Below are 81,503 nucleotides of genomic sequence, written 5' to 3' on the forward strand. Positions count from 1 at the left end.
CCCCCCCCCCCCCCCCCCGCGCGCCGCCCCCACCCCCCCCCCCCCCCCCCCCCGGCGCGCCCCCCCCCCCACCCCCCCCCCCCCCCCCCCCCCCCCCCCCCCCCCCCCCGCGGCAGCACGGCGTTGACCGGGTCGCTGTCCGGCGTGACCGGGTCGGCGGGGCCCGCCGGGGCCACCTCGAGCCGGGTGGCCAGCAGCGCGTCGACGGCGGCCACCCCCGCGCCGACGTAGGTGCTGGTGAGCGCGGGGTCGGTGACGACGCACCAGGCGCGGTCGGCCGGCCACCACAGCGCGGCGCTCTGCTCGTGCGGCTCGGGGGCGAAGTTGCCGGCGGCCCGCTCCACCGGCCCGCGGGTCAGCAGCAGGTCGGCGCGGGGCAGGCGCAGCCGGGGCAGGTCGGCGGCGCCGCCGTCGTCCCAGCCGAACCAGCACTCGCCCGGCGTCGTGGTCTGGTCCCCGAGGACCGCGGCCAGTTCCCGCGCGACGTGCGCGACCAGGTGGCCCTCGGCGGGGGCGTCGTTCCACAGCCCGGGCTGGTCGGCCTCGCCGAGGTAGTCCCAGGAGCCGGTGACGCCGGGCCACTGCATGAGGCGGTGCGCGCGGGTGCCGTTGGCCGCGGCCACCTCGTCCCACCGGACGTGCACGTCGACGTCGCCGTCGTAGCGGACGGCGGGGTGGAACACGCGGGCGTAGGCGGGGAAGCGGGCCGGGAGGAGCGCGGCGACGGTGTCAGGGGGAGCGGCGCGGACGGCCTCGGCGACCCAGCGGCCGGCCTGCGCGGAACGCCCAGCGGTCTGCACGGCCGCCGTTCCTCCCCCTCAGCGCGCTGGGCCGGTCCGTGCCCAGGGACGGACAACCCCCGGGCCGCTCCGCGGCGCCACCTCGGGAGGCGGCAGCGCACGGGCCGACTGGACAAGTGTCGGCAGCCCGGGGGTCGGGTGACTGTCCGGTTCTCGCTCGCCGCCGTACGACGGACGGGCGATCATGCCATCGTTCGGATTCCACTCCGAACGGGCGGCCCATCTGGACGGCGGCTAGCGGACAGCCACCTCACGAGTCCGATAAGAAATCAATTGTTCGGACCACCTCCCCTCTCGTGTACCTCGACGGTACGTCGCAGTTCCGGGGTCGGCAACGACGTTGTTCAGCCGTCGGCGGAACCCCTGCGCAGCCCCGGAGCGCCGGGCGTGTCGGGGTCGCGCTGGTACACGTCGGGGATGTCGTCCTCGTCGGCATCGATCTGCTCCAGCTCGTAGATCCGCCGGTACCGCCGGTTGCGCAGCCGGAGGACGACGGTGGCCAGCAGTGCCGACAGCAGGGTCCCGACCAGCACGCCGACCTTGACGTGGTCGTCGCGCTCGCTGCCGGTGCCGAAGGCGAGCTCGCCGATGAGCAGGGAGACGGTGAAGCCGATGCCGCCGAGCAGCGCCATGCCGACGAGGTCCGGCCAGCCGAGGTCGTCGGCGAACTCCGCGCGGGTGAACCGGGTGACCAGCCAGCTGGCCCCGACGATGCCGACCACCTTGCCGACGACGAGCCCGACGACGATGCCCAGCGTCACCCGGTCGCCGACCGACTCGACCAGGCCGGACAGCCCGCCGACGGTGACCCCGGCGGCGAAGAAGGCGAAGACGGGGACGGCGAAGCCGGCCGAGATCGGGCGGAACCGGTGCTCGAGGTGCTCGGCCAGGCCGGGGCCGGCGCCGGGTCCACCGGCCGCCTCGCTGCGGACGACCGGCACGGTGAAGGCGAGCAGCACACCGGCGACGGTGGCGTGCACGCCGGACTCGTGCACGAGGACCCAGGTGAGCACGGCCAGCGGCAGGAGCAGCCACCAGGAGCGGATCCGCTTCTGCACCAGGAACCCGAAGACCGCGAGCGGCACGAGGGCCAGCGCCAGCCAGCCGGCCGCCAGCGACGTCGTGTAGAAGACCGCGATGATCGTGATCGCCAGCAGGTCGTCGACCACGGCGAGGGTGAGCAGGAACGTCCGCAGCGCGCTGGGCAGGTGGGTGCTGATCACGGCCAGGACGGCGAGGGCGAAGGCGATGTCGGTGGCCACCGGGATCGCCCAGCCGCGCAGGGCGTCACCGCCGCCCAGGTTGACCAGCACGTAGAGCACCGCCGGCACGACCATCCCGCCGACGGCGGCGGCCACCGGCAGGGCCGCCCGCCGCGGGTCGCGCAGGTCGCCGGCCACGAACTCGCGCTTGAGCTCGAGCCCGGCGACGAAGAAGAAGATCGCCAGCAGGCCGTCGGCGGCCCAGGTGCCCAGGGTCAGGTCCAGGTGCAGGGAGGCCGGCCCCACGCGGGTGTCGCGCAGGGTCGCGTAGGACTCCGCCCACGGCGAGTTCGCCCACACCAGGGCGATGACGGTGCCGATCAGCAGCAGGACGCCGCCGACGGTCTCCTTGCGCAGGACGTCGGCGATGCGCCTGGTCTCGGTCCACGAGCCGCGGCCGAAGACGGGGGTGGATCCGTGCGGGGTGCTCATCGGGCGGCTCCTGGGAGAGGGGTCGGGTACGACGCCGCCGACCAGACTTCCCGGCACACCTGGCGGCCACCCTACCGGCGGCCCCGTCGTCGCCGTCCGTGCACGGGGCCGGTCCGTAGAGTGGGCGCCGTGGACCCCCGCCCGGCACCGCCCCCGCGGGAGCGGTCCCTCCGGCTCGCGGAGCTGGCCGGCCGGCGCGTCGGGGTCTGGGGGCACGGCCGCGAGGGGCGGGCCGCGGTCGCCGCGGCCCGCGCCGCGGGTGCCGCGTCGGTCCTGGTCGCGGACAGCCGCCCCGTCGACCCGGCGTCGCTGCCCGACGGCGTGACCGCCACCGCCGACGTCGCCGACCTCGCCGGCTGCGACGTCGTCGTCCGCTCGCCGGGCATCAGCCCCTACCGCGAGGACGCCCGGGCGCTGGCCGACCGCACGCTCGTGACCACCGGCACCGGCGTCGCGCTCGCCGAGGCCGCCGCGCGCGGGATCCCGGTCCTCTGCGTCACCGGCACCAAGGGCAAGAGCACGACCAGCGCGCTGGCCGCCGCGGTCCTCACCGCCGCCGGCCGCCCGGCCGTGCACGCCGGCAACATCGGCACCCCGCTGCTCGACGTCCTGGACGGGGTCGGCGACCGCACGCTCGTCGTCGAGGTCTCCAGCTACCAGGCCGCCGCCGTCCCGGACTTCGCCGGCCGCGGCGCGCTCACCTCGCTCGCCCCCGAGCACCTGGACTGGCACGGGTCGGTCGAGACGTACTACCGCGACAAGCTGCGCGTCTTCTCCTCCTGCCCGGAGCGCTCGGTCGTCGTCAGCGCCCAGGCGCGGCCGCTGGCCGCCGGGTACCTCGGCGCCGCCCAGCTGATCGACCCCGCCGACGTGCTGCCCCCGGGCCTGGCCGAGGCCGTGCAGCCGGTGCACCTGCCCGGCGCGCACAACCGCAGCAACGTCGAGGTCGCGCTGGCCGCCTGCGCCCTGCTCGGCCTGGACCTCGCCGCCACCGCCGACGCCGTGACCGGCGCCGTCGCCGCCTTCCGCGCGCTGCCGCACCGGCTCGCGCCGGTGGCCACGCTCGGCGGCGTCACCTTCGTCGACGACACGCTGAGCACCACCCCCGTCTCGGTGCTGGCCGCGCTCGACGCGCTGGCCGGCCGGCCGGTCACGCTCATCGCCGGCGGCCAGGACCGGGGCCTGGACTACACGGGCCTGGCCGCGACGTTGGTGGCCCGTCGGGAGGAGGTCGCCCTGGTGACCGTCCCCGACACCGGGGCCCGGCTGGCCGACGACGTCCGCCGGGCGGCCGCCGGCGCCGCCGTGCGGCTGACCGAGACGGCGTCGCTGGCCGAGGCGGTCGCGGCGGCGATCGCCGGCACCGCCCCGGGCGGCGTCGTGCTGCTCTCGCCCGGCGCCCCCAGCTACAACCGCTTCCGCGACTTCGAGGAGTTGGCAGCCACCTATGAGCAGATCCTCGTCGACGCCGGCGCCGACCGGGTCCACGGTGTTTGAGGACGGCGTCGCCGAGGTCGGCACCTTCGTCGTCGCCGGCCGGTCCCTGGACCGCGCGACCGGCGAGGCGGCCTTCACCTACCGGCTCGGCGACGACGAGTTCACCGAGCGGCTCGCCCTCGACCCGGCGCTGCTGACCGGCCCGGCGTCCCCGCAGCTCGACGCCGCCGTGGAGGCCGCGCTGGACCTGGTGCACCTGGTCATGGGCACCAGCTACTACAAGCTCGCCGCGCCCGGCCGGGTCACGGTCGAGCGGCCGGTCACCGCCGCGCAGCTCGCCGTCGCGCAGGCCGCCTACACCCACGGGCTCGGCGAGTTCGCCGCGGTCAACCACCTGCCGGTGCCGCACCGGGTCGAGTTCGACGCCGAGGTCCGCGAGCCCGGCCCGGTCCCGGCCGGCGGCGGGCGCGGCGCGCTGCTCCCGGTGGGCGGCGGCAAGGACTCCGCGCTCGCGCTCGTCGTGATCCCCGACGGGACGGCGCTGGCGATCAACCCCACCGGCGCGCAGCGCGACGTCGCCCGCGCGGCCGGCGTCCCGCTGGTCGAGGTCCGCCGCAGGCTGGACCCGCTGCTGGCCGAGCGGACGGCACAGGGCGGCCTCAACGGGCACGTGCCGGTGACGGCGATCAACTCCTCGATCGCCACGCTGGTCGCCGTCCTCGGCGGCCACGACCCCGTGGTGTTCGCCAACGAGCGCTCCGCCGACGAGGAGACGCTCACCATCGACGGCGCCAGCGTCAACCACCAGTACTCGAAGTCCTACGAGTTCGAGCGCCTGTTCGCCGCGGCCGCCGCCGAGGTCGGCGCCGGCTACTTCAGCCTCACCCGGCAGCTGTCGGAGCTGGCCACCGTGGCCGCCGTCGCCGCACTGCCGCTGAGGGCCAACATCCTCAGCTGCAACCGCTCCTACACGCAGCGGCACCTGGGCGGGCAGGCCGTGCAGCGCTGGTGCCTGCACTGCGACAAGTGCCTGTTCACCTTCCTCTGCTTCGCCGTCTTCCTGACCCCCGACGAGGCGCGGGAGGTGTTCGGCGGCAACCCGCTGGCCGACGTCGCCCTCGCCGACGGGTTCCGCAGGCTCTGGGCCACGGAGAAGCCGTTCGACTGCGTGGGCGAGCGGGCCGAGAGCGCGGCGGCCATGGCGCACCTGGCGGCCAGCCGGTCGTGGGGCGACCAGCCGGTGGTGCGGGCGCTGGGCGCCGAGGCCGCGGCCGCCGCGGAGGTGACCGGCGCGACCGTCGCGCGGTTCCTCCCGCCGCGCGGCGGGCACGCCATCCCCGAGCGGTACCTCGAGTCCCTGCGGCGGGTGCTGGCGGACGCCCGCAGCGCCGTCGCGTAGCCCGCCCGGAACTACGCTCCTCACCGTGACGACCGAGCACGGTCCCGCGCCGCTGGCCGAGCGGCTGCGGGCGCAGGGGCTGCGGCTGACCCCGCAGCGCCAGCAGGTGCTGGCCGCCGTCGCCGCGCTCGACCACGCCACCCCCGAGGCGATCGGCGCCCGGCTGCGCGAGGAGGCCGGGCCCGGCGGCGCGGCGCCGGACACCTCGACCGTCTACCGCACGCTGGAGCTGCTCGAGCGGCTCGGGCTGGTGTGGCACACCCACGTCGCCAAGGGCGCGCCGGTCTACCACGCCTCCGAGCACCCCCACCTGCACGTGGTCTGTGCCAGCTGCGGGGAGATCTCCTCGGCCGACCCGGCGCTGCTGGAGCCGGCCGCGGAACGTCTGGCCGCCGACCTGGGTTTCACCCTGGACGTGGGGCACGTGGCGCTGTCGGGCACGTGCCGCCGATGCAGGCAAGCCGGGACGGAGAACGCATGACCACCACCTCACCGCTCGCCGCGCGGGCGGGCGCCGTCGTCGCCGAGGGCGCGACCGTGGCCACCCATTACGGCGACCCGCTGCGCGAGCAGCGGCTGCTCGCCGAGGGCGCCGGGCTCGTCGACCGCAGCGACCGCGACGTGCTCACCGTCCCCGGCGCCGACCGGCTCACCTGGCTGCACAGCCTCACCAGCCAGCACCTCGAGCGGCTGGCCGACGGCGCCGGCACCGAGGCGCTGGTCCTCTCGCCGCACGGCCACGTGGAGCACCACCTGGTCCTCGCCGAGCTCGCCGGCACCACCTGGGCCGACGTCGAGCCGGGCACGGGCGCGGCGCTGCACACCTTCCTCGACCGGATGCGGTTCATGCTGCGCGTCGAGCCCGCGCTGGTGACCGCCGACTGGGCGCTGCTGTCGCTGGTGGGCCCCCGCGCGCCGGAGGTGCTCGCCGCCGCCGGGCTGCCCGCACCCGATGCCGCCCACGCCGTCGCCGCGCTGCCCGACCGCGGCTGGGTGCGCCGGATGCCGCCCCTGGGCGACGGCGGCGCGACGGCGTTCGACCTGCTCGTCCCGCGCGCCGAGCTCGCCGCCCGCGCCGACGCGCTGACCGCGGCCGGTGCCGGGCTCGCCGGCCTGGACGCGTACGAGGCGCTGCGGGTGGAGGCCCGCCGGCCGCGGCTGGGCGTCGACTCCGACCACCGCACCATCCCCAACGAGCTGGAGTGGCTGACCACCGCGGTCCACCTGGAGAAGGGCTGCTACCGCGGGCAGGAGACGGTCGCGCGGGTGCACAACCTCGGCCGCCCGCCGCGGCGGCTGGTCCTGCTGCACCTCGACGGCGTCAGCGAGGACCTGCCCGTCCCGGGGACGCCGGTGACCTCCGGTGCCCGCGAGGTGGGCCGCACCGGCACGGTCGTGCGCCACCACGAGCTCGGCGTCGTCGCGCTGGCCCTGGTCAAGCAGTCGGTGGCGCCCGGGGCCGAGCTCGCCGTCGGCGGGTCGCGCGCGGCCGTGGACCCCGACGACGCCCCGGCCGGGCTCGACGACACCCGGGCCGCGGCCCGCGACCGGGTCCGCGCGGTGCGGTCTGCCACCATCGGGCGGTGACCTCCGCAAGCTCTGGCCCGACCCCCGCCGGCGGCGCGGCCGTCGACGTGCTGCTCGACCCCGGTTTCCTCGGGGGCGTGGAGTCCCGCCCCATGGGCGAGGTGCGCGGGCTGCGCCGCCGCGCCGAGCAGGAGGAGGTCAACCTCTCCTACACGCGGCGGCTGCTGCAGGGCCGGCTCGACATCGTCCGCCGGGAGCTGCAGCGCCGCGCCGAGCACGACGGGCGCTCGCTGGTCGACCTGCTGCCCGAGATCCTCGCCGAGAAGGGCCGCGGGCCCGCGCACGGTCTCGGCCGGCACCAGACGGTGCAGCCGGCCGCGCCCGAGGAGTACGAGTCCTGGGTCAACGCGCTCACCCCCGACGTCGACCTCTCCGCCGTCCCCGACCTCGACGACGCCGACCTCGAGCGGGCCGCCCGCGCGCTGGCCGCCGCCGAGGGCTCGCTGTCCGAGCGGCGCCGCGGCGTGCAGCAGGTGATGGACGCCCTCGCCGGCGAGCTGGCCCGCCGGTACCGCAACGGCGAGGCCGACGTCGCCGCCCTGCTCGCGGACGAGGGACGCCACTGATGGGCGACGTGTCGACCCCCGCCTGGCCGGACGCGCCGGTCCTGGTCGAGGTCTGGCGCTCGGGCTTCCTCGAGTCGGTCCACCGCGGCGCGGTCGTCGTCGTCGGTCCCGACGGGCAGGTGCGCTGGTCGGCCGGGGACGTGGCCCGCCCGGTGCTGCCGCGCTCGTCGAACAAGCCGGTGCAGGCCACGGCCTACCTCGCGGCCGGCTGGCAGCCGCGCTCGGGCGAGGAGCTCGCCATCTCGGCCGGCTCGCACGCCGGCGAGGACGGCCACCGCGACCTCGCCGCCTCCGTGCTCGCCGCCGCCGGCCTCGGCCCGGACGCGCTCGGCTGCCCGGCGGCCCTGCCCGGGCACGAGCCGACCCGCGCCGCCTGGACGGTCGCCGGCCGCGAGCCGGAGCGGCTGGCGTTCAACTGCTCGGGCAAGCACGCCGCGATGCTCGCCTCCTGCGTCGCCGCCGGCTGGCCGACGGAGGGCTACCTCGACCCGGGCCACCCGCTGCAGCAGGCCATCGAGGCCCGCCTGTCCGACGCGGCCGGCGAGCAGGTGGCCGCCGTCGTCGTCGACGGGTGCGGCGCGCCGCAGCACGGGCTGTCCCTGACCGGGCTGGCGCGCGGCGTCGGCTCGCTGGTCGAGGCGCCGGCGGGCAGCCCGGAGCGGGCGGTGGCCGACGCCGTGCGGGCGCACCCCTGGTACGTCGCCGGCACCGGCCGGGACGACACCGAGCTCATGACCGCCGTCCCCGGGCTGCTGGTCAAGGGCGGGGCCGACGGCGTGCACGTCGCCGCGCTGCCCGGCCGCGGTGCGGTCGCGTTCAAGCTCGACGACGGCGGCGACCGCGGCCGCGCGCCCGTCCTCGCCGCCGCGCTGCGCCGGCTCGGGGTGGACGCCGAGGCGCTCGCCCGGTGGTCGGTCACGCCCGTGACCGGCGGCGACGGCGTCGTCGGCGAGATCCGGTCCTCGGCGGTGCTGGCCGGCTGACGGCGACACGCCGGGTGTGAGCGGACTCACGCCCGGGTGCTTGCTCCTGCGCTTGCAGTTGCTAGCACCCGTGGTTAGCGTCATGCACGTGCAGACCCCCGGCGAGTTCGTGAGCGGTCAGGTGAGGTCGGTCCGCGAGAAGGTGGACCAGCTCGCCGGCAGCGTCGCGGAGACCGTCGCGGCCGAGGCCCAGCAGGTCTCGGCGGTGCGCTCGCAGGTCGGGGAGTACATCCGGGAGCAGCGCAGTGCCGCCCGGGTGTCCCTGCGCGAGCTCGCCCGCACCGCGGGGGTGAGCAACCCCTACCTGTCGCAGGTGGAACGGGGGCTGCGCAAGCCGTCGGCGGAGATCCTCGCCGCCATCGCCCGGGGTCTGAAGATCTCCGCCGAGTCGCTCTACGAGCAGGCGGGCATCCTCGACCGGCGGGCCGGCAACCCCGACACGGTCGCGGCCATCCGGTCCGACGACCAGCTCTCCGAGCGGCACAAGGCCGTGCTCGTCGAGCTGTACGAGACCTACGTCCGCGAGTACGCGGCGACCCGCACCACCGCCCCGAGCACCGTCCCGGGCGCCACGCCCGGATCCGACCCGACCACCTCCAAGGAGTCCGCATGAGCACCGCCACCACCCTGCTGGAGCAGGTCGCCGAGCGCGGCCGCCGTCAGTTCCTCGTCGCCGTCGGCGCCGGTGACCTCGCCGTCGAGCAGGCCCGCACCGTCCTCGCCTCCCTGCGCACCCTCCCCGGTGAGGCCCAGGTCCAGGTCGACCTGGCCACCAAGGAGGCCCGCACCCGCGCCGAGCAGGCCGCCGACCGCGCCCGCGAGGCCGTCACCCAGGCCCGCGCCAACGGCCGTCAGCTGGCCGGCGCCGTCCGTCCGGACGCGGTCGTGAGCACCGTCTCGACCCTGGTCGAGCAGGCCCGCACCCAGGCCACCACGACCATCGAGCAGCTGGCCGAGCGCGGCGCCGACGTGCTGCAGGAGCTGCGCCGCCAGCCCGGCTTCCGCCGCTTCGTCGTCCGCGCCGAGCAGGCCGTCGACACCGTCGAGGGCGCCGTCGAGGAGGTCATCGAGGAGGCCGCCGAGGCCGTGAACGAGGCCTCCGACGAGGTCACCTCGCTGGTCCAGAAGGCCGCCTCGAAGACCACCAAGGCCGCCGCCAAGGCCGAGGAGGCCGTCGACCAGGCCGCCGACCAGGCCAAGGCCGCCATCGAGGAGGGCGCCGAGGCCGCCGACGAGGCGACCGCCGAGGCCGCCCGCAAGCCGGCCAAGCGCACCACCGCCGCCCGCGGCAAGGCCACCGGCACCTCGACCCGCGTGACCCGCACCCGCACCGTCAAGACCACCGACTGACCTCGGTGCCCGGCCAGGGCCCCGGAGCTGCCACCGCGCTCCGGGGCCCTGTCGCGTCTCCGGGGGTGAGACGTCCCCCGCGGAGGAGGCCGCGACCGCGTCCCGGCGGGTACCCTCCGGGCATGGGGTTCGACTGGGCCGTTCTCGAGGGCCTGCGGCTGGTCCTGCTGGCCGTCGCGGCCTGGGCGTTCGTCGACGCCGTCATCCGCCCGGCCGCCGGCTACGTCGCCGCCGGCAAGCTGAGCAAGCCGGCCTGGGCGGCGATCACCGCGCTCGCCGCGGTGGTGATCTACCTGCAGGGGCCGATGACCTTCCTCGGCCTGCCCGCGGTGATCGCCACCGTCGTCTACCTGGTCGACGTGCGGCCCGCGGTCCGCGGCGTGCAGCGCGGCAACAGCAGCTGGTGAGCCGGCCCGCCGGGACGGCGGGTCACCAGCGGTCGTCCGCGGGCATCAGCACCCACAGGACGAGGTATGCGATGAACTGCGGCCCCGGCAGGATGCACGAGACCACGAACGCCAGCCGCAGGGCGCCGACGGAGATGCCGTAGCGGCGGGCGATCCCGGCGCACACGCCGGCGATCATCTTGTTCTGGGTGTCGCGGGCGAGACGGCGCGGAGCCGGTGCGGGGTACGTCATGCCCCGACAGTAGGCGCGGGCGGCCGTCCCGGGCATCGGGGAAGACCCTGGTCAGCGCCCGAAGACCCCTGGGGGAGGCTCCGGTGAGGGCACGGCGCCGTCGTCGTGCACCGGCTGCGCCCTCCCGGTGAACCGGGCGAGGTCCGGGCCGGCCACCACCCGCGCCGGCATCGGGTCGCCCGCGCAGCGCCGGGTCAGCCCGGCCACCGGCGGCTCGGCGTCGGAGGCCACCGCCACCAGGTTGCCGAACCGCCGTCCGCGCAGCGTGCCCGGCTCGGCCAGGAGGGCGACGTGCCGGAAGACGGCGCACAGCGTGGCCACCTGGCCGCGGGCGAAGCGCAGCGGCGGGCCGTCGGCGACGTTGGCCGCCAGCACCCCGCCGGGCCGCAGCACCCGGTGCGCCTCGGCGGCGTACTCGACCGTCGTCAGGTGGGCGGGGGTGCGGGCGCCGGCGAAGACGTCGCTGACGACGACGTCGGCGCTCGCCGTCGGCAGCGCGGCCAGGCCGGCGCGGGCGTCGGCGGCCCGCACCCGCACGCGGGCGCCGCGGGGCAGCGGCAGGTGGGCGCGGACCAGGTCGGTGAGCCGCTGGTCGAGCTCCACCACCCGCTGCCGCGAGCCGGGGCGGGTCACCGCGACGTAGCGGGCCAGCGTCAGCGCGCCGCCGCCGAGGTGGACGACGTCGAGCGGCTCGCCCTCCGGCGCGGCGAGGTCGAGCACGTGACCCATCCGGCGCACGTACTCGAACTCCAGGTGCGCGGGGTCGTCGAGGTCGACGTGCGACTGCGGCGTGCCGTCGACCATCAGCACCCAGGAGCCGTCGCGGTCGGCGTCGCCGAGCAGCTCCGCGGTGCCGCCGTCGACCTCGGTGGGGCCGGGCGGGAGCACCTCGGGCCGGGGACGCCTCACGTCGGCGCGACCGCGGACCAGCGGACGGTGAGCTCGCCGTGCCGCCAGCGGCGGCTGCTCCCGACCAGGGGCCAGCCCTCGTCGGCCAGCGCCTGCACCGCGGCGGCCCAGCGCTGCCGCGGCCCGAACGTCGCCAGCCCCGCCGCCGCGGCCCACGCGGCGTCCAGGGCGCGCAGCAGGTCGTGCACCGGCCGGCCGGGGACGTTGTGGTGGATGAGCGCCTTGGGCAGCCGCTCGGCGAGGTCGGAGGGGCGCTCGAGGTCCGCGACCCGCGCGGCCAGCGTGAGCGTCAGCGGGCCGTCGGCGTCCAGGGCCACCCAGGTCGCCCGCCGTCCCCACTCGTCGCAGGTGCCCTCGACCAGCAGCCCGCCGGGGCCCAGGGCGGCGCACATCGTCTCCCACGCCCGCGCGGCCGACGCCTCGTCGTACTGGCGCAGCACGTTGAACGCCCGCACCAGGACCGGCTGCAGCCCGGCCAGCTCGAACCCGCCGACCCGGAAGTCGACCCGGGGCGGGTCGCGGTCCTCGGCGACGGCGGCCACGCGCGCCGGGTCGATCTCCAGGCCGACCACCTCGAGCCCCCGGACCTCCGGGCCCAGCCGGTCGGCCAGCTCCAGCGTGGTGACCGCCGAGGAGCCGTAGCCCAGGTCGACCACCAGCGGGCGGGCCGCGTCGCGCAGCCGCGGCACCTGGGTGGCGACCAGCCAGCGGTCGACCCGGCGCAGCCGGTTGGCGTTGGTGGTGCCCCGCGTGGGCAGGCCCAGCGCCCGCGCGCGGCCGGCGGCCAGCCGGGGGTGGGCCTTCCGCGGCGCCAGGTTCGCCCGGCGCTTGTGCCCGCTGCCCCCGTCGCTCACCGGCCCCGAGGGTAGTCGCCCTGCCCGGCGGGCTCGCGCGCCGCGGCTACCGTGGGCTGGTGCTCCTCCGCTCCGACGCCCGTCTCGCCGACCTGACCACCCTCGGCATCGGCGGGCCCGTCGAGCGGCTGGTCGAGGTCACCGACGCCGCCGAGCTGGTCGCCGCCGTGCGAGAGGCCGACGAGGCCGGGCGACCGCTGCTGGTCCTCGGCGGGGGCTCGAACCTAGTCGCGCCCGACGAGGGCTGGGCCGGCGACGTCGTCGCGGTGCGCAGCCGCGGGGTCGAGCGCCGCGGCGAGGTCCTCGAGGTGCAGGCGGGCGAGGACTGGGACGACCTGGTCGCGCTCACCGTGGCGCAGGAGCTGGCCGGGATGGAGGCGCTGTCGGGCATCCCGGGCTCGACCGGCGCCACCCCGGTGCAGAACGTCGGCGCCTACGGCCAGGAGGTCGCCCAGACGATCACCGCGGTGCGGGTCTACGACCGCGCCGAGAAGCGCGAGCGCACGCTGGCCAACGCCGAGTGCGGCTTCGGCTACCGCGACAGCCGGCTCAAGCGCGAGCCCGGCCGGTTCGTCGTCCTCACCGTGACCTTCGCGCTGGACGCCGGGCCGCTGTCCCGGCCGGTGGGCTACGCCGAGCTGGCCAAGCGGCTGGGCGTGGACCTCGGCGGGCGGGCGCCGCTGGCCGACGTCCGCGCCGCGGTGCTGGAGCTGCGCCGCGGCAAGGGGATGGTCGTGGACCCGGCCGACCCCGACACCCGCAGCGCCGGGTCGTTCTTCACCAACCCGGTCGTCCCGGCGGAGCGGGCGGTGCCCGGCTGCCCGAGCTGGCCGGCCGGCGACGGGCTGGTCAAGCTCAGCGCCGCGTGGCTGGTGCAGTCGGCCGGCTTCGGCCGCGGCACCCGCGAGGGCCGGGTCGGGACGTCGTCGCGTCACAGCCTCGCGCTGACCACCGAGCCCGGCGCCACGGCGGCCGAGCTGATGGCCTTCGCCGACCGCGTCGTCGCGGCGGTCCGCGAGCGCTTCGGCGTCACCCTGGTCCCGGAGCCCACCCGCCTGTGAGCCAGGGCCCGGTCTGGCCGGTGGTCCTGCTCGACGACCGGGGCCGGGTGCAGACGCTCCGGGGACCAGGGGATCTCCGTCTCGGACCGGGCTACGACGACGAGGTGGCAGCGGTCTACGACCGGCGCGCCCACCGGTTCGCCGTGAAGGCCGTCGGGGACGACGTCGTCCTGGTCCCCCTGCTGGACCGGCCCGACCTGCCGGGGCAGCGCGCGGCGGTCGACGCGGCGTCCGCTCGGTGGGCGCCGCACCTCGGGCCACTGGTGAGTCGCTCACCGCTCGCGACCTTCGACCGGGCCGAGGTGTTCGACCTGGTCCGCCGGCACCGCCTGCGCCGCGCCTCGACGGCCGTCCGTGGGTGGTGGGCCGACCGGCGCCTCGACGGTCCGGTCGACGCGTACACGCAGTCCGACGTCCGCGACGTGCTGGACGAGGCCCAGCGGCTCGTCGACGACCTCCTCGAGCGCCGGGCCGGGACGCCGACGCGGGCCGGGCTCGACGTCGCCGTCTCGTCGGGCGTCGTGCACCCGGCGGTGGAGACGTGGGGCGTCCACGCCTTCCTGTGGGACGGCCGCCGGACCCACGAGCACTGGGAGCTCCTGGCGCTGCGCCGTCCCGGCGAAGGCCGATGGACCGTCCTCGAGAACGGGGCGGAGACCGTCGCCCTCACCGAGGACGCCGTCCGCGGCTGGGCCGGACGCGCGACTGCGGGGTGGTCGTCGTCCGGACGGCGACTTCCGGGCAGGTGCGGCCGGACGGTGCCGCGGTGCGTCCGTCCGGCTCAGGGCTCCTCGCGGTGCACCTTGTGCTGGGCGGCCTGGGCGCGCGGGCGGACGACGAGCAGGTCGACGTTGACGTGGTGCGGGCGGGTGAGCGCCCAGGCGACGCAGTCGGCGACGTCCTCGGCCACCAGCGGCCGGCGCACACCGCGGTAGACCGACTCGGCCCGCTCCCGGTCGCCGACCCGGTTGAGGGTGAACTCCTCGGTCTTGACCATCCCCGGCGCGATCTCCACGACCCGGACCGGCTGGTCGTACAGCTCCAGCCGCAGCGTCTCGGCCAGGGTGTGCACCGCGTGCTTGGCCGCCGTGTAGGACGCCCCGCCCTCGTAGGAGACCAGCCCCGCCGTGGAGCCCATGAACAGCAGGTCGCCGGCGCCGGACGCGACCAGCTTCGGCAGCAGCGCCTTGGTCAGCCGGACGGTGCCGAGCACGTTGACCTCGTAGGTCCGCGCCCACGAGTCGAGGTCGGCCTCGGCCACCGGCGCGGCGTCGAAGGCCCCGCCGGCGTTGTTGACCAGCACGTCCACCCGGTCCAGCGCGGCGGCGAACGCCTCGACCGACGCCGGGTCGGTGAGGTCCAGCGGCAGCGCTCGGGCGCCGATCCGCTCGGCGAGCCCGGTCAGCCGGTCCAGCCGCCGGGCCCCGACGACGACGTCGAAGCCCTCCGCCGCCAGCCGGGCCGCGGTGGCCGCGCCGATGCCGCTCGAGGCGCCCGTGACGACGGCGGTGCGGCCGGTCCCCGGCAGCGGACGCGGGCCGGCGGAGGAGATCTCGGCAACACCGGTCATGTGGTCATCCTGACCCTGTTGCAGGATGGAGAGCCGACAGGGGTGCCGCACCGGCACCCGGGGCGGCGAGGCGGGAGGTCGTGGGTGCCTGCTCGCCGCCTCCTCCCTCCGCGCGCGCCGCGGCGGGTGGCGACCATCTCGGTGCACACCAGCCCGCTCGACCAGCCCGGCGCCGGCGACGCCGGGGGCATGAACGTCTACATCGTCGAGGTCTCCCGCCGGCTGGCCGCCCGCGGCATCGCCGTCGACGTCTTCACCCGCGCCACCTCCAGCGACCTGCCGCCGGTTGTCGAGATGAGCCCGGGCGTGACCGTGCGGCACGTCAGCGCCGGCCCGTTCGAGGGCCTGGGCAAGGAGGAGCTGCCCGGCCAGCTGTGCGCCTTCACCGCCGGCGTGCTGCGCGAGGAGGCCCAGCACGAGCCGGGCCACTACGACGTCGTCCACTCGCACTACTGGCTCTCGGGCCAGGTCGGCTGGCTGGCGCGGGACCGGTGGAGCGTGCCGCTGATCCACACCGCGCACACCCTCGCCAAGGTGAAGAACGCCGCGCTGGCCGACGGCGACCGGCCCGAGCCGCGCGCCCGCGTCATCGGCGAGGAGCAGGTGGTCGCCGAGGCCGACCGGCTGGTGGCCAACACCGACGAGGAGGCCGACCAGCTCGTCGAGCACTACGGGGCCGACCCGCGCCGCACCCTCGTCGTCCCCCCGGGCGTGGACCTCGACCGGTTCACCCCCGGCGACCGCGCCGCCGCCCGCCGAGCGCTGGGCGTGCCCGCCGACGCCGTCGTGCTGACCTTCGTCGGCCGCATCCAGCCGCTCAAGGCGCCCGACCTGCTGCTGGCCACCGCCGCCCGGATGCTCGAGGACGACCCCGCACTGCGCTCCCGGCTGCAGGTGCACGTCGTCGGGGCGCCGAGCGGGTCGGGCCTGGAGGCGCCGCGGCAGCTCGAGGAGCTCGCCGCCCACCTCGGCGTCGCCGACCTGGTGCGCTTCCTCCCGCCGCAGCCGCCGGACCGGCTGGCCCTGCACTACCGCGCCGCCGACGTCGCCGTCGTCCCCAGCCACAACGAGTCCTTCGGCCTGGTCGCGCTCGAGGCCCAGGCCTGCGGCACCCCGGTGGTCGCCGCCTCGGTCGGCGGCCTGCGGACGGCGGTCCGCGACGGGGTGTCCGGCGTCCTGGTCGACGGACGGGACCCGGGCGCCTACGCGGCGGCGGTCCGCGCGGTCCTCGCGCGCCGGCAGCTGATGGGCGCCGGCGCGCGCCGGCACGCCGCGGCGTTCTCCTGGGACCGCACCGCCGACGCGCTGGTGGCCGCCTACTCCTCGGCCGCCGCGGAGATGGCCGCCGCCGCCCGGCGCAGCCGCGCGCTCGGCTCGCTGCGGCCGGTGGCCGGGACGCAGGTGGCCTGGTGAACGAGGTGGCCTGGTGAACGAGGTGGCCCGGTGAACGAGGTGGCGCGGTGAGCGAGGTGGCCCGGTGAGCGAGGGGATCGGGGAGGCGCCCACCACCCGCGCCGACGTCGTCGCCGCCCTGGACGCGGTCATCGACCGCACCCTGCGCGAGGCCGACCTGGTGCACGAGCACCCGGCGCCGGGCCGCTGGCTGGTCGACCTCCCGGGCACCAAGAAGCTCAAGACGGTCTGCGGGCTCATCGTGGGCGAGCACGCGCTGCGGATCGAGGCGTTCGTCTGCCGCCAGCCCGACGAGAACCGCGAGCAGCTGTGGACCTACCTGCTGCAGCACAACGCGCGCATGTACGGCGTCGCCTACTCGATCGACCGGGTCGGCGACGTCTACCTCACCGGCCGCGTCCCGCACGCCGCCGTGACCCCGGAGGAGCTCGACCGGCTGCTCGGCGCGGTCCTCAGCTACGCCGACGACCACTTCAACACCATGCTCGAGATCGGCTTCGGCACCTCGATCCGCCGGGAGTGGGAGTGGCGGGTCAAGCGCGGCGAGTCGCTGCGCAACCTGGAGGCCTTCGCCGCCTTCGCCCAGCAGGGCCGGACCGGGCGCCCGGCCGACGGCGGGGGAGCGTCCACCGCGGACGGCGGGGGATGACCACCACCGGGCGGCCCGCGGCGGCGCCGGCCGTCGAGGAGCGCCCCGGCTACGCCCGGCGGTGGTGGGTGCTGGCCACGATGACCGTCTGCCTGCTCGTGGTGATCACCGGCAACACCACGCTCAACGTCGCCATCCCGACGCTGCAGCGGGAGCTCGGCGCCACCCAGGGCGAGCTGCAGTGGGCCGTCGACGCCTACATCGTGGTCTTCGCCGGGCTGCTGTTCTCCTGGGGCGTCATCGGCGACCGGATCGGCCGCCGCCGGGTGCTGCTGATCGGGCTGGCCGTCTTCGCCGGCGGCTCGGTGCTGGCCGCCTTCTCCGACAGCCCGCTGGAGCTCATCGCCTGGCGGGCGGTCATGGGCGTCGGCGGGGCCGCGGTGCAGCCGACGACGCTCGCCGTCATCACCAACGTCTTCCCGCCGGGCGAGCGCGGCCGCGCCATCGGCATCTGGGCGGCCACCGCCGGGCTCGCCGTCGCCGGCGGCCCGCTGGCCAGCGGTCTGGTGCTGACGCACTTCTGGTGGGGCGCGATCTTCCTCATCGGCGTGCCGGTCGCCCTGGTCGGCGTCCTCGGCACGCTCGCGTTCGTGCCCGAGTCGCGGGACCCCGACCCCGGCCGGCTCGACGTCCCGGGCGTGCTGCTGTCGATCGCCGCGCTGGCCGGGCTGGTCTACGGGATCATCCACGGCGGCTCGGGCGTGGGCTGGGGGACGCCGGGGGTGCTCGTCCCGCTGGTCGGCGGCGCGCTGCTCATGGTGCTGTTCGTCTGGCTGCAGCGGCGCTCCGCGCACCCGGCCCTCGACGTCTCGCTGTTCCGCAACCCGGCGTTCTCCGCGGCCGCCGCCGCGCTCGGCCTGAACTTCTTCGCCCTGATGGGCGCCACGTTCTACCTCGTCTACTACCTGCAGGGCGCCCGCGGCTACGACCCGCTGCAGTCCGGCGCGGCGCTCATCCCGGTGGCGCTGGGCATGGCGGTGATGGCCCCGCGCAGCTCCCGGCTGGCCGAGCGGTTCGGCGCCAAGGCCGTCTGCGCGGCCGGCTTCGGGCTCATCACGCTGTCGTTCCTGGGCTTCCAGCTGCTCGACCAGGCCGCGCCGCTGTGGCTGCTGCTCACCACGCTGACCGTGCAGGGGCTGGGCATGGGCGCGGTGATGGCCCCGGCCACCGAGTCGATCATGTCGGTGGTGCCGCGGGAGAAGGCCGGCGCGGGCGCGGCGGTGAACAACACCGTCCGCCAGGTGGGCGGGGCGCTCGGCGTCGCGATCCTCGGCTCGGTGCTCGCGACCGCGTACGCGGCCAACGTCCGCGGCGCCGTCGACGTGCTGCCGGCCGGGCTGCGCGACGAGGCGAGCACCTCGATCGCGGCGACCCTCGAGGCGGCCGGGGCGACGGCGGACGAGGCGCGGGCCGCCGGGGACACCGAGCTCGCCGCGGCCGCCGACGCGCTCGCCGACACCGCCCGTGACGCCTTCGTCGCGGCGATGCACCTGACCGCCGTCGGGACCGCGGCGGCCGCGGCGGTCGCCGCCGTCGTCGTCCTGGTGTGGCTGCCCGGGCGGCGCGAGACGGGCACACGGGCCACCTGACGGGCCTAGCGTGGGTGCGTGCAGGAGCCGCCCGCCGCGCAGGAACGGCTGGGCCGCGCGCTGATCGGGGTGGTCGCCGCGTCCGGCCTGGTCTACCCGCTGCTGCTGTGCGCGGTGCAGCTGGTGCTGGCGCAGCTGTTCGTCGTCGACGTCGCCGCCACCGCGCTGTGGCTGGCGGTCGCGCTGACCTGCAGCGTGGCGCTGGTCGCCGCCGTGCGCTGGGGGGCCGCCCGCCGGGTGCGGAGCCCCTGGCTGCTGCTCGGGCTGGTCCCGCCGGTGCTGTACGAGGCGTGGGTGCTCTGGCCGCTGCTGGCAGGATGACCGGTGTGACGACGTCTGCGGAGAACGCACCCGGCACCCTGGTCCTGCTCCGCCACGGCGAGAGCGAGTGGAACAAGGCCAACCTGTTCACCGGCTGGGTGGACGTCGAGCTGTCGGAGAAGGGCCGGGCCGAGGCCACCCGCGGCGGGCAGCTGCTGGCCGAGCACGGCCTGCTGCCCGACGTGCTGCACACCTCGCTGCTGCGGCGGGCGATCACCACCGCGGAGCTGGCGCTGGCCGCCGCCGACCGGCAGTGGATCCCGGTGTGCCGCTCGTGGCGCCTCAACGAGCGGCACTACGGCGCGCTGCAGGGCAAGGACAAGGCGGCCACCCTCGCCGAGTACGGCGAGGAGCAGTTCATGACCTGGCGGCGCTCCTACAGCACCCCGCCGCCGCCGATCGAGGCCGGCAGCGAGTTCTCGCAGGACGCCGACCCGCGCTACGCCTTCCTGCCGCCGGAGGTGCGCCCGGCCACCGAGTGCCTGGCCGACGTCGTGGTCCGGATGCTCCCGTACTGGTACGACGCGATCGTGCCGGACCTGCGCAGCGGCGCCACCGTGCTGGTGGCCGCGCACGGCAACAGCCTGCGGGCGCTGGTCAAGCACCTCGACGGCATGGGCGAGGACGAGGTGGTGGGGCTGAACATCCCCACCGGCGTCCCGCTGCGCTACGACCTCGACGCCGACCTGCGGCCGGTCAAGCCGGGCGGGGAGTACCTCGACCCCGAGGCCGCCGCGGCCGCGATCGAGGCGGTCAAGAACCAGGGCAAGAAGTAGCCCCGACGCACGAGGGCCCCCACCGCAGGCTGCGGTGGGGGCCCTCGTGCGTCGGGCGGTCAGACCGCCTGCATGTCCCGCTCGCCGGTGACGAGGAAGACCACGCGGCGGGCGACGCTCACGGCGTGGTCGGCGAACCGCTCGTAGTAGCGGCCGAGCAGGGTGATGTCGATGGCCGACTCCATGCCGTGCGTCCAGCCGGGGCTGAGCAGCTCGGTGAACAGCTGGCGGTGCAGCTGGTCCATGAGGTCGTCGTCCTTCTCCAGCCGCGCGGCGCCCTCGACGTCGAGCTTGGCGATGACGGCGCCGACCTGGGTGACCAGGCTCTGCGCGACGTGGCCGGCCTCGAGGAAGATCGGCCGCACCTCGGCGGGGACGGCGGACTCCGGGAAGCGCATCCGGGCGAGCTTGGCCACGTGGACGGCGAGGTCGCCCATGCGCTCGAGGTCCCCGACGATGCGCATCGCGGTGGTGACCGTGCGCAGGTCGGTGGCGACCGGCTGCTGGCGGGCCAGCAGGGTGAAGCAGCGCTCCTCGATGCTCTCGCGCATCGCGTCGATGTGCTCGTCGCCGGCGATGACCAGGTCGGCGAGGGCGACGTCGGCGTCGAGCAGCGCAGTCGTGGCCTTGTTCATCGCCGAACCGACCGAGTTGGCCATCTCCACCAGGCAGTGGTTGATGTCCTCGAGCTCTTCGCGGTAGTGCTCGCGCACGGGTCCTCCTCGTCGGCCGGCCGTCCACCGGGTGCCGCCGTCCGGACACCATCTGCTCGGTGCGCCGTCCTGACGGTTCGAGGGTAGGCGGTGAGGAGACGCCGGACGGGCCCGATCGGTGAACGAGGGGGCACTCCAGCGTGAACAGTCGCCCTACCCGGTTGCGCCACCACTCACACGGGGGATGACCGGGTCCGGCTGCGGCCTAGCATCGGCCCCGTGAGCACGCTGGTCGCCCTCGTGGCCGGCTTCGCCGTCGGCGCCGTCGTGGCGGCCGTCGTCGTGCTGCTCGTCCGCCGGACCGCCGACGGGCCTGAGCGCCCCGGCGACGACGACGCGCGGAACGCGCCCTCCGAGGCGCTGCTCGCCCGCCGGCTGCTCGACCTGATGGACCCCGCGGTCCTCCTGCTCGACAAGGACGACGCCGTCGTCGTGGCCAACCCGACCGCGCGCGGGCTCGGCATCGTCCGCGAGCGCCGGCTCGTCGTCCCCGCGCTGCAGGACCTCGTGAGGCAGGTCCGCCGCCGCGGGCACCGGCGCTCGGACGTCACCCTCCCCGGCGAGGTCGTCGGCGGCGGCACGCGGCTGGTCGGGGCGCACGGCGTCCGGTTGGACACCCCGCCCGGCGAGGTCGCCCCCTCGGCCGTCCCCGGCCCCGTGGCGCTGGTCCTCCAGGACGTGACCGAGGCCCGCCGGGTCGAGGCGGTCCGGCGCGACTTCGTCGCCAACGTCGGGCACGAGCTCAAGACGCCGGTCGGTGCGCTGGGCCTGCTCGCCGAGGCCGTGCAGGGCGCCGCCGACGACCCGGAGACCGTCCAGCGCTTCGCCGCGCGGATGGCGCACGAGGCCGACCGGCTGGCCCGGCTCGTGCGGGAGCTCATCGACCTGTCCCGCCTACAGGGCGCCGAGCCGCTGCCCGAGCTCGTGCCCGTCGACGTCGACAGGGTGCTGGCCGAGGCCGTCGACCGCACCGGCCTGGCCGCGGCGGCCAAGGGCATCACGATCGCCGTCGGCGGGGCCCACGGCCTGGTCGTGCGGGGTGTGGAGGCCCAGCTGACGACGGCGGTCACCAACCTGCTGGCCAACGCGGTGGCCTACAGCCCCGAGAACACGAAGACCGCCGTCGGGGCGCGGGCGCGCGGCGGGTTCGCCGAGATCGCCGTCACCGACAGCGGCATCGGCATCCCGCGGGCGGACCGGGAGCGGGTCTTCGAGCGCTTCTACCGCGTCGACCAGTCGCGGGCCAGCAGCACCGGCGGCACCGGCCTGGGCCTGGCGATCGTCAAGCACGTGGCCAGCAACCACGGCGGCTCGGTCAGCGTGTGGAGCGAGGAGGGCCTCGGCTCCACCTTCACGCTGCGCATCCCCCTGGCGGTCGAGGACCGCCGCGAAGCTCCCGGTACGGCCGCCGGTGCCGCGCCGGTCCTCCAGGAAGGACGGTCATGACCCGAGTGCTCGTGGTGGAGGACGAGGAGTCCTTCTCCGACGCGCTGTCGTACATGCTCGGGCGGGAGGGGTTCGAGGCGGTCGTCGCCGCCACCGGCCCCGACGCCCTGGCCGAGTTCGACCGCGCGGGCGCCGACGTCGTCCTGCTCGACCTCATGCTCCCCGGCCTGCCGGGCACCGAGGTGTGCCGGGCACTGCGTTCCCGCAGCAACGTCCCGATCATCATGCTCACGGCCAAGGACTCCGAGGTCGACAAGGTCGTGGGCCTGGAGCTCGGCGCCGACGACTACGTCACCAAGCCGTACTCGGCGCGCGAGCTGGTCGCCCGGATCCGGGCGGTGCTGCGCCGCCGCGGCGACGTCGAGGCCCCTGCCGACGGCGCGCTGGAGGCCGGCCCGGTGCGGATGGACGTCGAGCGGCACGTCGTCGCCGTCGACGGCGAGCCGGTGGCCCTGCCGCTCAAGGAGTTCGACCTGCTCGAGCTGCTGCTGCGCAACGCCGGCCGGGTGCTGACCCGCGGCCAGCTCATCGACCGCGTCTGGGGCTCGGACTACGTGGGCGACACCAAGACCCTCGACGTCCACGTCAAGCGGCTGCGCGCCAAGATCGAGCCCGATCCCGCCAACCCCAAGCACCTGGTGACGGTGCGGGGCCTGGGCTACAAGTTCGAGCAGTAGCCGGAGGGCCGGCACCTCACCGGGCCGGGACCAGCCGGGGTCACTGACCCCGGCCGGTCTCCTCCTGGAGCTCGTCGATCTTCCGGGACGCGTCGGCCTTGGTGATGTCCTCCGGCACGTCCTCGCCGGCCTGGCGGGCCAGCGTGTGCAGGTAGCTCTTCTGCGCCCCGGTGGCGGGCTCGTCGCCGGTCACCCAGTCCGACGGGTCCTTCTCGGCGGTCGGGTCCCCGGCCTGGCCGGTGTTCGCGTTCGATTCGCTCATGTGTTCGATGCTAGGCGTGGGTGAGCTCCGCCGCAGGCCGAGCGGCCTCTCCGGCCCCGGAGGCCCGCGCGGCCTCCCAGCGCCGGCCGGTGCGGTAGACGTGCACGCTCCCGCAGGCGGGGCACTCGACCGCCATCGCGATGTGGGTCGGGTGGTTGGCGACCGACCGGATGCGCCGTTCGGCGACCAGCTCGTCGGTCCGGGTCACGGGGCAGGTGATCAGCAACATGGGACGAGCGTGCTCCGCAGCCGCACCCGGGACGAGTGGCAGGGGTGACATGGATCGCGTCTTTCCTGCCATGATGTCGGTGTGACCGGATCCGACCGCCCGCTCGTCGTCAGCCTGCTCGCCGGCGACGGCGTCCTGGGCGCCTTCGGCCTCGGCGTCGCCGCCGAGGTCTTCGGCTACGACTACCGCCGCTTCGGCATGCCCCGCTTCGACTTCGCGATCGTCACCGACCGGCCGGGGATGGTGCGGACCGACACCGGGCTGACCCTCTACGTCGAGCACGGCCTCGAGCGGCTGGCCGTCTCCGACGTCGTCCTGGTCACCGCCTGGGAGAAGCTCTCCGCGCCCGTGCCGCCGGAGGTCATCGACGCGCTGCGCGCCGTGCACGCCCGCGGCGGCCAGATCATCAGCCACTGCACGGGCGCGTTCGTCGTCGCGGCGGCCGGGCTGCTCGACGGCAAGCGGGCCACCACCCACTGGCGCTACGCCGGGGAGTTGGCCGCCCGCTACCCGCAGGTCGACGTCGACCCGCGGGTCCTCTACGTCGACGAGGGCACCCTCATCACCGGCGCCGGCACCGCCAGCGGCGTCGACGCGTTGCTGCACTTCATCCGCCGCGAGTGGGGTGCCGCGGCGGCCAACGCCCTGGCCCGCGAGATGGTCGTGCCGCCGCACCGCGACGGCGGCCAGGCCCAGTACATCGACGAGCCGGTCGCCCGCTGCGAGGACGACCTGCTCGGCCTCGTCCTGGACTGGGCCCGCGCGCACCTGGCCGAGGACATCAGCGTCGAGGTGCTCGCCCGCCGCGCGCTGATGAGCCCGCGCAGCTTCGCCCGCCGCTTCAAGGCCACCACCGGGACGACGCCGCACGCGTGGCTGCTCGGTCAGCGGCTCGCCGCCGCGGAGACGCTGCTCGAGGAGAGCGACGCGCCGGTGGAGGAGATCGCCCGGCTGGTCGGCTTCGGCACCGCCGCCGGGTTCCGCGAGCAGTTCAGCCGCCGCCGCGGCGTCTCGCCGCGCGCGTACCGGCAGACCTTCCGCACCGGCGGCGCCCGGGTCGAGCTCGTCCCGGCGGGCGAGGACCCCGCCGCCTAGGGGACCCCGCCGCCCAGGAGACCCCGCCGCCCAGGAGACCCGGCTGCGTCAGCCCAGGGGGACGGGGCGCGCGACGCCGACCAGGGAGTCCAGCCGGCCGGCGTTGCTCGGGGCGAGCGGGCTGCGGACCACCTGCGTCAGCGCGAACCCGGCCCGCGCCAGCAGCATCGCGTGCGTGCGCGGGGTGAAGTGCCAGATGTGCTCGGCCGGCTTCAGCGTCCACCAGCGGGTGCCGAGCAGCCGCGCCGGCAGCGACGAGACGTACGGCGTGGAGAACAGCACGACGCCGTCGTCGGCCACCAGGGAGCGGGCGGTGCGCCAGAAGTCGAGCGGGTCGGGCACGTGCTCGACGGTGTCCCACGCGCAGACGACGTCGAAGCCCGGCTCCAGCGGCGCCTCGGCGAGCTGGCCGCAGAACACGTCGAGCCCCAGCACCTCGGTGGCGTGCTTCGCGCCGGTGCGGGACAGCTCCACCCCGCTGGTCTGCCAGCCGGCCCGGCGCGCCGCGTCGAGGAACAGGCCGTAGCCGGCGCCGACCTCGAGCAGCCGGCCGCCGGCGGCGCGGCCCCGGACCCGGTCGAGCAGCGCGAGCCGCCCGGCGGTCCAGGTGCGCTGCAGCAGCATCGCGGGGTCGAACCGGCGGGGCTCCTGCGCCGCCCCGTCGACGGCGCTGCCGTACACGCCGCCCTCGAAGTAGCCGACGTCGTCGTAGAGCCGCTGCAGCGCCTCCGGCCGCAGCCGGGGGCTGATGAACACCAGGCCGCAGGACGGGCAGCGGACGACGCCGAACGGGGAGAGGTCGTGCACGAGCCGGCCGGGCACGCCGCACAGGCAGCACCCGACCGCCTCGGTGTCCTCGGGGGTCCAGGTCACCGGGCCGGGGCTCACCGGGGGGCTCACGCCGGTCAGCCTACGGAGCCTCCGGCGATCCCCCCGGTACCGGTCCGCGCCGCGCCGACCGGCGGGTCGGTCGCCCCGGAGGCGCCGTCGGCGCGCTCGCCGAGCTCGGGGTAGCGCTGGGTGACCAGCGCGGTGATCCTCCGCCGCACCGCCGTCGAGACCAGACCGTCACCGTCCGGGCCGCCGTCGGTGCCCAGCAGCTCGCCGGGCACGACGACGTAGCGGTCGGGCGCGGCGTCGGCCTGGGCGAGGAACGCCGCGCGCACCGCGTCGGCGTCGGCGTCCGCGGGACCGGCGGTGACGGGGGAGTCGACGACCACGGTGAGGTCGGGCAGCAGGCCGCGGGTGGCCCACAGCGAGGTGCGGAAGATGCGGTCGGCGTCCAGGCCCTGCCCGGCGCCGTGGAAGGCGATCGAGGTGTCCACGTAGTGGTTGCACACGACGACCTCGCGCCGCTGCAGCGCCGGCCGGATGACGGTGGCCACGTGCTCGGCGCGGTCGGCGGCGGCCAGCAGCGCCGCGGTGTAGGCGGCCACCGGGTGGCCCTCGCCGTCGGTCGCGCCGGCCTTCTCGGGCGCCGGCGGGTAGAGCAGCGTGCGGACCTGCCGGCCCAGCGCCGTGTCGCTCGGCTCGTGCGTGGCCACCACCGGGCGGCCGCAGTCGCGCAGCACCTGGGCGAGCTCGGCGGTGTAGCGGCGGGTGAGGTCGCGGTCGGCGCCCTCGACGACGACGAACAGGCCGGTGCCGCTGGCCGAGGCCGACAGGATGTCCGAGCTGCCCCACAGCAGCCGGAACACGTCGCGCGGGCGGGTGCCCGGCCGGCCGCGGGGGACGACCTGGCGGACGGCGTAGGCGCTGACCAGCAGCGCGAGGACGCCGCCGATTAGCAGCGTGAGACCGGGCCCGGTGAGGCTGAGCATCAGCTCGCCGACGCGCAGGTCGTGGTTGCCGAGCAGGCCGGCCAGGCCCGGGCCGACGGCGACCGACAGCAGCAGGACGATGCGCACCGAGGACACGACGAAGGCGAACACCCGGCCGCGCAGCCGGTCCTCGACCTCGAAGCCGATGAGCGTGTAGCCGATGATCCAGGAGATCCCCGCGAACAGGCCGACGAGGAACGCCGCCATGGTGGCGAGGACGAAGTCCTGCAGCAGGGACATCGCCAGCAGCGCGATGCCGGCCAGGCCGATGGAGCGGGCGAACAGGCTGCGCCGCGGGATCGTGGGCAGGATCCGCGGCCCGACCAGCATGCCGAGGGCCAGGCCGGTGAAGACGATGCCGAACACCACGCCGTACCCGGCGGCACCGGCGTCGAGGGTGGCGATGTAGAGCTGCGCCACGCCGATGATCAGCCCGCCCGCCCCGAACGCGCCGATGACGCCGACGTACAGCGCGCGCATCAGCGGCTGCCCGCGCAGGAAGGAGACGCCCTCGACGACGAGGGAGAACACGTTCGACGACGACTGCCGGTCGACGGGCGTCCGCGGGATGAGCCGCCGGGACAGGAACACCGTGGTGGCCGAGAGCGCGAAGCTCGCCGAGTTGAACACCAGGGCGACGACGATCGCCGTCCGCGCGTCCGCGGCCCCGCCGCTGCCGGGGAACACCCGCGCGGCCGTGGACAGCAGGGCGAACAGCAGCGACGCGACCGGCACCGCGCCGTAGACGCTGAACAGCGACACCTGGTTGGCCACGGCCAGCCGCTCGCGCGGCACGATCGCCACCCAGATCGCCTGCTTGGCCGGGTTGGTGAACAGCCCGACCGCCTCGACGAGGAACTGCGCGACGTAGAGCCAGGTCAGCTCGTAGCTGAAGGCGATCGACAGGTACAGCGAGCAGGCCAGCAGGTCCCCGACGACGACGGTGGTGCGCCGGTCGAGCCGGTCGGCCAGCGCGCCGGCGATCGGGCCGAGGAGCAGGTCGGGCAGCAGCCGGGTGAGGATGACGCCGGAGATCGCCGCGCCCTGGACGCCGAGCGACTGGTCGCGGGTGAGCTGCTGGGCCATCGCCGTGGTGGCCAGCAGGCCCAGCCAGTCGCCGAGGCTGGAGACGGTGATCGCCGCCCACATGCGGCGGAACACCGGGATGCGCAGGAGGACGAGCAGCGCGTTCTCCTGCGCCCGCCCACTGGCCGACGACCCCGCCGGGCGCGCGCGGGGGCCCGCCGCCTGTCCGTCGCTCACAGTCCTCGCCGTCCGGTCGTCGCGGGTCGTCCCCAGCAGGGTAGTGGCGGGCGGTGCCGATCCGGCCTCCGCCGCACCTCGGACGGGGGAGTGACGCTCAGCCGCCGGGCCGCAGCCGCGGCAGCGGGAGGGGCACCGGCGCCGGGCTGGCCGGGTGCGGGGCGATGAGACCGAGGTCCAGCCGGGCCTCGGTGAGCCGGCGCAGCTCGGTGTAGGCCGCCGGGCCGAGCAGGGCGGTGAGCTCGGCGGCGTAGGTGACCACCAGCGGCTCGGGGGAGACGTGCGCGGCCGGCGAGCCGGTGCACCACCAGTGCAGGTCGGCGCCGCCCGGGCCCCAGCCGCGGCGGTCGAACTCGCCGATCGTGCTCACCAGCACCGTCGTCCCGTCGGGCCGCTCGACCTCCTCCTGCTCGCGGCGCACCGGCAGCTGCCAGCACACGTCGGGCTTGGTGAGCAGCGGGTGCAGCTCCTCGCGCAGCGCCATCCGGTGCAGCGCGCAGCCGGTGCCGCCCGGGAAGCCGGGGCGGTTGAGGAAGACGCAGGCGCCGTCGACCAGCCGGGTGCGCAGCGAGCGGACGCCGCCCTCCTCGGGGGCCACGTCGTCCGCGCTGTCCTCCTCGGTCCAGGCGCCGCGGCCGAGCGGCGCGAGCTGCCAGTCCTCGTCGGTGAGGTCGGCGACGGCGGCGGTCACCCGGGCGAGGTCGTCCTCGTCGCTGAAGAACGCGCCGTGGCTGCAGCAGCCGTCGTCGGCCCGGCCCTCGACGACGCCGGCGCAGCCGCGGCCGAACACGCAGGTCCAGGCGGAGGACAGCCAGGTCAGGTCGGCGCGGACGACGTGCCGCGGGTCGGCCGGGTCCGGGAACTCGATCCACTCGCGGGCGAAGTCCGGGTCGACCTCCGGCGGTACGTCCTGCACCGGTCCAGCCTAGGGACGGCCCGCCCGGCAGACTGACCGCATGCGGCTCGGGGTGCTGGACGTCGGCTCGAACACCGTCCACCTGCTCGTGGTGGACGCCCACCGCGGCGGCCACCCCACCCCGACGTACGACGACCGCGCGGTCCTGCGCCTGGCCGAGCACGTCGGCAAGGACGACGTCCTCTCCAAGACCGGGGAGAAGGCGCTGGTCGCCGCCGTGCGCAAGGCCTGCCGGCGGGCCGAGGAGCAGGGCTGCGACGAGGTCCTCGCGCTGGTCACCTCGGCCATCCGCGAGGCGGTCAACGGCATGGAGGTGCTGGACCGCGTCCGCGCGCAGACCGGCGTCGAGCTGCAGGTGACCAGCGGCGAGGAGGAGGCCCGGCTCACCTTCCTCGCCGTCCGCCGCTGGTACGGCTGGAGCGCGGGCCGGCTGCTGGTCCTCGACATCGGCGGCGGCTCGCTCGAGCTGGCCAGCGGCGTCGACGAGGACCCCGACGTCGCGCTGTCGGTGCCGCTGGGCGCCGGCCGGATGACCCGCCGCTTCCTGCAGGACGCCGCCGAGGGCGGCCGGCCCGACCTCGCGGCCCTGGAGGCGCTCGGCGAGCACGCGGCCGACGTGCTCAAGCCGGCGGCGAAGAAGCTGCGCGGCGCCGGCGCGCCGGACCTGGTGGCGGCGACGAGCAAGACCTTCCGCACGCTGGCACGGCTGACCGGCGCGGCGCCCTACTCGGCCGGCCTGCGGGTGCCCCGCGAGCTCACCCTCGACGGCCTCGGCCAGCTGATCGGCTTCGTGTCCCGCATCGAGGCGCGCAGCCTGGCCGAGCTGCGCGGCGTGTCACCCGACCGCGCCCACCAGGTGCCGGCCGGTGCCGTGGTGGCGCAGGCGGCCATGCAGGCGCTGGAACTACCCTCCGTCAAGATCTGTCCGTGGGCGCTGCGCGAGGGCGTCATCCTGCGGCGACTGGACTCCTTGGGAGGCGCGTGATGGCACAGCCCCGCAGGGACCCCGACCCCGGGCGCGGTCCGGAGACCGGCGGCCGGCCGCTGGCCGACATCCTGCGCGAGGCGGGCATCGAGGCCCCGCGCAGCGTGCGCCGGCGCCGCGGCGACACCGGCGACATCCCGATCAAGCAGCGCCGCCGCGACCCCGACACCGAGGACGCGCCCAACCCCGGCCGCCGCGCCGGCGACACCGGCCGGGTCTCCGAGACCGGCCGGCTGTCCCGCGACACGGGTCCGGTCGCCGACACCGGCCGCCAGGCCCGGGACCGGGCCGTGGAGAAGACGGCCGCCAGGGTCGAGAAGGTGGGCCGGGCCGAGAAGGCCGCGGCGAAGGCCGCCGAGAAGGCCGCCGAGAAGGCCAGGCGGACCCGGGACACCGGTCGCGTCGCGGGGGCGCCGGCCGAGGGCGGGCGCGGTCCGGCCGAGCCGTCGACCGCGGCCATCCCGGGCATCCGGCCCTCCCGCAAGCCGGGTGTCCCCGGCGCCGCGGCGGCGGAGCCCGCCCCGGCCACCGGGCCGATCCCGCTCACCCGCGCCGGGGAGACCGAGGTCCTCGACGAGCCGCTGGGCGCCAAGGAGGGCGCGCTGGCCTGGCTGCGCTTCGCCGGCGAGCTGGTCCTGGCGCTGGCCGCCGGCGTCGGCATCTACTTCCTGGCCACCGTCGTCTGGGAGCAGGTGCCGCAGGTCGCGGTGGTCCTCGCCCCGCTCGCGGTGACCGGCCTGGTCGCCGGTGTGGGCGCCTGGCGGCAGCGCACCGGCCGCGAGCCCACGGGGCTGCGGCTGGTCGCCGTCCTCGTGTTCGCCGGGACGCTGCTCACCATCGCCCCGGCCGCCGGGCTGCTCGCCGGCACCTGAGGTGCCGCCGGGCAGCCCGGCCGCACCTCACTCGTCCTCGTCGTCCTCCTCGGCGCCGGCCTGGCCGAACTGCTCGACGATCGCTGCGGCGAACGCGTCGAGGTCGTCGGGCTTGCGGCTGGTGACCAGGTTGCCGTCGACGACGACCTCCTCGTCGACCCACTTCGCGCCCGCGTTGCGCAGGTCGGTCTGCAGCGACGGCCACGACGTCATCCGCCGGCCCCGGACGACGTCGGCCTCCGCCAGCACCCACGGCGCGTGGCAGATGGCCGCGACCGGCTTGTCCGCGTCGAAGAACGCCTTCACGAACGCGACGGCGTCGGCGTCGGCCCGGACGAAGTCGCCGTTGATGACGCCGCCGGGCAGGACCAGCGCGGCGTAGTCCTCGGGGTCGGCCGAGGCGACGGTCGTGTCCACCTTCTTGGTGTCGCCCTTGTCGATGTGCTGGTACATCGTGATGCTGCCGCCGTCCAGCGACACCAGCTCCGGCTCGGCCCCGGCGTCCTCCAGCGCCTGCCACGGCCGTTCGAGCTCGACCTGCTCGACGCCGTCGGTCGCGAGCACGGCCACCTTCATCCCGTCCAGTTCTCCTGCCATGCGGGCGCGGCTACCCGGCACCGGGAGACGGCACACCCGCGCGCACTACCGTCCGACGCGGGGTCGATGCGGCGTCCGGCGCACACCGAGAGCTGGGAGAACGGGATGGCACAGCGGCAGGGCCTGGCGGTCTACGGCGGCGGGAAGATGGGCGAGGCGCTGCTGGCCGGGCTGGTGAAGAGGCAGGGCCCGGACGGCGTCGTCGTCTGCGAGCGGCACCCGGAGCGGGGCCGGGAGCTCGCCACCCACTACGGGATCGACGTCGTCGGGATCGAGGAGGCGGCCGCCCGCGCGCGGGTGCTGCTCCTGGCGGTCAAGCCGCAGGACCTGCCGGCGCTGCTGGAGCGGCTGGCGCCGTCGGTGGACGCCGGGCACCTGGTGGTCAGCATCGCCGCCGGGATCTCCACCGCCACGATCGAGGCGGCGCTGCCGGCCGGCGTGCCGGTGGTGCGGGTCATGCCGAACACCCCGGCGCTGGTCGACGAGGGCATGAGCGTGCTGTCGGCCGGGGCCTCGGCGGGCGAGGCCGAGCTGGACGAGGCCGAGGCGCTGCTGTCCACCGTCGGCCGGGTGGCGCGGGTGCCCGAGTACCAGCAGGACGCGGTGACGGCGCTGTCCGGCAGCGGGCCCGCCTACTTCTTCTACCTCGTCGAGGCGATGGTCGACGCCGGGGTGCTGCTCGGCCTGCCGCGGGCGCTGACCACCGAGCTGGTGGTGCAGACGGCGCTGGGGTCAGCGGTGATGCTGCGCGAGTCGGGGGAGCACCCGGCGCAGCTGCGGGACGCGGTGAGCAGCCCCGGCGGCACGACCATCGCCGGCATCCGGGAGCTGGAGCGGCACTCGGTGCGCTCGGCGCTCATCGCGGCCATCGAGGCGGCCGCCCGGCGCTCGGTGGAGCTCGGCCGGACCGACGGGAGCCGGTGACGGTAACCCGGTCGTGACCGGTGTGGGGGGACGCTACGTGATCGTGTCGACACGTCCACGTGGAGACGCGCCGACACGGCTGTGAAGCGAGTTGCATAGGTGTAGTTCTGACAGGGACGGACCGTTCCCCGTGTTCGTTTCTTCCATCGCTTCTGTCACGCGGGTCCCCCTACTCTCTGTGTCAGCACGTGCGTGTCCCGTAGTCGGTGGGGAAGCCGACGCCCGACGCGTGCTAGGTCCGGAGAGCTGATCATGACCATGCCCCAGCGCACCAACGCCGCCTACGTCCGCCCGGCCGTCCCCGGCCCGCGGCCCATGGCCCGCCCGATGCCGGCCGCCGCTGCCGTCGCGCGCCCCGTCGGCCCGGCCCACCCCGCCGCCATGCCCGTCGGCCGCCCGTCCGTCCCGCAGCCGCGCGCCGCGGTCACCTTCCTGACCGTCGCCGAGGTCGCCAGCATGATGCGCGTCTCCAAGATGACCGTGTACCGCCTCGTGCACGCCGGCGAGCTGTCCGCCGTCCGCGTCGGCCGCTCCTTCCGCGTCCCCGAGCGCGCCGTCCAGGACTACCTGCGCGACGCCTACACCGACATCGCCTGAGCGAGGACCTCCCTGCCCCCGCAGGGAGTCAGCGACAGGCGTCCCCACCCGCCATCTCGGGTGAGTTCTGTCCGGCCCGGTTCCCGCGGCAGCGTCGCCGCGGGGGCGCCGGGTAGGCTCGGGCGCCGAGCGACACCCCGGCCCCCGGCCGGAGCCGTCGCACACGAGCTGATCCACACTCGCGTGGCGTCCGGTTCCGAACCAGCGGTCCCCGGCGCGACACGCGGCAACGACGTCGGGAGCAGGACATGGGTTCGGTCATCAAGAAGCGCCGCAAGCGGATGGCGAAGAAGAAGCACCGCAAGCTGCTCAAGAAGACCCGCGTGCAGCGTCGCAACAAGAAGTGAGCTGACGCTCGTGCCGCCTGCCGTCGTCCTCGTCACCGGTGTCAGCCGGTGGCTGGGTGGTGCGCTGGCGGCCGAGCTCGCTCGCGACCCGTCCATCGACCGGGTCATCGGGGTCGACACCGTCCCCCCGTCGGCGGAGCTGCTCCGCCGCCTCGGCCGCACCGAGTTCGTGCGCGCCGACATCCGCAACCCGCTGATCGGCAAGGTCATCGGCACCGCGGCGGTCGACACCGTCGTCCACATGAACATCAGCTCCACGCCCGCCGGTGCCGGCGGGCGGGGGCCGATGAAGGAGCTCAACGTCATCGGGACGATGCAGCTCCTCGCCGCCTGCCAGCGCGCGCCCTCGGTCCGCCGGCTGGTGCTCAAGTCGACCAGTGCCGTCTACGGCGCCTCCCCGCGCGACCCCGCCGTCTTCACCGAGGCGATGCAGGCGCGCCGGGTGCCCTCGGGCGGGTTCGCCAAGGACAGCCTCGACATCGAGGGCTACGTGCGGTCCTTCGCGCGCCGCCGTCCCGACGTCGGGGTCGCCGTCCTGCGGTTCACCAACTTCATCGGCCCGCGCATCGACTCGGTGCTCACCGGGTTCCTGCGCATGCCCGTCGTCCCCACCGCCCTCGGCTACGACGCCCGCGTGCAGCTGCTGCACGAGGACGACGCCCTCGGCGTCCTCACCCGCGCCACGACCGGGGACTTCGCGGGGACGGTGAACGTCGGGGGGGAGGGCACGCTGCTGCTGTCCCAGGCCATCCGCCGGCTGGGCCGGCTGCAGCTGCCGGTGCCCTCGCCGGCGCTGGGCTCCCTCGGCCGGCTCACCCGCCGCTTCGGCTACGTCGACTACTCCCCGGAGCAGATGCGCTTCCTCAACTTCGGCCGGGTCGTGGACACGACCGTGCTGCGCACCGAGTTCGGCTACACCCCCCGCTACACCACCGCCGAGGCGCTGGCCGACTACGCCCGCACCGTGTCGCCGGTGGTCCCGCCCACCCTGGTCGGCGAGGTGACCGACCAGGCCCGCGGGCTGGTCGCGCGGGCCGGGTCGGTCGCCTCCTCCGTGGGGACGACGGTGCAGGGCCGGCTGCGGCCCGCGCCGGCCCCGCCGGGACTGCGGGCGGTGCGCGATGCCTGAGGCCCGCGTCATCCGGCTGCGCCCCGACGACGACGGCCGGCCGCACGTCCCGCCGCCGGCGGACCCGAGCTGGGACGAGCAGGTCGCCGGCGGCCTGGAGTTCCTCCGCCGCCGCCTGACCGGCGAGTACGAGACGGACGAGTTCGGCCTCGACACCGACCTCACCGACCACGTGCTCCTGCCGGTCCTGCGGCCGCTGTTCAACCGGTGGTTCCGCGTCGAGACCCACGGCATCGAGAACGTGCCCACCGACGGCGGGGCGCTGGTGGTGGCGAACCACTCCGGCACGGTGCCGGTCGACGCGCTGATGGCCACCGTCGCGCTGCACGACGACCACCCGGCGCAGCGGCGGTTCCGGCTGCTCGGCGCCGACCTGGTCTTCGACCTGCCCTTCGTCGGGTCCCTGGCCCGCAAGTTCGGCGCCACGCTGGCCTGCAGCGAGGACGCCGAGCGGCTGCTGTGCGCCGACGAGCTGGTCGGCGTCTTCCCCGAGGGGTTCAAGGGGATCGGCAAGCCGTTCCGCGACCGGTACACGCTGCAGCGGTTCGGTCGGGGCGGTTTCGTCACGGCGGCTCTGCGCACCGGCAAGCCGATCGTCCCCTGCGCCATCGTGGGCGCCGAGGAGATCTACCCGATGGTCGGCAACGCGAAGACCCTCGCCCGGCTGCTGGGGCTGCCGTACTTCCCGGTGACGCCGACCTTCCCCGCGCTCGGCCCGCTCGGGCTGGTGCCGCTGCCGTCGAAGTGGCTGATCGCCTTCGGCGAGCCGATCGAGACCGCGCACTACGGCCCGGCCGCCGCCGAGGACCCCATGCTGGTGTTCAACCTGACCGACCAGGTCCGGGAGACCGTCCAGCACTCGATCTACCAGCTGCTCCTGCAGCGCAGGTCCGTCTTCTCCTGACCCGCGACGAGTGCGGGCCCGGAAGGTCCGCCGAGGAGCGGGTCGGAGTCGCGCTGCGGGGTCGGGGACGGCACGTGCCGGCGGGTGCCGACGTGACGCGTCCTGCGAGGTGCCGCGAGGAGTGGGGGCCGGAGGCGCCCGCGACCGAGCGGCAGGAAGGGCTCCACGCGTCGATCGGCGTCGGTGCAGGGGCCCGCGCCGAGCGTGCGAGGGGCCGGGGGCAGCGAGGTCCTCCCGGGCACGCGGCCGCGGTGTCGGCCGGAGGCCGACGGATCAGAAGGGCCAGGCGTTGCGGCGGCGGAGGGCGACCGCGCCACCGACGACGCCGCCGGTGACCGCCGCGGCCGCCACGGTGGGGACGCCGATCCGGGCGGCCTTCCGGCCGGTGCGGAAGTCGCGAACGGTCCAGTCGCGGGAGCGGGCGACCGCGCGCAGCTCGGTGTCGGGGTTCACCGCCACCGCCGTGCCGGTCAGGGTGAGCATCGGCAGGTCGTTGGCCGAGTCGCTGTACGCGGTGCAGCGGCTGAGGTCCAGGCCCTCCCGCTCGGCCAGCGCCCGCACCGCCTCCGCCTTGGCCTCGCCGTGCATGAGCTCGCCGACCAGCCGGCCGGTGTAGCGGCCGTCGACCACCTCGGCGACCGTGCCCAGGGCACCGGTGAGCCCCAGCCGGTGGGCGATGATCCGCGCCAGCTCCACCGGCGTCGCGGTGACCAGCCACACCCGCTGGCCGGCGTCGAGGTGCTGCTGGGCGAGGTTGCGGGTGCCCGACCAGATCCGGTCGGCCATCAGCTCGTCGTAGATCTCCTCGCCGGCGTCGACGATCTCGGCGACCGTGCGGCCGGCGACGAAGGCCAGCGCGGTCTCGCGGATGGTGTGCATGTCGCCGGCGCTCTCGTTGCCCGCGACGCGGAACTTGGCCTGCTGCCACGCGAAGCGCGCGATGTCGCGGGAGGTCAGGTACTTCCGCGAGGCCAGGCCGCGGGCGAACCAGAACAGCGAGGCGCCCATCATCATCGTGTTGTCGACGTCGAAGAACGCGGCGGCGGTGCGGTCGGCCACCACGGCGGGGACCGGCTCGACCTCCGCGGCGGCCGCGGACGCCGCGCCTGCGACGTGCGCGCGGATCTCCTCCTCGGACGGCGCTCCGCCGTCCTGCCTGCGGCGGCCGCGGAACGGCAGACCCGGCACGGGCTCCCTCCCCTGGGGTGATCCCTCCGCCCTGGGGCGGTACCCGACCGACCTTATCGGCCGCCCGCCGGGGCCCCGGACCCGGACCGGGACCTCAGCAGATGATCGGCCAGAGGCAGACCGGCAGCGGGGTGTCCAGGATCGGGGGCGGCGTGGTGGTCGACGGCGCGGACGGCTGACCGCCGCCCCCGGGCAGCGGGAGCGGTGGCAGGGGCAGGCCGCCACCGGGCGAGGGCGGGGCCGTCGTCGGCGCCGTGCCGGTCGGGGTGCTCCCGCCTCCGGAGCCGGTCGGCGCCGCCGGGCCGCTGCCGGGGGACGGCGCGGGAGGCGCGCTCGAGGGCGTCGGGGCCGACGAGGGGGCCGGCGGCGTCGACGGCCCGGTCGGCCGGCCGGGGGCCGGGGTGCCGGGGTCGGCCGGTGCGGGGGCCGTGGTCCCGGAGCCGGCCGGCGGGGACGCCGGGGTGGTGTCACAGGCGGCGGGCAGCGGGCCGAACCGGTCCGCGCCGGAGAGGGCGGGGCCGGTCGGGCAGGCGAGCGCGGTGCGCAGCTCCGCGGCGCGGGTGCCGACCTCGGAGACCACCCCGAGCGAGCGGGTGGCGGCGGTGCCGGCGTCCGCGGGCAGCGCGCCCTGCAGGCCGGCGAGGCCGGAGCCCTGGTCCTCGGCCCAGCCGGTGAGCACCGCCAGGGGAGCGGTGTCGCGGCCGGCGACGGCCTGGGTGAGCACCAGGGCGGCGCCCTCGGTGGTCTGGGCGTCCATGGTGGCGAGGGTGTCGACGACCAGGTCGGCCGGCGGCGTACCCCCGCCGTCCTCGACGAGGTCGCCGAGCTCCTGCAGCCGGGTGGTGGCGAACTCCAGCAGCGTCAGGCCGCGCTCGTCGCCGGCCAGCGCGAGCTGGGTCTGCTCGGTGCCCCGCTTGAGGGCGTAGAGCGGGTCGCCGGGCTCGGCGTCGGTGGACAGCGCGACCAGGGACCCGAGCGTGGTGACCGCCAGCGCCGCGCCGGCGATCCCGGCGGTCAGCCGGGACCGCCACGCCGGGCGGCCGGGTGCCGGCCGGGTGGCGCGCAGCCGGGCCGGGCCGCGGCGCGGTTCCGGCTCCGGCGAGCGGACGGCGGCCATCGCGACCAGCCGGGCGCGGGTGGCCGCGCGGAAGTCGGGAGCGGGCTGGTCGTCGAGGTCCAGGGCGAGCGCGCGGAGCCGGTCCTCGAGGGCCGCCTCCCGCTGCTGCACGGACGCACGGCGGGTCGCTCCCGCGGCGTCGTGCTCGGCGTTCACCTGGGGCCTCCGGTCGGTCGGTCGGTGCTCGGTCGACCGGGGCAACGACGCAGCTCGCGGCCCGTTACGGCGTACCGGCGGGTAACAACGGCGGGTCCCCCGCCCGGGGTCCCGCGCGTCACCGCAGCCCCTCCGGCAGCAGGCCGGCCAGGCGCCGCACCGCCCGGTGCTGCAGCGCCTTGACCGCGCCGTCCTTCTTGCCCATGACCGCGGCGGTCTCCGACACCGACAGCCCCTGGAGGAACCGCAGCGAGATGCACTCCTGCTGCTCGCTGCCCAGCTGGCGGATGCAGGCCAGGAGCTGCTCGTTGGTCAGCCGGGACACGACGGCGTCCTCGGGGCCGTCGGTGGCCTGGTCGGCGTCGCGCATGTCCGCGGTGGTGACCTCCAGCCGGAACCGGCTGCTCTTCACGTGGTCGCGGATGATGTTGCGGGCGATCGTCACGAGCCACGCGCCGACGTCGCGGCCCTGGAACGACAGCGAGTCGATGCGCCGCAGCGCGCGGACGAAGGTCTCGCTGGTGAAGTCCTCGGCCTGGGCGCGGTCGCCCACCCGGTGCAGCACGTACCGGTAGACCAGCGTCACGTAGTGGTCGTAGAGCCGGCCGAACGCCTCGGCGTCGCCGGCCTGCGCCTGCCGGACCAGGTCCCAGACGTCGACCCGGTCGTCGGGCAGGTCCTCCTCGAGCGCGGCGAGCTCCTCGGCGAGCGCGCCCTCGTCCTCCTCGGGCGGCTCCGCGACGGCGTCGGGAGAGCCGGCGTCGGGAGAGGCGGCCTCGGGGTCGCCGACGACGTTCGGCTCCGCCGGTGCGCCGTCAACGCTGGCGCGCGGGTACGGCGTCGGGCGGGGGCGCGGACTGGGCCGCCGCCCCGCCGGGACGGCGGACGACCGCTCGTCCACCGGGCGCGACTGCGGCATGCGGGACGTCGACCTCCTCGTCGGCCCGCCGAGCCGCGACGGCTCGCCCGACGGGGGTCCTCCCGGCTCGGCGGTGTCCCGCTGTCCTGCGGGTCCTCTCACATGGTGACAACATCACTGCGAACCGTCCACGTCGGCCGGCCGTGCGGTACGTCTCGGTACCTCGCCGGGGGGACCGCCGCCGCCCCGCAGGAGGTGCCCCGTGACCGAGACCCCCGTGCGGCTGGAGCTGCTCACCCGGGCCGGCTGCCACCTGTGCGTCACCGCGGCCGAGACGCTCGCGCGGATCGCCGGGGAGGCCGGCGTCGCCACCCGCGAGGTCGACGTCGACGCCGACCCGGAGCTGCAGGCCGAGTACGGCGACCGGGTGCCGGTGGTGCTGCTCGACGGCCGGGAGCACTCCTACTTCACCGTCGACGTCCCCCGGTTGCGCCGGGACCTCGGGATCGGCTGAGCGGGCCACTCGGACGGGTCGGGGAACCCCCGGGCGGGTATGGTGTCGGACACAGCCGCGGGCATCCGCGCTGGCCCGGGGCCCGTGGCCGTCCCCGGGACTTTGTTCCTGCGTTCACAAGCGGTTACCGTGGCTGTCGCCGGGTGGGTGTACCGCCCGGATCCCCGATGTCGTCCGCCCCCGCAGGCTCCCGCCGGCGCCCGGGCGCGACCGCTGTGGAGTAGGCCCGTGATGCAGTCGCGGCCCCGGATCCCGGAGGCCACCGTCGCCCGGCTGGCCGTGTACCTGCGGGTGCTCACCGGACTCGCCGACAGCGGCCGCGGCACCGTCTCCTCCGGCGAGCTGGCCTCGGCGGCCGGCGTCAACCCCGCCGGGCTGCGCAAGGACCTCTCCCACCTCGGCCCGTGCGGCGTGCGCGGGGTCGGTTACGACGTGGCGACCCTGCGCGACCGCATCGCGGCCGTGCTCGGGATGGAGACCGCGCACGCGTGCGTCCTCGTCGGGATCGGGAACCTGGGGTCGGCGCTGGCCGGCTACGGGGGCTTCGGCAACCGGGGCTTCGAGTTCGTCGGCCTGTTCGACGCCTCGCCGGCCCGGGTGGGCCAGCGGATCGGCGACCTGCCGGTCCGGCCGATGGAGGAGCTCGACGAGGTCGTCGCCGCCACGCGGGCGACGATCGGGGTCATCGCGACACCGGCCGAGGTGGCGCAGCGGGTCTGCGACCGGCTGACCAGGGCCGGGGTGAGGAGCATCTTGAACTTCGCGCCGGTGGCGCTCACCGCGCCCGCAGGGGTCGGCGTCCGCCAGGTCGACCTCTCCGTCGAGCTGCAGGTCCTCGCGTTCCTCGACAAGCAGCGGGGCTCCGCCCCGGTCACGGCGCTCGGCACCGGGCTCGCCCCCGCCGGGGGGATGGCATGAGCCTGCTCGCCGTCGGCATCAGCCACCAGACCGCGCCGGTCGCGCTGCTCGAGCAGGTCGCGATGAGCGCGGACGACAAGGTCAAGGCGCTGCACGAGCTGGTCGAGAGCGACCACGTCAGCGAGGCGCTGGTGCTGGCCACCTGCAACCGGGTCGAGGTCTTCGCCGAGGTCGACCGCTTCCACGGCGGCGTCGCCGAGGTCAGCCGGGTGCTGGCCCGCCAGGCCGGCGCCTCCGTCGAGGAGCTCTCGCCCTACGTCACCGTCCACTACGAGGACCAGGCCGTCGCCCACCTGTTCACCGTGGCCGCGGGCCTGGACTCCATGGTGGTCGGCGAGACCCAGGTCCTCGGCCAGCTGCGCGCCGCCTACGCCCTCGCCCAGGACGAGGGCACGGTCGGCCGCTCGCTGCACCCGGTCGCCCAGCACGCGCTGCGCGTGGGCAAGCGGGTGCACTCCGAGACCGGCATCGACCGCGCCGGCGCCAACCTGGTCACCGTCTCCCTCGACCACGCCGAGCAGCGGGTCGGCCCGCTGGCCGGCCGCCCGACGCTGGTCGTCGGTGCCGGGTCGATGGGCGCGCTGGCCGCCACCACGCTGTCCCGCCGCGGCGCGCTGGTCACCGTCGCCAGCCGCTCGCCGGAGTCGGCCGCCCGCCTGGCCGCCGCGGTCGACGGCGGCACCGCCGAGCTCGCCGACCTGCGCGCGGCGGTCGCCGACGCCGACGTCGTGGTCACCTGCACCGGCGCCACCGGCCTGGTGGTCGGCACCGACGTCGTCGCCGGCGCCATGGCCGACCGGGACGGCCGCCCGCTGGCCGTCGTCGACCTGGCCCTGCCGCGCGACGTCGACCCGGGCGTGGCCGCGCTGCCCGGCGTGCACCTGGTCGACCTGGCGCTGCTGCAGGGCGAGCGCTCGGCCGCCGGGGGCGCCGGCCCGGTCGCCGCCGACGACGTCTCCGCCGCGCACGCGCTCATCGAGGCCGAGACCGCGCTGCTGCGCGCGGAGCGGCAGGCCGCCGCCGTCGCCCCGACCGTGTCCGCGCTGCGCAGCCAGGCCGCCGAGGTCGTCGACGCCGAGCTGCTGCGGCTGTCCACCCGGCTGCCCGACCTCGACGCCCGCGCCCGCGGCGAGATCGCCCGCACCGTGCGGCGGGTCGTGGACAAGCTGCTGCACGAGCCGACCGTGCGGGTCAAGGAGCTGGCCGCCATCCCCGGCGGCGTCGACTACGCCGACGCGCTGCGGGCGCTGTTCGGCCTCGGCATCGACACCGAGGTGCCCGAGGACGGCACCCGGCTGGCCGAGGCGGTCACCGTCGACCCCGACGACCTGCGCCCCGGCGGTGTGGCATGACCGCGCCGTCGGCGAGCACCGCCACCCGCACGCTGCGTCTGGGCACCCGCGCCAGCCAGCTCGCCCGCACCCAGTCGCAGACCGTCGCCGACGCGATCACCGCGGCCAGCGGCGTGCCGGTCGAGCTGGTGCACATCAGCACCGAGGGGGACCGGTCGGCCGCGGCCATCGCCCAGCTCGGCGGCACCGGCGTCTTCGTCACCGCGATCCGGCAGGCGCTGCTCGAGGGCACCGTCGACGTCGCGGTGCACAGCTACAAGGACCTGCCCACCGCACCCGAGCCCGGGCTGGTGCTCGCCGCCGTCCCGCCGCGGGAGGACCCCCGCGACGCGCTGGTCGCCCGCGACGGCCTGACCCTCGGCGAGCTGCCGGCCGGCGCCCGCGTCGGCACCGGCGCCCCGCGGCGGGTCGCCCAGCTGCGCGCGCTCGGCCTGGGCCTGGAGGTCGTGCCGATCCGCGGCAACGTCGACACCCGGATGGCGCGCGTCGTGCCGGGCGACCTCGACGCCGTGGTCCTCGCCCGCGCCGGGCTCGCCCGGCTGGGCCGGCTGGCCGCGGTCACCGAGACCCTCGACCCGCTGCAGGTGCTGCCCGCCCCCGCGCAGGGCGCCCTCGCGGTCGAGTGCCGGGCCGACGACGAGCGGACGCTGGAGCTGCTCGCGGCCCTCGACGACCCCGGCACCCGCGCCTGCGTGCTCGCCGAGCGCACCACGCTGGCCGCGCTCGAGGCCGGCTGCAGCGCCCCGGTGGCCGCCTACGCCGAGCTGGCCGAGGGCGAGGACGGCGCCGAGCTGTACCTGCGTGCCTCGGTCACCGCGATCGACGGCAGCGACGGCGTCCGCGGCTCGGTCACCGGGCCGGTCGGCGAGGCCGAGCGGCTGGGCCGCGACCTCGCCGCCGACCTGCTCGACCGCGGCGCCGCGGAGCTCGTGGCGGCCGCCCGGTGACCCCCGTGCGCCGTCCCCCCGCCGGGCAGACCGCCCCGGCACCCCAGACCCCCACCCACGCCCTCCCCAGGGCCCTGACACCAACAAGGACCAGGAGCTCGTGATGACGCGCTTCCGCAAGACCCCCGGCCGCGTCGTCTTCGTCGGCGCCGGCCCCGGTGACCCCGGCATGCTCACCGCCCGGGCCACGGCCGCGATCGCCGAGGCCGCGGTGCTGCACGTCGACCCCGACGTGCCGGCCGCCCTCCTCGACGCCGTGCGCGCGAGCCGCCCCGGCGTCGAGCCGACCGTCGTCAGCGGCGAGCCGGCCGACGTCGCCAAGGGCGCCGTCGCGGCGGCGAAGACCGGCGACGTCGTCGTCCGGCTGGTCGCCGGCGACCCGTTCACCTCCGACGCCGTGGTCAAGGAGGTGCTCGCCGTCGGCCGCACCTCCGTGCCCTTCGACGTCGTCCCCGGCGTCGCCCCCGCCACCGCCGTCCCGGCCTTCGCCGGCGTCGCGCTCGGCGGCACCTCGCTGACCGCCGACCTGCGCGACGGCGCCGTCGACCTGCCCGCGCTGGCCGGCGCCGCGCACGCCCTCGGCGCCCCGGTGGTGCTGCAGGGCGGCGCCGAGCAGCTGCCCGACGCCGCCGCGCGGCTGGTCGAGGGCGGCCTGTCCGGCAGCACGCCGGTCGTCGTCACCGCCGGCGGCTCGGGCACCGGCCAGAAGAGCGTGACCGCGAAGCTGTCGGCCGTCGCCGAGAAGACCGCCGACCTCGGCGCGGTCAGCGGGCCGGTCGTGGCCACGGTCGGCGCGGCCGTCGACAAGCGCGGCAAGCTCTCCTGGTGGGAGAGCCGGCCGCTGTTCGGCTGGCGGGTGCTGGTGCCGCGCACCAAGGACCAGGCCGGCGAGATGAGCGACCGGCTGCGGGCCTACGGCGCGGTGCCGGTCGAGGTGCCGACCATCGCCGTCGAGCCCCCGCGCAGCCCCGCGCAGATGGACCGCGCCATCAAGGGCCTGGTCACCGGCCGCTACGGCTGGATCGTGTTCACCTCGGCCAACGCGGTGCGTGCGGTCCGGGAGAAGTTCACCGAGCTGGGCCTCGACGCCCGCGCCTTCGCCGGCGTGAAGGTCGCCTGCGTCGGCGAGCAGACCGCCGAGGCGGTCCGCGCGTTCGGCATCGTGCCGGAGCTGGTGCCCTCGGGCGCCCAGTCCAGCGAGGGCCTGCTGGCCGACTTCCCCGAGTACGACGACGTCCTGGACCCGATCAACCGGGTGCTGCTGCCCCGCGCCGACATCGCCACCGAGACCCTCGCCGCGGGCCTGCAGGAGCGCGGCTGGGAGATCGACGACGTGACCGCCTACCGCACCGTGCGCGCCGCCCCGCCGGCCGCCGCGGTCCGCGAGGCGATCAAGGGCGGCGGCTTCGACGCGGTGTGCTTCACCTCGTCGAGCACCGTGCGCAACCTGGTCGGCATCGCCGGCAAGCCGCACGCGAAGACCGTCGTCGCCGTCATCGGCCCCGCGACCGCGGCCACCGCGCAGGAGTTCGGCCTGCGGGTCGACGTCCAGCCCGAGACCGCCGCGGTGCTGCCGCTGGTCGACGCGCTGGCCGAGTACGCCGAGGCGCAGCGGGAGGGTGAGGGCGAGTGACCTCCCCGCAGGGTGGGTCGAACCCGGGCTTCGCGCGCGGGCGCCGGCTGCGGTCGACGCCCGCGCTGCGGCGGCTCACCGCGCAGACCCGGGTGGCCCCGGCCGACCTGGTGCTGCCGGTCTTCGTCAAGGAGGGCCTCGACCGGCCGCAACCGATCGGCGCGATGCCCGGCGTCGTGCAGCACACGCTGGACTCGCTGCGGAAGGCCGCGCACGAGGCGGCCGACGCCGGCATCGGCGGGCTGATCCTGTTCGGCATCCCCGCCGAGAAGGACGAGGTCGGCTCGCAGGCCGACGCCGCCGACGGGATCGTCAACGTCGCGCTGCGCCAGCTGCGGGCCGACCTCGGCGACGAGCTGGTGCTCATGGCCGACCTGTGCCTGTGCGAGTACACCTCGCACGGGCACTGCGGCCTGGTCACCCCGGCCGGCGTCGTCGACAACGACCCGACGCTGGACCGGTACGCCGCCGTGGCGATCGCGCAGGCGCAGGCCGGCGCCCACGTCATCGCCCCCAGCGGGATGATGGACGGGCAGGTCGCGGCGATCCGCCGGGCGCTGGACTCCAGCGCCCACACCGAGACGCCGATCCTCGCCTACGCCGCCAAGTACGCCTCGGGCTTCTACGGCCCGTTCCGCGAGGCGGCCGAGGGCGCGCCGCAGTTCGGCGACCGCTCGACCTACCAGATGGACCCGCCCAACGCCGACGAGGCGCTGCGCGAGGTGGCGCAGGACCTCGCCGAGGGCGCCGACGCCGTCATGGTCAAGCCGGCGCTGCCCTACCTGGACATCGTCGCCCGGGTCGCCGACGCCGTCGACGTCCCGGTCAGCGCCTACCAGGTGTCCGGCGAGTACGCGATGGTCGAGGCAGCCGCGGCCAACGGCTGGATCGACCGGGAGCGCGCCATCCTGGAGACGATCACCGCCATCCGGCGGGCGGGCGCCGGCCAGGTGCTCACCTACTGGGCGGTCGAGGCCGCGCGCCTGCTCCGCTGAGGTCCACCCGCCGATGAGCTACGTCGAGCCCGGGGGCTCCTGGCGGCCGTTCTGGCTGGTCGCCGGGGTCCTCGGGCTCCTCGCCGTCCTGGACCTGGTGCTGCCCGGCCCGGACGTGCCGCCGCTGCTGTGGGGGCTCGCCGTGGTCGCGGTGCTCGGCGTCGTGGCCTTCGGCTGCGCGGCGGCCCGGCGGGTGTGGACCGTGCGGGTCGCCGGCGGGGGTCCCGACGGCGCGCTGTCGGTGGGCCGCGAGCGGGTGCCCCTGGCCGACGTCGACGCCGCCCACCTGCGGGCGGTGCGCGAGGGGACGGCGGGCGTGGACGCCGGCGCCCCCGTCCTGGGCGGCGGCTGGTCGGTGCCCCGCGGGCGCACCGGGCTGCCGCTGCGGCTCACCGACGGGCGGACCGTGCTCGTGCCCACCCGCGACCCCGCCGCGCTCGCCGGCGCGCTGCTGGCCGCGGTCCCGGGGAGCACCCTGCCGAGGAGCCGGACGTCACAGGACGCGGGCACCGACACCCCCGACGGGCGTCCGGGCGGCGGGGGGACACTGGGGCCGTGACCTCGCTGGACACGACCCGGTACGACTACGGCGCACCGGTCTCCGCCGACCTGTTCGCCCGCGGGCAGCGCGTGACCCCGGGCGGGGTGAACTCGCCGGTGCGAGCCTTCCGCGCCGTCGGCGGCACCCCGCGGTTCATCGCGCAGGCCCAGGGCCCCTGGCTCACCGACGCCGACGGCCGCCGCTACGTCGACCTCGTCGCGTCGTGGGGGCCGATGATCCTCGGCCACGCACACCCGGCCGTCGTCGAGGCGGTGACCGCCGCCGCCCGCCGCGGGCTGTCCTTCGGCGCGCCGACCGAGGGCGAGCTCGAGCTCGCCGAGGAGATCATCGCCCGGGTGCGCCCGGTCGAGCGGGTGCGGCTGGTCAACTCCGGCACGGAGGCGGTGCTGTCCGCGCTGCGCCTGGCCCGCGGCGCCACCGGCCGCCCGCTGGTGGTCAAGTTCGCCGGCAACTACCACGGCCACGTCGACGCGCTGCTGGCCTCGGCCGGGTCCGGCGTCGCCACCCTCGGCCTGCCCGACACCCCCGGCGTCACCACCGGCGCGGCCGCCGACACGATCGTGCTGCCCTACAACGACGTCGCCGCCGTCGAGGCCGTGTTCGCCGAGCGCGGGTCCGACATCGCCGTCGTGGTCTCCGAGGCGGCGCCGGGCAACATGGGCGTCGTCCCGCCGCTGGACGGCTTCAACGCGCACCTGCGCCGGATCACCGCGGAGCACGGCGCGCTGCTGCTGCTCGACGAGGTGATGACCGGCTTCCGGGTGTCCCGCTCGGGCTGGTACGGCCTCGACCCCGTCGACGCCGACCTGTTCACCTTCGGCAAGGTCATGGGCGGCGGGCTGCCGGCCGCGGCCTTCGGCGGGCGCGCCGACCTCATGGAGCAGCTGGCCCCGACCGGGCCGGTGTACCAGGCGGGCACGCTGTCGGGGAACCCGGTCGCCGTCGCCGCCGGGCTCACCACGCTGCGGCACTGCACCGACGACGTCTACGCCCGCTGCGACCGGGTCGCGGTCACCCTGCGCGGCGCGGCCAGCGCGGCCCTGTTCGCCGCCGGCGTCCCGCACCGGGTGCAGCAGGCCGGGTCGATGTTCTCGGTCTTCTTCGTGCCCGACGAGCGCCAGGTGCGCGACTACGACGACGCCCGCACCCAGGACACCGCCGCCCACCGCGCCTTCTTCCACGAGATGCTCGCCCGCGGCGTGTACCTGCCGCCGTCGGCGTTCGAGGCCTGGTTCGTGAGCGCCGCGCTCGACGACGGGGCCGTGGAGCGGGTGCTGGACGCGCTGCCCGCCGCCGCCCGCGCCGCCGCGGCCGCCGACCCCGCCGACGCCCCGTCCGACGCCCCGTCCGACGCGGACGCCAAGGACGCCCAGGAGCTGCAGCCCTGATGGAGACGACCGTCGTCCACCTGCTCCGGCACGGGGAGGTCCACAACCCCGGGAAGGTGCTCTACGGCCGGCTGCCCGGCTACCGGCTGTCGGAGGCCGGCGAGGCGATGGCCCGCCGCGCCGCCGAGTGGCTCGTCGGGCGCGGCGTCACGCACCTGGTGTCCAGCCCGCTGGAGCGGGCGCGTCAGACCGCCGAGCCGGTCGCCGAGGCGCTGGACCTGGCGGTCGCCGTCGACGAGCGGCTGATCGAGGCCGGCAACGCCTTCGAGGGGATGCCGGTCGCCGGCGGCCAGGGGCTGGTCCGCCGGCCGCGGGACTGGTGGAAGCTGCGCAACCCGGTGCGGCCCTCGTGGGGCGAGCCCTACGTGGAGATCGCCGCGCGGATGCTGCTCGCCGTCGAGGCCGCCCGCGACGCCGCCCGCGGCGGTGCCGCCGTCTGCGTCAGCCACCAGCTGCCCATCTGGACGCTGCGGCTGCACCTCGAGGGGAAGCGGTACGTGCACGACCCGCGCCGGCGGCAGTGCGGGCTGGCCAGCGTGACGTCGGTGACCTACGAGGGCGACCGGGTCGCCGGCATCACCTACGCCGAGCCGGCCGGGGCCACCGATCCCGACGCGGTGCCCGGCGCATGAGGCGCGCCCTGACCGCCCTGCTGGCGGCGGTCGCCCTGCTGGCCGGCTGCTCCACGGGCGCCGACGCCGTCGACGTCAGCAACGGCGGCGAGTTCCGCTTCGTCGCGGCCACCCCGGCCGGCGAGGTGATCCCCGAGGGCGAGCGGGACTCCGCGCCCGCGTTCGGCGGCACCCTGGTCGGCGGCGGCGACTGGACCTCCGACGAGCTGGCCGGGCAGGTCGCCGTCCTCAACTTCTGGGGCTCCTGGTGCGCGCCCTGCCGGGTGGAGACGCCGGCGTTCCAGGAGGTCTACGCCGACGTCCGCGACCGGGGCGTGGCCTTCCTGGGCCTCAACGTCAAGGAGACCGACGAGCAGTTCGCGCAGGCGTTCGTCGACAGCCAGGGCATCGAGTTCCCCTCGCTGTACGACCCCGCCGGCGAGGTCGCGCTGGCCTTCCGGGACTACCCGGCGAACGCGATCCCGTCCACGATCGTGCTGGACCGGGACGGCCGGGTCGCCGCCGTGTACACGGGCGAGGTGGCGCAGGAGGACCTGCGCGCCGTCCTCGACCGGCTGCTCGGGGAGGAGAGCTGAGTGGACGGCGTGCGTGAGCTCGTGACCGACGGCCCGCTGCTGGTGGCCGCCGTCGTCGCCGCGCTGGCCGGGCTGGTCAGCTTCGCCTCCCCCTGCGTGCTGCCGCTGGTGCCGGGCTACCTGTCCTACGTCACCGGGCTGGTCGGCACCGGCGCCCGCCCCGCGCCAGCGCCGGCCCTCACCGGGCAGGGCGCCACCGCCACCGGGCAGGGCGCCACCGCCACCGCCGTCCGCACCGACGAGCGCACGCCGCGCGGGCGGATGGTGCTCGGCGCGCTGCTGTTCGTCCTCGGCTTCACCGTCGTGTTCGTCGCCGCCGGCGCCGCGTTCGGCGGGCTGGGCCGGTTGCTGGTCCAGTACGACGACGTCATCACCCGGGTGATGGGCGCGGTCGTCGTCGTGGTCGGCCTGGGCTTCCTCGGCTGGCTGCCGTTCCTGCAGCGCACCGCCCGGCTGTCGGTGCGGCCCGCGGCCGGGCTGGCCGGCGCCCCGCTGCTCGGCGTCGTCTTCGGGCTGGGCTGGACGCCGTGCCTGGGCCCGACGCTGTCGGCGGTCTACTCGCTGGCCTACACCGAGGCCACCGCCGGCCGCGGCGCCCTGCTGTCGGTCGCCTACTGCCTGGGCCTGGGCGTGCCGTTCGTGCTGGTCGCGCTGGGTGCGCGCTGGGCGGTCGGGGCGACGACGTTCCTGCGCCGGCACGCCCGCGGGGTCACCCGCTTCGGCGGCGCGGTGCTGGTGCTGGTCGGACTGCTCCTGGTCACCGGCGCGTGGACCGAGATGATGGGCTGGCTGCGGTCCTGGCTGGCCGTCACCGGGCTGGGGGAGTCGGCGCCGCTGTGACGACGACCGCCCCGCCCCGCCCGGCCGCCGCGCCCCCGCCACCGGCCCCGCCCTCCGGCCTCCGCCGCGCCGGCGGGTTCGTGCTGCGCCAGTGGCGCCGGCTCACCGCCATGCGCACGGCGATCGTGCTGCTGTTCCTGCTGGCGCTGGCCGCCATCCCCGGCTCGCTGCTGCCGCAGCGCTCGCTGTCGCAGAGCAACGTCGCGCAGTACTTCGCCGACCACCCGACGCTCGCGCCGCTGCTCGACCGGCTCTACCTGTTCGACGTCTTCAGCTCGCCGTGGTTCGCCGCGGTCTACCTGCTGCTGTTCGTCTCGCTCATCGGCTGCGTGCTGCCCCGCGCGCTCGAGCACGCCCGCGCGCTGCGCACCCCGCCGCCGCCCGCGCCCCGCCGGCTGTCCCGGCTCCCCGACGCCGCGGCGCTGCCCACCGCGCTGCCGGCCGCCGGCGCCCTCGACGTCGTCGAGGAGGAGCTGCGGGTCCGCCGCTACCGCGTGGTGCGCCGCGAGCGGGACGGGGTCGAGGAGCTGTCGGCCGAGAAGGGCCTGCTCAAGGAGACCGGCAACCTGGTCTTCCACCTGGCCCTGGTCGGCCTGCTGCTGGCGCTGGCCGGCGGCAAGCTGTGGGGCTACGAGGGCAGCATCCTGGTCACCGAGGGCCAGCGGTTCTGCAACTCGTTCCAGCAGTACGACACCCACTCCTCCGGCGCGCTGGTCGAGGGCAGCGACCTGACGCCGATCTGCGTCGGGCTCGACGACTTCCGCGCCACCTACGAGCAGGACCTCACCGCCTCCTCGTTCACCGCCGACATCACCTACGGCGCCCCCGGCGAGGAGGGCCGGCCGACGACGATCGGCGTCAACGACCCCCTGCGGGTCGACGGCGACCGGGTCTACGTCACCGGCCACGGGTTCAGCCCGACGTTCACCGTGACCCGGCCCGGCGGGTTCAGCATCGACGACGTCTCGGCGCCGTTCCTCCCCAGCGACCAGCGGATGATGGGCAGCCAGGGCGCGCTCAAGCTGCCCGACCTGGGCGCCGGCACCGAGGACCAGTTCGCGCTGGAGGGCTTCTTCGCGCCGACCGGCCTGACGCAGGGCGGGATCCTCACCTCGATCGACCCGCGCCCGCTGGCGCCGCAGGTGGCGGTGGTGGCCTACGAGGGCTACCTCGGCCTGGACTCCGGCCTGCCGCAGTCGGTCTACTCGCTCGACGCCTCGCAGATCGAGCGCGGCCGGCTCACCGAGGTGGGCCGCGGCAACCTGTCGGTCGGGGAGTCGCTGACGCTGCCCGACGGGACGACGGTGACCTTCACCGGCTACAAGGAGTTCGCCGCCCTGCAGTTCTCGCACGATCCGGGGCAGGTGTGGGTGCTCGCCGCGGCGATCGCGGTGCTCGCCGGCCTGCTCGGGATGCTGCTGCTGCGCCGGGAGCGGGTCTTCGCCCGCGCCACCGGGCTCTCCGCGGACGGCGGTACCGTGCTCGAGGTCGGTGGACTGACTCGAGGCAGCGGCGACGGCGCACCGCGCTTCACGGCGTTGACCGACGACCTGCGGGCGGCCCTCGCCGCCCGCGCCCCGACCCGCGCCCCGTCCGGGGGCGCACCCGAGACCGGAGGCACACCCGCGTGACCGCCGACCAGCTGTCCGGCCTGTCGGACACCCTGTTCTCCGTCAGCGTCGGCCTGTACTCGCTCGCCGTCGTCGCCTTCGCCGCCCAGCTGGCCTTCGGCCGCCGGCCCGCCCGCGCCCGGGCGCTGGTCGGCGCCGGCGCCCCGGTCGACGAGCCGGTGGCCGCCGAGGCGGCCCCGGCCGGCACGGACGACCCGCCGGCGGTGCGCCGCTGGGGCCTGGTGGCGATGCTGCTCACCGCCCTCGGGGCGCTCACCCACGCCGGGGTGCTCGTCGCCCGCGGCCTGGCCGTCGAGCGGCTGCCCTGGGGCAACATGTACGAGTTCGCCGTCGCGGTCGTGCTGGTCGCGGTCGTGGCCTTCCTCGTCCTCGCCGTCCGCTCGCCGGGCCTGCGGCACCTGGGGCTGTTCGTCCTCGCCCCCGTCGTGGTCAGCCTGGTCGCGATCGGGCTGTTCCTCTACGTGGAGAGCGCCCCGCTGGTGGCGGCGCTGCGGTCGAGCTGGCTGGCCGTGCACGTGTCGACCGCGATCCTCGGTTTCGGCGTGTTCTTCGTCAGCGGCATCGCGAGCGTGCTGTACCTGGTCCGCGGCCGGTTCGAGGCCCGCGGCGGCGACCCGTCGTCGTCGCGGCTGGTGGCGCGCATGCCCTCGGCCGCCACGCTGGACCGGGTCGCGCACCGCACGGCCATCTTCGGCTTCCCGATCTGGACCTTCGCGGTGATCGCCGGCGCCATCTGGGCCGAGAGCGCCTGGGGCCGGTTCTGGGGCTGGGACCCCAAGGAGACCTGGGCCTTCATCGCCTGGGTCGTCTACGCCGCCTACCTGCACGCCCGGACGACGGCGGGCTGGCGCGGCCGGCCCGCGGCGTGGGTCAACGTGGTCGGCCTGGGGGTCATGGTCTTCAACCTGCTGTACGTGAACATGGTGTCGTCCGGGTTGCACAGCTACGGCGGTGTCAACTGACCTGTGCCCCGTCCACCCCACCCGTCCCACCCCTCACTCGCGTGAGGGGGTGCGGGCGCGCGTTCCCGCCCCGGCGTGTTGCGATGGGCGCATGACTGCACGCGCGGGGGGACGCCGTGGGTAGGCACACTGCCGCCGACGGCGTCGGCACCGACCCGATCGTGGCGGCCGCGCTGGCCGCCGGCACCCCGGTGACCCGGCACGCGCCCGGCGTCACCGCGCAGGGGACCGAGGGCGACCTGGGCTGGCCGGGGGACACCACGACCGGCGGCGGGCTCGGCTGGCCGGGCTCGCTGGACCGGGCGGACGACGCCGGCGGGGCGACCGGGACCGAGCCGGCCGGGACCGACGCGACCGAGGGCCCCGAGGCGACCGCGCGCATCGACGTCGTGCCCGCCGTGCCGGGGACCGGGCCGGACGGCGACCCGGAGCCGCCGGGCCCGCGCGGCTGGCGCCGTCTCTTCGGCGGCCGCGCGGCGTGACGCCACCCGGGCCGTGCGCCTCCGCGGACGTGCGCGGGGAGCGGGTCCGCTAGGCGGGGGAGCCGTCGTCGCGGCGGACGCGGCGGCCGAGCTCGCGGAGGAACTCCGGGTCGTCGTCGGGGGCGACCGGGCGGACCGCGCGCGGGGGCCGCGGACGTCGGGCCGGCCGCTCGCGGCGCAACTCGCTCCCGGCGACCGCCGTCGCCCGGACCACGAGCACCACCACGAGCACCGCGACCAGCAGCAGCACGACCGGCACCCGGCCTCCCCTCTCCAGGAACGTCCCTGCCGCCCAATGTACGAGCGCGGGGATACTCGGGGGAGCGGGCCGCGACCGCGTCCCCACACGACCCGGACGGAGCCCCCCATCGACGCCGTCGACCGGCAGCTGATCGACCTGCTGCGCGCCAACGGCCGTGCCAGCATCGCCGAGCTGGCCCGGCAGGTCGGGCTCTCCGCGCCGGCCGTGCACGAGCGCGTGGGCAAGCTGGAGGCCTCCGGGGTCGTCCTCGGCTACCGCGCCGTCGTCGACCCCGCCGCCCTGGGGCTGGACGTCACCGCGCTCATCGGCGTGATCGAGAGCGACGCCGTCGACGACACCGGCGTGGAGGCGGCGCTGCGGGCGATGCCCGAGGTCGAGGACTGCTGGCGGGTGGCCGGCAGCGAGGGCTACGTGCTCAAGGTCCGGGTGACCGACATCCCGGCACTCGAGGCGGCCATCAACGCGTTGAACAGGATCGAGGGCGTCGCCCGCACCCGCACGACCGTCGTGCTCTCCACCAAGTGGGAGGGCCGGACGGGATGACGCCCGACCGCACGCAGGAGGACAGCAGCATGGCCGAGAGCACCACCCCGGGCGCGCCCACCGGCGGTCCCGCGACCCCGCCGCGGATCGCGCCGTGGCTGCTGCTCTACACGCTCGGCCGGCTGGTCATCGCCGTCGCCCTCGTCGCGCTGATCTGGCTGGTCGGCCTGCCCGGCTTCCCCGCGCTGCTGTTCGGCCTGCTGCTGTCGATGCCGGTGGCGCTGGTGCTGCTGCGCCCGGTCCGCGACAAGCTCACCGAGGGCCTGGCCGCCCGCAGCGTCGCCCGCCGCGCCCGCAAGGAGGAGCTGCGCGCCCGGCTGTCGGGCGACGCCGCCGCCTGAGTCCGTCCCCTCGGGGTGAGCACGTCCGCCGCGGGACGACGTCGGACGTGCGCGGACCCGTTGGTCCGGGCGCATGCTCGTCGCATGGACGCAGTGCGTTCGCTCGTCGGGGTCGTCGGCGTCGTCCTCGCCGCGGTCCTCCTCCTGCTGGGGCTGGTGCTGTCCCCGGTGCTGCTCCTGCTCGCGCCGCTGGTGCTGCTGGTCGTCGGTGCGTGGCGGTTCTGGCGGCTCAAGCACGAGGCGGAGCGCACGGTGCAGCGCGGCCGCCGGCGCGTGCGCAAGGCGGGCAAGAAGGCGACCAAGAAGGTCCGGAAGGAGGCCGGACGGGCTCTCGGCCCGTCGTAGGCCGGCCCGGTGCGGCGCCCCGCTCAGCCCGACAGGGCGAGCCCGGCGCCGAGCAGCACGCCGGTGGCGAGGGTGAGCAGCCCGGTGGCCTGCAGCGCGGCGATCAGCGCCGGCCCGCGCCCGCCGGAGAGCACCACCCGCGACGGCGGGACGGCCAGCGGGGCGGCGGCCAGCGCGAGCAGCGCCCACGGCCGCCCCACCCCGATCGCGACGACGACGGCGAACGCCACCGCGAGCAGGCCGACGTAGGACCGCCGGGTCGCGCGGTCGCCGAGCAGCACCGCGAGCGTGCGCTTGCCCACCCGGGCGTCGCCCTCGACGTCGCGCAGGTTGTTGACCACCAGCAGCGCCACCGACAGCAGCCCGATCGGCACCGCGGCGGCCAGCGCCAGCCCCTCGACCCGCCCGGTCTGCACGAACGTCGTCCCGGCGACGGCGACCAGGCCGAAGAAGACGAAGACGAACACCTCGCCGAGCGCCCGGTAGCCGTAGGGCAGCGGGCCGCCGGTGTAGGTCCAGGCCGCGGCGATGCACACCGCGCCGACGGCGACCAGCCACCAGCTCGACAGCGCCGCCAGCGCCAGCCCCGCGACCCCCGCGACGACGAAGGACAGCAGCGCCGCCGTCAGCACCGCGCGGGGGGAGGCGGCGCCCGAGCCGACCAGCCGCATCGGCCCGACCCGGACCGCGTCGGTGCCGCGCCTCCCGTCGGAGTAGTCGTTGGCGTAGTTGACCGCGACCTGCAGCGCCAGCGCCACGAGCAGCGCCAGCAGCGCGGGCACGAGCCGGAAGCCGTCGAGCGCGGCCGCGGCGCCGGTGCCCACGAGAACGGGCGCGAGCGCGGCGGGCAGCGTGCGGGGCCGGGCGCCGGCCACCCACTGCGCGGGCGTCGCCATCAGCGGACACCCCCGTCCAGCCGGGCCGCGACGCCGCGGCGGTCGGGCTTGCCGGTGTGCAGCGTCGGCACCGACCCGATCAGGTGCAGCTCGCGCGGCGCGGACGGCCCGCCCAGCCGCTCGGCCACCCACGGCCGCAGGGCCGCGAGGTCGGGGGTGGCGCCCGGCGCCGGGACGACGGCGGCCACCACCCGCTGCCCCCACTCCTCGTCGGGCCGGCCGAACACCACGGCGTCGGCGACGGCGGGGTGCTCGCGCAGCGCCCCCTCGACCGCCTGCGGGGCCACGTTCACGCCGCCGGTGACGACGACGTCGTCGAGCCGGCCGGCCACCGTCAGCCGCCCGTCGGGGCCGACCGACCCGGCGTCGCGGGTGCGGAACTCGCCGCCGGCGAACGCCGCCGCGGTGCCGTCCGGGTCGCGGCGGTACCCGAGCGCCAGCACGGGGCCGGCGATCGCGATGGCTCCTCCGCCGGGTCCTGCGGCACTCCCGTCGTCGTCCACGCGGACCCGCACGCCGTCGAGCGGGACGCCGTCGTAGACGCAGCCGCCGGCGGTCTCGGTCATGCCGTAGGTGGTCACCACCGCGACGCCGGCCTCCCGGGCGCGCGTCAGCAGGGCCGGGTCGGTGGCCGCGCCGCCGACCAGCACCGCGTCGAAGGCGCGCAGCGCCCCCGGCTCGCGCTCCAGGTACCGGCGCAGCTGGGTGGGCACCAGCGCGGTGTACCGGCGGCCGGCGGGCATCCGCGCCACCGCCGCGGCCAGGTCCTCGCCGGCGGCGAGCACGGTGGGCGCCGTGCCGCCGAGCACCGAGCGGACCAGGACCTGCACCCCGGCGATCGCCGACACCGGCAGCGCGAGCAGCCAGGCGCCGGACCCGCCGAGCCGGTCGAGGGTCGCCGTCGCCGAGGCCCGCAGCGCCGCGGCCGGCAGCAGCACGCCGCGCGTGCCGCCGGTGGACCCGGAGGTGACGACGACGAGGTCGGCGCCGTCCTCGAGCGGCTCGTCCGGCGCGAGGACCTCCCGCGCGGCCGCCGCGGGCGGCCCGGCCGGGAGGACCGCGAGCGGCGCGGCGCCCTCCAGGCAGGCGCGGACGGCGGGCAGCACGGTGCCGACGACGGCGTCGGAGGCGTCCGGCGCGGGGAGGACGGTCAGCTGCCGGATCACGGGTCCCGAGGGTACGTCGCGCGCGACATAGGCTTGCGGGCGTGATCACCCCCGCCGGCCTCCCCGAGGGGATCGACCGGCTGGCGGTGTGGTCGGTGCCGATGCGCACCCGCTTCCGTGGCATCGACGTCCGCGACGGCGTGCTCGTGCACGGCCCGGCCGGCTGGGGCGAGTTCTCCCCGTTCTGGGACTACGGCGTGCAGGAGAGCCGCCGGTGGTGGGCGGCCGCCGCCGAGGCCACGCTGCAGGGCTGGCCCGCGCCGGTGCGCGACGCGGTGCCGGTCAACGTGACCGTCCCCGCGGTGGGGCCCGAGCGGGCGCACGCGATCGTGGCGGCGTCGGGCTGCCGGACGGCGAAGGTGAAGGTGGCCGAGCCCGGCCAGACCGCCGCTGACGACCTCGCCCGCGTGGAGGCCGTCCGCGACGCGCTCGGCCCGTCCGGTGCGGTCCGGGTGGACGCCAATGCCGCCTGGGACGTCGACACCGCCGTCGCCCGCATCCGCGAGCTGGACCGGGTGGGCCTGGAGTACGTCGAGCAGCCCTGCGCCACGCTCGCCGAGCTCGCCGCCCTCCGCCGCCGGGTCGACGTCCGGGTCGCCGTGGACGAGGGCGTGCGCCGCGCCGGCGACCCGCTGGGCGTGGACCTGCGCGAGGCCGGCGACGTCGTCGTCCTCAAGGTGCAGCCGCTCGGCGGCGTGCGGGCCGCGCTGCGCGTGGCCGAGGCGCACGGGCTGCCGTGCGTGGTCTCCTCCGCGCTGGAGTCCTCGGTCGGCATCGCCGCGGGGGTCGCGCTGGCCGCCGCGCTGCCAGACCTGCCCTTCGCCTGCGGCCTGGCCACGGTCGCCCTCCTGGACGGCGACGTGACCGACGCCCCGCTGCTGCCGGTGGACGGCGCGCTGCCGGTCACCCGGCCCGACCCCGCCCGGCTGGACGCCGTGGCCGCACCCGGCGACGTGACCGCCCGCTGGACCGAGCGGCTGGGCGCGGTGCTGGCCGCGTGAACCCCTCCACCGCGCTGGCCCGCGTGCTGGTCGACGAGCTGGTCCGCGGCGGGGTCCGCGACGCCGTCGTCGCGCCCGGCTCGCGCTCGGCGCCGGTCGCCCTGGCGCTGGCCGCCGCCGAGCGGGCCGGCGTCCTGCGGCTGCACGTGCGCATCGACGAGCGCACGGCGTCCTTCCTCGCCCTGGGGCTGGCCCGCGCGTCCGGCCGGCCGGTGCCGGTGCTCACCACCTCCGGGACGGCGACCGCGCACCTGCACGCCGCCGTCCTCGAGGCCGACGTCAGCGGCGTGCCGCTGCTGGCGCTGACCGCCGACCGGCCGCCGGAGCTGCGGGGCACCGGCGCCAACCAGACCATCGAGCAGCCCGGCCTCTACGGCGGCGCGGTGCGCTGGGCGGCCGACGTCGGCGTGCCCGAGGCCGGCCGCGAGGCCGCGCAGAACCGCTACTGGCGGTCGGTGGTGTCCCGGGCGCTGCTCGCGGCCACCGGCGTCCTGTCCGGCGACCCCGGACCGGTGCAGCTGGACCTGCCGTTCCGGGACCCGCTGCTGCCGGAGGAGGAGCCCGGCCCGCTCGCGGGCCCGTGGGCCGGCCGGGACGGCGGCGCGCCGTGGACCGCCGGGGAGCCCGCGCCGGTCGCGGCGGCGCCGGTCCCCGACGGCCCGCGCACGCTCGTCGTCGCCGGGGACGGGCCGGACGCCGTCGGCCGGGCGTGGGCGGCCGGCGCCGCCGCGGCCGGCTGGCCGGTGGTCGCCGAGCCGAGCGGCGGGGCGTGGACCGACGGCGCGGTGCGCGGCGGGGCGCTGCTGCTCGGCGTGCCCGGCTGGCTGGACGCGCACCGGCCCGAGCGCGTGGTCGTCGTCGGCCGGCCGACGCTGTCCCGGCCGGTGTCGGCGCTGCTGGCCGACCCGCGGGTGCGCGTGGAGACCGTGGTCGCCGGGCCGCGCTGGCCCGACGCCGGCCGCTCGGCGGCGCTGGTCACCCGCGCCGGCCCGCCGGCCGGCCCGCCCTCCGACCCGGGCTGGGCCGCCGCCTGGCGCGCGGCCGCGGACCGGGTGGGTGCGACCGTCGACGCCGCGCTGGACACCGCGCCCGGGCTGACCGCCGCCCGGCTGGCCCGCGACGTCGTCGCCGCCCTGCCGTCCGGGGCGCTGCTGGTGCTCGGCTCCTCGACGCCGGTGCGCGACGTCGACCGGCTCGCCGCGCCGCGCGGCGACCTCGCCGTGCTCGCCAACCGCGGCGTCGCCGGGATCGACGGCACCGTGTCCACCGCGGTCGGGGCCGCCCTGGTGCACGGCGGGCCCGCGGTGGCGCTCATGGGCGACCTCACGTTCCTGCACGACCTGCAGGGGCTGCTCACCGGCGAGGGCGAGCTGCGCCCGGACCTCACCGTGGTGGTGCCCGACAACGACGGCGGCGGGATCTTCGCCCAGCTGGAGCCGGGGCGGCCGGCGTACGCCCGCGACTACCGGCGGGTGTTCGGCACGCCGCACGGGCGGGACCTGGTCGCCGTCGCCGCGTCCCTGGGCTGGGCGGCGGCGGCGGTGGCCACGCCGGAGGAGCTCACCGCCGCGCTGGCGTGCGGCGGGCCGCGGGTGGTCGTCGCCCGCACCGACCAGCGCGCGGAGGCCGACCTGGCCGTCGCCCTGCGGGAGGCCGCGGGCCGCGCGCTGGCCTGACCGGCCTCAGGAGCGCCGGATCCCCGGCAGCGACCAGCCGTTGCCGTCGGGGTCGCTGGAGAACGCGGACCGCGAGCCGGGGGCGCCCTCGGGGCCCAGCTGCTGGGCCTCGGTGACGTCGCGTCGACCCCGCGCTCGGCGGGCTCCCGGCGGACGGCGCCGACGTCCTCGACCACGAGCTGCGGGCCCCGGGCCGAGGGCGGCTCGCCCAGCGGCGTGCCCCGGCCGATGGCCACCGAGCAGGGGGAGCCCGGCGGCGTCATCTGCACCACACGCGTGCCGGGGGCCGGGGTGACGTCGTGGTCGAGCCCGGAACCGACCTGCTCGACGGCGAAGGCGTCGGCGACGTCGACGTCGCTCACCGGGATGCCGATCACCTCGAGTCGCACGTCCGTGCGGGGAACCCAGGGAGGTCCGAACACCCCACGGGGCCCCGCGGCGCGGTCACGGCAGCGCGTGCGGGCCCGGATCGGGGCCCGTCGCCGGTGGCCTTCGTCACGGGGTCCGGGGCGGCCGCGGCGAGGGTGGGAGGACCGCGACAGGGCTGGTCGCGCGCGGCGAACAGCGCGTTCCGTTACCCGCGCGGGGGTCACGCCGACGTCACGCAGTACCCCACGGGTCCCAGCCGAACCGTGGTGTGACCGCCGTCACGACGACAGTCGACATGACGACACGTAACGTTTTGGCTGCGCTCAGCGAACACAGAGCGCGGCGCCGGTCCGCCAAACCCTGCCCACCGGTCGCCCACGTCAACTCCCAGGGCAGGGGTGGGGGACCCACTCTTCCGGCGCGCGACGGCCTACGGGGGCCTGTCGGAGCGCGCCTCGGGGTGAAGCCGCGGACCGCGGCCGGGCACCGATCGCCCGAACCCGACAGCTCACCTCGCCGGCGGTGATCGGGAGATCATCACCATGCCCAAGCACCGCGCACCCCGCTACGTCCGCACCAAGAAGGTCATCGCCAAGGCCCCTGTCGCCGCCGGCGCCGCCGCCGTCGGTCTGGGCGTCCTGAGCTCGCCGGCCTCCGCCTCCACCACCCACGACTGGACCGGCGTCGCCCAGTGCGAGTCCAGTGGCAACTGGAGCATCAACACCGGCAACGGCTACTACGGCGGCCTGCAGTTCAGCCAGTCCACCTGGGCCGCCTTCGGGGGCACCGACCTCGCCCCGCGTGCCGACCTCGCCACCCCGGCCCAGCAGGTCCAGATCGCCGAGGCGGTCCTGGCCGGCCAGGGCGTCGGCGCCTGGCCGAGCTGCGGCAAGTACCTGACCGGCGGCACCACCGCGGCCGCCGCCGAGGCGCCGGCCGCGCCCGCCGAGCAGGCCGCCCCCGCCGCCGAGGTCCCGGCCGCCCCGGCCGCCCCGGTCCAGCAGCCGGCCGCCGAGCAGCCCGCCCCGGCCGAGCAGGCCGAGGTCACCACCGAGGAGTACACCGTCCGCTGGCGGGACACGGTGGCGAAGATCGCCGCTGCCCACGGCCAGAGCTGGCGGGAGCTCTACGAGCGCAACGTCGACGTCATCGGCGCCAACCCGAACCTGATCTTCCCCGGTCAGGTGCTGGCGCTCAGCGGCTCGACCGCCGCCCCGGCCGAGGCCGCCCCGGCCCCCGCCGCCGAGGCCGCTCCGGCTCCCGCCGCCGAGGCCGCCCCGGCCCCGGCTGCCGAGGCCGCTCCGGCTCCCGCCGCCGAGGCCGCCCCGGCCCCGGTCGCCGCCGGTGAGGCGGCGCCCGCCGCCACCCCGCCGATCGCCGAGGCCGCCCCGCAGGTCGCGCAGGCCGCGGTCGTCGCCGAGATCACCAACACCGCCGGCGCGATCCACGAGGCCGTGCAGGCGGCGGCGAACGCCGTCGTCAGCAACGTCCCGGGCGCCGCGGACATCACCCTCGGCGGCACGCGGGCCAGCGCGGTCGACCCGGACGGCCACCCCTCCGGCAAGGCGCTGGACTACATGGTCATGTCCGACGCCGCCCTCGGCGACGCGATCGCCCAGTACCACGTCGACCACTGGGACGAGCTGGGCGTCGAGTACGTCATCTGGCAGCAGCGCATCCTGACCTCGCCCGGCGCCGCGTGGAAGGCGATGGAGGACCGCGGCGGCGTGACCGCGAACCACATGGACCACGTGCACGTGAACTACGTGGGCTGACCTCCCGCACACCCGACGAGGGCCCCGACCGCGCACAGCGGCCGGGGCCCTCGCCGTCTCCGGAGGGCAGGGGGACGACGGCGCCGGCCGGGACCGGCCGCCTCAGCCCTCCAGCGCGGCCTGGAAGGCGGCGAACTTCGACTGCGTCTCGGCGAGCTCGGCCGTCGGGTCGGAGGCGGCGACGATGCCGCAGCCGGCGAACAGCCGGGCCGAGCGCGGGTCGTCGTCGACCAGTTGCGCGCAGCGCAGGGCCAGCCCGAACTCGCCGTCCCCGCGGGCGTCGAGCCAGCCCACCGGCCCGGCGTAGCGCCCGCGGCCCATGCCCTCCAGCTCGGCGATGACCGCGGCGGCGGCGTCGGGCGGGGTGCCGCAGACGGCGGCGGTCGGGTGCACGGCGTCGACCAGCTCCAGCAGCCCGGCGCGACCGCGGGCGCCCGAGCGGCGCTGGGTGCCGACGACGTCGGTGGCCAGGTGCCGCACGTTGGGCAGCGTCAGCAGCGAGGGCTGCTCCGGCACCGACAGCGCGGTGCAGAACGGGTCGAGCGCGCGGACGAGCGAGTCGACGGCGAGGGCGTGCTCGGCGCGGTCCTTGGCGCTGGCCACGAGGCCCGCCGCGAGCCGCTCGTCCTCGGCGCCCGCGCCGCGCGGGGCGGTGCCGGCCAGCACCCGCGCCGACAGCTGCCGGCCGGTGCGGCGCAGCAGCAGCTCGGGGGTGGCGCCGAGCAGCCCGTCGACGGCGAAGGTCCAGCAGTCGGGGAAGCGGGCGGCCAGCCGGTCGAGCAGGCGGCGGGGGTCCAGCGGCACGTCGGCGGTGACCAGCAGGTCGCGGGCGAGCACCACCTTGGCGAGGTCGCCGGCGCCGATGCGGCCGATCGCGGCGGACACGGCACCGCACCACGAGGCGGGGTCGAGCGCGCCGTCGGCGTAGCGCAGCCGCCCCGGCGCGGGGGTCATCGGCTCGTGGGTGGCCGGCAGCACGTCGCGCATGTCGGCGCCGCCGGTCGTGGTCACCCACGCGACGCCGTCGCGGCGGCCGACGACGACCTCGGGGACGACGAACACCGACGTCTCCCGCGCGGGGTCGAACGCGACGCTCGCGAACACCACCGGCCCGGAGCCGGGCACGCCCACCTCGTCGTCGACGGCGAGGGCGGCGGTGCGGTCGGCCCACCAGGCGGCGGCCTCGGCGAGCGCGCCGGGACCGGAGACCTCGAGGCGGTCGGCCTCGCCCCAGCCGACCAGCCCCTCACCGCGGCGCACCCAGGACAGCGCGCCCTCGCGCGGCAGCAGCGCCAGCAGATCGGGGGAGTCGGGCAGCGCGACCGTGGTGACGGCGGGCGCGACGGCGTCGGGGGTGGTCACCGCCGCTGCCGTCACAGCCCCCAGCGTAGGCAGCCGGTAGCGTCGTCCGCCGTGGCAGACCGGCGAGACAGCGCACACACCGCCGGGTCGAGGGCCGGGTTGGACAAGCAGCCGCACGAGGTCGCGGCCATGTTCGACGGCGTCGCCCGCCGCTACGACCTCACCAACACCGTGCTCTCCGGCGGCCGCGACGCCGCCTGGCGGCGGGCCACCCGCGCGGCGCTCGGTGCCCGGCCGGGGGACGTCGTCCTCGACGTGGCCGCCGGCACCGGCGTCTCCACCGTCGAGCTCGCCGCCGGGGGCGTGCACGCGATCGCGTGCGACTTCTCGCAGGGGATGCTGCGGGCCGGCGCGGCGCGGCCGGTGCCGAAGGTGGCCGGCGACGCGATGGCGCTGCCGTTCGCCGACGCGAGCGCCGACGGGCTGGTCGTCTCCTTCGGCCTGCGCAACGTGGCCGACCCCGACGCCGCGCTGCGCGAGTTCGCCCGCGTCGTCCGGCCGGGCGGGCGGCTCGTCGTCTGCGAGTTCTCCAGCCCCACCTGGAGGCCGTTCCGCACCGTCTACACCGAGTACCTCATGCGGGCGCTGCCGCGGATCGCCCGCGCGGTGAGCAGCAACCCCGACGCCTACGTCTACCTGGCCGAGTCGATCCGGGCCTGGCCCGACCAGCCGGCGCTGGCCGCCCGCATCCAGGCCGCCGGGTGGACCGACGTCGCCTGGCGGAACCTGACCGGCGGCGTCGTCGCGCTGCACCGCGCGGTCCGCCCCTGACCGGCCCGCCGCCGAGGGCTCCCGCGGCCCGCGTGCGGGGCTAGCGTCGGCGCATGACGACACCGACACCGATGCCCGAGCCGCCCGGTCCGTCGCCGTCCCCGGTCGACCCAATCTCGCCGCCGTCGCCGGCCCCGCTGCCGCAGCCCAGCCCCACCGACCCGAGCGCCCCGCCGCCGTCGGGACCCCAGCCCGTCTGACCCCCGGCCCCGCGGTGGACGGCCGCCCGTACCGCGACCGGCGCGACGCCGGCCGGCGGCTCGCCGCGCGCCTGACCGACCCCGCCCGTCCCCCCGGCGTGCCGCTCGGCCCGGACGCGCTGGTCCTCGGCCTGCCCCGCGGCGGCGTCCTGGTCGCGGCCGAGGTCGCGGCGGCGCTCGGCGCGGAGCTCGACGTGGTCGCCGTCCGCAAGCTCGGCCTGCCCGAGCGGCCGGAGCTGGCCATGGGCGCGCTGGCCGCGGTGGGGGAGACCGTCGAGAGCGTCCGCAGCGAGTCCGTCCTCGCCCGCAACCCCGTCGGGCCCGCCGCCGCGGACGAGGTGCGCCGCTCCGAGCTGGCCGAGCTGCGCCGCCGGCAGCTGGCCTACCGCGGCGACCGGCCGCCGCCCGCGCTCGCCGGCCGCACCGCCGTCCTCGTCGACGACGGGCTGGCCACCGGCTCCACCATGCGCGCCGCCCTCGCCGCGGTCCGCGCGGCCGGTCCGGCCGCGGTCGTCGTCGCCGTCCCCGTCGGGGCGCCCGACGTGTGCGCCGCCCTGTCCGTGCTGGCCGACGAGGTCGTCTGCCCGGTCACCCCGCACCCGTTCGGCGCGGTGGGCCGCTACTACGACGACTTCGGCGAGACGTCTGACGACGAGGTGCGCGCCGCGCTCGCCGGCGGCCCCGGCGGGGGGCCCGCCTAGGCTCGGGACGACCGCCGACCGAGCACCGAGGGGGCCAGCGCGTGACGAGTCCGACCGCCGGGGGCAGCGCCGACGTCGTGGTGGTCGGTGCCGGGCCGGCCGGGGCGGCCGCCGCGTGGACCGTGGCCACCGCCGGGCTCGACGTCGTCGTGCTGGAGAAGGCGCGCTTCCCGCGGGAGAAGGTGTGCGGCGACGGCCTGACGCCGCGGGCGGTGAAGGCGCTCGACGAGATGGGGGTCGACGTCTCCCCGGCGGCCGGCTGGGTGCGGCACCGCGGCCTGCGGGTCTTCGGCGGCGGCCGGGTGGTCGAGGTCGACTGGCCGCAGCTGGACTCCTGGCCCGGGTACGGCCTGATCCGGCCGCGGAAGGACCTCGACCCGATGCTCGCCGAGCACGCCGTGGCCGCCGGCGCCCGGCTCGAGCAGGAGGTCACCGTCACCGACCCGCTGCTCGACGACGCCGGCCGGGTCGTCGGCGTGCACGCGCAGGCCGGCCCGGGCAGGGAGCCGGTGACCTGGCGGGCGCCGCTGGTCGTCTCCGCGGAGGGCCTCTCCGGCCGGCTGGCCAAGGCGATCGGGCTGACCCGCCGCGAGGACCGGCCGCTCGGCGTCGCCGTCCGCCGGTACGTCGAGACGCCGCGCGGCGAGGACCCCTACCTCGACATCTCCTTCGACCTGTCCGCCGAGGGCCCCACCGCCGACTCCATGCCCGGCTACGGCTGGTCCTTCGGCATGGGCGACGGCACCGCCAACGTCGGCTTCGGCCTGCTCGACACCCGCCGCGGCGGCGAGACCGACGCGCGCACCGTGCTGCGCCGCTGGCTGGCCACCCTCCCGCCGGAGTGGCAGCTGGGCGAGGAGCACGCGGTCACCCCGCTGCGCGGCGCCGGGCTGCCGATGGCGCTCAACCGCGGCCCGGCCTACACCCGCGGGCTGCTGCTGGCCGGCGACACCGCGGGCGTGGTCAACCCGTTCAACGGCGAGGGCATCAGCTACGCGCTGGAGACCGGCCGGATGGCGGGGGAGACGGCGGCCGCGGCGCTCGCCGCCCCCGAGGGGCCGGCCCGCGAGGCGGTGCTGCGCCGGTACCCCGAGCGGCTGCGCGAGGCCTACGGCCGCCACCACCGGCTCGGGATGGCCTTCCTCGCGCTGCTCGACCGCCCCGGCCTGGTCCGCTTCGCCACCGCGCACGGGCTCGAGCGGCCGGCGATGGTGAACGCCGCGCTGCGGCTGATGGGCAACCTCTCCGACGGCCGCGACGGCGACCGGTTCGACCGCGTGGTCGCCGTCCTCACCCGCCTGACGCCGTCCGTCTGAGGAGCACCGAAAGCGGTCCGTGACCGGACCGTGACCCGGGGATGTGAACTCACTCACCCCCCGCGCTTCACTTGCCGACCCCGGCGGCATAGGCTCGTGGCACGAGTTTGTGAATTTCTTCACAAGCTCACGAGCCGCCGAGGGAGGCGCCGGTGCTGTCGTCCTACGTCCCGATCGTGGGGCTGTTCGCGCTCGCCGCGGCCTTCGCGCTGTTCTCGGTGACGGTCGCGCCGTTCGTCGGCCCGCGCCGCTACAACCGGGCCAAGCTCGAGGCCTACGAGTGCGGCATCGAACCGGTCGACCAGCCGCTGCACGGCGGCCGCTTCCCGGTGAAGTACTACCTGACGGCGATGCTCTTCATCGTCTTCGACATCGAGATCGTCTTCCTCTACCCGTGGGCCGTCGCCAACGACGCGCTGGGTGTCTTCGGCCTGGTCGAGATGGTGGTCTTCATCGCCACCGTCTTCCTCGCCTACGCCTACGTCTGGCGCCGCGGCGGCCTCGAGTGGGACTGAGCGTGGGACTGACGGAGGGGAGCTGACGTGGGTCTCGAGGAGAAGCTGCCGAGCGGCTTCCTGCTGACGACGGTCGAGAAGCTGGTCAACTGGACGCGGAAGTCCTCGCTGTGGCCGGCCACCTTCGGCCTGGCCTGCTGCGCGATCGAGATGATGGCCACCGGCGCCGGCCGCTACGACCTGGCCCGGTTCGGCATGGAGGTCTTCCGCGCCTCCCCGCGCCAGGCCGACCTCATGATCGTCGCCGGCCGGGTGAGCCAGAAGATGGCGCCGGTCCTGCGGCAGATCTACGACCAGATGCCCGAGCCGCGCTGGGTGCTCGCCATGGGCGTCTGCGCCAGCTCCGGCGGCATGTTCAACAACTACGCGGTGGTGCAGGGCGTCGACCACGTCGTCCCCGTGGACATGTACCTCCCCGGCTGCCCGCCGCGCCCGGAGATGCTCACGGACGCGATCCTCAAGCTGCACCACAAGATCCAGAACGAGCCGCTCGGTCCCAAGCGGGCCCGCCGGCTCGAGGAGGAGCGGGCCGAGGGCCGCGCCCCCGACCTGCTGGTCGAGATGCCCTCGAGCGTCCGCGCCGACAAGGCCAAGCGGGCGGCCTACGAGCAGGCCGCGGCCCTCGGCCGCACCGGCCAGTTCGCCATCGAGCAGCGCGGCGGCGACGCCGTCCTCCTGCCCGGACCGCGCGGCGGGTCCCGGTGACCGGCCCCGGCGACCGCAGCGGCGCCGACGCCTCGCAGGGCGCCGCGGCCGCGGGCGGCGGCTTCCGCAAGGGCGCGTTCGGCGTCAGCGGCAGCGGCGACACCTCGGGCTTCGGCGGCCTGGTCCGCGTCGAGCCGGGCGGGGCGGTCGCGCTGCACTCCACCGACCGCCCCTACGGCGGCTGGTTCGACGAGGTGACCGACGCGCTGGTCGACGCCGTCGGCGCGGCCACCTACGCCGCCGCGGTGCAGCGGGTCCTCGTCGACCGCGGGGAGATCACCTACTTCGTCGCCCGCGAGCACCTGCTCACCCTGGTCCGGGCGCTGCGCGACGACGACGCCCTGCGGTTCGAGCTGTGCAGCAGCGTCTCCGGCGTCGACTACCTCGACAGCGGCGGCCCCGCGGTGGACGCCGGCCGGCCGCGGCTGCACGTCGTCTACCACCTGACCTCGATGACCTACCGGCGGCGGATCCGGCTGGAGGTCGCCGTCACCGCCGAGGACCCGCACGTGCCGTCGGTGTCCTCGGTCTACCCGACGGCGGACTGGCACGAGCGGGAGACGTTCGACATGTTCGGTGTCGTCTTCGACGGCCACCCGGCGCTGACCCGGATCCTCATGCCCGACGACTGGGACGGGCACCCGCAGCGCAAGGACTACCCGCTCGGCGGCGTGCCGGTGGAGTACCACGACGCGACGATCCCGCCGCCCGACACCCGGCGGAGCTACCGATGAGCACCACCCACGACCCGTACGCCGGCTCGCGGGAGACCACCGAGGGGCGGGTCTACACCGTCACCGGCGGCGACTGGGACCAGGCCTTCGGCGCGGACCTCTCCGGCGAGGAGCGGCTCGTCGTCAACATGGGGCCGCAGCACCCCTCGACGCACGGCGTCCTGCGGCTGGTCCTCGACCTCGAGGGCGAGACGGTGACCAAGGCGCGGGTGGTCATCGGCTACCTGCACACCGGCATCGAGAAGAACACCGAGTACCGCAACTGGGTGCAGGGCACGACCTTCGTGACGCGGATGGACTACCTGGCCCCGCTGTTCAACGAGGCCGGCTACTGCATGGCCGTCGAGAAGCTGCTCGGCATCGAGGTGCCGCAGCGGGCGCAGACCATCCGCGTGCTGGTCATGGAGATCAACCGGATCGCCTCGCACCTCGTGGGCCTGGCCACCGGCGGCATGGAGCTGGGCGCGCTCACCGGCATGACCAACGGCTTCCGCGAGCGGGAGCTGTGCCTCGACCTGCTCGAGGAGATCACCGGGCTGCGCATGAACCACGCCTACATCCGGCCCGGCGGCGTCGCCCAGGACCTGCCGGCCGGCGTGGAGGAGTCGATCCGCGAGTGGCTCACGGTCATGCCCGAGCGGCTGGCCGGCTACCACAAGCTGCTCACCGGCCAGCCGATCTGGCAGCGCCGGCTCAAGGACGTCGGCTACCTCGACGTCACCGGCTGCCTGGCCCTCGGTGTCACCGGGCCCGTGCTGCGGGCCGCCGGGCTACCCTGGGACCTGCGCAGGACGGAGCCCTACCTCGGCTACGAGACCTACGACTTCGAGGTCCCCACCGCCGACACCTCCGACGCCTGGGGCCGCTACCTGGTCCGGATGGCCGAGATGTTCGAGTCGCTGAAGATCGTCCGCCAGGCGCTCGACCGGCTCGAGCCCGGCCCGGTGATGGTCGAGGACCGGAAGATCGCCTGGCCCGCGCAGCTGTCGCTCGGCGCCGACGGCATGGGCAACTCCCTGGAGCACGTCCGCCACATCATGGGCACCTCGATGGAGGCCCTGATCCACCACTTCAAGCTGGTCACCGAGGGGTTCCGGGTGCCGGCCGGGCAGGTGTACGTGCCGGTCGAGTCGCCGCGGGGGGAGCTCGGCTACCACGTGGTCAGCGACGGCAGCACCCGGCCGTGGCGCGTCCACGTGCGCGACCCCAGCTTCGTGAACCTGCAGGCCACCGCCGCCATGAGCGAGGGCGGGATGATCGCCGACGTCATCGCCGCCATCGCCTCCATCGACCCCGTGATGGGAGGGGTGGACCGATGAGCGCACTCCCCGGCTCCCGGGAGGGCGCGGCGACGACCGGGCTGGTCGACAGCCCGGTCGAGCCGCCGCCGGCGGACCTGCCGCCGCTGACCGAGCAGGCGTGGCTCGAGGCGCGGGAGATCACCACCCGCTACCCGCAGCCGCGCTCGGCGCTGCTGCCGATGCTGCACCTGGTCCAGAGCTACCAGGGGTACGTGACGCCGGAGGGCGTCGCGCTGTGCGCCGAGGTGCTCGGGCTGACCAAGGCCGAGGTCGGCGCGGTCGCCACCTTCTACACGATGTACAAGCGCCGCCCGACCGGCCGGCACCTGGTCAGCGTCTGCACCAACACGCTGTGCGCCGTCCTCGGCGGGCAGCGGATCATGGACGCGCTGTCGGCCGACCTCGGCGTCCACCACGACGAGACGGCGGCCGACGGCTCGGTCACCCTCGAGCACGCCGAGTGCCTGGCCGCCTGCGACTACGCGCCGGTGGTCACCGTCGACTACGAGTTCTACGACCAGCAGGACGTCGAGAGCGCCCGCGCGCTGGTCGCCGCGCTGCGCCGCGGGGAGAAGCCGCACCCCACGCGCGGCGCCCCGCTCACCGACTTCCGCGGGGTCTCCCGGCAGCTGGCCGGCTTCTCCCAGCACGCCGACGCCGGGTCCGCGCGCGCCGCCGTCGACGCGCCGGGGGAGTGGGGCCCGACGCTGGCCGGCGTCCGGCTGGCCGCCGAGCGCGGCGAGTCCGCCCCGCCGATGAGCGGCCCCGAGCCGGAGCCCGCCGACACCGGCGAGCCCGCGGAGACGGTGGCGCCGTCCGGCGACGCCGGCCGGACGCCGGAGGAGGAGGCCGCCGACGCCCGCGTCGCCGCCGCCGACAACCCGGCCGAGCGGGCCGGCGCCGCGCAGGCGCACCCCGACCGCGGCACCGAGTACGGCCGGCGCACCCCCGGCGGCGACCGTCCCACCCCCGACACCCCCGCAGGGACCGAGCCGGGCACCTCCGGCCAGGGTCCAGGGAAGGCCTGAGATGCCGCTCACCCCCGTCCTCACCGCGCGCTGGGGCGCCGAGCAGCCCTGGCGGCTGTCCACCTACGAGTCCCTCGACGGCTACGCCGCGCTGCGCACCGCGCTGTCGATGCAGCCCGACGAGCTGGTCTCCCTGGTCAAGGACTCCGGCCTGCGCGGCCGCGGCGGCGCCGGCTTCCCCACCGGCATGAAGTGGAGCTTCATCCCGCAGCCCAAGCCGGGGGAGACGCCCACCGGGCCGGCCGCGATGCCCAAGTACCTCGTGGTCAACGCCGACGAGGGCGAGCCGGGCACCTGCAAGGACCTGCCGCTGATGATGACCGACCCGCACTCCCTGGTGGAGGGCGTGATCATCTCGGCGTACGCGATCCGCTGCCGGTTCGCCGTCATCTACGTCCGCGGCGAGGCGGTGCACGCCCACCGCCGGCTGGTGTCCGCCGTCGAGGAGGCCTACGCGGCCGGGTACCTCGGCAGCGACGTCCTGGGCTCGGGCTACGACCTGGAGCTGGTCGTGCACGCCGGCGCCGGCGCCTACATCTGCGGCGAGGAGACGGCGCTGCTCGACTCGCTCGAGGGCTACCGCGGGCAGCCGCGGCTCAAGCCGCCGTTCCCCGCGGTCGCCGGCCTCTACGGCGCCCCGACGGTCATCAACAACGTCGAGACGCTGGCCACCGTGCCGTTCGTCGTCCGCGGCGGGGCGGAGTGGTTCAAGCGGTTCGGGCCGGAGAAGTCGCCCGGGCCGAAGATCTACTCGCTGTCGGGCCGTGTCACCCGCCCCGGCCAGTACGAGGCGCCGATGGGCACCACGATGCGCGAGCTGCTGGAGATGGCCGGCGGCGTGCGGGCCGGGCACGAGCTCAAGTTCTGGACGCCGGGCGGCTCCTCGACGCCGTACTTCACCGCCGAGCACCTCGACGTGCCGCTCGACTTCGACTCGGTCGCCGCCGCGGGCTCGATGCTCGGCACGACGGCGCTCATGGTCTTCGACGAGACCGACTCGATCGTCGAGGCCACCCTGCGGTTCACCGAGTTCTACGCGCACGAGTCCTGCGGCAAGTGCACGCCCTGCCGCGAGGGGACCTACTGGCTGGTCCAGGTGCTGCAGCGGCTGGTCGACGGCCGCGGCACGGCGGCCGACCTCGACCTGCTCACCGACACCTGCGACAACATCCTCGGCCGCTCGTTCTGCGCGCTCGGGGACGGCGCGACGAGCTGCATCACCAGCTCGCTCAAGTACTTCCGCGACGACTACGTCGCCCTGCTGCCGCCCGAGGAGCAGGCCCGCCTGGGCCGCTCGCTGCGGCTCGAGCCCGTCGGAGTGGCCTCGTGACCCTGACGCCCACCGCCCCCGAGCCCGCGCCGGCGGTGCCGCCGGGCGTCCCCGGCCCGCACACCCCGCCGGACGCCGTCCGCTGCACCATCGACGGCTTCGACGTCGCGGTGCCCAAGGGGACGCTGATCATCCGGGCGGCGGAGATGGTCGGCATCCAGATCCCGCGGTTCTGCGACCACCCGCTGCTCGACCCGGTCGGCGCCTGCCGGCAGTGCCTGGTCGAGGTGGAGGGCCAGCGCAAGCCGGTGGCCTCCTGCACCATGCCGGTCACCGACGGCATGGCGGTCAAGACGCAGCTGACCAGCCCGGTCGCGGACAAGGCGCAGCAGGGCACGATGGAGCTGCTGCTGATCAACCACCCGCTGGACTGCCCGGTCTGCGACAAGGGCGGCGAGTGCCCGCTGCAGAACCAGGCGATGAGCAACGGCCGCGCCGAGACCCGCTTCGTCGACGTCAAGCGGACCTATCCGAAGCCGCTGCCGATCAGCAGCGAGATCCTGCTCGACCGCGAGCGCTGCGTGCTGTGCGCGCGCTGCACGCGGTTCTCCCAGCAGGTGGCCGGCGACCCGTTCATCGAGCTGTTCGAGCGGGGCGCGCTGGAGCAGGTCGCCGTCTACGAGGACGAGCCGTTCTCCTCCTACTTCTCCGGCAACACCACCCAGATCTGCCCGGTCGGCGCGCTCACCAGCGCGCAGTACCGGTTCCGGTCGCGGCCGTTCGACCTGCGCAGCGAGCCCTCGGTGTGCGAGCACTGCTCCTCGGGCTGCTCCATGCGCACCGACTACCGGCGTGGCAGGGTCATGCGCCGGCTGGCGGGGGAGGACCCCGCGGTCAACGAGGAGTGGACCTGCGACAAGGGCCGCTTCGCCTTCCGCTACGCCGCCACCAACGACCGCCTCACCACCCCGCTGGTCCGCCGCGACGGCGTGCTGGAGCCCGCCTCCTGGCCGGACGCGTGGGCCGCGGCCGCCGAGGGCCTGCGCGCGGCGCGGGCCGCGGGCGGGGTCGGGGTGCTGCCCGGCGGCCGGCTGACCGTCGAGGACGCCTACGCGTACGCCAAGTTCGCCCGCGTGGCGCTCGGCACCCACGACGTCGACGCCCGCGCCCGCGCGCACTCGGCCGAGGAGCAGGCCTTCCTCGCCGCGCACGTGGCCGGCACCGGCCCGGAGCGGGGGGCGGTCACCTACGACGAGCTCACCGCCGCTCCGGCCGTGCTGCTGGCGGGCTTCGAGCCGGAGGAGGAGTCGCCGATCGTCTTCCTCCGCCTGCGCCGGGCGGTGCGGAAGAACCGGCTGGCCGTCTACGACCTGGCCCCGTTCGCCACCCGCGCGGCGCAGAAGCTGCAGGCCACCGTGCTGGTCACCCGGCCCGGCGAGGAGGCCCGCGCGCTCGCGGCGCTGGCCGAGGGCAGCTGGGGCGGCCCCGCCGTCGAGGCGCTGCGGCAGCCCGGCGCGGTCGTGCTGGCCGGCGAGCGGCTGGCCGAGGTGCCCGGCGCGTTCACCGCGCTGGCCGCGCTCGCCCGCGCCACCGGCGCCCGCCTGGCCTGGGTGCCGCGGCGGGCCGGGGAGCGCGGCGCCGTCGAGGCCGGCGCGCTGCCCGCGCTGCTGCCCGGCGGCCGGCCGGTCGAGGACCCCGTCGCGCGCGCCGAGGTGGCCGCGCTGTGGGGCGTGGACCCCGCCGACCTGCCGGCGCTGCCCGGCCGGGACGCCACCGGCATCCTCGCCGCGGTCCGCGACGGCCGGCTGGCCGGCCTCGTCGTCGGCGGCGTGGACCCCGCCGACCTGCCCGACCCCGCGCTCGCGGCGGAGGCGCTGGCCGCGGCGTCGTTCGTCGTCAGCCTCGAGCAGCGGCCGACCGCCGTCACCGAGCACGCCGACGTCGTCCTGCCGGTGGCCGCCGCGCCGGAGAAGGCCGGCAGCTACCTGGACTGGGAGGGCCGGGTGCGGTCCTTCGACGCCACGCTGCACGGCACCGGCCAGCTCCCCGACGGCCGGGTGCTGCACGGCCTGGCCGAGCACCTCGACGCCGACCTGCGGCTGCCCACCCCCGAGGCGGCCCGCGCCGAGCTCGCCTTCCTCGGCGACGCGAGCGCCCGCGCCGAGGGCGGCCTCGACGTGCCGCCGGCCGTGGCGCCGGAGCCGGGCGAGGGCGAGGCGCTGCTGGCCTCCTGGCGGCAGTTGCTCGACGTCGGGACGCTGCAGCGCGACGAGCCCGAGCTCGCCGGCACCGCCCGCCCGCCGGTGGTGCGGATCAGCGCCGCGCGGGCCGCCGGGCTCGGCCTGGCCGACGGCGCCCCGCTCACCGTCACCGGCGCCACCGGCTCGGTCACCCTGCCCGTCTGCGTCACCGAGATGCCCGACGACGTGGTGTGGCTGCCGATGCGCTCACCGGGCAGCGAGCTGCGCACCGGCCTCGGCACGGCGCCCGGCGGCGTCGTCCGGCTGAGTGCTCCGGGATCGAGCGCGGGAGGTGTCGCGTGACCCTGCTCGCCGCCGCCGACCAGCCGACGCTCGAGGACTTCGGGCACGACGTCTGGTGGATCGTGCTCGTCAAGATCGTCGGCGTCTTCGTCGTGCTGGTCCTGATGACGCTGTTCGCGATCGTGTTCGAGCGCAAGGTCGTCGCCCGCATGCAGCAGCGCGTCGGCCCCAACCGGGTCGGCCCGCGCGGCTACCTGCAGAGCCTGGCCGACGGGCTGAAGCTGGCGTTCAAGGAGGACATCCGGCCCGCGCTCGCGGACAAGCCGGTCTACTTCCTGGCCCCGGTCATCGCGACCATCCCGGCGTTCCTGGCGTTCTCGGTCATCCCGCTGGGCCCGGTGGTCAGCATCTTCGGCCAGCAGACCCCGCTGCAGCTCACCGACGCCCCGATCGGCGTCCTGGTCGTCCTGGCCTGCTCGGCGATGGGCGTCTACGGCATCGTGCTGGCCGGCTGGGCCTCGGGCTCGACCTACCCGCTGCTCGGCGGGCTGCGCAGCGCCGCCCAGATGGTCAGCTACGAGATCGCGATGGGCCTGTCGATCGTCGCGGTGTTCCTCTACGCCGGGTCGATGTCGACCTCGGAGATCGTCGCCGCCCAGGCAGACGGCAACCGGCTGTCGTTCTTCGGGCTGGAGTTCACCGGCCCGGGCTGGTTCGCGGTCCTGCTGCCGGTCAGCTTCGTCATCTACGCGGTCGCCGTCGTCGGCGAGACCAACCGGGCGCCGTTCGACCTGCCCGAGGCCGAGAGCGAGCTGGTCGGCGGCTTCCACACCGAGTACTCGTCGCTGAAGTTCGCGCTGTTCTTCCTCGCCGAGTACATCAACATGGTCACCGTCTCGGCGCTGGCCGCGACGCTGTTCCTCGGCGGCTGGCGGGCCCCGTGGCCGATCTCGATCTGGGACGGCGCCAACTCCGGCTGGTGGCCGCTGCTGTGGTTCTTCCTCAAGGTCTGCGTGGCGCTGTTCGTGTTCATCTGGCTGCGCGGGACGCTGCCCCGGCTGCGCTACGACCAGTTCATGCGCTTCGGCTGGAAGGTCCTGGTGCCGACGGCGCTGGTCTGGATCCTCGCCGTCGCCACGATGCGCACCGTCTCCCGCGAGGCGGACCTGTCCACCGGCCAGGTGGCGGTGTTCGTCGGCGTGCCGATCGCGCTGCTGGTGCTCCTCGGTCTGTCGGTCGCCGGCCGGGCCAGCAACCGCGACACCCGGCTCATGGCCGAGGACGCCGCGGCCGGCGGCGTCCACGCCACGGACCCCGACCCCGACCCCGAGGTGCTGCCCCCGGCCGGGCCGCGGCACCGCCCGGCGCAGCGCACCGGCCCGGCCCGCGCCGAGGGCGGCTTCCCGGTGCCGCCCATGGACCTCGTCGTGCCGCCGTCGCCGCGGCTGCGCCGGGCCGAGCCGGTGGGCGCACGCCCCGAGGGCGGCGTGGTCAGCAGCGGTCGCCGAGGCGCCGGCAGCACCACGGGCAGCACCGCGACCAGCGCACAGGAGGACTCCGATGTCTGAGCGGACCCCCGCGGGGGCCACCCCGGCCCGGCGCGGCGGCGGCGAGGTCGAGCGGACCGGCGGCGCCGGCGGCGGCACGCCCGCGCCCCGCCGCAGCCTGCTGCCGGCGCCCGGCCAGGGGTTCGGCGTCACCTTCGGCCAGATCTTCAAGAAGGTGACCACCGAGGAGTACCCCGAGGTCCCCAAGGTGACCAAGCCGCGCTACCACGGCCGGCACGTGCTCAACCGGCACCCCGACGGGCTGGAGAAGTGCATCGGCTGCGAGCTGTGCGCCTGGGCCTGCCCGGCCGACGCGATCTACGTCGAGGGCGGGGACAACACCGAGGACGCGCGCTACAGCCCCGGTGAGCGGTACGGCCGCGTCTACCAGATCAACTACCTGCGCTGCATCTTCTGCGGGCTGTGCATCGAGGCCTGCCCCACCCGCTCGCTGACGATGAGCAACGACTTCGAGCTGGCCGACGACAACCGGCAGGACCTGATCTACACCAAGGAACAGCTCATGGCCCCGCTGCTCCCCGGCATGGAGGCCCCGCCGCACGCCATGCGCCTCGGCGACGACGAGAAGGCCTACTACGTGCGCGAGCCCCAGCAGGGGTCCGCCGCCGAGCCGGTCACGGTGGAGCGGACATGACCGAGGTCGCCATCGGCACCGGCGAGGCCGTCGTCTTCTGGATCCTCGGCCCGGTCGCGCTGGCGGGGGCACTGGGGATGGTGTTCAGCCGCAACGCCGTCCACTCGGCGCTGTGGCTGGTCAACACGATGCTCGCCCTCGGCGTCTTCTACGTCGTCCAGTCCGCGCCGTTCCTCGGCGCCGTGCAGATCATCGTCTACACCGGCGCGATCATGATCCTGTTCCTGTTCGTCCTCATGATGGTCGGCCGGGACTCCTCGGACTCCGTGGTCGAGACGCTGCGCGGGCAGCGGGTGGCGGCCACGGTGCTCGGCGTCGGGTTCGCCGGGCTGGTCGGCGCCGGCATCGCCCGCGCCACGCAGGACACCCCGGTCGCGGGCCTGTCCGACGCGCAGGGCGGCACCGGCAACATCGACTCGATCGCCGAGCTGCTGTTCACCCGCTACCTGCTGGCCTTCGAGGTCACCAGCGCGCTGCTGATCACCGCCGCGGTCGGCGCGATGGTGCTCGCGCACATCGAGCGCGAGCCCGGCACCCGGCGGACGCAGAAGGAGCTCTCCCGCGCCCGGTTCCTCACCGACCGGCCGCAGACGCTGCCCGGCCCCGGCGTGTTCGCCCGCGCCAACTCCGTGGCCGCCGGCGCGCTGCTGCCCGACGGGCGCACCGCCGAGGACAGCCTGGCCACCGGCATCGAGCCCCAGGAGGTCGACCAGATGCCCCGCCCCACCGGCCGGGCCCAGCTCGGCAGCCCGGACGCCGCCCTCGGCACGCTCGACCCGGCCCCGGAGGACCGGGCATGACGCTCACGCACTACCTGGTGCTCGCGGCGATCCTGTTCACCATCGGCGCCGTCGGCGTGCTGGTGCGGCGCAACGCGATCGTCGTCTTCATGTGCGTCGAGCTGATGCTCAACTCGGTCAACCTGACGCTGGTCACCTTCGCCCGGGCCTCCGGCACCGTCGACGGCCAGATCATGGCGTTCTTCGTCATGGTCGTCGCCGCGGCGGAGGTCGTCGTCGGCCTCGCGATCATCATGTCGATCTACCGGACCCGCCGGTCGGCGTCGGTCGACGACGCCAACCTGCTCAAGTACTGACGGGAGCCGGTCACCCCCATGGAATCCGCCGTCGCCGCCGAGGGCCTGCTGTCGGCCTCGTGGCTGGTCATCGCACTGCCGCTGCTCGGGGCCGCGGTCCTCCTGCTGGGCGGCCGCCGCACCGACCGGTGGGGCCACCTGCTGGGGACGGCGACCGTCCTGGCCGCGTTCGTGGTCGCGCTGCTGTGCACCGTGCAGCTGGCCGGGCTGGAGGAGCGGGCGGTCGACGTCGACCTGTTCACCTTCCTGTCGGTGGGCTCGCTCGACGTGCAGGCGGGGCTGCTGGTGGACCCGCTGTCGGCCACCTTCATGCTGCTGATCACCGGCGTGGGCGGGCTGATCCACGTCTACTCGGTCGGCTACATGGCGCACGACCCGCGGCGGCGCCGGTTCTTCGCCTACCTGAACCTGTTCGTCGCGGCGATGCTGCTGCTGGTCCTCGGCGACAACTACGTGGCCCTCTACGTCGGCTGGGAGGGCGTGGGCCTGGCCTCCTACCTGCTCATCGCCTTCTGGCACGAGCGGCCGGCCGCGGCCACCGCCGCGAAGAAGGCCTTCGTGATGAACCGGGTCGGCGACGTCGGCCTGGCCCTGGCGATCTTCGTGATGTTCGCCCAGCTCGGGACGGTCTCCTACGAGGGCGTGTTCGGCGGGGTCGGGGCACTCGCCGGCGGCACCCTGACGGCGCTCGGCCTGCTCCTGCTGCTCGGCGCGTGCGGCAAGTCCGGCCAGTTCCCGCTGCAGGCGTGGCTGCCCGACGCCATGGAGGGCCCGACGCCGGTCTCGGCGCTCATCCACGCCGCGACGATGGTCACCGCCGGCGTCTACCTCATCGCCCGGTCCGCGCCGATCTACGACCTGACGCCGACCGCCCGCGCCGTCGTCCTCGCCGTCGGCGCGATCACCCTGCTCTACGGCGCGATCGTCGGCTGCGCGTACGACGACATCAAGAAGGTGCTCGCGTACTCGACGGTCAGCCAGATCGGCTACATGTTCCTCGCCGTGGGGCTGGGCCCGGTCGGCTACGCCGCGGGCATCGCGCACCTGCTCACCCACGGCTTCTTCAAGGCCGGGCTGTTCCTCGGCGCCGGGTCGGTCATGCACGCCATGGGCGACCAGGTGGACATGCGCCGCTTCGGCGGGCTGGCCCGGCGGCTGCCGGTCACCTTCGCCACCTTCGGCCTGGGCTACCTCGCGCTGATCGGGTTCCCGTTCCTGTCCGGCTACTGGACCAAGGACGCGATCATCGAGGCGGCGCTGGACCGCGGCGACGGGTGGGGCTGGCTGCTGGGCGCGGTCGCCGTCGTCGGTGCCGGGCTGACCGCCTTCTACATGACCCGGCTGGTGCTCATGACGTTCCTCGGCCGGCCGCGCTGGACCGAGGGCCAGCACCCGCACGAGGCCCCGACGGTGATGACCGCCCCGATGGTGCTGCTCGCCGTCGGCTCGGTGGCCGCCGGGTTCCTGCTGGTGCAGGTCTTCCCGCTCGACGAGTGGCTCGCCCCGGTGTTCGGCGAGCCCGAGGAGGCCGCGCACGTGGTCGCCCCGGCCGTCGTCGGGGTCGTGGTGACCGCGGTGATGCTGGTCGGCGTGCTGGCGGCCTGGCTGTTCGTCGGCCGCCGCGAGGTCCCCGAGGTCGCCCCGGCCCGCGTCTCGCCCGTGGTGCGCGCGGCGCGCAAGAGCCTCTACGCCGACACGGTCAACGAGTCGCTGTTCATGCGGCCGGGCCAGTGGCTCACCCGGGCGCTGGTGTGGGTGGACAACCGCGGCGTCGACGGCGCGGTCAACGGCCTGGCCGCCACGCTCGGCGGCTCGTCGTCGCGGCTGGGCCGGGCGCAGACCGGGTTCGTCCGGTCCTACGCGCTCGGGATGCTCGGCGGCGCGGTCCTGGTGGCCGGGGCACTGCTGGCGGTGACGGCCGGGTGAGCGGGCTGGGCTCTCTGGAGAGGACGACCGACGACATGAGGACCGTGGCGTGAGCGACTCCCTGCTCCTGGTCGCGATGCTGGTGGTGCCCGCGGTGGGCGCCGCCGTCGTCGCCGCCCTGCCCAAGACCAGCACGGCGCTGGCCCGGCAGCTCGCCCTCGGCGTCAGCCTGGTCGTGCTGCTGCTCGCGGTGCTGGCCACGGTCGCGTTCGACCCCGACGGCGACCGGTTCCAGCTGACGACGTCGGTGCCGTGGATCGAGGGCTTCGGCGTCGACTTCGCCCTCGGCGTCGACGGCATCGCGCTGGTGATGCTGCTGCTGGTCGGCGTGCTGGTGCCGGTGGTCGTGCTCGCCTCGTGGCGCGACGAGCCCACGAGCCGCCGCTCCATGCGGACGTTCTTCGCCTGGCTGCTGCTGCTCGAGGCGTGCATGGTCGGCGTCTTCGCCGCCACCGACGTCTTCCTCTTCTACGTCTTCTTCGAGGCGATGCTCGTCCCGATGTACTTCATCGTGGGCAGCTTCGGCGGCCCGCGCCGGCAGTACGCCGCGGTCAAGTTCTTCCTGTACAGCCTGGTCGGCGGGCTGGTCATGCTCGCCGCGGTCATCGGCCTGTACGTCGTCAGCGAGGCGGCGGGCGACGGCACGTTCGCCTTCGAGTCGCTGCGGCAGCTCGACATCGACCCGGCCGCGCAGCGGCTGCTGTTCCTCGGCTTCTTCGTCGCGTTCGCGATCAAGGCGCCGCTCGTGCCGCTGCACACCTGGCTCCCCGACGCCGGTGCCGAGGCCCCGATCGGCGGCGCGGTGCTGCTCGTCGGCGTCCTCGACAAGGTCGGCACGTTCGGGTTCCTGCGCTACTGTCTCCCGCTGTTCCCCGACGCCTCGCGGGAGTTCGCCCCGCTGGTGCTCGTGCTCGCCGTCGCCGGCATCCTGTACGCCGCGCTGCTGGCGATGGGGCAGAGCGACATGAAGCGGCTGGTGTCCTACACCTCGATCGCGCACTTCGGCTTCATCGCCCTCGGCGTCTTCGCCTTCACCACCGAGGCGGGCACCGGCGCGGTGCTGTACATGGTCAACCACGGCATCGCGACCGGACTGCTCTTCCTCGTCGTCGGGATGCTCATCGCCCGCGGCGGCTCCCGGCTGGTCGGCGACTACGGCGGCGTGGCCGCCCGGGCGCCGAAGCTGGCCGGGGTGTTCCTGATCGCGGGGCTCGCGTCGCTGGCGCTGCCGGGCACCAACAGCTTCGTCAGCGAGTTCCTCGTGCTCATCGGCTCGTACCCGACCCGGCCGGTGTTCACCGTCCTGGCCACCGTCGGGATCATCCTCGCCGCGCTGTACGTCCTGCTGCTCTACCAACGCACCATGCACGGCCCGCCGCGCGGCGTGCTCTTCCCGGCCGACGACGAGCCGGCCGCGGCCCCCGCGGCCCCCGCGGCCCCCGTGGGCGGCGCGCACGGCGCGACGGCGACGCTGACCGCCCCGGCCCCCGCGGCCCGGGTGACGGCGCGGCTGCGCGACCTGACCCGCCGCGAGACGGCCGTCGTCGCCCCGCTCGTCGCCTTGATCATCGTGCTCGGCGTCTACCCGCAGCCGCTGATCCGGCTGATCGAGCCGGCCGTCGCCGCGACCATGAGCGACGTCGGCGCCGACCCGGCCGGCGTCGAGGCTCCGACCGAGGGGACCGACTGATGACCATCGAGGCCCCCGACCTCTCCTACGCCGCGCTCGCCCCGCTGCTGTTCGTCTTCGGCGCCGCGTGCACCGGCGTGCTCGTCGAGGCGTTCGGCCCGCGCGACACCCGGCACCCGGTGCAGGTCGCCGTCGCGCTGGTCGGCACCCTCGGCGGGCTGGTCAGCACCCTGCTGCTGGCGGGCACCCGCGAGGTGACCGCCGGGGGTGCGCTCGCCGTCGACGGCGCCGGGCTGTTCCTGCAGGCCACCATCGCCGGTCTCGGCGCGCTGTCGCTCCTGCTGTTCGCCGAGCGCAACCTCGACCCGGCCCGCTCGGCGTTCGTCGTCTCCGCCGCGGTGCCGGCGGGCAGCGTCCGCGACCGCGAGCTGCTCACCGTGCAGCGCGTGCAGACCGAGGTCTACCCGCTGGCCACCTTCGCCATCGGCGGCATGATGCTCTTCGTCACGGCGAACGACCTGCTGCTGATGTTCGTCGCCCTCGAGGTGCTCAGCCTGCCGCTGTACCTGATCAGCGGCCTCGCCCGCCGGCGCCGGCTGCTGTCGCAGGAGGCGGCGGTCAAGTACTTCCTGCTCGGCGCGTTCGCCTCGGCGTTCTTCCTCTACGGCCTGGCGCTGGTCTACGGCGCCACCGGCAGCATCCGGCTCTCCACGGTCCGCGAGGCGGTCACGGCCGGCGGGGGCGGCACGCTCGCCGTCCTCGGCCTGGCGCTGCTGATCGTCGGGCTGCTGTTCAAGGCCAGCGTGGCGCCGTTCCACACCTGGACGCCGGACGTCTACCAGGGCGCGCCCACCCCGGTGACCGCGTTCATGGCCGCCTGCACCAAGGTCGCCGCCTTCGGCGCCATCCTGCGGCTGCTCTACGTCGCGTTCGGCACCGAGGAGTGGACCTGGCGGCCGCTGGTCTACGCCGTGGCGATCGTCTCGATGGTCGTCGGCGCGGTCCTCGGCCTCACCCAGACCGACCTCAAGCGGATGCTCGCCTACTCGTCGGTCGCGCACGCCGGGTTCCTGCTCACCGGCGTCCTCGGCTACCCGGGGACGGGCCTGTCGGCGGTGATGTTCTACCTGCTGGTCTACGGCCTGACCACGCTCGGCGCGTTCGCCGTGCTGACCCTCGTGCGCAGCGGCGACGGTGAGGCCACGCACCTGTCGCAGTGGGCGGGCCTCGCCCAGCGCTCGCCGGTCACCGCCGCGGTGATGAGCCTGTTCCTGCTCGCGCTCGCCGGCATCCCGCTCACCAGCGGCTTCACCGGCAAGTTCGCCGTCTTCCGGGCGGCGATCGAGGACGGCGCCTGGCCGCTGGCGCTGGTCGCGCTGCTGGCGAGCGCGGTGGCGGCGTTCTTCTACCTGCGGGTCATCGTGCTCATGTACTTCTCCGAGCCGGCCGCCGACGGCCCCACCGTCGGCGTGCCCGGGCTGCCCACCACCGTCGTCCTCGCGGTGACCGCCGCGGCCACCCTGGTCCTGGGCATCGTCCCCGGGGCGGTGCTCGGTCTCGCCGATCGGGCGGCTATCTTCGTCGGTTGATGACCGGACCCCGTGCCGCCGTCGACGGGATCGCCCCGGCCGAGGTCTGGCACCGCATCTCGACCCCCGCCTCGACCATGGGCCCCTGGCTCCCGGGCGGGGCCCTCGGCGACTCGCTGGCCGAGGGGCTGACGAACGTGGAGGCGGCGCTGGCCACCGCGGTGGCCAGCGAGCACTCGTTCGTCTCCGAGGCCGCGGGGCACCTGATGGCCGCGGGCGGCAAGCGCTTCCGCCCGATGCTCGCGCTGCTGGCCGCCCACCTGGGCGACGCGCACGCGCCGGAGGTCGTGCGGGCCGCCGTCGTCTGCGAGCTCACCCACCTGGCCACGCTGTACCACGACGACGTCATGGACGAGGCCGCCGTCCGCCGCGGGGCGCCCAGCGCCAACAGCCGGTGGACCAACAGCGTCGCCATCCTCACCGGGGACTTCCTGTTCGCCCGCGCCTCGGACCTGCTCGCCGACCTCGGCCCCGAGGCGGTGCGCATCCAGGCGCGCACCTTCGAGCGGCTGGTCACCGGCCAGATCCGGGAGACCGTCGGCGCCCGCCCCGGCGAGGACCGCGTGCAGCACTACCTCGAGGTGCTGGCCGACAAGACCGGCTCGCTGGTGGCCACCTCGGCCCGCTTCGGCGCCCGCTTCGCCGGCGTCGACGCCGACCTGGTGGAGGCGCTGACCCGCTTCGGTGAGGAGGTCGGCGTGGCGTTCCAGATCTCCGACGACCTGCTCGACATCGTCAGCCAGGACGGCGCGTCGGGGAAGGCGCCCGGCACCGACCTGCGCGAGGGCGTCGCCACGCTGCCCGCGCTGATCGCCCTGGCCGGGGACGACCCCGCCGACGCGCGGCTGCGCGAGCTGGTGTCCCGCCCGCTGTCCGACGACGCCGAGCACGCCGAGGCGCTGGCGCTGCTGCGCGGGTCAGCGGCGCTCGACCGCGCCGGCGGGGTGCTGCGGGACTACGCCGACCGCGCCCGGTCCTCGCTGTCCGCCGTCCCCGCCGGTGAGGTGCGGGACGCGCTGTCGGCGCTGTGCGACTACGTGGTCATCCGCACCAGCTGACCGCGGACGGCGCCGTCCGCGCCGCTCGGGGATGCTCGGCGCCGTGAGGTCCTCCCGCGTCGTGCTGCTGGCCGCCGTCCTGGTGCTGGCCGGCTGCTCCGGGACCGACGGAGCCGAC

Annotated in this window: 83 protein-coding genes and 1 riboswitch; of the genes, 63 read left to right on the plus strand and 20 right to left on the minus strand. The window is 76.1% G+C overall.

The features are described from left to right. Nucleotides 1–800, minus strand: an 800-nt coding sequence (locus ACI8AR_RS18185; RefSeq protein WP_457052244.1) for a hypothetical protein, incomplete at its 3' end; no start/stop codon positions are given. A gap of 344 nt (nt 801–1,144) precedes the next feature. Further along, a complete protein-coding gene (gene nhaA, locus ACI8AR_RS18190; protein ID WP_457052245.1) occupies nt 1,145–2,494 on the minus strand; it encodes a Na+/H+ antiporter NhaA in 1,350 nt (449 codons plus the stop codon). A 129-nt stretch (nt 2,495–2,623) separates the two neighbouring features. Here nhaA and murD point away from each other — a divergent pair, with 129 nt between their 5' ends. The 9 genes from murD (at nt 2,624) to ACI8AR_RS18235 (ending at nt 10,223) form a co-directional block, all read left to right on the plus strand. After that, nucleotides 2,624–3,991, plus strand: a complete 1,368-nt coding sequence (gene murD, locus ACI8AR_RS18195) for a UDP-N-acetylmuramoyl-L-alanine--D-glutamate ligase (RefSeq protein WP_457052246.1) — start codon at nt 2,624–2,626, stop codon at nt 3,989–3,991. Next, nucleotides 3,984–5,330 carry a hypothetical protein gene (locus tag ACI8AR_RS18200; protein ID WP_457052247.1) on the plus strand — a complete coding sequence of 449 codons (1,347 nt, stop codon included), beginning with the start codon at nt 3,984–3,986 and terminating at the stop codon, nt 5,328–5,330. Before murD ends, ACI8AR_RS18200 begins: the two co-directional genes overlap by 8 nt. Nucleotides 5,331–5,355: 25 nt before the next feature. Beyond that, nucleotides 5,356–5,811, plus strand: coding sequence for a Fur family transcriptional regulator (locus ACI8AR_RS18205; protein ID WP_457052248.1), 456 nt, complete (start codon nt 5,356–5,358; stop codon nt 5,809–5,811). Next, nucleotides 5,808–6,917 carry a CAF17-like 4Fe-4S cluster assembly/insertion protein YgfZ gene (gene ygfZ / locus ACI8AR_RS18210; RefSeq protein WP_457052249.1) on the plus strand — a complete coding sequence of 370 codons (1,110 nt, stop codon included), beginning with the start codon at nt 5,808–5,810 and terminating at the stop codon, nt 6,915–6,917. Before ACI8AR_RS18205 ends, ygfZ begins: the two co-directional genes overlap by 4 nt. Further along, nucleotides 6,914–7,483, plus strand: a complete 570-nt coding sequence (locus ACI8AR_RS18215) for an RsiG family protein (RefSeq protein ID WP_457052250.1) — start codon at nt 6,914–6,916, stop codon at nt 7,481–7,483. Before ygfZ ends, ACI8AR_RS18215 begins: the two co-directional genes overlap by 4 nt. Beyond that, nucleotides 7,483–8,466 carry an asparaginase gene (locus ACI8AR_RS18220; protein WP_457052251.1) on the plus strand — a complete coding sequence of 328 codons (984 nt, stop codon included), beginning with the start codon at nt 7,483–7,485 and terminating at the stop codon, nt 8,464–8,466. Before ACI8AR_RS18215 ends, ACI8AR_RS18220 begins: the two co-directional genes overlap by 1 nt. 82 nt (nt 8,467–8,548) lie before the next feature. Next, nucleotides 8,549–9,079 carry a helix-turn-helix domain-containing protein gene (locus ACI8AR_RS18225; protein WP_457052252.1) on the plus strand — a complete coding sequence of 177 codons (531 nt, stop codon included), beginning with the start codon at nt 8,549–8,551 and terminating at the stop codon, nt 9,077–9,079. Continuing rightward, a complete protein-coding gene (locus tag ACI8AR_RS18230) occupies nt 9,076–9,816 on the plus strand; it encodes a hypothetical protein (protein WP_457052253.1) in 741 nt (246 codons plus the stop codon). The genes ACI8AR_RS18225 and ACI8AR_RS18230 overlap by 4 nt, the downstream gene beginning before the upstream one ends. A gap of 122 nt (nt 9,817–9,938) precedes the next feature. Next, nucleotides 9,939–10,223 (plus strand): DUF2516 family protein, encoded by a 285-nt coding sequence (locus ACI8AR_RS18235; protein ID WP_387988361.1) that lies wholly within the window; start codon nt 9,939–9,941, stop codon nt 10,221–10,223. 22 nt (nt 10,224–10,245) lie between these two features. Here the strand turns inward: ACI8AR_RS18235 and ACI8AR_RS18240 are convergent, their stop codons facing one another. The 3 genes from ACI8AR_RS18240 to ACI8AR_RS18250 are packed head-to-tail and all read right to left on the minus strand — an operon-like array spanning nt 10,246 to nt 12,218. Continuing rightward, a complete protein-coding gene (locus tag ACI8AR_RS18240; protein WP_456938217.1) occupies nt 10,246–10,455 on the minus strand; it encodes a PspC domain-containing protein in 210 nt (69 codons plus the stop codon). 51 nt (nt 10,456–10,506) lie between these two features. Further along, complete coding sequence (locus ACI8AR_RS18245) at nt 10,507–11,364, minus strand: spermidine synthase (RefSeq protein WP_457052254.1); 858 nt, start codon at nt 11,362–11,364, stop codon at nt 10,507–10,509. Next, entirely contained in the window at nt 11,361–12,218 is an 858-nt protein-coding gene (locus ACI8AR_RS18250; protein WP_457052255.1) for a class I SAM-dependent methyltransferase, read from the minus strand. Before ACI8AR_RS18250 ends, ACI8AR_RS18245 begins: the two co-directional genes overlap by 4 nt. A gap of 59 nt (nt 12,219–12,277) precedes the next feature. Here ACI8AR_RS18250 and ACI8AR_RS18255 point away from each other — a divergent pair, with 59 nt between their 5' ends. Beyond that, a complete protein-coding gene (locus ACI8AR_RS18255) occupies nt 12,278–13,279 on the plus strand; it encodes a UDP-N-acetylmuramate dehydrogenase (protein ID WP_457052256.1) in 1,002 nt (333 codons plus the stop codon). Between the two features lie 781 nt (nt 13,280–14,060). On the opposite strand, the gene ACI8AR_RS18260 is transcribed toward ACI8AR_RS18255, so the two are convergent. Continuing rightward, entirely contained in the window at nt 14,061–14,849 is a 789-nt protein-coding gene (locus tag ACI8AR_RS18260; protein ID WP_457052257.1) for an SDR family oxidoreductase, read from the minus strand. Nucleotides 14,850–14,933: 84 nt separating this feature from the next. Between ACI8AR_RS18260 and mshA the strand changes: the two genes are divergently transcribed. The 5 genes from mshA (at nt 14,934) to ACI8AR_RS18285 (ending at nt 19,597) form a co-directional block, all read left to right on the plus strand. Beyond that, nucleotides 14,934–16,262, plus strand: coding sequence for a D-inositol-3-phosphate glycosyltransferase (gene mshA, locus ACI8AR_RS18265; RefSeq protein WP_457052258.1), 1,329 nt, complete (start codon nt 14,934–14,936; stop codon nt 16,260–16,262). A 64-nt stretch (nt 16,263–16,326) separates the two neighbouring features. Continuing rightward, nucleotides 16,327–16,911, plus strand: a complete 585-nt coding sequence (locus ACI8AR_RS18270) for a YbjN domain-containing protein (protein WP_457052259.1) — start codon at nt 16,327–16,329, stop codon at nt 16,909–16,911. Continuing rightward, complete coding sequence (locus tag ACI8AR_RS18275; protein WP_457052260.1) at nt 16,908–18,500, plus strand: MFS transporter; 1,593 nt, start codon at nt 16,908–16,910, stop codon at nt 18,498–18,500. Before ACI8AR_RS18270 ends, ACI8AR_RS18275 begins: the two co-directional genes overlap by 4 nt. An 18-nt stretch (nt 18,501–18,518) precedes the next feature. Then, nucleotides 18,519–18,821 carry a hypothetical protein gene (locus ACI8AR_RS18280; protein ID WP_456938209.1) on the plus strand — a complete coding sequence of 101 codons (303 nt, stop codon included), beginning with the start codon at nt 18,519–18,521 and terminating at the stop codon, nt 18,819–18,821. A gap of 5 nt (nt 18,822–18,826) precedes the next feature. Continuing rightward, a complete protein-coding gene (locus ACI8AR_RS18285; RefSeq protein WP_457052261.1) occupies nt 18,827–19,597 on the plus strand; it encodes a phosphoglyceromutase in 771 nt (256 codons plus the stop codon). 59 nt (nt 19,598–19,656) lie between these two features. Here ACI8AR_RS18285 and phoU read toward each other — a convergent pair whose 3' ends face one another. Then, complete coding sequence (gene phoU / locus ACI8AR_RS18290; RefSeq protein ID WP_456926507.1) at nt 19,657–20,310, minus strand: phosphate signaling complex protein PhoU; 654 nt, start codon at nt 20,308–20,310, stop codon at nt 19,657–19,659. A gap of 219 nt (nt 20,311–20,529) precedes the next feature. On the opposite strand from phoU, the gene ACI8AR_RS18295 reads away from it, so the two are divergent. Both ACI8AR_RS18295 and ACI8AR_RS18300 read left to right on the plus strand, forming a co-directional pair. Continuing rightward, nucleotides 20,530–21,756 carry a sensor histidine kinase gene (locus tag ACI8AR_RS18295; protein ID WP_457052262.1) on the plus strand — a complete coding sequence of 409 codons (1,227 nt, stop codon included), beginning with the start codon at nt 20,530–20,532 and terminating at the stop codon, nt 21,754–21,756. Continuing rightward, nucleotides 21,753–22,433 (plus strand): winged helix-turn-helix domain-containing protein, encoded by a 681-nt coding sequence (locus ACI8AR_RS18300; protein ID WP_457052263.1) that lies wholly within the window; start codon nt 21,753–21,755, stop codon nt 22,431–22,433. The genes ACI8AR_RS18295 and ACI8AR_RS18300 overlap by 4 nt, the downstream gene beginning before the upstream one ends. A gap of 40 nt (nt 22,434–22,473) precedes the next feature. Here ACI8AR_RS18300 and ACI8AR_RS18305 read toward each other — a convergent pair whose 3' ends face one another. Both ACI8AR_RS18305 and ACI8AR_RS18310 read right to left on the minus strand, forming a co-directional pair. Next, nucleotides 22,474–22,695 (minus strand): DUF3072 domain-containing protein, encoded by a 222-nt coding sequence (locus ACI8AR_RS18305; protein WP_456926510.1) that lies wholly within the window; start codon nt 22,693–22,695, stop codon nt 22,474–22,476. A 10-nt stretch (nt 22,696–22,705) separates the two neighbouring features. Then, nucleotides 22,706–22,924 carry a hypothetical protein gene (locus ACI8AR_RS18310; RefSeq protein ID WP_457052264.1) on the minus strand — a complete coding sequence of 73 codons (219 nt, stop codon included), beginning with the start codon at nt 22,922–22,924 and terminating at the stop codon, nt 22,706–22,708. Between the two features lie 81 nt (nt 22,925–23,005). On the opposite strand from ACI8AR_RS18310, the gene ACI8AR_RS18315 reads away from it, so the two are divergent. Then, a complete protein-coding gene (locus ACI8AR_RS18315) occupies nt 23,006–24,019 on the plus strand; it encodes a helix-turn-helix domain-containing protein (protein ID WP_456938202.1) in 1,014 nt (337 codons plus the stop codon). A gap of 48 nt (nt 24,020–24,067) precedes the next feature. Here ACI8AR_RS18315 and ACI8AR_RS18320 read toward each other — a convergent pair whose 3' ends face one another. From ACI8AR_RS18320 to ACI8AR_RS18330, 3 genes are all read right to left on the minus strand, one after another. Next, on the minus strand, nt 24,068–24,919 hold the full coding sequence (locus tag ACI8AR_RS18320) for a class I SAM-dependent methyltransferase (RefSeq protein ID WP_457052265.1): 852 nt from the start codon (nt 24,917–24,919) through the stop codon (nt 24,068–24,070). A 5-nt stretch (nt 24,920–24,924) separates the two neighbouring features. Then, nucleotides 24,925–27,102, minus strand: a complete 2,178-nt coding sequence (locus ACI8AR_RS18325) for a bifunctional MFS transporter/dTMP kinase (RefSeq protein ID WP_457052266.1) — start codon at nt 27,100–27,102, stop codon at nt 24,925–24,927. A gap of 97 nt (nt 27,103–27,199) precedes the next feature. Further along, nucleotides 27,200–28,018 (minus strand): hypothetical protein, encoded by an 819-nt coding sequence (locus ACI8AR_RS18330; RefSeq protein WP_457052267.1) that lies wholly within the window; start codon nt 28,016–28,018, stop codon nt 27,200–27,202. Nucleotides 28,019–28,058: 40 nt separating this feature from the next. Here ACI8AR_RS18330 and ACI8AR_RS18335 point away from each other — a divergent pair, with 40 nt between their 5' ends. Both ACI8AR_RS18335 and ACI8AR_RS18340 read left to right on the plus strand, forming a co-directional pair. Continuing rightward, nucleotides 28,059–29,003 carry a Ppx/GppA phosphatase family protein gene (locus ACI8AR_RS18335; RefSeq protein ID WP_457052268.1) on the plus strand — a complete coding sequence of 315 codons (945 nt, stop codon included), beginning with the start codon at nt 28,059–28,061 and terminating at the stop codon, nt 29,001–29,003. Continuing rightward, nucleotides 29,003–29,875 (plus strand): hypothetical protein, encoded by an 873-nt coding sequence (locus tag ACI8AR_RS18340; protein WP_457052269.1) that lies wholly within the window; start codon nt 29,003–29,005, stop codon nt 29,873–29,875. Before ACI8AR_RS18335 ends, ACI8AR_RS18340 begins: the two co-directional genes overlap by 1 nt. 27 nt (nt 29,876–29,902) lie before the next feature. Here ACI8AR_RS18340 and ACI8AR_RS18345 read toward each other — a convergent pair whose 3' ends face one another. Then, a complete protein-coding gene (locus tag ACI8AR_RS18345) occupies nt 29,903–30,472 on the minus strand; it encodes a type 1 glutamine amidotransferase domain-containing protein (protein WP_456938196.1) in 570 nt (189 codons plus the stop codon). A gap of 105 nt (nt 30,473–30,577) precedes the next feature. Here ACI8AR_RS18345 and proC point away from each other — a divergent pair, with 105 nt between their 5' ends. The 5 genes from proC to ACI8AR_RS18370 all read left to right on the plus strand — a co-directional run bounded on the left by proC (nt 30,578) and on the right by ACI8AR_RS18370 (nt 34,373). Then, entirely contained in the window at nt 30,578–31,396 is an 819-nt protein-coding gene (gene proC / locus ACI8AR_RS18350; RefSeq protein WP_457052270.1) for a pyrroline-5-carboxylate reductase, read from the plus strand. Between the two features lie 252 nt (nt 31,397–31,648). After that, nucleotides 31,649–31,993 carry a helix-turn-helix domain-containing protein gene (locus ACI8AR_RS18355; RefSeq protein WP_456938194.1) on the plus strand — a complete coding sequence of 115 codons (345 nt, stop codon included), beginning with the start codon at nt 31,649–31,651 and terminating at the stop codon, nt 31,991–31,993. 248 nt (nt 31,994–32,241) lie between these two features. Continuing rightward, the gene (locus tag ACI8AR_RS18360) at nt 32,242–32,340 is read left to right on the plus strand and encodes a 30S ribosomal protein bS22 (protein ID WP_012854759.1); all 99 of its coding nucleotides are present in this window, start codon (nt 32,242–32,244) and stop codon (nt 32,338–32,340) included. Nucleotides 32,341–32,350: 10 nt separating this feature from the next. Then, the gene (locus ACI8AR_RS18365; protein WP_457052271.1) at nt 32,351–33,469 is read left to right on the plus strand and encodes an NAD-dependent epimerase/dehydratase family protein; all 1,119 of its coding nucleotides are present in this window, start codon (nt 32,351–32,353) and stop codon (nt 33,467–33,469) included. Further along, on the plus strand, nt 33,462–34,373 hold the full coding sequence (locus tag ACI8AR_RS18370) for a lysophospholipid acyltransferase family protein (protein ID WP_457052272.1): 912 nt from the start codon (nt 33,462–33,464) through the stop codon (nt 34,371–34,373). Before ACI8AR_RS18365 ends, ACI8AR_RS18370 begins: the two co-directional genes overlap by 8 nt. Before the next feature lie 273 nt (nt 34,374–34,646). On the opposite strand, the gene ACI8AR_RS18375 is transcribed toward ACI8AR_RS18370, so the two are convergent. The 3 genes from ACI8AR_RS18375 to ACI8AR_RS18385 form a co-directional block, all read right to left on the minus strand. Next, nucleotides 34,647–35,561 carry an HAD family hydrolase gene (locus ACI8AR_RS18375; RefSeq protein ID WP_456938191.1) on the minus strand — a complete coding sequence of 305 codons (915 nt, stop codon included), beginning with the start codon at nt 35,559–35,561 and terminating at the stop codon, nt 34,647–34,649. 94 nt (nt 35,562–35,655) lie between these two features. Continuing rightward, nucleotides 35,656–36,834: a DUF5667 domain-containing protein gene (locus ACI8AR_RS18380; RefSeq protein ID WP_457052273.1), complete on the minus strand. Its 1,179-nt coding sequence runs from the start codon at nt 36,832–36,834 to the stop codon at nt 35,656–35,658. A gap of 118 nt (nt 36,835–36,952) precedes the next feature. Beyond that, on the minus strand, nt 36,953–37,753 hold the full coding sequence (locus ACI8AR_RS18385) for a sigma-70 family RNA polymerase sigma factor (protein WP_457052274.1): 801 nt from the start codon (nt 37,751–37,753) through the stop codon (nt 36,953–36,955). 202 nt (nt 37,754–37,955) lie between these two features. On the opposite strand from ACI8AR_RS18385, the gene ACI8AR_RS18390 reads away from it, so the two are divergent. The 14 genes from ACI8AR_RS18390 (at nt 37,956) to ACI8AR_RS18455 (ending at nt 51,124) form a co-directional block, all read left to right on the plus strand. After that, the gene (locus ACI8AR_RS18390) at nt 37,956–38,207 is read left to right on the plus strand and encodes a glutaredoxin family protein (protein WP_457052275.1); all 252 of its coding nucleotides are present in this window, start codon (nt 37,956–37,958) and stop codon (nt 38,205–38,207) included. 231 nt (nt 38,208–38,438) lie between these two features. After that, complete coding sequence (locus ACI8AR_RS18395) at nt 38,439–39,125, plus strand: redox-sensing transcriptional repressor Rex (protein ID WP_457052276.1); 687 nt, start codon at nt 38,439–38,441, stop codon at nt 39,123–39,125. Next, nucleotides 39,122–40,477 carry a glutamyl-tRNA reductase gene (locus ACI8AR_RS18400; RefSeq protein ID WP_457052277.1) on the plus strand — a complete coding sequence of 452 codons (1,356 nt, stop codon included), beginning with the start codon at nt 39,122–39,124 and terminating at the stop codon, nt 40,475–40,477. The genes ACI8AR_RS18395 and ACI8AR_RS18400 overlap by 4 nt, the downstream gene beginning before the upstream one ends. Further along, on the plus strand, nt 40,474–41,424 hold the full coding sequence (gene hemC / locus ACI8AR_RS18405; protein WP_457052278.1) for a hydroxymethylbilane synthase: 951 nt from the start codon (nt 40,474–40,476) through the stop codon (nt 41,422–41,424). Before ACI8AR_RS18400 ends, hemC begins: the two co-directional genes overlap by 4 nt. Nucleotides 41,425–41,527: 103 nt before the next feature. Further along, a complete protein-coding gene (locus tag ACI8AR_RS18410; RefSeq protein ID WP_457052279.1) occupies nt 41,528–43,057 on the plus strand; it encodes a uroporphyrinogen-III synthase in 1,530 nt (509 codons plus the stop codon). After that, on the plus strand, nt 43,054–44,052 hold the full coding sequence (gene hemB / locus ACI8AR_RS18415; RefSeq protein ID WP_457052280.1) for a porphobilinogen synthase: 999 nt from the start codon (nt 43,054–43,056) through the stop codon (nt 44,050–44,052). The genes ACI8AR_RS18410 and hemB overlap by 4 nt, the downstream gene beginning before the upstream one ends. 13 nt (nt 44,053–44,065) lie before the next feature. After that, nucleotides 44,066–44,611, plus strand: a complete 546-nt coding sequence (locus ACI8AR_RS18420) for a hypothetical protein (protein WP_457052281.1) — start codon at nt 44,066–44,068, stop codon at nt 44,609–44,611. Continuing rightward, nucleotides 44,608–46,002, plus strand: a complete 1,395-nt coding sequence (gene hemL, locus ACI8AR_RS18425) for a glutamate-1-semialdehyde 2,1-aminomutase (RefSeq protein ID WP_457052282.1) — start codon at nt 44,608–44,610, stop codon at nt 46,000–46,002. Before ACI8AR_RS18420 ends, hemL begins: the two co-directional genes overlap by 4 nt. Then, nucleotides 46,002–46,634: a histidine phosphatase family protein gene (locus ACI8AR_RS18430; protein ID WP_457052283.1), complete on the plus strand. Its 633-nt coding sequence runs from the start codon at nt 46,002–46,004 to the stop codon at nt 46,632–46,634. The genes hemL and ACI8AR_RS18430 overlap by 1 nt, the downstream gene beginning before the upstream one ends. Then, nucleotides 46,631–47,209 carry a TlpA family protein disulfide reductase gene (locus tag ACI8AR_RS18435; RefSeq protein WP_457052284.1) on the plus strand — a complete coding sequence of 193 codons (579 nt, stop codon included), beginning with the start codon at nt 46,631–46,633 and terminating at the stop codon, nt 47,207–47,209. The genes ACI8AR_RS18430 and ACI8AR_RS18435 overlap by 4 nt, the downstream gene beginning before the upstream one ends. Next, complete coding sequence (locus ACI8AR_RS18440; protein ID WP_457052285.1) at nt 47,210–48,049, plus strand: cytochrome c biogenesis CcdA family protein; 840 nt, start codon at nt 47,210–47,212, stop codon at nt 48,047–48,049. Next, nucleotides 48,046–49,680, plus strand: a complete 1,635-nt coding sequence (gene resB / locus ACI8AR_RS18445) for a cytochrome c biogenesis protein ResB (RefSeq protein WP_457052286.1) — start codon at nt 48,046–48,048, stop codon at nt 49,678–49,680. Before ACI8AR_RS18440 ends, resB begins: the two co-directional genes overlap by 4 nt. Continuing rightward, the gene (gene ccsB / locus ACI8AR_RS18450; protein WP_457052287.1) at nt 49,677–50,642 is read left to right on the plus strand and encodes a c-type cytochrome biogenesis protein CcsB; all 966 of its coding nucleotides are present in this window, start codon (nt 49,677–49,679) and stop codon (nt 50,640–50,642) included. The genes resB and ccsB overlap by 4 nt, the downstream gene beginning before the upstream one ends. A 116-nt stretch (nt 50,643–50,758) precedes the next feature. Next, entirely contained in the window at nt 50,759–51,124 is a 366-nt protein-coding gene (locus ACI8AR_RS18455; protein ID WP_457052288.1) for a hypothetical protein, read from the plus strand. 49 nt (nt 51,125–51,173) lie between these two features. Here ACI8AR_RS18455 and ACI8AR_RS18460 read toward each other — a convergent pair whose 3' ends face one another. Then, complete coding sequence (locus tag ACI8AR_RS18460) at nt 51,174–51,383, minus strand: hypothetical protein (RefSeq protein ID WP_456938024.1); 210 nt, start codon at nt 51,381–51,383, stop codon at nt 51,174–51,176. Nucleotides 51,384–51,419: 36 nt separating this feature from the next. Between ACI8AR_RS18460 and ACI8AR_RS18465 the strand changes: the two genes are divergently transcribed. The 3 genes from ACI8AR_RS18465 (at nt 51,420) to ACI8AR_RS18475 (ending at nt 52,615) form a co-directional block, all read left to right on the plus strand. Beyond that, on the plus strand, nt 51,420–51,929 hold the full coding sequence (locus tag ACI8AR_RS18465; protein ID WP_457052289.1) for an Lrp/AsnC family transcriptional regulator: 510 nt from the start codon (nt 51,420–51,422) through the stop codon (nt 51,927–51,929). Between the two features lie 29 nt (nt 51,930–51,958). Continuing rightward, the gene (locus tag ACI8AR_RS18470; RefSeq protein WP_457052290.1) at nt 51,959–52,270 is read left to right on the plus strand and encodes a DUF4229 domain-containing protein; all 312 of its coding nucleotides are present in this window, start codon (nt 51,959–51,961) and stop codon (nt 52,268–52,270) included. An 84-nt stretch (nt 52,271–52,354) separates the two neighbouring features. Then, on the plus strand, nt 52,355–52,615 hold the full coding sequence (locus ACI8AR_RS18475; RefSeq protein WP_457052291.1) for a hypothetical protein: 261 nt from the start codon (nt 52,355–52,357) through the stop codon (nt 52,613–52,615). A gap of 23 nt (nt 52,616–52,638) precedes the next feature. Here ACI8AR_RS18475 and ACI8AR_RS18480 read toward each other — a convergent pair whose 3' ends face one another. Together ACI8AR_RS18480 and menE are read right to left on the minus strand one after the other, a co-directional pair. After that, nucleotides 52,639–53,511: a 1,4-dihydroxy-2-naphthoate polyprenyltransferase gene (locus ACI8AR_RS18480; protein ID WP_457052292.1), complete on the minus strand. Its 873-nt coding sequence runs from the start codon at nt 53,509–53,511 to the stop codon at nt 52,639–52,641. Continuing rightward, nucleotides 53,511–54,677: an o-succinylbenzoate--CoA ligase gene (menE, locus tag ACI8AR_RS18485; RefSeq protein WP_457052293.1), complete on the minus strand. Its 1,167-nt coding sequence runs from the start codon at nt 54,675–54,677 to the stop codon at nt 53,511–53,513. The genes ACI8AR_RS18480 and menE overlap by 1 nt, the downstream gene beginning before the upstream one ends. A gap of 41 nt (nt 54,678–54,718) precedes the next feature. Here menE and ACI8AR_RS18490 point away from each other — a divergent pair, with 41 nt between their 5' ends. The 3 genes from ACI8AR_RS18490 to ACI8AR_RS18500 all read left to right on the plus strand — a co-directional run bounded on the left by ACI8AR_RS18490 (nt 54,719) and on the right by ACI8AR_RS18500 (nt 59,498). Beyond that, nucleotides 54,719–55,678, plus strand: a complete 960-nt coding sequence (locus ACI8AR_RS18490; protein WP_457052294.1) for an o-succinylbenzoate synthase — start codon at nt 54,719–54,721, stop codon at nt 55,676–55,678. Continuing rightward, a complete protein-coding gene (gene menD, locus ACI8AR_RS18495) occupies nt 55,675–57,354 on the plus strand; it encodes a 2-succinyl-5-enolpyruvyl-6-hydroxy-3-cyclohexene-1-carboxylic-acid synthase (RefSeq protein WP_457052295.1) in 1,680 nt (559 codons plus the stop codon). The genes ACI8AR_RS18490 and menD overlap by 4 nt, the downstream gene beginning before the upstream one ends. 737 nt (nt 57,355–58,091) lie before the next feature. After that, a riboswitch (cyclic di-AMP (ydaO/yuaA leader) is annotated at nt 58,092–58,261 on the plus strand. A gap of 4 nt (nt 58,262–58,265) precedes the next feature. Next, complete coding sequence (locus ACI8AR_RS18500) at nt 58,266–59,498, plus strand: transglycosylase family protein (RefSeq protein ID WP_457052296.1); 1,233 nt, start codon at nt 58,266–58,268, stop codon at nt 59,496–59,498. 102 nt (nt 59,499–59,600) lie between these two features. On the opposite strand, the gene ACI8AR_RS18505 is transcribed toward ACI8AR_RS18500, so the two are convergent. Beyond that, complete coding sequence (locus ACI8AR_RS18505) at nt 59,601–60,875, minus strand: isochorismate synthase (RefSeq protein WP_457052297.1); 1,275 nt, start codon at nt 60,873–60,875, stop codon at nt 59,601–59,603. Nucleotides 60,876–60,911: 36 nt separating this feature from the next. Here ACI8AR_RS18505 and ACI8AR_RS18510 point away from each other — a divergent pair, with 36 nt between their 5' ends. The 18 genes from ACI8AR_RS18510 to ACI8AR_RS18595 all read left to right on the plus strand — a co-directional run bounded on the left by ACI8AR_RS18510 (nt 60,912) and on the right by ACI8AR_RS18595 (nt 81,385). Continuing rightward, nucleotides 60,912–61,631 carry a demethylmenaquinone methyltransferase gene (locus tag ACI8AR_RS18510; protein WP_457052298.1) on the plus strand — a complete coding sequence of 240 codons (720 nt, stop codon included), beginning with the start codon at nt 60,912–60,914 and terminating at the stop codon, nt 61,629–61,631. Between the two features lie 214 nt (nt 61,632–61,845). Beyond that, on the plus strand, nt 61,846–62,532 hold the full coding sequence (locus tag ACI8AR_RS18515) for a phosphoribosyltransferase (RefSeq protein ID WP_457052299.1): 687 nt from the start codon (nt 61,846–61,848) through the stop codon (nt 62,530–62,532). Between the two features lie 41 nt (nt 62,533–62,573). Beyond that, nucleotides 62,574–63,848 carry a geranylgeranyl reductase family protein gene (locus ACI8AR_RS18520; protein WP_457052300.1) on the plus strand — a complete coding sequence of 425 codons (1,275 nt, stop codon included), beginning with the start codon at nt 62,574–62,576 and terminating at the stop codon, nt 63,846–63,848. A gap of 152 nt (nt 63,849–64,000) precedes the next feature. Continuing rightward, nucleotides 64,001–64,363: an NADH-quinone oxidoreductase subunit A gene (locus tag ACI8AR_RS18525; protein WP_456901421.1), complete on the plus strand. Its 363-nt coding sequence runs from the start codon at nt 64,001–64,003 to the stop codon at nt 64,361–64,363. 27 nt (nt 64,364–64,390) lie between these two features. Beyond that, nucleotides 64,391–65,068, plus strand: a complete 678-nt coding sequence (locus ACI8AR_RS18530; RefSeq protein ID WP_456930279.1) for a NuoB/complex I 20 kDa subunit family protein — start codon at nt 64,391–64,393, stop codon at nt 65,066–65,068. After that, complete coding sequence (locus tag ACI8AR_RS18535) at nt 65,065–65,802, plus strand: NADH-quinone oxidoreductase subunit C (RefSeq protein ID WP_456938012.1); 738 nt, start codon at nt 65,065–65,067, stop codon at nt 65,800–65,802. The genes ACI8AR_RS18530 and ACI8AR_RS18535 overlap by 4 nt, the downstream gene beginning before the upstream one ends. After that, entirely contained in the window at nt 65,799–67,121 is a 1,323-nt protein-coding gene (locus ACI8AR_RS18540) for an NADH-quinone oxidoreductase subunit D (RefSeq protein WP_457052301.1), read from the plus strand. The genes ACI8AR_RS18535 and ACI8AR_RS18540 overlap by 4 nt, the downstream gene beginning before the upstream one ends. Further along, entirely contained in the window at nt 67,118–68,131 is a 1,014-nt protein-coding gene (gene nuoE / locus ACI8AR_RS18545; RefSeq protein ID WP_457052302.1) for an NADH-quinone oxidoreductase subunit NuoE, read from the plus strand. Before ACI8AR_RS18540 ends, nuoE begins: the two co-directional genes overlap by 4 nt. A 1-nt stretch (nt 68,132) precedes the next feature. Further along, nucleotides 68,133–69,461: an NADH-quinone oxidoreductase subunit NuoF gene (nuoF, locus tag ACI8AR_RS18550; protein WP_456941625.1), complete on the plus strand. Its 1,329-nt coding sequence runs from the start codon at nt 68,133–68,135 to the stop codon at nt 69,459–69,461. Next, complete coding sequence (locus ACI8AR_RS18555) at nt 69,458–71,944, plus strand: NADH-quinone oxidoreductase subunit G (RefSeq protein ID WP_457052303.1); 2,487 nt, start codon at nt 69,458–69,460, stop codon at nt 71,942–71,944. The genes nuoF and ACI8AR_RS18555 overlap by 4 nt, the downstream gene beginning before the upstream one ends. Next, nucleotides 71,941–73,452 (plus strand): NADH-quinone oxidoreductase subunit NuoH, encoded by a 1,512-nt coding sequence (gene nuoH, locus ACI8AR_RS18560; RefSeq protein WP_457052304.1) that lies wholly within the window; start codon nt 71,941–71,943, stop codon nt 73,450–73,452. The genes ACI8AR_RS18555 and nuoH overlap by 4 nt, the downstream gene beginning before the upstream one ends. Beyond that, the gene (gene nuoI, locus ACI8AR_RS18565; RefSeq protein WP_457052305.1) at nt 73,445–74,086 is read left to right on the plus strand and encodes an NADH-quinone oxidoreductase subunit NuoI; all 642 of its coding nucleotides are present in this window, start codon (nt 73,445–73,447) and stop codon (nt 74,084–74,086) included. Before nuoH ends, nuoI begins: the two co-directional genes overlap by 8 nt. Next, nucleotides 74,083–74,886 carry an NADH-quinone oxidoreductase subunit J gene (locus ACI8AR_RS18570; RefSeq protein WP_456938005.1) on the plus strand — a complete coding sequence of 268 codons (804 nt, stop codon included), beginning with the start codon at nt 74,083–74,085 and terminating at the stop codon, nt 74,884–74,886. The genes nuoI and ACI8AR_RS18570 overlap by 4 nt, the downstream gene beginning before the upstream one ends. Beyond that, complete coding sequence (nuoK, locus tag ACI8AR_RS18575) at nt 74,883–75,182, plus strand: NADH-quinone oxidoreductase subunit NuoK (RefSeq protein ID WP_456930270.1); 300 nt, start codon at nt 74,883–74,885, stop codon at nt 75,180–75,182. The genes ACI8AR_RS18570 and nuoK overlap by 4 nt, the downstream gene beginning before the upstream one ends. A gap of 18 nt (nt 75,183–75,200) precedes the next feature. Continuing rightward, entirely contained in the window at nt 75,201–77,108 is a 1,908-nt protein-coding gene (gene nuoL, locus ACI8AR_RS18580; RefSeq protein WP_457052306.1) for an NADH-quinone oxidoreductase subunit L, read from the plus strand. Between the two features lie 49 nt (nt 77,109–77,157). Continuing rightward, entirely contained in the window at nt 77,158–78,798 is a 1,641-nt protein-coding gene (locus tag ACI8AR_RS18585) for an NADH-quinone oxidoreductase subunit M (RefSeq protein ID WP_457052307.1), read from the plus strand. Then, nucleotides 78,798–80,327: an NADH-quinone oxidoreductase subunit NuoN gene (gene nuoN / locus ACI8AR_RS18590; RefSeq protein ID WP_457052308.1), complete on the plus strand. Its 1,530-nt coding sequence runs from the start codon at nt 78,798–78,800 to the stop codon at nt 80,325–80,327. The genes ACI8AR_RS18585 and nuoN overlap by 1 nt, the downstream gene beginning before the upstream one ends. Then, nucleotides 80,327–81,385: a polyprenyl synthetase family protein gene (locus ACI8AR_RS18595; protein WP_457052309.1), complete on the plus strand. Its 1,059-nt coding sequence runs from the start codon at nt 80,327–80,329 to the stop codon at nt 81,383–81,385. The genes nuoN and ACI8AR_RS18595 overlap by 1 nt, the downstream gene beginning before the upstream one ends. Nucleotides 81,386–81,503 lie beyond the last annotated feature (118 nt).

The sequence above is a fragment of the Geodermatophilus sp. SYSU D01036 genome (genome assembly GCF_054050435.1).

Coding starts and splice junctions, on each gene's coding strand:
- nuoL (WP_457052306.1), top strand. CDS start 75,201: ATGGAATCCGCCGTCGCCGCCGAGGGCCTGCTGTCGGCCTCGTGGCTG.
- ACI8AR_RS18480 (WP_457052292.1), bottom strand. CDS start 53,511: ATGGCGACGCCCGCGCAGTGGGTGGCCGGCGCCCGGCCCCGCACGCTG.
- ACI8AR_RS18345 (WP_456938196.1), bottom strand. CDS start 30,472: ATGGCAGGAGAACTGGACGGGATGAAGGTGGCCGTGCTCGCGACCGAC.
- ACI8AR_RS18400 (WP_457052277.1), top strand. CDS start 39,122: ATGAGCCTGCTCGCCGTCGGCATCAGCCACCAGACCGCGCCGGTCGCG.
- ACI8AR_RS18235 (WP_387988361.1), top strand. CDS start 9,939: ATGGGGTTCGACTGGGCCGTTCTCGAGGGCCTGCGGCTGGTCCTGCTG.
- ACI8AR_RS18410 (WP_457052279.1), top strand. CDS start 41,528: ATGACGCGCTTCCGCAAGACCCCCGGCCGCGTCGTCTTCGTCGGCGCC.
- ACI8AR_RS18370 (WP_457052272.1), top strand. CDS start 33,462: ATGCCTGAGGCCCGCGTCATCCGGCTGCGCCCCGACGACGACGGCCGG.
- ACI8AR_RS18220 (WP_457052251.1), top strand. CDS start 7,483: ATGGGCGACGTGTCGACCCCCGCCTGGCCGGACGCGCCGGTCCTGGTC.
- ACI8AR_RS18230 (WP_457052253.1), top strand. CDS start 9,076: ATGAGCACCGCCACCACCCTGCTGGAGCAGGTCGCCGAGCGCGGCCGC.
- ACI8AR_RS18360 (WP_012854759.1), top strand. CDS start 32,242: ATGGGTTCGGTCATCAAGAAGCGCCGCAAGCGGATGGCGAAGAAGAAG.
- ACI8AR_RS18570 (WP_456938005.1), top strand. CDS start 74,083: ATGACCGAGGTCGCCATCGGCACCGGCGAGGCCGTCGTCTTCTGGATC.
- ACI8AR_RS18355 (WP_456938194.1), top strand. CDS start 31,649: ATGACCATGCCCCAGCGCACCAACGCCGCCTACGTCCGCCCGGCCGTC.
- ACI8AR_RS18475 (WP_457052291.1), top strand. CDS start 52,355: ATGGACGCAGTGCGTTCGCTCGTCGGGGTCGTCGGCGTCGTCCTCGCC.
- ygfZ (WP_457052249.1), top strand. CDS start 5,808: ATGACCACCACCTCACCGCTCGCCGCGCGGGCGGGCGCCGTCGTCGCC.
- nuoI (WP_457052305.1), top strand. CDS start 73,445: ATGTCTGAGCGGACCCCCGCGGGGGCCACCCCGGCCCGGCGCGGCGGC.
- ACI8AR_RS18395 (WP_457052276.1), top strand. CDS start 38,439: ATGCAGTCGCGGCCCCGGATCCCGGAGGCCACCGTCGCCCGGCTGGCC.
- ACI8AR_RS18420 (WP_457052281.1), top strand. CDS start 44,066: ATGAGCTACGTCGAGCCCGGGGGCTCCTGGCGGCCGTTCTGGCTGGTC.
- ACI8AR_RS18335 (WP_457052268.1), top strand. CDS start 28,059: ATGCGGCTCGGGGTGCTGGACGTCGGCTCGAACACCGTCCACCTGCTC.
- nuoN (WP_457052308.1), top strand. CDS start 78,798: ATGACCATCGAGGCCCCCGACCTCTCCTACGCCGCGCTCGCCCCGCTG.
- ACI8AR_RS18540 (WP_457052301.1), top strand. CDS start 65,799: ATGAGCACCACCCACGACCCGTACGCCGGCTCGCGGGAGACCACCGAG.
- nhaA (WP_457052245.1), bottom strand. CDS start 2,494: ATGAGCACCCCGCACGGATCCACCCCCGTCTTCGGCCGCGGCTCGTGG.
- ACI8AR_RS18300 (WP_457052263.1), top strand. CDS start 21,753: ATGACCCGAGTGCTCGTGGTGGAGGACGAGGAGTCCTTCTCCGACGCG.
- ACI8AR_RS18310 (WP_457052264.1), bottom strand. CDS start 22,924: ATGTTGCTGATCACCTGCCCCGTGACCCGGACCGACGAGCTGGTCGCC.
- ACI8AR_RS18225 (WP_457052252.1), top strand. CDS start 8,549: ATGCACGTGCAGACCCCCGGCGAGTTCGTGAGCGGTCAGGTGAGGTCG.
- proC (WP_457052270.1), top strand. CDS start 30,578: ATGGCACAGCGGCAGGGCCTGGCGGTCTACGGCGGCGGGAAGATGGGC.
- ACI8AR_RS18430 (WP_457052283.1), top strand. CDS start 46,002: ATGGAGACGACCGTCGTCCACCTGCTCCGGCACGGGGAGGTCCACAAC.
- ACI8AR_RS18260 (WP_457052257.1), bottom strand. CDS start 14,849: ATGACCGGTGTTGCCGAGATCTCCTCCGCCGGCCCGCGTCCGCTGCCG.
- ACI8AR_RS18595 (WP_457052309.1), top strand. CDS start 80,327: ATGACCGGACCCCGTGCCGCCGTCGACGGGATCGCCCCGGCCGAGGTC.
- hemC (WP_457052278.1), top strand. CDS start 40,474: ATGACCGCGCCGTCGGCGAGCACCGCCACCCGCACGCTGCGTCTGGGC.
- ACI8AR_RS18340 (WP_457052269.1), top strand. CDS start 29,003: ATGGCACAGCCCCGCAGGGACCCCGACCCCGGGCGCGGTCCGGAGACC.
- nuoK (WP_456930270.1), top strand. CDS start 74,883: ATGACGCTCACGCACTACCTGGTGCTCGCGGCGATCCTGTTCACCATC.
- ACI8AR_RS18435 (WP_457052284.1), top strand. CDS start 46,631: ATGAGGCGCGCCCTGACCGCCCTGCTGGCGGCGGTCGCCCTGCTGGCC.
- nuoE (WP_457052302.1), top strand. CDS start 67,118: ATGAGCGCACTCCCCGGCTCCCGGGAGGGCGCGGCGACGACCGGGCTG.
- ACI8AR_RS18470 (WP_457052290.1), top strand. CDS start 51,959: ATGGCCGAGAGCACCACCCCGGGCGCGCCCACCGGCGGTCCCGCGACC.
- ACI8AR_RS18305 (WP_456926510.1), bottom strand. CDS start 22,695: ATGAGCGAATCGAACGCGAACACCGGCCAGGCCGGGGACCCGACCGCC.
- ACI8AR_RS18500 (WP_457052296.1), top strand. CDS start 58,266: ATGCCCAAGCACCGCGCACCCCGCTACGTCCGCACCAAGAAGGTCATC.
- ACI8AR_RS18465 (WP_457052289.1), top strand. CDS start 51,420: ATGTACGAGCGCGGGGATACTCGGGGGAGCGGGCCGCGACCGCGTCCC.
- ACI8AR_RS18385 (WP_457052274.1), bottom strand. CDS start 37,753: ATGCCGCAGTCGCGCCCGGTGGACGAGCGGTCGTCCGCCGTCCCGGCG.
- nuoF (WP_456941625.1), top strand. CDS start 68,133: ATGCCGCTCACCCCCGTCCTCACCGCGCGCTGGGGCGCCGAGCAGCCC.
- ACI8AR_RS18275 (WP_457052260.1), top strand. CDS start 16,908: ATGACCACCACCGGGCGGCCCGCGGCGGCGCCGGCCGTCGAGGAGCGC.
- ACI8AR_RS18240 (WP_456938217.1), bottom strand. CDS start 10,455: ATGACGTACCCCGCACCGGCTCCGCGCCGTCTCGCCCGCGACACCCAG.